Source organism: Rhizobium bangladeshense, assembly GCF_017357245.1.
Classification (GTDB): Bacteria; Pseudomonadota; Alphaproteobacteria; order Rhizobiales; family Rhizobiaceae; genus Rhizobium; species Rhizobium bangladeshense.
Map to the genome: position 1 here is coordinate 1 of NZ_CP071616.1, position 113,141 is coordinate 113,141.

108 protein-coding genes and 7 pseudogenes (1 of these 115 running past the window's edge) are annotated in these 113,141 nt (G+C 61.0%); 63 read left to right on the forward strand and 52 right to left on the reverse strand.

Annotation, left to right across the window (positions count from 1 at the left end):
• The 3 genes from repA (at position 1) to repC (ending at position 3,711) form a co-directional block, all read left to right on the forward strand.
• The gene (gene repA, locus J2J98_RS27715; protein WP_064709345.1) at positions 1-1,218 is read left to right on the forward strand and encodes a plasmid partitioning protein RepA; all 1,218 of its coding nucleotides are present in this window, start codon (positions 1-3) and stop codon (positions 1,216-1,218) included.
• On the forward strand, positions 1,215-2,204 hold the full coding sequence (repB, locus tag J2J98_RS27720) for a plasmid partitioning protein RepB (RefSeq protein WP_207604065.1): 990 nt from the start codon (positions 1,215-1,217) through the stop codon (positions 2,202-2,204). The genes repA and repB overlap by 4 nt, the downstream gene beginning before the upstream one ends.
• A gap of 199 nt (positions 2,205-2,403) precedes the next feature.
• Positions 2,404-3,711, forward strand: a complete 1,308-nt coding sequence (repC, locus tag J2J98_RS27725) for a plasmid replication protein RepC (RefSeq protein ID WP_207604066.1) — start codon at positions 2,404-2,406, stop codon at positions 3,709-3,711.
• 74 nt (positions 3,712-3,785) lie between these two features.
• Here repC and J2J98_RS27730 read toward each other — a convergent pair.
• A pseudogene (locus J2J98_RS27730) lies at positions 3,786-4,102 on the reverse strand (type II toxin-antitoxin system RelE/ParE family toxin); the annotation flags it as partial.
• Between the two features lie 4 nt (positions 4,103-4,106).
• Positions 4,107-4,389: pseudogene (locus J2J98_RS27735) on the reverse strand (type II toxin-antitoxin system Phd/YefM family antitoxin).
• 208 nt (positions 4,390-4,597) lie between these two features.
• On the opposite strand from J2J98_RS27735, the gene J2J98_RS27740 reads away from it, so the two are divergent.
• The 14 genes from J2J98_RS27740 (at position 4,598) to J2J98_RS27805 (ending at position 16,537) form a co-directional block, all read left to right on the forward strand.
• Complete coding sequence (locus tag J2J98_RS27740) at positions 4,598-5,590, forward strand: LLM class flavin-dependent oxidoreductase (protein ID WP_064709349.1); 993 nt, start codon at positions 4,598-4,600, stop codon at positions 5,588-5,590.
• A gap of 23 nt (positions 5,591-5,613) precedes the next feature.
• Entirely contained in the window at positions 5,614-6,963 is a 1,350-nt protein-coding gene (locus J2J98_RS27745) for an LLM class flavin-dependent oxidoreductase (protein WP_207604067.1), read from the forward strand.
• 15 nt (positions 6,964-6,978) lie between these two features.
• A complete protein-coding gene (locus J2J98_RS27750; protein ID WP_207604068.1) occupies positions 6,979-8,178 on the forward strand; it encodes a M20 aminoacylase family protein in 1,200 nt (399 codons plus the stop codon).
• On the forward strand, positions 8,175-8,729 hold the full coding sequence (locus J2J98_RS27755; protein ID WP_207604069.1) for a GNAT family N-acetyltransferase: 555 nt from the start codon (positions 8,175-8,177) through the stop codon (positions 8,727-8,729). The genes J2J98_RS27750 and J2J98_RS27755 overlap by 4 nt, the downstream gene beginning before the upstream one ends.
• 36 nt (positions 8,730-8,765) lie before the next feature.
• The gene (locus J2J98_RS30745; protein ID WP_207604070.1) at positions 8,766-10,541 is read left to right on the forward strand and encodes an amino acid ABC transporter permease/ATP-binding protein; all 1,776 of its coding nucleotides are present in this window, start codon (positions 8,766-8,768) and stop codon (positions 10,539-10,541) included.
• Positions 10,542-10,630: 89 nt separating this feature from the next.
• Positions 10,631-11,575 carry an ABC transporter substrate-binding protein gene (locus J2J98_RS27765; RefSeq protein ID WP_207604071.1) on the forward strand — a complete coding sequence of 315 codons (945 nt, stop codon included), beginning with the start codon at positions 10,631-10,633 and terminating at the stop codon, positions 11,573-11,575.
• A gap of 70 nt (positions 11,576-11,645) precedes the next feature.
• Positions 11,646-12,584, forward strand: a complete 939-nt coding sequence (locus J2J98_RS27770; RefSeq protein WP_207604072.1) for an ABC transporter substrate-binding protein — start codon at positions 11,646-11,648, stop codon at positions 12,582-12,584.
• A gap of 30 nt (positions 12,585-12,614) precedes the next feature.
• Positions 12,615-13,649 carry an LLM class flavin-dependent oxidoreductase gene (locus tag J2J98_RS27775; RefSeq protein ID WP_207604073.1) on the forward strand — a complete coding sequence of 345 codons (1,035 nt, stop codon included), beginning with the start codon at positions 12,615-12,617 and terminating at the stop codon, positions 13,647-13,649.
• 53 nt (positions 13,650-13,702) lie between these two features.
• Positions 13,703-14,299, forward strand: coding sequence for a 2-hydroxychromene-2-carboxylate isomerase (locus tag J2J98_RS27780; RefSeq protein WP_207604074.1), 597 nt, complete (start codon positions 13,703-13,705; stop codon positions 14,297-14,299).
• 121 nt (positions 14,300-14,420) lie between these two features.
• Entirely contained in the window at positions 14,421-14,981 is a 561-nt protein-coding gene (msuE, locus tag J2J98_RS27785; protein ID WP_207604075.1) for an FMN reductase, read from the forward strand.
• A 10-nt stretch (positions 14,982-14,991) separates the two neighbouring features.
• Complete coding sequence (locus tag J2J98_RS27790) at positions 14,992-15,189, forward strand: hypothetical protein (RefSeq protein WP_064709357.1); 198 nt, start codon at positions 14,992-14,994, stop codon at positions 15,187-15,189.
• A gap of 108 nt (positions 15,190-15,297) precedes the next feature.
• Positions 15,298-15,474 (forward strand): hypothetical protein, encoded by a 177-nt coding sequence (locus J2J98_RS27795; protein ID WP_207604076.1) that lies wholly within the window; start codon positions 15,298-15,300, stop codon positions 15,472-15,474.
• 161 nt (positions 15,475-15,635) lie between these two features.
• Positions 15,636-16,217 (forward strand): RBBP9/YdeN family alpha/beta hydrolase, encoded by a 582-nt coding sequence (locus J2J98_RS27800; RefSeq protein ID WP_207604077.1) that lies wholly within the window; start codon positions 15,636-15,638, stop codon positions 16,215-16,217.
• A gap of 11 nt (positions 16,218-16,228) precedes the next feature.
• Positions 16,229-16,537 (forward strand): hypothetical protein, encoded by a 309-nt coding sequence (locus tag J2J98_RS27805; RefSeq protein WP_207604078.1) that lies wholly within the window; start codon positions 16,229-16,231, stop codon positions 16,535-16,537.
• A 143-nt stretch (positions 16,538-16,680) separates the two neighbouring features.
• Here J2J98_RS27805 and J2J98_RS27810 read toward each other — a convergent pair whose 3' ends face one another.
• From J2J98_RS27810 to tauA, 3 genes are read right to left on the reverse strand one after another with little or no spacing between them, the layout of a single operon-like run.
• Positions 16,681-17,535 carry an ABC transporter permease subunit gene (locus tag J2J98_RS27810; protein WP_207604079.1) on the reverse strand — a complete coding sequence of 285 codons (855 nt, stop codon included), beginning with the start codon at positions 17,533-17,535 and terminating at the stop codon, positions 16,681-16,683.
• Positions 17,532-18,320, reverse strand: a complete 789-nt coding sequence (locus J2J98_RS27815; protein ID WP_207604080.1) for a taurine ABC transporter ATP-binding protein — start codon at positions 18,318-18,320, stop codon at positions 17,532-17,534. The genes J2J98_RS27810 and J2J98_RS27815 overlap by 4 nt, the downstream gene beginning before the upstream one ends.
• A gap of 56 nt (positions 18,321-18,376) precedes the next feature.
• On the reverse strand, positions 18,377-19,390 hold the full coding sequence (gene tauA / locus J2J98_RS27820) for a taurine ABC transporter substrate-binding protein (RefSeq protein WP_138396033.1): 1,014 nt from the start codon (positions 19,388-19,390) through the stop codon (positions 18,377-18,379).
• A gap of 202 nt (positions 19,391-19,592) precedes the next feature.
• Between tauA and J2J98_RS27825 the strand changes: the two genes are divergently transcribed.
• From J2J98_RS27825 to J2J98_RS27885, 13 genes and pseudogenes are all read left to right on the forward strand, one after another.
• A complete protein-coding gene (locus J2J98_RS27825) occupies positions 19,593-20,963 on the forward strand; it encodes an FAD/NAD(P)-binding protein (RefSeq protein ID WP_138396034.1) in 1,371 nt (456 codons plus the stop codon).
• A gap of 148 nt (positions 20,964-21,111) precedes the next feature.
• Positions 21,112-21,807 (forward strand): GntR family transcriptional regulator, encoded by a 696-nt coding sequence (locus J2J98_RS27830; protein WP_138396035.1) that lies wholly within the window; start codon positions 21,112-21,114, stop codon positions 21,805-21,807.
• Between the two features lie 449 nt (positions 21,808-22,256).
• Complete coding sequence (locus tag J2J98_RS27835; protein WP_138396036.1) at positions 22,257-22,859, forward strand: amino acid synthesis family protein; 603 nt, start codon at positions 22,257-22,259, stop codon at positions 22,857-22,859.
• A 15-nt stretch (positions 22,860-22,874) separates the two neighbouring features.
• Positions 22,875-23,720 (forward strand): alpha/beta fold hydrolase, encoded by an 846-nt coding sequence (locus J2J98_RS27840; protein WP_138396037.1) that lies wholly within the window; start codon positions 22,875-22,877, stop codon positions 23,718-23,720.
• On the forward strand, positions 23,717-24,652 hold the full coding sequence (locus J2J98_RS27845; RefSeq protein WP_138396038.1) for a flavin reductase family protein: 936 nt from the start codon (positions 23,717-23,719) through the stop codon (positions 24,650-24,652). The genes J2J98_RS27840 and J2J98_RS27845 overlap by 4 nt, the downstream gene beginning before the upstream one ends.
• Positions 24,649-25,683 (forward strand): LLM class flavin-dependent oxidoreductase, encoded by a 1,035-nt coding sequence (locus tag J2J98_RS27850; protein WP_138396039.1) that lies wholly within the window; start codon positions 24,649-24,651, stop codon positions 25,681-25,683. Before J2J98_RS27845 ends, J2J98_RS27850 begins: the two co-directional genes overlap by 4 nt.
• A 10-nt stretch (positions 25,684-25,693) precedes the next feature.
• Entirely contained in the window at positions 25,694-27,157 is a 1,464-nt protein-coding gene (locus J2J98_RS27855) for an aldehyde dehydrogenase (protein ID WP_207604081.1), read from the forward strand.
• 5 nt (positions 27,158-27,162) lie between these two features.
• A complete protein-coding gene (locus tag J2J98_RS27860) occupies positions 27,163-27,486 on the forward strand; it encodes an NIPSNAP family protein (protein WP_207604082.1) in 324 nt (107 codons plus the stop codon).
• A gap of 48 nt (positions 27,487-27,534) precedes the next feature.
• Positions 27,535-28,545 (forward strand): ABC transporter substrate-binding protein, encoded by a 1,011-nt coding sequence (locus J2J98_RS27865; RefSeq protein WP_207604083.1) that lies wholly within the window; start codon positions 27,535-27,537, stop codon positions 28,543-28,545.
• A 105-nt stretch (positions 28,546-28,650) separates the two neighbouring features.
• Complete coding sequence (locus tag J2J98_RS27870) at positions 28,651-29,523, forward strand: ABC transporter permease (RefSeq protein ID WP_207604084.1); 873 nt, start codon at positions 28,651-28,653, stop codon at positions 29,521-29,523.
• A 1-nt stretch (position 29,524) separates the two neighbouring features.
• On the forward strand, positions 29,525-30,325 hold the full coding sequence (locus tag J2J98_RS27875; protein WP_138396043.1) for an ABC transporter permease: 801 nt from the start codon (positions 29,525-29,527) through the stop codon (positions 30,323-30,325).
• Positions 30,322-31,401, forward strand: coding sequence for an ABC transporter ATP-binding protein (locus tag J2J98_RS27880; RefSeq protein WP_064712981.1), 1,080 nt, complete (start codon positions 30,322-30,324; stop codon positions 31,399-31,401). Before J2J98_RS27875 ends, J2J98_RS27880 begins: the two co-directional genes overlap by 4 nt.
• A gap of 10 nt (positions 31,402-31,411) precedes the next feature.
• Positions 31,412-32,865: pseudogene (locus tag J2J98_RS27885) on the forward strand (NAD-dependent succinate-semialdehyde dehydrogenase).
• 156 nt (positions 32,866-33,021) lie between these two features.
• On the opposite strand, the gene J2J98_RS27890 reads toward J2J98_RS27885, so the two are convergent.
• From J2J98_RS27890 to J2J98_RS27940, 11 genes and pseudogenes are all read right to left on the reverse strand, one after another.
• Complete coding sequence (locus J2J98_RS27890; protein ID WP_207604085.1) at positions 33,022-34,551, reverse strand: FAD-dependent oxidoreductase; 1,530 nt, start codon at positions 34,549-34,551, stop codon at positions 33,022-33,024.
• On the reverse strand, positions 34,548-35,765 hold the full coding sequence (locus tag J2J98_RS27895) for an NAD-dependent epimerase/dehydratase family protein (RefSeq protein WP_207604086.1): 1,218 nt from the start codon (positions 35,763-35,765) through the stop codon (positions 34,548-34,550). Before J2J98_RS27895 ends, J2J98_RS27890 begins: the two co-directional genes overlap by 4 nt.
• A gap of 9 nt (positions 35,766-35,774) precedes the next feature.
• Positions 35,775-36,755: a GHMP family kinase ATP-binding protein gene (locus tag J2J98_RS27900; protein WP_207604087.1), complete on the reverse strand. Its 981-nt coding sequence runs from the start codon at positions 36,753-36,755 to the stop codon at positions 35,775-35,777.
• Positions 36,752-38,701: an HAD-IIIA family hydrolase gene (locus tag J2J98_RS27905; protein ID WP_207604088.1), complete on the reverse strand. Its 1,950-nt coding sequence runs from the start codon at positions 38,699-38,701 to the stop codon at positions 36,752-36,754. Before J2J98_RS27905 ends, J2J98_RS27900 begins: the two co-directional genes overlap by 4 nt.
• Positions 38,691-39,632: an NAD-dependent epimerase/dehydratase family protein gene (locus J2J98_RS27910; protein WP_207604089.1), complete on the reverse strand. Its 942-nt coding sequence runs from the start codon at positions 39,630-39,632 to the stop codon at positions 38,691-38,693. The genes J2J98_RS27905 and J2J98_RS27910 overlap by 11 nt, the downstream gene beginning before the upstream one ends.
• 32 nt (positions 39,633-39,664) lie before the next feature.
• Positions 39,665-40,624: a lysylphosphatidylglycerol synthase transmembrane domain-containing protein gene (locus tag J2J98_RS27915; protein ID WP_207604090.1), complete on the reverse strand. Its 960-nt coding sequence runs from the start codon at positions 40,622-40,624 to the stop codon at positions 39,665-39,667.
• Positions 40,621-42,590: pseudogene (locus tag J2J98_RS27920) on the reverse strand (hypothetical protein). Before J2J98_RS27920 ends, J2J98_RS27915 begins: the two are co-directional and overlap by 4 nt.
• Positions 42,591-42,609: 19 nt before the next feature.
• On the reverse strand, positions 42,610-43,848 hold the full coding sequence (locus J2J98_RS27925; RefSeq protein WP_138396052.1) for a glycosyltransferase family 2 protein: 1,239 nt from the start codon (positions 43,846-43,848) through the stop codon (positions 42,610-42,612).
• A gap of 16 nt (positions 43,849-43,864) precedes the next feature.
• Positions 43,865-44,485 (reverse strand): SIS domain-containing protein, encoded by a 621-nt coding sequence (locus tag J2J98_RS27930; protein ID WP_207604091.1) that lies wholly within the window; start codon positions 44,483-44,485, stop codon positions 43,865-43,867.
• Positions 44,486-44,697: 212 nt separating this feature from the next.
• Positions 44,698-45,054 (reverse strand): RidA family protein, encoded by a 357-nt coding sequence (locus J2J98_RS27935; RefSeq protein WP_207604092.1) that lies wholly within the window; start codon positions 45,052-45,054, stop codon positions 44,698-44,700.
• Between the two features lie 66 nt (positions 45,055-45,120).
• Positions 45,121-45,508, reverse strand: a pseudogene (locus J2J98_RS27940) (ABC transporter permease); the annotation flags it as partial.
• A 95-nt stretch (positions 45,509-45,603) separates the two neighbouring features.
• Here J2J98_RS27940 and J2J98_RS27945 point away from each other — a divergent pair.
• The 3 genes and pseudogenes from J2J98_RS27945 to J2J98_RS27955 form a co-directional block, all read left to right on the forward strand.
• Positions 45,604-45,912, forward strand: a pseudogene (locus J2J98_RS27945) (NAD(P)/FAD-dependent oxidoreductase); the annotation flags it as partial.
• A 92-nt stretch (positions 45,913-46,004) separates the two neighbouring features.
• The gene (locus J2J98_RS27950; protein ID WP_064712985.1) at positions 46,005-46,256 is read left to right on the forward strand and encodes an AbrB/MazE/SpoVT family DNA-binding domain-containing protein; all 252 of its coding nucleotides are present in this window, start codon (positions 46,005-46,007) and stop codon (positions 46,254-46,256) included.
• Positions 46,253-46,651 (forward strand): type II toxin-antitoxin system VapC family toxin, encoded by a 399-nt coding sequence (locus J2J98_RS27955; RefSeq protein ID WP_064712986.1) that lies wholly within the window; start codon positions 46,253-46,255, stop codon positions 46,649-46,651. Before J2J98_RS27950 ends, J2J98_RS27955 begins: the two co-directional genes overlap by 4 nt.
• 82 nt (positions 46,652-46,733) lie before the next feature.
• Here the strand turns inward: J2J98_RS27955 and J2J98_RS27960 are convergent, their stop codons facing one another.
• From J2J98_RS27960 to J2J98_RS27980, 5 genes are all read right to left on the reverse strand, one after another.
• Positions 46,734-47,711 (reverse strand): ABC transporter ATP-binding protein, encoded by a 978-nt coding sequence (locus J2J98_RS27960; RefSeq protein ID WP_207604093.1) that lies wholly within the window; start codon positions 47,709-47,711, stop codon positions 46,734-46,736.
• A gap of 4 nt (positions 47,712-47,715) precedes the next feature.
• A complete protein-coding gene (locus J2J98_RS27965; protein ID WP_064709386.1) occupies positions 47,716-48,543 on the reverse strand; it encodes a carbohydrate ABC transporter permease in 828 nt (275 codons plus the stop codon).
• Entirely contained in the window at positions 48,540-49,418 is an 879-nt protein-coding gene (locus J2J98_RS27970; RefSeq protein WP_138396057.1) for a carbohydrate ABC transporter permease, read from the reverse strand. Before J2J98_RS27970 ends, J2J98_RS27965 begins: the two co-directional genes overlap by 4 nt.
• A gap of 66 nt (positions 49,419-49,484) precedes the next feature.
• On the reverse strand, positions 49,485-50,768 hold the full coding sequence (locus tag J2J98_RS27975) for an ABC transporter substrate-binding protein (RefSeq protein WP_207604094.1): 1,284 nt from the start codon (positions 50,766-50,768) through the stop codon (positions 49,485-49,487).
• A 37-nt stretch (positions 50,769-50,805) separates the two neighbouring features.
• On the reverse strand, positions 50,806-53,127 hold the full coding sequence (locus J2J98_RS27980) for an alpha-L-rhamnosidase (protein ID WP_207604095.1): 2,322 nt from the start codon (positions 53,125-53,127) through the stop codon (positions 50,806-50,808).
• A 142-nt stretch (positions 53,128-53,269) separates the two neighbouring features.
• Between J2J98_RS27980 and J2J98_RS27985 the strand changes: the two genes are divergently transcribed.
• Positions 53,270-54,328, forward strand: coding sequence for a LacI family DNA-binding transcriptional regulator (locus J2J98_RS27985; RefSeq protein WP_207604096.1), 1,059 nt, complete (start codon positions 53,270-53,272; stop codon positions 54,326-54,328).
• A gap of 51 nt (positions 54,329-54,379) precedes the next feature.
• On the opposite strand, the gene J2J98_RS27990 is transcribed toward J2J98_RS27985, so the two are convergent.
• Positions 54,380-55,291, reverse strand: coding sequence for a dihydrodipicolinate synthase family protein (locus J2J98_RS27990; protein ID WP_064709391.1), 912 nt, complete (start codon positions 55,289-55,291; stop codon positions 54,380-54,382).
• 137 nt (positions 55,292-55,428) lie between these two features.
• On the opposite strand from J2J98_RS27990, the gene J2J98_RS27995 reads away from it, so the two are divergent.
• A complete protein-coding gene (locus J2J98_RS27995; RefSeq protein WP_138396060.1) occupies positions 55,429-56,133 on the forward strand; it encodes a GntR family transcriptional regulator in 705 nt (234 codons plus the stop codon).
• A 45-nt stretch (positions 56,134-56,178) separates the two neighbouring features.
• Positions 56,179-57,321, forward strand: a complete 1,143-nt coding sequence (locus J2J98_RS28000) for a M24 family metallopeptidase (protein ID WP_207604097.1) — start codon at positions 56,179-56,181, stop codon at positions 57,319-57,321.
• 371 nt (positions 57,322-57,692) lie between these two features.
• On the opposite strand, the gene J2J98_RS28005 is transcribed toward J2J98_RS28000, so the two are convergent.
• The 3 genes from J2J98_RS28005 to J2J98_RS28015 form a co-directional block, all read right to left on the reverse strand.
• Positions 57,693-58,223 carry a c-type cytochrome gene (locus J2J98_RS28005; protein WP_207604098.1) on the reverse strand — a complete coding sequence of 177 codons (531 nt, stop codon included), beginning with the start codon at positions 58,221-58,223 and terminating at the stop codon, positions 57,693-57,695.
• A gap of 439 nt (positions 58,224-58,662) precedes the next feature.
• Positions 58,663-61,818: an efflux RND transporter permease subunit gene (locus tag J2J98_RS28010; RefSeq protein ID WP_207604099.1), complete on the reverse strand. Its 3,156-nt coding sequence runs from the start codon at positions 61,816-61,818 to the stop codon at positions 58,663-58,665.
• The gene (locus tag J2J98_RS28015) at positions 61,818-62,891 is read right to left on the reverse strand and encodes an efflux RND transporter periplasmic adaptor subunit (RefSeq protein ID WP_207604100.1); all 1,074 of its coding nucleotides are present in this window, start codon (positions 62,889-62,891) and stop codon (positions 61,818-61,820) included. The genes J2J98_RS28010 and J2J98_RS28015 overlap by 1 nt, the downstream gene beginning before the upstream one ends.
• Positions 62,892-63,122: 231 nt before the next feature.
• Between J2J98_RS28015 and J2J98_RS28020 the strand changes: the two genes are divergently transcribed.
• From J2J98_RS28020 to J2J98_RS28030, 3 genes are all read left to right on the forward strand, one after another.
• Positions 63,123-63,809: a response regulator gene (locus J2J98_RS28020; RefSeq protein WP_138396065.1), complete on the forward strand. Its 687-nt coding sequence runs from the start codon at positions 63,123-63,125 to the stop codon at positions 63,807-63,809.
• 2 nt (positions 63,810-63,811) lie between these two features.
• Positions 63,812-65,071: a HAMP domain-containing sensor histidine kinase gene (locus J2J98_RS28025; RefSeq protein ID WP_207604101.1), complete on the forward strand. Its 1,260-nt coding sequence runs from the start codon at positions 63,812-63,814 to the stop codon at positions 65,069-65,071.
• Between the two features lie 101 nt (positions 65,072-65,172).
• Positions 65,173-66,624 (forward strand): efflux transporter outer membrane subunit, encoded by a 1,452-nt coding sequence (locus tag J2J98_RS28030; protein ID WP_207604102.1) that lies wholly within the window; start codon positions 65,173-65,175, stop codon positions 66,622-66,624.
• 17 nt (positions 66,625-66,641) lie between these two features.
• Here the strand turns inward: J2J98_RS28030 and J2J98_RS28035 are convergent, their stop codons facing one another.
• From J2J98_RS28035 to J2J98_RS28055, 5 genes are read right to left on the reverse strand one after another with little or no spacing between them, the layout of a single operon-like run.
• On the reverse strand, positions 66,642-67,478 hold the full coding sequence (locus J2J98_RS28035; protein ID WP_207604103.1) for an HpcH/HpaI aldolase/citrate lyase family protein: 837 nt from the start codon (positions 67,476-67,478) through the stop codon (positions 66,642-66,644).
• Entirely contained in the window at positions 67,475-67,927 is a 453-nt protein-coding gene (locus J2J98_RS28040; RefSeq protein ID WP_207604104.1) for a MaoC family dehydratase, read from the reverse strand. Before J2J98_RS28040 ends, J2J98_RS28035 begins: the two co-directional genes overlap by 4 nt.
• Entirely contained in the window at positions 67,927-69,792 is a 1,866-nt protein-coding gene (locus tag J2J98_RS28045) for an acetyl/propionyl/methylcrotonyl-CoA carboxylase subunit alpha (RefSeq protein ID WP_207604105.1), read from the reverse strand. Before J2J98_RS28045 ends, J2J98_RS28040 begins: the two co-directional genes overlap by 1 nt.
• Positions 69,793-69,799: 7 nt before the next feature.
• Entirely contained in the window at positions 69,800-71,410 is a 1,611-nt protein-coding gene (locus tag J2J98_RS28050) for a carboxyl transferase domain-containing protein (RefSeq protein WP_138396071.1), read from the reverse strand.
• Positions 71,407-72,552 (reverse strand): isovaleryl-CoA dehydrogenase, encoded by a 1,146-nt coding sequence (locus J2J98_RS28055; RefSeq protein ID WP_207604106.1) that lies wholly within the window; start codon positions 72,550-72,552, stop codon positions 71,407-71,409. The genes J2J98_RS28050 and J2J98_RS28055 overlap by 4 nt, the downstream gene beginning before the upstream one ends.
• 134 nt (positions 72,553-72,686) lie before the next feature.
• On the opposite strand from J2J98_RS28055, the gene J2J98_RS28060 reads away from it, so the two are divergent.
• The gene (locus J2J98_RS28060; protein WP_207604107.1) at positions 72,687-72,947 is read left to right on the forward strand and encodes a type II toxin-antitoxin system Phd/YefM family antitoxin; all 261 of its coding nucleotides are present in this window, start codon (positions 72,687-72,689) and stop codon (positions 72,945-72,947) included.
• A complete protein-coding gene (locus tag J2J98_RS28065; RefSeq protein WP_207604108.1) occupies positions 72,937-73,356 on the forward strand; it encodes a hypothetical protein in 420 nt (139 codons plus the stop codon). The genes J2J98_RS28060 and J2J98_RS28065 overlap by 11 nt, the downstream gene beginning before the upstream one ends.
• Position 73,357: 1 nt before the next feature.
• Here J2J98_RS28065 and J2J98_RS28070 read toward each other — a convergent pair whose 3' ends face one another.
• Positions 73,358-74,365 carry an AraC family transcriptional regulator gene (locus J2J98_RS28070; protein ID WP_207604109.1) on the reverse strand — a complete coding sequence of 336 codons (1,008 nt, stop codon included), beginning with the start codon at positions 74,363-74,365 and terminating at the stop codon, positions 73,358-73,360.
• 131 nt (positions 74,366-74,496) lie between these two features.
• On the opposite strand from J2J98_RS28070, the gene J2J98_RS28075 reads away from it, so the two are divergent.
• The 7 genes from J2J98_RS28075 to lpdA all read left to right on the forward strand — a co-directional run bounded on the left by J2J98_RS28075 (position 74,497) and on the right by lpdA (position 82,578).
• Complete coding sequence (locus J2J98_RS28075) at positions 74,497-75,264, forward strand: SDR family NAD(P)-dependent oxidoreductase (RefSeq protein ID WP_207604110.1); 768 nt, start codon at positions 74,497-74,499, stop codon at positions 75,262-75,264.
• A 22-nt stretch (positions 75,265-75,286) separates the two neighbouring features.
• A complete protein-coding gene (locus tag J2J98_RS28080; RefSeq protein WP_207604111.1) occupies positions 75,287-76,474 on the forward strand; it encodes an acetyl-CoA C-acyltransferase in 1,188 nt (395 codons plus the stop codon).
• 18 nt (positions 76,475-76,492) lie between these two features.
• Positions 76,493-77,620 carry an acyl-CoA dehydrogenase family protein gene (locus J2J98_RS28085; protein WP_207604112.1) on the forward strand — a complete coding sequence of 376 codons (1,128 nt, stop codon included), beginning with the start codon at positions 76,493-76,495 and terminating at the stop codon, positions 77,618-77,620.
• A 62-nt stretch (positions 77,621-77,682) separates the two neighbouring features.
• Positions 77,683-78,915: a 3-methyl-2-oxobutanoate dehydrogenase (2-methylpropanoyl-transferring) subunit alpha gene (locus tag J2J98_RS28090; RefSeq protein WP_207604113.1), complete on the forward strand. Its 1,233-nt coding sequence runs from the start codon at positions 77,683-77,685 to the stop codon at positions 78,913-78,915.
• Between the two features lies 1 nt (position 78,916).
• Complete coding sequence (locus J2J98_RS28095) at positions 78,917-79,930, forward strand: alpha-ketoacid dehydrogenase subunit beta (protein WP_207604114.1); 1,014 nt, start codon at positions 78,917-78,919, stop codon at positions 79,928-79,930.
• Between the two features lie 3 nt (positions 79,931-79,933).
• Positions 79,934-81,178 carry a dihydrolipoamide acetyltransferase family protein gene (locus J2J98_RS28100; protein WP_207604115.1) on the forward strand — a complete coding sequence of 415 codons (1,245 nt, stop codon included), beginning with the start codon at positions 79,934-79,936 and terminating at the stop codon, positions 81,176-81,178.
• A gap of 2 nt (positions 81,179-81,180) precedes the next feature.
• On the forward strand, positions 81,181-82,578 hold the full coding sequence (gene lpdA / locus J2J98_RS28105; RefSeq protein ID WP_207604116.1) for a dihydrolipoyl dehydrogenase: 1,398 nt from the start codon (positions 81,181-81,183) through the stop codon (positions 82,576-82,578).
• A gap of 193 nt (positions 82,579-82,771) precedes the next feature.
• Here lpdA and J2J98_RS28110 read toward each other — a convergent pair whose 3' ends face one another.
• From J2J98_RS28110 to J2J98_RS30610, 3 genes are read right to left on the reverse strand one after another with little or no spacing between them, the layout of a single operon-like run.
• A complete protein-coding gene (locus J2J98_RS28110) occupies positions 82,772-83,533 on the reverse strand; it encodes a slipin family protein (RefSeq protein WP_064695215.1) in 762 nt (253 codons plus the stop codon).
• A gap of 28 nt (positions 83,534-83,561) precedes the next feature.
• The gene (locus tag J2J98_RS28115) at positions 83,562-84,890 is read right to left on the reverse strand and encodes an NfeD family protein (protein ID WP_246569491.1); all 1,329 of its coding nucleotides are present in this window, start codon (positions 84,888-84,890) and stop codon (positions 83,562-83,564) included.
• Positions 84,847-85,020 carry a hypothetical protein gene (locus tag J2J98_RS30610; RefSeq protein WP_246569497.1) on the reverse strand — a complete coding sequence of 58 codons (174 nt, stop codon included), beginning with the start codon at positions 85,018-85,020 and terminating at the stop codon, positions 84,847-84,849. The genes J2J98_RS28115 and J2J98_RS30610 overlap by 44 nt, the downstream gene beginning before the upstream one ends.
• Positions 85,021-85,524: 504 nt before the next feature.
• On the opposite strand from J2J98_RS30610, the gene ugpB reads away from it, so the two are divergent.
• From ugpB to J2J98_RS28155, 8 genes are all read left to right on the forward strand, one after another.
• Positions 85,525-86,847, forward strand: a complete 1,323-nt coding sequence (gene ugpB / locus J2J98_RS28120; RefSeq protein ID WP_207604118.1) for a sn-glycerol-3-phosphate ABC transporter substrate-binding protein UgpB — start codon at positions 85,525-85,527, stop codon at positions 86,845-86,847.
• Between the two features lie 62 nt (positions 86,848-86,909).
• Positions 86,910-87,794, forward strand: coding sequence for a sn-glycerol-3-phosphate ABC transporter permease UgpA (gene ugpA, locus J2J98_RS28125; RefSeq protein ID WP_207604119.1), 885 nt, complete (start codon positions 86,910-86,912; stop codon positions 87,792-87,794).
• 12 nt (positions 87,795-87,806) lie between these two features.
• Positions 87,807-88,655, forward strand: a complete 849-nt coding sequence (gene ugpE, locus J2J98_RS28130) for a sn-glycerol-3-phosphate ABC transporter permease UgpE (RefSeq protein WP_064709422.1) — start codon at positions 87,807-87,809, stop codon at positions 88,653-88,655.
• Position 88,656: 1 nt separating this feature from the next.
• Positions 88,657-89,703 (forward strand): sn-glycerol-3-phosphate ABC transporter ATP-binding protein UgpC, encoded by a 1,047-nt coding sequence (ugpC, locus tag J2J98_RS28135; RefSeq protein ID WP_207604120.1) that lies wholly within the window; start codon positions 88,657-88,659, stop codon positions 89,701-89,703.
• Between the two features lie 59 nt (positions 89,704-89,762).
• Positions 89,763-90,512 carry a glycerophosphoryl diester phosphodiesterase gene (locus J2J98_RS28140; RefSeq protein WP_207604121.1) on the forward strand — a complete coding sequence of 250 codons (750 nt, stop codon included), beginning with the start codon at positions 89,763-89,765 and terminating at the stop codon, positions 90,510-90,512.
• Between the two features lie 9 nt (positions 90,513-90,521).
• Complete coding sequence (locus J2J98_RS28145; RefSeq protein ID WP_207604122.1) at positions 90,522-91,307, forward strand: DeoR/GlpR family DNA-binding transcription regulator; 786 nt, start codon at positions 90,522-90,524, stop codon at positions 91,305-91,307.
• Positions 91,304-92,098, forward strand: a complete 795-nt coding sequence (locus J2J98_RS28150; RefSeq protein ID WP_207604123.1) for an HAD-IIB family hydrolase — start codon at positions 91,304-91,306, stop codon at positions 92,096-92,098. The genes J2J98_RS28145 and J2J98_RS28150 overlap by 4 nt, the downstream gene beginning before the upstream one ends.
• Positions 92,099-92,180: 82 nt before the next feature.
• Positions 92,181-92,714, forward strand: a complete 534-nt coding sequence (locus J2J98_RS28155; protein ID WP_207604124.1) for an NUDIX hydrolase — start codon at positions 92,181-92,183, stop codon at positions 92,712-92,714.
• A gap of 95 nt (positions 92,715-92,809) precedes the next feature.
• Here the strand turns inward: J2J98_RS28155 and J2J98_RS28160 are convergent, their stop codons facing one another.
• The 11 genes from J2J98_RS28160 to soxR form a co-directional block, all read right to left on the reverse strand.
• Positions 92,810-93,724 (reverse strand): ABC transporter permease, encoded by a 915-nt coding sequence (locus tag J2J98_RS28160; RefSeq protein ID WP_207604125.1) that lies wholly within the window; start codon positions 93,722-93,724, stop codon positions 92,810-92,812.
• Positions 93,721-94,821: an ABC transporter permease gene (locus tag J2J98_RS28165; RefSeq protein ID WP_207604126.1), complete on the reverse strand. Its 1,101-nt coding sequence runs from the start codon at positions 94,819-94,821 to the stop codon at positions 93,721-93,723. Before J2J98_RS28165 ends, J2J98_RS28160 begins: the two co-directional genes overlap by 4 nt.
• Entirely contained in the window at positions 94,818-96,338 is a 1,521-nt protein-coding gene (locus tag J2J98_RS28170) for an ABC transporter ATP-binding protein (RefSeq protein ID WP_207604127.1), read from the reverse strand. The genes J2J98_RS28165 and J2J98_RS28170 overlap by 4 nt, the downstream gene beginning before the upstream one ends.
• A 3-nt stretch (positions 96,339-96,341) precedes the next feature.
• Positions 96,342-97,442, reverse strand: a complete 1,101-nt coding sequence (locus J2J98_RS28175) for a BMP family ABC transporter substrate-binding protein (RefSeq protein WP_207604128.1) — start codon at positions 97,440-97,442, stop codon at positions 96,342-96,344.
• Positions 97,443-97,462: 20 nt separating this feature from the next.
• Positions 97,463-98,842 (reverse strand): amidohydrolase, encoded by a 1,380-nt coding sequence (locus tag J2J98_RS28180; RefSeq protein WP_207604129.1) that lies wholly within the window; start codon positions 98,840-98,842, stop codon positions 97,463-97,465.
• Position 98,843: 1 nt separating this feature from the next.
• A complete protein-coding gene (locus J2J98_RS28185) occupies positions 98,844-99,503 on the reverse strand; it encodes a glutathione S-transferase family protein (RefSeq protein WP_138396984.1) in 660 nt (219 codons plus the stop codon).
• Entirely contained in the window at positions 99,500-100,348 is an 849-nt protein-coding gene (locus tag J2J98_RS28190; protein WP_064709434.1) for an aromatic ring-hydroxylating oxygenase subunit alpha, read from the reverse strand. Before J2J98_RS28190 ends, J2J98_RS28185 begins: the two co-directional genes overlap by 4 nt.
• Positions 100,345-100,986 (reverse strand): Rieske 2Fe-2S domain-containing protein, encoded by a 642-nt coding sequence (locus J2J98_RS28195; protein ID WP_207604130.1) that lies wholly within the window; start codon positions 100,984-100,986, stop codon positions 100,345-100,347. The genes J2J98_RS28190 and J2J98_RS28195 overlap by 4 nt, the downstream gene beginning before the upstream one ends.
• A gap of 131 nt (positions 100,987-101,117) precedes the next feature.
• Entirely contained in the window at positions 101,118-101,411 is a 294-nt protein-coding gene (locus tag J2J98_RS28200; protein WP_207604131.1) for an acylphosphatase, read from the reverse strand.
• A 39-nt stretch (positions 101,412-101,450) separates the two neighbouring features.
• Entirely contained in the window at positions 101,451-101,621 is a 171-nt protein-coding gene (locus tag J2J98_RS30615; RefSeq protein ID WP_246569492.1) for a UbiA prenyltransferase family protein, read from the reverse strand.
• Positions 101,622-101,879: 258 nt separating this feature from the next.
• Positions 101,880-102,314 (reverse strand): redox-sensitive transcriptional activator SoxR, encoded by a 435-nt coding sequence (soxR, locus tag J2J98_RS28210; protein WP_207604132.1) that lies wholly within the window; start codon positions 102,312-102,314, stop codon positions 101,880-101,882.
• 85 nt (positions 102,315-102,399) lie between these two features.
• Here soxR and J2J98_RS28215 point away from each other — a divergent pair, with 85 nt between their 5' ends.
• Together J2J98_RS28215 and J2J98_RS28220 are read left to right on the forward strand one after the other, a co-directional pair.
• Positions 102,400-103,122 carry an SDR family NAD(P)-dependent oxidoreductase gene (locus J2J98_RS28215; RefSeq protein WP_207604133.1) on the forward strand — a complete coding sequence of 241 codons (723 nt, stop codon included), beginning with the start codon at positions 102,400-102,402 and terminating at the stop codon, positions 103,120-103,122.
• On the forward strand, positions 103,119-104,165 hold the full coding sequence (locus J2J98_RS28220; protein ID WP_207604134.1) for an S-adenosylmethionine:tRNA ribosyltransferase-isomerase: 1,047 nt from the start codon (positions 103,119-103,121) through the stop codon (positions 104,163-104,165). Before J2J98_RS28215 ends, J2J98_RS28220 begins: the two co-directional genes overlap by 4 nt.
• A gap of 526 nt (positions 104,166-104,691) precedes the next feature.
• Here the strand turns inward: J2J98_RS28220 and J2J98_RS28225 are convergent.
• From J2J98_RS28225 to J2J98_RS28235, 3 genes and pseudogenes are all read right to left on the reverse strand, one after another.
• On the reverse strand, positions 104,692-104,949 hold the full coding sequence (locus tag J2J98_RS28225) for a BON domain-containing protein (protein WP_138396991.1): 258 nt from the start codon (positions 104,947-104,949) through the stop codon (positions 104,692-104,694).
• A 329-nt stretch (positions 104,950-105,278) separates the two neighbouring features.
• Positions 105,279-105,589: pseudogene (locus tag J2J98_RS28230) on the reverse strand (DUF982 domain-containing protein).
• Positions 105,590-105,693: 104 nt separating this feature from the next.
• Entirely contained in the window at positions 105,694-106,629 is a 936-nt protein-coding gene (locus tag J2J98_RS28235; protein WP_207604135.1) for a DMT family transporter, read from the reverse strand.
• A gap of 86 nt (positions 106,630-106,715) precedes the next feature.
• Between J2J98_RS28235 and J2J98_RS28240 the strand changes: the two genes are divergently transcribed.
• The 3 genes from J2J98_RS28240 to J2J98_RS28250 all read left to right on the forward strand — a co-directional run bounded on the left by J2J98_RS28240 (position 106,716) and on the right by J2J98_RS28250 (position 108,129).
• Positions 106,716-107,195: an Lrp/AsnC family transcriptional regulator gene (locus J2J98_RS28240; RefSeq protein ID WP_064711989.1), complete on the forward strand. Its 480-nt coding sequence runs from the start codon at positions 106,716-106,718 to the stop codon at positions 107,193-107,195.
• 411 nt (positions 107,196-107,606) lie between these two features.
• A complete protein-coding gene (locus J2J98_RS30620) occupies positions 107,607-107,801 on the forward strand; it encodes a hypothetical protein (RefSeq protein ID WP_246569493.1) in 195 nt (64 codons plus the stop codon).
• A 103-nt stretch (positions 107,802-107,904) separates the two neighbouring features.
• Entirely contained in the window at positions 107,905-108,129 is a 225-nt protein-coding gene (locus tag J2J98_RS28250; RefSeq protein ID WP_064710027.1) for a hypothetical protein, read from the forward strand.
• A gap of 211 nt (positions 108,130-108,340) precedes the next feature.
• Here J2J98_RS28250 and J2J98_RS28255 read toward each other — a convergent pair whose 3' ends face one another.
• From J2J98_RS28255 to J2J98_RS28270, 4 genes are all read right to left on the reverse strand, one after another.
• Positions 108,341-108,823, reverse strand: coding sequence for a DUF302 domain-containing protein (locus J2J98_RS28255; protein ID WP_207604137.1), 483 nt, complete (start codon positions 108,821-108,823; stop codon positions 108,341-108,343).
• A gap of 97 nt (positions 108,824-108,920) precedes the next feature.
• Positions 108,921-110,123 (reverse strand): MFS transporter, encoded by a 1,203-nt coding sequence (locus tag J2J98_RS28260; RefSeq protein ID WP_207604138.1) that lies wholly within the window; start codon positions 110,121-110,123, stop codon positions 108,921-108,923.
• A 91-nt stretch (positions 110,124-110,214) separates the two neighbouring features.
• The gene (locus J2J98_RS28265; RefSeq protein WP_207604139.1) at positions 110,215-110,715 is read right to left on the reverse strand and encodes a cupin domain-containing protein; all 501 of its coding nucleotides are present in this window, start codon (positions 110,713-110,715) and stop codon (positions 110,215-110,217) included.
• A gap of 194 nt (positions 110,716-110,909) precedes the next feature.
• Positions 110,910-111,806 carry a LysR family transcriptional regulator gene (locus J2J98_RS28270; RefSeq protein WP_207604160.1) on the reverse strand — a complete coding sequence of 299 codons (897 nt, stop codon included), beginning with the start codon at positions 111,804-111,806 and terminating at the stop codon, positions 110,910-110,912.
• Between the two features lie 180 nt (positions 111,807-111,986).
• Here J2J98_RS28270 and J2J98_RS28275 point away from each other — a divergent pair, with 180 nt between their 5' ends.
• On the forward strand, positions 111,987-112,817 hold the full coding sequence (locus tag J2J98_RS28275; RefSeq protein ID WP_207604140.1) for a 3-hydroxybutyrate dehydrogenase: 831 nt from the start codon (positions 111,987-111,989) through the stop codon (positions 112,815-112,817).
• Positions 112,818-112,846: 29 nt separating this feature from the next.
• Positions 112,847-113,141: the beginning of a patatin-like phospholipase family protein gene (locus J2J98_RS28280; protein ID WP_207604141.1), read on the forward strand. The gene runs 779 nt beyond the window's last position; 295 of the gene's 1,074 nt are visible here — the first part of the coding sequence; its start codon is at positions 112,847-112,849; its stop codon lies off the right edge, out of view.

The window sequence follows — 113,141 nt, forward strand, 5'->3', positions numbered from 1 at the left end:
ATGCCGACCAAGGCCGCGATTGTTGAGAAAGCCAAAAGAGCGAGTCAAGTCTCGATCGACGAGACGATTGCGCAGGACTCGACGATGCTCAGCAGCCAGCTCCAGGTGCTGTTCGAGCGGTTGTTCTCGCCCAATGCCCGCAAATCGCTCAGGCGGTTCAGCAGCACCGAGGCCGCCAAACTGCTCGGCGTCACCGATAGCTATGTTCGCCACCTCGCCGCTCAGGTGGAAAGCATCAATCCCGAAAAGACGGCGGCCGGCCGGCGTGTCTTCTCGCTCGAAGAAATCCATGCGATGCGCCAGCATCTGGGGCGCACCAAACCCTCCTATCTGCCAACGCGCCGGCCGGGTGATCATCTCCAGGTCATCGCCGTCACCAATTTCAAGGGCGGCTCCGGCAAGACGACAACGTCAATCCATCTGGCGCAGTTCCTGGCGCTGCGCGGCTATCGCGTGCTCGCCGTAGACCTAGACCCGCAGGCGTCGATGTCAGCGATGCTCGGATATCAGCCGGAGTTCGACGTCGGCGAAAACGAGACGCTTTACGGCGCCATCAAATATGACGAGACGCGCCGCGACGTCGGCGACGTCGTCCGTCAGACCTATTTCCCCGGTCTCGATCTCATTCCGGGCAATCTCGAATTGCACGAGTTCGAGCATGATACCCCGAAGGCGCTGGCAGACACCAATCGCGATGACAAGGACATGTTCTTCATGCGGGTCGGCAATGCGCTGCATTCGCTGGAGCAGAGCTACGACGTCGTCATCATCGACTGCCCCCCTACCCTCGGCTTCCTGACGCTGTCTGCTCTATGCGCCGCGACTGCCGTGCTGATCACCGTTCATCCACAGATGCTCGACGTGGCGTCGATGAACCAATTCCTGACGATGACCTCCGACCTTCTGGCGGTGGTCAAGCAGGCAGGCGGCAATCTGGACTACGACTGGATGCGCTACCTGATCACCCGCTACGAGGCGAACGACGGTCCGCAGGCGCAGATCGTCGCCTTCCTGCGCAGCCTGTTCGGCGAGCGCGTGCTGACCTCGATGATGGTCAAGTCGACGGCGGTTTCCGATGCGGGCCTGTCCAAGCAGACGATCTACGAGGCGGGGCGCGAGACGATGCATCGCCAGACCTATGACCGCGGCGTCGAATCCGTCGACAACGTCAATGCCGAGGTCGAGCAACTCATTCGCAGTGCATGGAGCAGGACATGAGCCCAAAAGGTCGCGATATCCTGAAGAGCATGGTTGGTGCCGTGGAGCCGGCACGACCGGAGACGCCAAGTGCGCCGCCGCCGCATCGGCCATCGGGCGCTGTCAAGGCGATGAACCTGTCGCTGGGGCGGCTGGGAGAGGAAGCGGCTGCCGCCAAGGCCCTGCGAGAATCGCTCGCCTCCGGCGATAAGGTGCTGGAGATCGATCCGTCTGCCGTCGAAATGTCCTTCATCCGCGACCGTATCCCGGTCGACAAGGATCCCGAATTCGAGCGATTGAAGCAGTCGATTCAGGAAAGCGGACAGCAGGTCCCGATCCTTGTGCGTCCGGACCCGTTAAAAACCGGGCATTACCAGGCCGCCTACGGCCATCGGCGCTTGCGTGCGGCCGCGGAGATCGGTGTTCCCGTCAAAGCTGTGGTGCGCAAGCTCACGGACGAAGAGCTGATCCTGGCGCAGGGTCAGGAAAACGGCCCGCGTGTCGACTTGAGCTTCATCGAACGGGCACTCTTCGCACGACGCATGGACGAACATGGCTTCAGTCGCGAGATGATTGCTCAGGCCCTGGCGACGGATAAGCCGGAAACGTCACGGCTGCTGCAGGTAGCGCAGACGATCGATCCCGAGATCATTCTTGCCATCGGGCCGGCGCCGAAGGTCGGACGTCCCCGCTGGCTGGCCTTTGCCGAAAAATTCCGGGAGACAGGCGGGCGGAAGAAGGTGCAGGCGGCAATCGCTGGCGCTGCTTTCCAAACGCTGGAGAGCAATAGCCGCTTCGATGTCATCTGGAAGGCGCTGGAGGAAAAGGACGCGCCGCAGCGGGTCGAGCAGATGCTCCGGACCCAGGATGGCGGGACGCTTGCTTCGGTGAGCCGCTCGGGAAAAAACTTTCGCATCACCGTCAAATCGGCGGCGTTCTCTGAGTTCCTTGCTCGGAGGTTGGCAGGCCTCGCCGCCGAATTCGAAGAGGAAAATGAGGGAAAATGAGACAGTTAGACTGATTGTCAGCTGACAATTTGAACAGGAGATAACGCGCAAAAGAAAAAAGCCCCCGAACGTCACCGTCACGGAAGCTTTCCTCGTAGTCTTGAACACCTCCGAGAATCGCACTTCCGAGAATCGCTGTCAAGAGTCTTTGGCGCCGTTTTGGCGAGCGGATTTCTTTTGCCTCGTCGAGGTGGAAGATATGGAAACCGGAAGTATAACGACGCCTTTTGGGCGGCGGTCGATGACGCTTGGAATGCTCGCGAACCAGGTCATGGCGGCTGAGATCAAACCTGATCAGTCGGTCGACAAATGGAAACTGTTTCGTGCGCTGTGCGAAGCAAAGCCGCTGCTCGGCATCACCGACCGCGCGCTTGCGGTGCTCAATGCATTGTTGAGCTTCTATCCCAAGAACCAACTGAACCAGGAAAACGGCTTGATTGTCTTCCCGTCGAACATCCAGCTTTCGCTTCGAACGCATGGTATGGCCGAACAGACCGTGCGGCGTCACCTCGCCGCACTCGTCGAGGCGGGTCTTCTGCTGCGTAAGGACAGCCCCAACGGCAAACGGTATGTGCGCAGAGACAGGGCAGGGGAGGTCAACGAGGCCTTCGGCTTCTCGCTGGCGCCACTGCTTGCCCGCGCTGAGGAGATCGAGCAGCTGGCGGCCGAGGTGATGGCCGAACGGCTGCACGTCCAGAGGCTGCGGGAACGCATCACGCTTTGCCGCCGTGACGTCGCGAAGCTGATCGAAGCAGCCGTCGAAGAAGATGTTCCAGGGGATTGGCAGGGGTTGTATCTCGAGTTCCGTGCCCTGATCGAAGGCTTGCCGAGGTCTCCGACGACAGCACAGCTCGAAGGATTGCTGGATGAATTGAAGGTTCTGCGGGCGGACATCCTTAACCAGTTGGAAATTCGGCTTAAATCAACAAAACAGCGCGGCAATGCCCGTTATAACGAGCGTCACATACAGAATTCAAACCCCGACTCTACATCTGAACTTGAACCAAGCTTCGATACGAAGCAGGGAGCGATGCCGGAGCAAGACAACCAGCAAGAGGCCGTGACGCTGGAAGAGGGGAGGGGTGAAGCGGCGCATCCGAGCATGCAGAAGGGACAGAAGGGCCGACGGCGGGGCGACGGCGGTCATGGTGGCGGGCTGAAATCTTTCCCGCTCGGCTTGGTTCTGCAGGCCTGCCCTGAAATCCTTGCCTACGGCCCGAACGGTGTGATCCGCAATTGGCGCGACATGATGACCGCGGCCGTGACGGTTCGATCGATGCTCGGTGTCAGCCCGTCAGCCTATGAGGAGGCCGCAGCTGCGATGGGACCGGAAAATGCCGCAACGGTGATGGCATGTATCCTGGAGCGTGGCGGACATATCAATTCGGCCGGTGGTTATCTCCGCGACCTGACACGGCGAAGCGAAAAGGGAGAATTCGCGATCGGTCCGATGCTGATGGCGCTCTTGCGGGCCAATGCGCCGGCCGGCGCCCGAAAGGCTGGATAGATCTCCGGCGGCTGCTGCGGTCGGCTGGAGGCAGGCGAACCATGTCGAGACCGGAGAGGGGCGGTATGCCAATTTCAGCGGATAAGCCTTCGCTCCGGGGAGGCCTGCATGTCGCAGCGTCCGTCCGCCACGCAGTAGATGATGACGTCGTCGCCGTTGATGCGGTAGATCATACGCCAGGGCTATGGTGCAGTTCCCGACACTCGGAGATGCCGATGCCCGCCAGTTCCTTCGGGATATTTCCGCGGGTGGGGAATTCTTCGAGATCGGCACAGGCGGTCTCGATTTCCGTCAGGAGGGGTTCCGCCGTCTCAGTGCCGTCGCGACTAGCGACGAAGACATAGAGATCCTCGACGTCGCGTTCCGCGTCTTCGGCGAAAAGGACACCGTAGGCATCAGGACCGGTTGTCGGCCAAGCGTCGGCGAATGCGCCCGAAAGATTCCGCGGCCGGGCGCAGCTTGCCTTCCTCGACCTGCCAATTGGTGAGCGCCAGCACCTTCAGAAGAGCCAACCTCTCCTGCGTTTCTTCATATTGGCCGATATCCTGAACGATCGCCTTTGCCTCGCCGTGAAGGGTAATGACGACAGGTTGCGGGTTGTCCCTCAGGGGTCCGGACGATTTCAGGCGCGTGCGCCTTGAGATTGTTGATCGGCTTGACCTGTTCAGACAGCTTCATGCGGTGCTCCATTTCGACCAGAAGATAGATCATCAAATGGTCTGTTTGGAAGGGCGCGTCCGATCATCCCTGCATCCGGTGCCCGCGTTCAGCCACGGCTGCTTTTTTCCCCTCAGCCTCTTCGAAAGAGAATGTCATTTCTTATAAGGAACATTGTCTACTGATTTAATAGAGTACTCATTGCAACCAGCGAGCGGATCGTGGCGTCATGACCTACCTCCTCAGCCTTCTCGACAAAAGCCCGATCGAGCAGGGCCTTTCCGCCGCCGATGCGCTGAGGGCGACGGTCAGGTTTGCCGCGCGGGCCGAGGAACTCGGCTATCACCGTTTCTGGGTCGCCGAACATCACAATATGTCCAACCTCGCGAGCTCGGCACCGGAGGCGCTGATCGCCTACCTCCTCGCCAGGACCTCGAAGATCCGTATCGGCTCTGGCGGCGTGATGCTGCAGCACTACAGCGCCTACAAGGTCGCCGAGACGTTCAATCTGTTAGCGTCGCTGGCGCCGGGGCGTGTCGATCTCGGCGTCGGCAAAGCGCCGGGCGGCTTTCCGCTTGCAACGCGCGCCCTGCAGCTTGCCGTCGATCCGTCCAGGAAGCCGGATTTTGCCGGCCAGCTTACCGATCTCAACACCTATCTCGCCGCTGATCCGAACTATGACGGCGCACGGGCGACTCCATTTCCGCCGACCCCTCCCGATCGGTTTCTGCTCGGCGCCAGCGTGGAGAGCGCCGAGCTCGCCGCCGAGAAGGGCTGGCAGCTCGTCTTTGCCGGGCACCTGAACGGCGATGCTGACAACCTGCGTAGGACTTTCGACGCCTATGAACGGGTGTCCGGCGGTCAGCGGCCGATCCTGGCGCTCGCAGCCTTTGCTGCCGAAAGCGAGGACTACGCCCGCCAGCGCGTCGCCGACCTGCGCATCGTCAAGGTGTTCCTGCCGGATGGTCAGACCGTCAATGTCGGCAGCGAGGAGCAGGCGGCCGAATTCGCCCGGCAGGCGGGTGTCACCGAGTACCGCACCGAGGAAAAGGTGCCGAGTGTGCTGCATGGCACTGCGAAGCAAATCCGTAAGGAGTTGGACGAACTTCACCGCCGCTACGGCGTCAACGAATTCGTTCTCGACACACCGGCTCTTTCAGCCGCCGAGCGCCTCGCTTCCATCGAGCTGCTCGCCGCCGAGCGGCTTTCTCTCGTCGCCTGACCGTTTCAAGAAGGATCGATCCCATGGCTCAGAAACACATTACGTTCGGCATCATGCTGCAGGGTCCAGGCGGCCATATGAATGCCTGGAAGCATCCGAGTGGACCGGCCGATGCCAGCGTCAACTTCGATTTCTTCGTTGAGACGGCGCGCAGGGCGGAAGCAGCCGGCATCGCTTTCGCCTTCGTCGCAGACGGTCTTTACATCAACGAGCAGTCGATCCCGCATTTCCTCAACCGCTTCGAGCCAATCGCGATCCTTTCGGCCCTCGCCGCTTCGACGTCCAGGATCGGGCTCGTCGGTACGGTCTCGACCTCCTACAGCGATCCCTTCACCATCGCCCGCCAGTTCGCCTCGATCGATCTCATCAGCGGCGGCAGGGCAGGGTGGAACGCGGTGACGTCACCGCTTGAGGGCTCGGGGCGCAATTACAATCGCGAGCATCCCGAGCACGAACTGCGCTACGAGATCGCCGAGGATTATATCGATGCGATCAAAGGCCTCTGGGATTCCTGGGACGACGATGCTTTTGTGCGCAATCGCGAGACCGGCGTCTTTGTTGACAAGACGAAGATGCATCGCCTTAACCACAAGGGTCGCTTCTTCCGAATCGAGGGGCCGCTGAATATCGGCCGCTCGAAGCAGGGCCAGCCCGTCATCTTCCAGGCAGGTGCTTCGGATTCCGGCATCAGGCTTGCCGGCAAGCACGCCGACGCCGTCTTTACCAATGGCGGGCCGTTCGAGGAGGCGCAAGCCTTCTACCGGCAGCTGAAGGACAGCGTGATCGCCCATGGGCGCAGTCCTGCCGAAGTTGGCATCTATCCCGGCATCGGGCCGATCGTCGGCGCGACGTCCGTTGAGGCGGAAGCCAAGTACCAGGCGATCCGCAATCTCGTCACGATCGAGGAGGCGTTGCTTTATCTCGGCCGCTTCTTCGATCATCACGATTTCAGCGCCTATCCGCTCGACGAGCCGTTCCCCGAGCTTGGTGATATCGGCAGGAATAATTTCCGCGCCACAACCGATCGCATCAAAAGGACGGCGCGGGAGCGAGGGCTGACGCTCCGGCAGGTGGCGCTTGATTCGGCAACGCCGCTCACCGCCTTCATCGGCACCGCCGAGCATATCGCAGACGAGATCATCCGCTGGGTGGATCATGGCGCCGCCGACGGCTTCATCCTCGGCTTCCCAGTTATTGCCGAGGGCTTCGACGATTTCGCCCGATACGTCCTGCCGATCCTTACCGAGCGCGGTTATTTCGATCCCGTCCTGAGGGGCGCGACGCTACGCGACCATCTGGGCCTGCCCTTCCGCCAAAGCCGCTATGCAACCCCTGCGGATGAGGTCGAACGCGGAAAGGCTGTCGGCGCCTGAGCCGGCTAGATCGTCATGAACGTCATCGCTCCTAACCCGCGCAGCAACGATCCAGTCGAGAAGGGAATCGCCTGTTACCTCGACGAAATCATAGCGCTGCGCCACGATCTGCACCAATATCCCGAGCTGGCGTTCCAGGAGCTGAGGACCAGCAAGCTTGTGGCATCCAGGCTTTCCTCCTGGGGCTACGAGGTGGCGACGGGCATTGCCGGCACCGGCATCGTCGCCACCCTCAGGCGCGGGACAGGCAAGAAGCGGGTAGGTATCCGGGCGGATATGGACGCGCTGCCGATCGAGGAGGCCAGCGACCTTGCCTATGCCAGCAGCAATCCCGGCGTCATGCACGCCTGCGGCCATGACGGGCACACCTCGATCCTGCTTGCCGCCGCCCGTTATCTCGCGGAAAGCGGCAATTTCAGCGGCACGCTCAGGCTGATCTTCCAGCCGGCCGAAGAAATCGGTGCAGGCGCCCGCAGAATGATCTCGGAAGGGCTGTTCGAACGATTTCCCGTCGATTCGGTCTTCGGGTTGCACAACTGGCCGGGTGTATCGGCGGGTCAGTTCGGCTTCGTCACAGGTCCCGCCATGGCGTCGGTCGACCAGGCGGTGATCAGGATCCTTGGCAAGGGTGGCCACGGCGCCGAACCTCACCGGGCCGTCGATCCGGTCTTGGCGTCGGCCTCCTTCATCACCGCCCTGCAAAGCGTCGTCTCGCGCAATGTCGATCCGCAGGACATGGCGGTTGCGACCGTTGGGTCGATCCATGCGGGCTCTGCCTCGAACGTGATCCCAGAAAGCGTGGAGATGAAGCTCACAATGCGGGCCTTCAGCGAACCGGTTCGCCGGCTGTTGCAGGAGCGCATTCCAGCTCTTGCGCGCGCTCAGGCCGAAAGCTTCGGCGCCGAGGCTGATGTCAATTACCGGCTCGGCTTTCCGGCACTGGTCAACCACGCCAAAGAAACGGCGTTTGCCCGCGACGTGGCCTATGACGCGCTCGGTCTTGCCGCAATCGAGAAGGATTTTCGGCCGAGAACCGCAAGCGAGGATTTCGCGTTCATGCTGCAGGCCAATCCCGGCAGCTATCTTTTCGTGGGCAATGGCGACAGCGCTCCTCTCCACAGCGCCCACTACGATTTCAACGACGCGATCATCGCGCCGGCCGCCCGCTACTGGGTCCGGCTCGCAGAGACCTTCCTCACTGAAGACGATGGGTGATGAACGATATGAGCGATACGTTTCTCTATACGACCCCTCTCGATCCCCGCGCCCAGCCGTTGATCGATGAGCTGATCCACGAATATGACAGCCGCTACGGCACCTACTTCAATGCCGAAGGGGCGGCAGCCGAATTGAATCGCTATCCCCCGGAAGCCTTCGCTCCGCCTCACGGCAATTTCCTGCTGTTGATCCGAGACGGCGAAACCATCGGCGGCGGCGCCTTCAAGCACTACGACGATCGCACTGCCGAGTTCAAACGCATATGGACACGTTCTGATCTGCGCCGCCAGGGGCTTGCCCGCAAGGCTCTGGTGGAGCTGGAGGCTCAGGCCGCCCGCCAAGGTTATAGCAGGATCTATCTGACGACCGGTTTCCGCCAGCCTGAGGCCGTCGGCCTTTATCTGAATTACGGCTACACCGCACTCTTCGACACGGCTGCCGATCCCGAGATCTACAAGAGCCTGCCTTTCGAGAAGGACATCACTCATCTCACGGCGCCGGTTTTTGAAAGCGAGCCGCGCCTGAAGGTGGCCGCCGCAAATCTCTGAAACGGCAAGACCGACAGTCATAAAAGGGAAACAGAAATGGCACTGACTACGGATTTTGCGGGCCTTGAGCCCGGCAGCAGGACGGCGGAACCCAGACAGGACTACTCCCGCTACCGCATCGTTCCGGCGCGCCATCCCGAGCGGCTGGCGGGCACGATATTCGCCGTCGTCGTCATCGTTGCCGTGCTCTATTCCACCTTCACCAATCCACGCTGGGGTTGGAGCGTCTTTGCCGAATGGTTCTTCGCCGAACCGGTGCTCGTCGGCCTTGGCAGGACGCTGCTCCTGACCGCGCTCGCGGCCGTTTCGGGTTCCATCCTCGGAACGGCTCTGGCGCTTGCCCGCGTTTCCAAGTCACCGCTGCTGTCGGGCCTTTCCTGGGGCTATATCTGGCTGCTTCGTTCTATCCCTATGATCGTGCTGCTGTTGATATTGAACAATCTCGGCTATCTCTACGAAACGATCTGGATCGGCATTCCCTTCACCGACACGGTCTTGTTCGATTACCCCACGGTGCAACTGCTGACGCCCTTCGCCGCCGCCTATCTCGGCCTCACGCTCAACCAGTCGGCCTTCTTCGCCGAGATCGTCCGCGGCGGCATTCTGTCGGTGGATCATGGGCAGCTGGAGGCCGCAGCCGCGCTCGGTCTGCCACGCCGCCGCCAGGCCTTCCGCATCGTGCTGCCGCAGGCCATGCGCTCCATTTTGCCGACGGGTTTCAATGAGCTCATTGGATTGGCCAAGAGTACCTCCGTCGTCTATGTGCTGGCGTTGCCGGAGCTCTTTTACACGGTACAGGTGATCTACCGCCGCAATCTCGAAGTCATCCCGCTGCTGATGGTCGCAACGGTCTGGTATCTGATCATCATGACCGTGCTGTCGGTCGCCCAGCACTATATCGAGCGCTATTTCTCCAAGGGTGCCGTGCGCAATCCGACGCCGCTGCCCTTCCAGGTATTCCTGGAGCGCTTCCGCCGCCCGCTGCCGGCTCCCCGTAACCCGACCGATAAAGCGCGCAATCTCGGTTTCCACGATGCTACGGCCTTGCGGACAGGCGGTGCGATACGCATCCACGCCATCTCCAAAAGCTTTGGGTCGCTGAAGGTGCTTGATGATGTCGAGCTCAGCCTGCCGGCCGGCAGCGTGACTGCCATCCTCGGCCCCTCCGGTTCGGGAAAATCGACTCTGCTACGCTCGATCAACCACCTGGAACGTGTCGACGAGGGCTTCATCTCGGTCGACGGCGATTTCGTCGGCTACAGCAGGAAGGGCGATACGCTCTATGAACTCAAGGAGAAGGATATTCTCAAGCGTCGCGCCGATATTGGCATGGTCTTCCAGAGCTTCAATCTCTTCCCGCATCTGACCGTGCTCGAAAACCTCATCGAGGCGCCGATCCAGGTCCGCGGCGTCGGCCGCGAGGAAGCGGTGCAATTGGCGCAGGAACTTCTTGCCCGTATCGGCCTCAGCGACAAGATCAACGCCTATCCGCGCCAGCTCTCCGGCGGCCAGCAGCAGCGCGTCGCGATCGCTCGCGCACTGGCGCTCCGCCCCAAGGTGCTGCTCTTTGATGAGCCGACCTCCGCGCTCGATCCGGAACTCGTCGGCGAAGTGCTCGATGTCATCAAGGAGCTCGCGTGCACCGGCACGACGCTCGTCATCGTCACCCATGAAATCGGGTTTGCCCGCGAGGTCGCCGACACCGTCGTCTTCATGGAAAGCGGCCGCATTCTGGAAGCAGGCCCGCCGGCCCGGATTTTCACGCAGGCCGAGCATCCTCGCACACGCGAATTCCTCGCCAAGGTTCTCTAGCGCCGGCAGCGCTGGTGAATGCCGGGCCGCAACGTGCTGCTCCGGCCGAATGACAACAAGCACAATCTTAAGATGAAACGGAGAAGGGCATGACATTTACAGATAGAGCAAGGCTTCTGATAGCGGGAGCCGTGACCGTTGGCGCAATCGGTTTAGGTTCCGCTCAGGCGCAGCAGAAGTTCGATCTCAGCCCGGAACAGCCGAACCGGCTGCGGGTGGAAAAGAATGAGAAGCGTATTGCCGAAGTCAAGGACTTCAACTTCGTTGAAAACGGTGTTTTCGCCGTTGGTATCAGTTCGAGCGGCAATCTGCCTCTGCATGATTACGCTTCCGATTCCAAGACGGTGATCGGTTACGACGTCGATCTGGCACAGGCGATCGCGGATAGCCTGGATCTCAAGCTCAATCTGGTTTCCGTCGCATGGGCCGATTGGCCGCTTGGGCTGACGTCCGGCAAGTTCGATGCGGTTATTTCGAACGTGACCGTTACCGAAGAGCGCAAGGAAAAATTCGATTTCTCGACCTACCGCAAAGACGAGCTCGGCTTCTACGTCAGGGCTGACAACCCGATCACGGCGATCAAGGAGCCGAAGGATATTGCGGGCCTGAAGGTCATCACCGATGCCGGCACCAACCAGGAGAAGATCCTGCTCGAATGGGATCGGCGGAATGTCGCGGCTGGCCTGAAGCCGATCGAGATACAGTATTACGACGACGACGCGGTCAAGGATCTCGCCGTCCAGTCCGGCAGGGCCGACGCGGTCTTCAGTGTCAACGCCACCCAAGCCTATGCGGCGGGGATCAATGGCAAGACCAAGCTCGTCGGCACGGTCAGCGGCGGTTGGCCGATCACCGCCGAAATCGCGGTGACCACGCGAAAGGGAAGCGGGCTTGCCGCGCCGGTCACCAATGTCGTCAATGATCTGATCGCCAGCGGCGCCTACAGCAAGATCCTCGATAGCTGGAATCTCGGTCCCGAGGCAATTGAAAAGGCCCAGACAAACCCGCCCGGCTTGCCGAAGAGCGGTTCGTAAGCTCGCGGGACGGACTGGTGTTCAGGCCGGGCCGTCCCTGCTTTTCAACGCAAACGGAGACATACCGAACGTGACGGCCTTTTCCGATATTCGCACCTTCTTCTTCGCAGCGCTGACGGCAGCCTTGACCGGCGTCGGTGCAGCCCATGCGGCAGATGATTTCGACTTGAGCCCGCAACAGCCGGCCAGACTCCATGCGGCCAGGAACGATGCCGCCGTCGCCGCGATCCCGAAGGATTTCAAATTTGTCACGCCGGGCAAATTCACCATCGCCGTCAGCCCCGGCGGCCCTCCGCTTGCCACCTATGCCACCGACGCCAAAACCGTGGTCGGGGCGGACCCCGACTATGCCTATGCCATCGCCGACAGCCTCGGCCTGACGCTGGAGATCGTTCCCGTCGCCTGGATCGACTGGCCGCTCGGCCTCACTTCGGGCAAATACGACGCCGTCATCTCCAATGTCGGCGTTACCGAGCAGCGTAAGGAGAAGTTCGATTTCTCCACTTATCGCCAGGGCCTGCATGGTTTCTTCGTAAAGTCAGATAGTTCCATCACCTCGATCAAGGAGCCGAGGGACGCGGCAGGCCTCAGGGTCATCGTCGGTGCGGGCACTAACCAGGAGCGCATCCTGGTGAAGTGGAGCGAAGAGGATGTCGCCGCAGGCCTGAAGCCGATCGAGCTGCAATATTACGACGACGAGGCGGCAAGTCTTCTCGCGCTGCGTTCCGGCCGGGCCGATGTCATCGTCCAGCCGCACGCCCAGCTCGTTTTCATCGCCGCACGCGACAAGAACATCAAGCGCGTCGGGACGCTGAGCGCCGGCTGGCCTGATCGTTCAGACGTCGCCATCGCCACGCGCAAGGGAAGCGGGCTCGCCGATGCACTGACGATCGCCACCAACGGCCTGATCAAGGACGGCACCTACGCCAAGATCCTCCAGCATTGGCATCTCTCCGAAGAAGCCTTGCCGGCATCCGAGACCAACCCGCCCGGCTTGCCGAAATACTGATCATCGGATGGCACGAGTGCAAGGGATGACATGAGCGGGCGCAATATATCCATCAGCCATATCGGCTTTCTCACCCCCGGCAATTATCCCGACGACGATCCGCTGTCGGGATTGGAGCAGACGCTCCAGCAATTGCAATATGGCGAGAAATTGGGCTTCGAGAGCGCCTGGGTCCGCCAGCGGCACCTCGAGCCGGGAATTTCCTCGGCGAGCGCCTTCCTGGCGGCGGCAACGCAGCGTACCAGCCGGATCGAGCTCGGAACGGCGGTCATCCCGATCGGCTATGAAAGCCCTTATCGGCTGGCCGAAGACCTGGCCACGGTCGATGTTCTCTCGCGCGGACGGCTGAACATCGGCGTCAGCGCCGGCCGGCCGCTGCATGCTGAGCTGATTGGCCCGCTTGCCTTCGACGGGGACTGGACCAGCCATGACTTCTCGCATACGCGCGTGCTGCGCTTTGCCGACAACCTGCGCGGCAGCTATCTGGGCGACGAACAGACATTCATCGAGACGCCCTTCGGCCCGCAGCGGCCGCGTCTGCAGCCTTTTGCCAAAGGCCTGGTCGACCGGATCTGGTATGGCGGCGGCTCGCAGCGATCGGCAGAATGGGCTGGCAGCAACGGTCTCAATCTATTGACTGGGAACGTGATAACGGGGGAGGGAACCGACGATTTCTTCGTCGCCCAATCCAGACTGATCAATACCTACCGCGGCTCCGGAACTGAGCGCCGTATCGCACTCGGCCGAGTCATCGTGCCGTTCGACAGCGCCGATTCGGCAACGCGCCGCCGCTACCGTGATTACGCCGACGGCCGTCATGAGCGGACGCTCTCGCCGCAAGGCGAGCGGCGCACCCTGTTCGCTAGAGATATCGTCGGCACGTCGGACGAGATATTGGAACGGCTTTTTTCCGATCCGGTCCTGCCGGAGGTCAGCGAATTGAGGCTGGAACTCCCATACGAGTTCGAGCACGAGCAATATCGCCAGATTCTCCACGACTTCGTGACGTCAATCGCGCCCGAACTCGGATGGAAAGCGCAACCCGGAATTCGGGCCGATTCCTGATTTGATCGCCAACAATCGGCACAGAAAAATCGCTTTCTGAGGAACATTCATCAGTGACGAAAACGGTAGAATACTTCTTTTCGATCGGCTCGCCCTGGTCCTACATCGGCTTCGACGCCTTTACCGAACTGGCGGCGAAGAACGACGTGGTCATCACGCCATTTCTGACCACTGTGGTCGAAGAAAACGGCGGCATCTTCTCGCGCAACCGGCCGGAAATCCGCCGCGCCTACTGGACGCGGGACCTCAAACGCTGGGCGCGCGTGCGCGGCAAGCAGTTGCGGCTCGAAGACCGTCCCGAGCTCAGCGATCCCACGCCGGCGTCCCTCTTCGTGATCGCGGCCTATCTTGACGGACAGGATTGGATCGGCGTCACCCGTGCCCTGCAGCATGCTTTCTGGAGCGAGGCGAAGGATATCGGCAAGCTCGATGTGCGTGAGGCGATCGTTAACGCCGCCGGTCTAGATGGCGCCGTGCTGCGCAGACGGCAAGCCGATGACGATGTTCAGAACAAGTGGTCGGCCGATCGCGTTCGCGCGCGCGACAGCGGCGTCTTCGGCTTCCCCACCTACCACTATGACAGCGAACTCTACTGGGGACAGGACAATCTGCCCTTCCTCGAACGTCATCTCGGCGGCGACAAGCCTTAGGCGCAATCAACAGGGGCGAAGACGAATATTTTTTCACCCCGGCGAGCAAGGAAAGGCGCCTATACCTTTAATCTATTATTTTTGTAGACAATAGTTGAAGCAATCAAAGAGAGGAAAACTGATGTCAGGTTTCAAACTCGTCGGCATTGCTGGCAGCTTCAATCGTCCATCGAAGACACTGGCCCTCATCCGGCACGTCGCCGAACTTGCGAGCGATCGATACGGCTTTACGAGCAAGACTTATGATCTGCATGATGTCGGTCCGTCGCTGGGAAGCTCCTTATGGCGCAAGGACCTCGATGAGCAGGCGCGGCGCGTCATCGACGAGATCGTCCACGCCGATGCCCTGATCATCGGCTCGCCAACATACAAGGGCTCCTATCCAGGCCATTTCAAGCACCTCATCGATCTGATCGATCCTGGGGAATTGCGCGGCAAGCCGATCATCATCACGGCCACGGGTGGCGGTGACCGGCATGCGCTGATGGTCGAGCATCAGCTTCGGCCGCTATTCGGCTTCTTCATGGCCCATACGTTGCCGACTGCTGTTTACGCTTCCGATCGCGATTTTACCGACTACGCGATCTCTTCGGATGCGCTTTCGAACCGTATCGGCGAAGTGGTCGGGGAATTGGCGGCATTCTTCCCGGAGGTAAAGCCGGCACTGGCGGCGGCCGAATAGGATCGTCGTCATGGTCAGGTTTCAGAACGTATCGGCCGACGATGCGGAAAAGCCCGAAGCAGGCGAGCAGATGTGGAGCGTCTTTGAATTCGCACGGCGATATCGCCTTGCCAAGCGGGAAGAGAACCGACTGCTGATGCTCTACGGACCGACCGCATCGCTTCGCGATCTTCTTGCCAATGCGCGACGCCATTCGCTGATTTCCTGATGCAGGTTACCTGGGCGGGCGCGAACAAAAACCTGAGGCGCGCCACTCGAGTTAATTTGGTGCGACGCGCTTCAGCCGAAGAAAATCGGTTCCGGACAGGAGTTTCGCATGAAGCTTGATTTCCAATCCTGGCTGAAGCTCGCGATCGGCCGCTTTCTTGATCTAAAGCAGGCGGCTGCGCGCAAGCCCGCAAACAAGTTGCTCACTCGCGACGAAGAGCGGGACTGGTCTGCGCGCGAATACGAACTTCATTATTGGGGCGCGACGCCCGGCCTTTGGTATTAGGGAGATGGCGTGATGGCAATCGTCATTGAACCCGGAGTCGGTCGGCATCGTGGGAAAAGAGCAACGGACAGCGTAATGTCGCAATTGCGGCATGCAGCCGGAATTTGCACGATCACAAGCTCCTTCATATTCCTGTTCGCTCTGGTGATCGGGTTGATCCGATGAGCGAAGTACTTATCCTTCCTGGGCTTTTCGGCTCGGGAGAGGGACACTGGCAACGGCACTGGCTGCAAGATCAGCCGGACAGTCGTTGCGTCATCCAGGACGACTGGGATCATCCGCACGTCGACAAGTGGTTGTTTCGGCTGGAAAGCGCGCTCGAAGAGGCCGGTGAGGCCTATCTGGTCGCCCATAGTCTCGGGTGCCTGCTGGCTGCCAGGCTCGCCGGCCGGAGCGTTGCGCGCCGCGTAAAGGGAGCTTTGCTCGTCGCACCATGCGACCTGCCGATTACCGAAGCCCTGCATCCCGGACAAATCTCCTTCGGCGATATGCCGACGGCGCCTCTGCCTTTTCCGAGCATCGTCGTCGGCAGCATGGACGACGCCTATATGAGCGTCGACCGCCTGGCCCTGTTCGGCCGGCTGTGGAACGCCGAGACCCGGAATATCGGCCTTGCCGGCCACATCAACATCGCCAGCGGTTTCGGACGCTGGCGCAACGGCTACCGGCTGCTGGAGGCCTTGAAAACGCGATCGGGCGCTCGAAAGCGCTCCGTTTCCATGCCGCCGGCTTTTGCGATGTGAGTGGAAGCGCAATGTCCGACATCGTCGCCGATCTCCTGCGCCTGAGCGAAGACCCGAATGCCGACCCGAGAAGCAGGCGCCGCCAGACAATGGATCGCTTGGTGCAGGCGCTGCTTGCCATTGCCGATAGCCAATTTGGACCGGATGATGCGCAGAACCGCCATTCGATCAGCCATTTGACGGCGATCATCCGCGATATGGCCGGGCGGATCGTCGATGCCGACGATGCGACGTTTTCGGCAATCGTCAGGGAGGCCGCGATGCTGATCCGCAGCCTGGAACGGCGCAGGGCCGATGTGGCCAGGTTTACGGTGCATTGAAGGTGACTGTTATGCGGGAGCACCAGCGGGCGGCGATCCTATGGCGGCTTCAGAAGCTGGTTGCGGACGAACTTGTCGCCATACATGGGCTGACCGAGGCAGCAGGCAGTCATTGATATGGCTGCCTGCTGCCTGCCATTCGGTCAGAGCTTGCCTTTCCACGGAACGAGGAAGACCTCGAGGAAGCGGACAGCGGCCGAAAAGGTGAAGGCTGAGATCGCGATGATGGCGATCCCGACGAAGACGACGTCGGTCGCCAGAAACTGCGAGGCCGACATGATCATGAAGCCGATCCCGCGGGTGGAGGCGATCAGTTCGGCCGCAACCAGCGTGCTCCAGCCGACAGCGAGCGCGATGCGGATGCCGGTGAGGATCTCGGGCAGGGCCGAGGGCAGGACGATGTCCAGGAAGAGCTGCAGCCGGCTTGCCCCGAGCGAACGGGCGGCATTTACGCGCTCGATCGGCAACGAACGAACGCCAGCCTGAGCCGAGAGGCAGATCGGCGCGAACATCGCAAGCACGAGCAGCGTGATCTTCGACGTTTCTCCGATGCCGAGCCAGATGATCATCAGCGGCAGGTAGGAGAGGGGCGGAAGCGGCCAGTAGAATTCGATCGGCGCGTCGAGCACGCCTTTTGCCCAGCGGTTAAGTCCCATGAGCAAGCCGAGCGGAATGCCGGCGGAGATGGCGATGAGGGCGGCAACCACGATGCGGAACAGGCTCGCAGAGACATGCTCGGAAAGCGATGCCCCCGCATAACCATCGCGATAAATGACGCCGATCTGCGTCAGCACCTCGTCCGGGCGCGGCAGAAACAGATGCGGAACGAGGCCGAGCGCGGCGACGAACCACCACAGCAGCAATATGGCGAGTGCCGTGGCGACGCTGATGGCCGCCGTCGACTTCTCGCCGGCGCCGAAGCCGGCCATCTTCACCAGCTTGACTTGGCGCTCCTCGCTATGTGCGGAAATCGGCGAAGCCTGTGTTACATCGCTCATGCGACACTCCTCAAATCTTCGGTCCTGTGGAGAATGGCGCGGATGTCCTCGCGCAGCTCGGCAAATTGCGGCGAGCTCTTGATCGCCCGGGCATCACCTGTTTCGGCGAAGCGGCTGATGAAATCGAGATCGAAGCGCGCTATGACGCGCCCCGGCCGAGGTGACATGACGAGCACCTGTGTGCCCAGGAACAGGGCCTCTTCGATCGAATGCGTGATGAAGAAGACCTTCTTTGCCGTCTTGTTCCAGACGGAAACCAGCAGTTCCTGCATCTGCTCACGGGTCAGGCTGTCGAGCGCGCCGAACGGCTCGTCCATCAGCAGGATATCGGGATTGGTCGCCAGAGCCCGCGCGATGCCGACGCGCTGGCGCATGCCGCCCGACAGCTCGTAGGGACAGGCGCCGGCGAACTCGTCGAGACCGACGAGCCGGAGCAATTCCAGGGCCTGCGATTGCCGCTCTTTTCGGTTTATGCCGGCAAATTTCAGGCCGAGCGCGACATTGTCGATGACTGACTTCCAAGGTAGCAGCGAGTCCTTCTGGAAGACGACGCCGCGATCAGCACCCGGTCCTTCGACGCTGCGGCCATCGAGCGTTATCCGGCCGTCGGACAGCGGAAGAAAACCGGCAATCGCGTTGAGAAGGGTTGATTTGCCGCAGCCCGAGGCTCCGAGTGCGACGACGAAACCGCGTTCGGGAATATCGAAAGACACGCGATCGAGCGCATGAACGGCCCGCCCGTCGCGGGCGGCGAAGAAAACGCTGGCGTGGTCGACTTTCAGCATATGGGAACTCGCAAGTTAGACGCCGGCGCGGCAAGCCACGCCGGCGTCGGGGAGGATCAGTTGCTGACGCCGGCGAGTGCGTCGGCGGTGACGAAGCTTCCGTAATTGTCCAGCACGCCGGACACCTTGCCCTGTTCCTTCAGGAAGGATGCCGTGTCCTTGAGGATCTTGCCGGCGCCCGCCCTTTCTCCACCGCCGAGCCAGGCGTCCGATGCCTGGACTTCGGGAGTGAGCAGCGTCAGGTTCTTCAAGGCGGAGGCCTGCTGCTCGGGCGTTCCGCCGAGAAGTTTTGCGAGCGATTTGGCGTTGTCGCTGTCGGGACCCCAGGCGGACTTGTCCGCCGCGAAGGACGCGTAGAATTTGGTGACGACCGAGGCGAAGCCCTTGAGGAATTCCGGATTGTCGGCGGCGAATTTGGACGTTGCAACCCAGGCCGAGAAGGTCGGCGCACCCTTGTCTGCCACGTCCTTGGACGTCACGAGGACTTTGCCGTTCTTCTTGAGTTCGGTCAGCGCCGGATCCCAGACGAAGCCGCCGTCGATATCGCCGCGGTTAAAGCTTGCGACGATCTCCGGCTGGGGGATTGCAAAGACCTGGACGTCCTTTTCCGTCAGGCCCAGCGATTTGATCAGCGCCAGCAGCTGATAGTGGTCGGTCGACACGGGCGCGGCGGCAAGCTTTTTGCCCTTCAGATCATTCAGGCTTTCGATGCCGGTGCCGTTGCGGACGACGAGAGCTTCGTCGATGCCCGAGATGGAGGCGAGGTAGAAGGCCTTGACCTCCAGTCCGCGTGATACCGCAGCCGCAAACGGGCTGGAGCCGACATAGCCGACCTGGACATCGCCCGAGGCGATGGCCGCAAAAATCTCGGCTCCCGAATTGAACTTGCGGAAGTCGATCTCGTAACCGGTGGTCTTGGAAAATTCGCCATTGGCGATCGCGACCGAAGACGGCAGTGCATCGGTTTGATAGCCGACGACGACCTTTTTATCCGCCGCCTCGGCGACAACAGCCGCTGCAAGAGTTCCGACGCCGACGGCGATCGCGGCAATCAACTTTCTGAAATTCATCTCGAGCCCCTTTGTTCAGGGCCACATGCGGCCCTTGATCTCACCCTGAGAAGCGTAATGGTTGAGAATGGGCTAGCGGGAGAAATAACAAACTATATTTATAGACTATAGAGACATTTGTTTCCGCGATTCTGCCGCTTGCGCGGGTGGGGGAACGAGTGAGCGGCAAGAGCGAAGGTGACGGACCCTCAGGGAGAATGCATTGATATACGATGTTGTCGTGGTCGGTTCCGGTTTTTCGGCGATAGCCGTGACCTGCAATCTCATCGAGCAACTCCCAGCTTCGGCGACGGTTGCCGTCGTTGGCGACGACCCCGGCTTCGGCCGCGGGACGGCGTACCGGACAGAACTCTATCTCCACCGTCTCAACGTGCCTGCGGGCCGAATGAGCCTGATGCCGCATCGGCCCGACGACTTTGTCGACTGGCTGAAAAATCGCGGGCGGCGGCTGCAGTCCGGTGATTTCGCCTCGCGCAGCGATTACGGTCTTTATGTAAGGGATACGCTCGCGCAGCTGCTTCGAAGGCGCGACGGCCGCTGCCGGGTTGATTTCATCCGGGCCAAAGCTGCGGGATGCGTGGAACGTTACGCCAGCACTTTATCCTTCCATCTCGGCAATGGTGGCGAGATCGCCGGAAAGAACGTCGTGCTCTGCCTTGGCGTCGGCAACGCCAACCTGCCGGTCGAGCCAACAGGCGTGCCACTGCCGATGCGGTCGCGGATCATCGAGAACCCCTGGCGGCTCTCCTGGCTGAGACGCGTCGCATCGTCCGATACGGTTTGCATCCTTGGTTCCGGCCTGACGATGATCGATCAGGTTCTCGCGCTGCGTGCTCACGGCCATCGAGGCAGGATCGATGTGCTTTCGCGCCGCGGGCTCGCGCCGCTCGGGCACGCGAGGAGGCCGCCTTCGCCGCTGCCGATCGACGTTGCGTCACTCCCCGACACGGTCAGCGGCATATTGAAGAGCTTGCGGGAAAAGAGCGGGTTGGTCGACGACTGGCGAAGCGTGATGGATGGCCTGAGGCCTGTCACTCAGACTCTCTGGCAACGGCTTTCCGACATGGAGCGGGCTCGGTTCCTCAGGCATGCGCTTCCCTGGTGGAACATCCATCGTCACCGCGTCGCGCCTGACGTGTTCGACAGCTTCGACAAACTTGTCTCTGAAGGAACCGTGCGCTTCCATGCAGGCTTCCTGCAATCGCTCGGGGCCGAGGAGGGCAGGCTCGTTGCCGGATACAGGGTCAGGGCGACACCTGAGATCGCTGAGATCAGGCCGGATTGGCTGGTCAACTGTACGGGAATGGAGCGCGCAGGGATCAGCCATTCACCGCTTTTGAAGGAAATGCGCCGATTTCAGCTGATCGCCGCCGATCCTCTCGGTCTCGGAATCCAGGTGGATGCCGCTTCCGAGGTGATAGCCCCCTCCCGGATCTCGCCTGCCCGGCTGTTTGCCGTCGGCGCCTTGACGGCGGGGCAGTTCTGGGAAATTACCGCCGTCCCCGACATTCGGGTGCAGGCCAAGGCCGTAGTCGAAGCAATCGTTGCGCAGCGGCCGGCGCCCGAGGCATAGACTTGTCGATCCCCAGGGCCGGTTCGGTGCTTGTTGAATTGCCGGCCGCCGCCAGCTACAGTGTCTGGTACGCCATAATACGATTCTTGAATTCGACTGCCGCGGCGAGCCTTGAGCATGCGAAGTCGGTCCAACACTGAGGTGCAGAATGAGCGGTGCTTTGAAGGACGCAGCAATCAGGGTCGAGCGTCCCGCAAAGACATTGCGGGAACTGGCACTCGACAAAGTCCGCGAAGCCATCGTTAACGGGTATTTCCGTCCCGGAGATCGTCTCGTCGAGCGCGACCTCTGCGCTCAGCTCGGTGTCAGCCGGACCGTTGTGCGCGAGGTTCTGAGGCATCTAGAATCGGAAGGGCTGGTCGCCAATTTGCCGAACAAGGGGCCGATCGTTGCACAGCTCGACATCGAGGAAGCCAAGCAGATCTATGAGATCCGCGGTGCGCTCGAGGGCATGGCGGCGCGGCTATGCGCGGAACGCAGCAGCCCCGAAATCGTCGCCGCACTGGAAGAATCGCTGGCGGGCATCCGCAACAGCTACCGCGACAATGATATGGCGGCTGTGCTGGCGAACACGTCTTCCTTCTATCAGACGCTGTTCACAATGGTCGACAGGCACGTCGCCTGGGGTGTCGTCAACCTCCTAACCGTGCGCATAAACCACTTGCGGTCGATGACGATCAAGACGGAAGGGCGCGGCGTCGAGGGACCGGCGCAGATGTCGAAGATCGTCGACGCCATCCGCCGCGGCGACGGCGAGGGCGCCTATCGGGCGGCGATGGATCATGTCGCCGCCGCCAGTGCGATTGCTGAAGCAGTGTTGTCGGCGAAGAAGCCTGCCGAATAAGGCCAAGTAGTCGCCGCCGCTTCCATTGGTGCCATCAATCACCCATCATCATGCCAATCACGATTCCGGTAAGTCGGCACTGCCCCGGCTTGACATACGAGTTTGTGCGATGTGATGGTATGCCATAATAAATAATATCAAAGGGGACATTTGTCAGAGCCTGGATCGTCCTGCCTCGGGTTCGTTGCGCCCGCGGGCGGGGCATTTGCAGGCTTTGTCAGCTGACAACAGTTGACGGAAATGAAGAGACTATTCCGGCTGGCTGAAGGTGTTCCGTGGGCAGCTTGGAAATGGGGACGTGGGTTACTCGGCGATCAATGTGGTGCCGGCGGAATCAATAACGTGTTGTTTTATAATGGAATTTATAAGATCGCCCTCGATCGCGTGACGAACTTGACTCTGCGATAATATGGTATACCATAATACTAACAATCGATCGAGGTATTCAGATGGGCATTCAAATTCGCAAGACCGGACTGCAGATCGAAACGACATTGATCGAGGGCGGCAAGGCCGCGGCCGTACCGTTGAAGCTCTTTTCCGCCTATGCTGTCGTAAACAACCCCTGGGCAGGGCGCGGTTTCGTCGAAGACCTCAAGCCGGAAATCCATGCGGGCGCTCCCGTTCTCGGTGAGTTGCTCACCAAGATGATCATTGACGCCGTCGGATCCGGCGATGCCGTCGAAGCTTACGGAAAGTCCGCCGTCGTTGGTCTGGACGGCGAGATCGAGCACGCATCCGCGCTCATCCACACACTGCGCTTCGGCAACTTCTATCGCCAGGCCGTCGGCGCCAAGTCGTATCTCGCCTTCTGCAATACGCGCGGCCCTGCCAATGCGCCGATCATGATCCCTCTGATGGACAAGAACGATGAAGGCCGCCGCTCGCACTACCTGACCATTCAGACCTCGATCCCCGACGCGCCTGCTGCCGATGAGATCGTCGTGGCTCTTGGCGCTTCGGTCGGCGGGCGTCCTCATCATCGTATCGGCGATCGCTACCAGGATCTCAAGGACCTGGGGCAGGACGTTGCCAATCCTGCGGGCGTTTGAGGGAGCGGCGCTCAGATGCTGACAGCCGGATCGACCACACGCACCGCTGCAGCAACGAAGGCCGCCGGTGCCTTGTCGCGAAAGAAGACGGCAGGCGGAACGGCCTATCACGAGGCTGGTAGCGGTGAGCCGCTGGTTCTCATTCACGGTGTCGGCATGCGGCTCGAAGCCTGGACTCCGCAGATTGCATTTCTGTCGGCGGGTCACCGCGTCATCGCCGTCGACATGCCGGGACACGGCGAGAGCGCAAAGCTGCCGGCGGGCAGCCGGCTCGAGGAATTCGTCGCCTGGTTCGGCCGCTTTCTCGACGAGATGGAAATCGAAACCGCAAATGTCGCGGGGCACTCGATGGGCGCGTTGGTCTCGGGAGGGGCGGCGGCGACCTTTGGCAAGCGTATCAGCCGTGTCGCTTACCTGAACGGTGTCTATCGCCGTGACCCGGAAGCCAAGGCCGCCGTCCTCGCGCGGGCTGCGGCCATTCCGGTCACGGGTGTCGACAAGGAAGGTCCCTTGGCCCGCTGGTTCGGCGATGACGCGGACAGCACCGTTGCGCGTGAATTGACACGAGAATGGCTGAACCTCGTTGATCCCCAAGGCTATGCCGTCGCCTACGCCGCCTTTGCGGGAGGGGACGAGACCTATGCAGACGGCTGGAAGGACGTGGCTGGTCCGGCGCTGTTTCTGACGGGATCCGACGATCCGAACTCGACGCCCCTGATGGCAACGCAGATGGCGGCGCTTGCGGGCCGAGGCTACGCCCGTATCGTCGAAGGCCATCGTCACATGGTGAACCTGACCGCGCCTGAAATCGTCAATTCGCTGCTCGCCGAGTGGCTGTCGTTCGGGGAGGATGAACGATGACAATCCAGACTGTCGACCCAAGGGCCTTGCGTGATGCATTCGGCGCTTTTCCCACAGGCGTGACCGTCGTCACCGCCTGCGATGGCGACGGAAATCCGATCGGCTTCACGGCTAACTCCTTCACCTCGGTTTCCCTCAATCCGCCATTGCTGCTTGTCTGCCTCGCCAAGACGTCGCGCAATTTCGCCATCATGACCGGCGCGCAGCATTTTGCGATCAACGTGCTGTCGGAAACGCAGAAGGACGTCTCGAACACCTTCGCGCGGCCGGTCGAAGACAGGTTTGCGGCGGTCGAGTGGAGCAAGGGATCAGCTGGCTGCCCGATCTTTTCGGACGTGGCGGCCTGGTTCGAATGCGCGATGGAAGAGGTCATCGAGGCCGGCGACCACGTCATTCTGTTGGGACGCATCGAAGCTTTCGACAATAGCGGCCGCAATGGTCTCGGCTATGCTCGTGGCGGCTATTTCACGCCGACGCTCGCAAGCAAAGCGGTTTCCGCTGCAGCCGAAGGCAATATCGAACTTGCGGCCGTCGTCGAACGCCGCGGAGAGGTTCTGCTCCTCGGCGTGGACGTGCTCGCTCTGCCGAGCATTGACGCTCATGACGGCAACCCGACCGAGGCGCTGGGAAAATACCTGGAGTCGCTGACCGGGCTGAAGATCAGCATCGGCTTTCTCTACTCGGTTTACGAGGGCAAGAGCGACGGCAAGCAGCACATCGTCTACCTCGCTGTCGCAGGCGATGGGGAGCCCGCCAGCGGCCGGTTTGTGAAACCCGACGCTTTGTCGGGCGCTCAATTCAAGACCAGCTCGACCGCCGATATCGTCAACCGTTTCGCGATGGAAAGTTCTATCGGCAATTTCGGCGTCTATTTCGGTGACGAGACCGGCGGCACCGTCCACCCCATTCCGGCCAAGGGTGCAAAAGCATGAAGTTCTCCCTCTTCGTCCATATGGAACGGCTCGACGCCAGCCAGAGCCACAAGAGCCTCTACGAGGAGTTCGTCGCGCTCTGCGAGATCGCCGACAAGGGCGGCATGCATGCGATCTGGACAGGAGAACACCATGGTATGGATTTCACCATCGCCCCCAATCCGTTCGTTACCATCGCCGATCTCGCGCGCCGCACATCACGGGCGCGGCTTGGAACGGGGACGGTGATTGCTCCCTTCTGGCATCCGATCAAGCTTGCCGGCGAAGCTGCCATGACCGATATCATCTGCGACGGCAGGCTCGATATCGGCATCGCGCGCGGCGCCTATTCCTTCGAATATGAACGCCTGCTGCCGGGTCTCGATGCCTGGGGTGCCGGCCAGCGCATGCGTGAGCTCATCCCAGCGGTCAAGGGCATATGGAAGGGCGACTATGCCCATGACGGAGAGTTCTTCAAGTTCCCCGCGACTACCTCGGCGCCGAAGCCGCTGCAGCAGCCGAACCCGCCGATCTGGGTTGCGGCGCGCGATCCGAACTCGCACGAATTTGCCGTCGCAAACGGTTGCAACGTTCAGGTTACCCCGCTCTGGCAGGGCGACGACGAGGTCCAGTCATTGATGGACCGCTTCAACGATGCCTGCGCCAAGAATCCCGATGTCGAGCGGCCGAAGATCATGCTGCTGCGCCACACCTATGTCGGCTCATCGGAAGAAGACGTCGCCCAGGCCGCCCATGAACTCAGCGTATATTACAACTACTTCTTCGCCTGGTTCAAGAATGAGAAGCCGGTCACTCAAGGCCTGATCGAGCGAATTCCGGACGAGCAGATCCGAGCGAACGCGATGCTTTCGGATCAGGTCATGCGCACCAACAATGTCGTTGGTAACGCCGAGACCGTCATCGGCAGGCTGAAGGCCTATGAAGCGCTCGGCTATGACGAGTATTCTTTCTGGATCGACACCGGCATGAGTTTCGAGCGCAAGAAGGCGTCACTCGAGCGCTTCATCGCCGAGGTCATGCCGGCATTTTAGGAGTAGGACCATGCGGCGTTTCCAGCATTACATCGACGGCGAATTCTCTGATGGCGAAGCTTCCTATCCGAGCATCGATCCGGCCACCGGCGCAGCCTGGGCTAATATGCCCGAAGCGCGCGAGGGTGATGTCGACCGGGCTGTGAACGCTGCCGAGAGGGCGCTCTATGAAGGTCCCTGGGGGAAATTGACGGCAACGCAACGTGGCAAGCTGCTCTACAAGCTCGCTGACCTCGTTGCCGCCAACGCTAAGATACTCGCCGAGTTGGAGACGCGCGACACCGGCAAAATCATCCGCGAAACATCGGCGCAGATCGCCTATGTCGCCGAATACTACCGTTACTATGCCGGCATATCAGACAAGATCGAAGGCTCCTACCTGCCGATCGACAAGCCTGATATGGATGTCTGGATCCGCCGTGAGCCGATCGGCGTCGTCGCCATGGTCGTGCCGTGGAACAGTCAGCTCTTCCTGTCTGCAGTCAAGATCGGCCCGGCGCTCGCGGCCGGCTGCACCATGGTGGTCAAGGCGTCGGAAGACGGGCCGGCGCCGCTTCTCGAATTTGCGCGTCTCGTCCACGAGGCAGGCTTTCCCGCCGGCGTCGTTAACATCATCACCGGGTTCGGCGCCTCCTGCGGCGCAGCGCTCGGCCGTCACCCGAAGGTAGCGCATGTCGCTTTCACCGGCGGTCCAGAAACCGCCCGGCACGTCGTTCGCAACTCGGCCGAAAACCTCGCCTCGACCTCGCTCGAACTCGGCGGCAAGTCACCCTTCATCGTCTTTGCCGATGCCGACCTCGAAAGTGCGGCCAACGCTCAGGTCGCCGGCATCTTCGCGGCGACAGGCCAGAGCTGCGTTGCCGGATCGCGCCTCATCGTCGAACGCAGCGTGAAGGACAAATTTGTCGCCCTGCTGCGGGAGAAGGCCGAGGCGATCCGCATCGGCCCGCCGCTCGACATGGCGACCGAGGTCGGCCCGCTCGCCACCAAGCGTCAACAGGACAATATCGGCGCGCTCGTCGCAAAGTCGATCAAAAGCGGCGCCCGCCTCGTCACCGGCGGACGCAAGATCGATGGCGAAGGCTTTTACTTCGCGCCGACGATTCTGGATTGCGATCATGTCGCTTCCCCCTCGCTGGTCGAGGAATTTTTCGGGCCGGTCCTCTCCGTTGTCTCGTTTGAAACGGAAGCCGAGGCGCTGAAGCTTGCTAACGATACCCGCTATGGCCTGGCGTCGGGCGTCTTCACCCAGAACCTGACCCGGGCGCATCGGCTGATGAAGGGCATCCGCGCCGGCATCGTCTGGGTCAATACCTATCGCGCCGTATCGCCAATCGCGCCGTTCGGTGGTTTCGGCCTCTCCGGCCACGGCAGGGAAGGCGGCATGGCGGCGGCGCTCGACTATACCCGCACCAAGACGATCTGGCTCCGGACATCCGACGATCCGATCCCCGATCCCTTCGTGATGAGGTAGCGCCGATGTTCTACGAAATCCGCACCTATCGGCTGAAGAACGGCGCGGTCCCGCAATATCTCAAGGTCGTCGAGGAAGAGGGCATCGAGATCCAGAAGAGCCATCTTGGCACGCTCGTCGGCTACTTCTTTTCGGAAATCGGGACGATCAACGAGATCGTCCACATCTGGGCCTTTGCGAGCCTCGACGACCGGGAGGCGAGACGCCAGCGGCTGCTGGCCGATCCCCGATGGCAGGCCTTCCTGCCCAAGATCCGCGACCTGATCGAGGTCGCAGAAAACAAGATTATGAAGCCAGCAAGCTTTTCTCCCCGGAGCGAGGCGCACTGACGGCATAAGGCATACCCGCAGGACAAACCAGAACAAGGATAAGGGAACATGAAAACAACATTTGCTTTCGCGGCCGTCGCCGCCTTCGTGGCGGTGTCCGCACCGGTCAAGGCTGACAACCTCGTCTTCTCGAGCTGGGGAGGAACGACCCAGGACGCGCAGAAGGCTGCATGGGCGAGCCCCTTCACCGAGAAGACCGGCATCACCGTCGTGCAGGACGGGCCGACCGATTACGGCAAGCTCAAGGCCATGGTCGAGGCCGGCGAAGTCAACTGGGACGTCGTCGACGTCGAAGGCGATTATGCCGCCCAGGCCGGCAAGAACGGCCAGCTAGAGAAGCTCGATTTCTCCATCATCGACAAATCCAAGCTCGATCCGCGCTTCGTCACCGATTATTCGGTCGGCAGCTTCTATTATTCCTTCGTCATCGGCTGCAATGCCGATGCCGTCAGCGCCTGCCCGAAGACATGGGCCGACCTGTTCGACACGGCGAAGTTTCCGGGAAAACGCACCTTCTACAAGTGGTCGGCTCCCGGCGTGATCGAAGCGGCGCTGCTTGCCGACGGCGTTTCGGCCGACAAGCTCTATCCGCTCGATCTCGACCGCGCCTTCAAGAAGCTCGATACGATCAAGTCCGACATCATCTGGTGGTCGGGCGGCGCCCAGTCGCAGCAGCTCCTGGCCTCCGCCGAGGCGCCCTTCGGCAGTGTCTGGAACGGCCGTATGACGGCGCTTGCGGCGACCGGCATCAAGGTGGAGACGTCCTGGGAGCAGAACATCACCGCTGCGGATGCGCTCGTTGTGCCGAAGGGCGCGCCGAATGCCGAGGCTGCGATGAAGTTCATTGCGCTGGCAACCTCGGCCGAACCGCAGGCCGCTCTGGCAAAAGCCACCGGCTATGCGCCGATCAATATTGACTCGGCCAAGCTGATGGACCCTGAAACGGCCAAGACCCTGCCGGACCAGCAGACAGCAAGCCAGGTGAATGCCGATATGAACTATTGGGCCGACAACCGCGATGCCATCGGCGAGAAGTGGTACGCCTGGCAGGCAAAATAGGCTGAGACTCCATTGAACAGGTACGGCGAAATTTTCGCCGTACCTCACGCAGCGGTACTCCCTTTCGGACGACGTCTGTGGAACTGACGGGTGGGAAGGACTGTCATGTCGACATATAGCGATGCCTCTGGCGCAATCATGCCTCTGCAAAAGGCGCGCAGGGCAACAGGTTTTGGCGGGGTGGTTCCGGCTCTGGCCTTCGTGGCGATCTTTTTCGTCGTGCCGGTTGTGGTCTTGCTGCTGCGAAGCGTATTGGAACCTGTTCCCGGGCTTGGAAACTATGCGCAGCTGATCGGGTCGGCGACCTATTTCAAGATTTTCGTCAATACCTTCATCGTCTCGGGTTTCGTCACGGTCATATCGCTGCTGATCGGATTTCCCGTCGCCTGGGCGCTGGCGATCATGCCCGGTCGGGTGACCTCGGTGATCTTTGCGATCCTGCTCCTGTCGATGTGGACCAATCTGCTGGCCCGCACCTATGCCTGGATGGTCCTGCTGCAGCGGACCGGGCTGATCAACAAGATGCTGATGGCAATGGGCCTGATTGACCAGCCGCTCGCACTTGTCAACAATCTCACGGGCGTGACGATCGGCATGACCTATATCATGCTGCCCTTCATCATCCTGCCGCTCTGCGGCGTGATCAAGAAGATCGATCCGTCGATCCTGCAGGCGGCCGCCCTTTGCGGCGCCAATCGCTGGCAGTGCCTGACGCGTGTTCTCCTGCCCCTGGCAATGCCCGGCATGGCCGCCGGCGCCCTCATGGTCTTCGTCATGTCGCTCGGCTATTTCGTCACGCCGTCGCTTCTCGGCGGCACTGCCAATATGATGCTCGCGGAGCTGATCGCGCAGTTCGTACAGTCCCTGGTCAACTGGGGGATGGGCGGTGCCGCGGCCCTGGTTCTGCTGGTGGTGACCTTGTCGCTTTATGCTGTGCAGTTGCGCTTCTTCGGCAGCCAGAATCCGGGAGGACGTTGAGATGCTGCTCAATCTCGACCGTCTCGGTTGGTGGAAATACGTGCTCCTGGCGATCACGCTTCTGACCGCCGCCTTTCTGTTGCTGCCGATCGTGTTCATCGCAGCGCTCTCCTTCGGCTCCTCGCAGTGGCTGATCTTTCCGCCGCCCGGGTGGACGTTCCAATGGTACAGCGAACTCTTTGCCGATCCGCGCTGGTTGGGATCGGCCTGGACGAGCTTGAAGATTGCGGTCATCGTGACGATCCTGTCGGTGCTGCTTGGGCTCGTGACGTCCTTCGGGCTGGTGCGCGGTTCGTTCCTGTTCCGCGATGCGCTGAAGGCGTTGTTCCTCACACCGATGATCCTTCCGGTCGTCGTTCTCGCGGTCGCTCTTTACGCCTTTTTCTTGAAAATCGGCCTTGGCGGGACTTTGGCGGGTTTTGTCATTTCGCACCTCGTGCTGGCGCTGCCCTTCTCGATCCTGTCCATATCGAGTGCGCTTGAAGGTTTCGACAAATCCATCGAGGACGCGGCGGTGCTCTGCGGCGCTTCGCCCCTGGAAGCAAAAATCAGGGTTACGCTTCCCGCGATCAGCCATGGGCTCTTTTCGGCTGCCGTCTTCTCTTTTCTGACATCCTGGGACGAGGTCGTGGTGGCGATCTTCATGTCAAGTCCGACCCTGCAGACGCTGCCCGTGAAAGTATGGGCGACGCTGCGGCAGGATCTGACACCCGTCGTCGCAGCAGCCTCGACTCTTCTCATCCTCTTGACGATCATCCTGATGGCGCTGGTTGCCGTCGTGCGTAAGGTACTGAAACAATGAACCAACCATTCCTTCAGATCCGCGGTATACGCAAGGAATACGGCCCTGTCGTCGCCGTGCACGACGTCAATCTCGATGTCCGGCGTGGCGAGTTCCTGACCTTTCTCGGGCCGTCCGGCTCCGGCAAGAGCACGACGCTCTACATTCTCGCCGGCTTTGAGAACCCGACGAAAGGCGACATTACGCTGGAGGGCAGAACCCTGCTCGCCACCCCGTCGCACAAGCGCAATATCGGCATGGTGTTCCAGCGCTATACGCTGTTTCCGCATCTGACCGTGGGCGAAAACATCGCTTTTCCGCTGAAGGTCCGGCGCAAGTCCAGGGCCGAGATCGACTTGAAGGTGAAGGAGATGCTGCGCCTCGTGAGGCTCGAAGGTTTCGAGGATCGCAAGCCCGCGCAAATGTCCGGCGGCCAGCAGCAGCGTGTCGCCCTTGCTAGGGCGCTTGCTTATGATCCGCCGGTGCTGCTGATGGACGAGCCGCTCTCGGCGCTCGACAAGAAGCTGCGGGAGGAAATCCAGCATGAGATCCGCCGCATCCACCAGCAGACGGAAGTGACGATCCTTTATGTCACGCACGACCAGGAGGAGGCGCTGCGGCTGTCCGACCGCATTGCGGTCTTTTCGAAGGGCGTCATCGACCAGATCGGAACCGGACCCGAACTTTATGCCAATCCCAAGACCCGCTTCGTAGCCGAGTTCATCGGCGACAGCGACTTCATTTCATGCGACCTGGTGTCTTCCTGCGATGGACAAGCAACGATCGCGCTCGGAGGCGGAACCATCTTCAACCAAATTCCGGTGCATGGAAAAGGGATCTCCGGCGCAAGGGCGGCGCTGATGCTGCGGCCGGAGCGCATACGGTTGTCGCGGGCGAGAGCTGCCGGCGCGGGTCTTGCCGCGACGGTCAGCGATATTACCTTTCTCGGCAACAACATCCATGTCTCCACAGAGACGGCGACAGGCGAGGCGCTTTCGGTTCGCTTGCCTTTCGGTCATGAGGCTATTGCCGGGCTCAATCGCGGAGATATAGTCCATCTGGATTTTGATCCAGGTGCCGCTCACGTATTCTGCTGAAAGTTGTCCCATGAAGCTGAATGATCCCTCACTGTTCCGTCAAGCCTGCCCCATCGGCGATCGCTGGGTCGAAGCGGAAGGTCGACGGGCGGCCACGGTCCGCAATCCGGCGACAGGTGAGGTGCTGGGTGCGGTCCCTGACCTCGGTGCGGCGGAAACGGAAGACGCTATCCGGGCCGCCGTGGTCGCGCAGAAGCTTTGGGCGAAGAAGACCGCCGGCGAGCGCGCCGCCGTTCTCAAGACCTGGCATCGCCTGATGATCGAAAACCGCGACGATCTGGCGATGATCCTGACGCTGGAGCAGGGAAAGCCGCTCGCCGAAGCCAAAGGTGAAATCACCTATGGTGCGAGCTTCATCGAATGGTTTGCCGAAGAGGCAAGACGCATCAACGGTGAGACCATACCGGGTCATCAGCCGGACAAGCGCATCCTCGTCCTGCGCCAGCCGGCCGGCGTCGTCGCAGCGATCACGCCCTGGAACTTTCCGAACGCGATGATCACCCGCAAGATCGGCCCGGCGCTTGCCGCTGGCTGCGCCGTCGTTCTCAAACCGGCGCTGCAGACGCCATTCTCCGCGGTCGCCATCGCCGTTCTTGCAGAACGTGCCGGCCTGCCGGCGGGGCTTCTCAATATTATCACGGGTGACGCGGCCGCAATCGGCGGGGCGATGACCGCAAGCAGAGACGTCCGGGTTCTGACATTCACCGGCTCCACCCGGACGGGCGAGCTGCTTTACCGCCAATGCGCGCCGACGATCAAGAAACTCGGCCTCGAGCTCGGCGGCAACGCGCCGTTCATCGTGTTCGACGACGCCGATCTCGATGCGGCGGTCGAAGGCGCGATCATCGCCAAGTTCCGCAACAACGGCCAGACCTGCGTCTGCGCCAACCGGCTCTATGTCCAGGACGGCGTCTACGAGGCATTTGCCGACAAGCTCGCCGCGGCCGTTTCGGCATTGAAAGTCGGCAATGGCCTGGAGCGTGACGTCGTGCTTGGCCCCTCATCGACGACAACGCCGTCGCCAAGGTCGAGAGCCATATTCAGGACGCCGTTGCAAAGGGCGCGGGCGTCATTTCGGGCGGCAAGCGCCATGCGCTTGGCGGTCACTTCTTCGAACCGACGATCCTGCGCGATGTCGATGCCGGCATGCAGGTCGCGCGCGAGGAGACCTTCGGGCCGCTTGCCCCGCTTTTCCGTTTCCGCGACGAAGAGGACGTTATCGAACAGGCAAACGACACCGAGTTCGGCCTTGCCTCCTATTTTTACGCGCGCGACCTGTCGCGGGTCTTCCGCGTCGCCGAAGCGCTCGAATATGGGATGGTCGGCGTCAATACCGGCCTCGTCTCGACGGCGGAAGCGCCGTTCGGCGGCGTCAAGATGTCGGGCTTGGGCCGCGAAGGGTCGAGGCACGGGTTGGACGAATATACCGAACTTAAATATGTCTGCCTGGGCGGCATTGCCTGAGCTTGGTCGGCGCTTGCGCTTTGCCGCAAAAGAAGACCGGCAGGACCCTTGGGCCTCGTTGATACTTCGGCCGTTTCGGAAGTCGATCACGAACCGCTCCCTGTCATTGGCCGGAGATGCGTTGCCGCAGCTGAGAGCTTGAAGAGCCGAATGGATTCAGGATGCCGGCTTTGCTTCTGTTTCGGCAAGGCGATGGGCGATGCGATCGGCATTGGCCATGATCGTCATCGTGATATATTTCGATGACAGATCCGGGATAATCGAGCCGTCGACGATGTGGAGACCGCGATGGAAATTCAACTCGCCGTCCGCAGAGGTGCCGAACGGGCCGGAGGCGCCCATCGGTAAGGTGCCGGCGAAATGCGCGTCGACACCCGGCTCCGCCAGCGAAGAGCCCGGAAGCGGAATGAGTCCCAACCGTTTCCATTCACGCCGAAGCGCTCTTTTCAAAGCTTCGGCAAGAATATCAAAGCCTTCCGCGAAGCCGCCATGAATGGTCAAACTCTTTTCCGCCGCAGCATCTCGGTGGATGTAGCTGCGGCTTTGATCGCCAGGATAATAAATGGTGGCGACAAGGAGACTTCCGGCGATCCTCTCGAACGCGGCGCGCCCCGCATTACGGCCGAGCGGCATCCTGTTGATGAAGTTTTGTGCGGGCAAGGAGCCCACTTCATAAATCGCTCCCGTCACATAATCGGATATGCCGTCACCGTAGCGCAAGGATAATCCGAGCTGCGCCAGGCTGTGCGTCGGTGTTGACGAACGCAACAACCTTTGCGGGGAAAGCAGGGGAATGGCCAGCGTGGGACTATTCAAGAGACGGAGTCCCTGTTCCTCAATCGGCAGGTGGTCCGCCAGCAGGGCGGCCGTTCCGAGTACCCCTGCGGCAAGAATGATCCTTGGAGCGAAAAATGACGATCCATCTGCCGTTCTCACTGTCCAGCCCGGATTATGTGTCAGCGAAACGGCCCGCATGTTGTCGAGCAGACGAAAATGCGGGGATTTCCGCAACGAAAGCAGGTCCTGTCTGCTGTTATATATTGCCCCGTTCGGGCAACCATAGAGACAGTCACTGCCGAGGTCGCATGCCGCTCGTCCCGGCCTCGATTCCGAAAGTATGGCATTCACGGCGGGAAAAAGCCGAAACGATCCGTTTGCTGGCTTTGCGACCCTGTGCCTATGAAGAACATAGGCAGCCGTCGCCCCAAGCGGCAGGACGGACTCGCCCTCCGCACTCCTCTTAAAATCGGCATTCCTGCTGATCCCGATGCGTTCGGATATGCGCTCGTAGGATTTTTGAAGAGAAGCGATGTCTATGGGCCAATTCGCAATGTCGTCAGCGTCGAGGTAGCTAATCTGCGCACCCCAAATATTGGAGAGGCCGCCACGAGCGAGGCTGCCAATTGGCATGAATCCAACGCCACCTATGCCGGACTCGCCCTGGAACCGTTCGAGAATTCCACGCGACACCGGCGTCTGCAGTTTTGGCGAGCTGCCATCGTCTGCCCGCAGCGATTCTAGGTCGCCTCCCAGGACACGCACGCTGCGGCTTTCATCCCGCGACCCGACATCATTGCCTGCATCCAGCATCAGGACGCGGCGGCCGGCCGCTATGAGGGGGAACGCGGCGGAAACACCTGCAGGCCCGCTGCCGATGATGATGAAGTCGGCATCCGGCCCATTCATCGATATCTCCCGGCGAGGAGGGCGCGGAGAGGAAGGAGCAAGACGTCGCCTGATATCGTCAGGATTGCGTTGAAAAGCCCGGCCTTCTTGTCTCGCTGCCTTTCCGGTTCAATCGCGAGATCGGCGAGGTAGAGGGCTCTTGCGAGGCGATGCTGCGTTCGATTGGCCGGTGGTTCAAACAGCGCCAGCAGACGCGGATGCTTGATCAGCGCCGGTGAGAGACCGAGCGGCGCCAGTCCTTCACGGCGGAGCCCTTCGGAGAGGCGTTGCAATTGCATTTCGGTGGGCGCGGAGCCGAGATATTGCAGCAGAGCCTTGGCCTCACTTTGCGACGGCTCGCCACTTTTCTGGCCGAGCTCCGCCGATAGCATCACCAGTGGGTCAGCCAGGTGCAACTTCAGCAGCCTGAGGCTCTCACCACTTTCCATAGGGGTGGCTCCCGCGAGCCCCAGGACGCGCTCCGGATCGACCGTCGGGATCAGCGGCAGAAGCTTCGTCATCCGGCAGGCGAGCAAGGCGGCAGTGAGGGGGATCGGTATGAAATGCAGGTTCCCTTTGCCCTGGCTGCGGCGAAGAATGCGCAGCCAGGCGGCAAAGCTTATCGGTCTCTCCTGGGCGAGCACGAATGCCCGCGGCGGCTGGCTTTCGTCCGTCGCAAGCGTCAACAGGCCTGCGGCCACTTCGTCGAGATGAATGGGCTGAACCTTTCGGCTAAGCCCTATCATCGGCAGCAGCGGACTTAGGGCGGATAATTTCGCCATCAGACCGTACATTGCTGTGCGCGGCCCGCCGTACACAAGCCCTATTCGCGCGATCCGAACGATCGGTGCCGCGGCGCTGGCCGCCAGATGCTGTTCGATCCTGAATTTGGTGCGGCCGTAGACGTTCAGCGCTTCCGGTCTGGATGACGTGGAGGAGGCAAAGACGAAGCGTGATACTCCGGCTGCCTTTGCCGCTTCCGCCAATTTCACCGTGCCCGAGATATTGATATTGCTTTCCTCGGCCGCCTCCGGCTCGGTGGCCCAGGAATGCGCGAGATGAACGACTGCGGCAGCCCCTTCCAGATCGGAGGCGGCGGGCTCGTCGCCGATGCGCCACTTTGCTTCGGAGCGTCGGCCGAACTCAACCACGTCGAAGCCGCGCTCACGCGCTAACGCTGCAAGTCTTGCGCCGATATAGCCGGTCGATCCGGTGATGATGAGACGCGGTGCCATTCACGCCCCCTATTGTGCAAAAGCGATACGCGCGCCGCTCCAGTCAAAACGAAACTCGATTTCCTTGAGCTGCGACAGGGCCTGCCGGACTTTGGCGTGGCGGTCTTTTGGGCAATAGAGAACGAGGAAGCCGCCTCCGCCGGCACCCGCGAGCTTGCCGCCGATCGCGCCGGCAGCGCGTGCCGCCTCGTAAAACTCGTCGATCGCGCTGTTGGTGATTTTCGAGGTCAGCGATCTTTTCATCATCCATCCGCGATGCAGCGCTTCGCCGAAGGCGCTAAGGTCCCCGGCCATCAGGATGTCGCGCATCTCGTAGCTCAACTGCACCATGCGCTCGACGGTCCGGAACTTTTCCTCGTCCGTCTCCATCGCTTGCACCTGTGTCGACAGCACCGAACGCGTATCGCGCTGGTTGCCGGTGAAAAACAGAAGGATGTTGCTCTCGAGCTCAGCCATCTTTTCGGAGCTGAGGACGACGGGTTGTACGTTCACGCTGCCGTTGGAATTGAATTCGATGAAATTCAGGCCACCATGGGCGGCAGCGTACTGGTCCTGTTTGCCGATCGGCTCCTTCAGGATGTCAATCTCGAGTTTGCAGGCTTCTTCCGCCAACTGGTCCTTTGAGGCAAAGCGTGAGCTGTGGGCGTAGAGCGCGTTGATCAGCGCCACGGAAAAGGAGCTGGATGATCCAAGACCGGTCCCGGAGGGAATGTCAGCAACGGAGGCGACTTCGATGCCAGGCTCGACCCTGTGCATGCGCAAGGCCTCGCGCAGCAGCGGATGCGCGATTTCTTCAAGTGTGTCGGCAAGCTCGGTGCGTGTATATTTAAGATGGTATTTGTTTTCATTGAAGTAGTTGTGCACGATAACGAAGCTGTACTTGGCTATCGCGCAGGACAGTACCGCCCCAGCCTGACGACGGTAATAGGACGCTATATCAGAGCCGCCGCCGGCAAAACTGACCCGAAAAGGTGCGGATGAAACGATCAAAGGATTGCCCCCTCGAGATTGATGATAATATCGGCCGACCGGCGCTGCAGATCGATCCTCGGCCACTCATCCTGAATTCGTGACTGCCAGAGTCCTTCGGCGGCAACCGGCGTGAGGCCTTTCCAGGCGTAGAAGGTGTGAAAGCGGTTCAGCAGGGTCTGCTGTGACGCTTCGACGAAAACGGCCATATCGACCTCCTCGCGGATCGACGCGTGCCCGGCAAAGATGCCGTCCAGCAGGATGACCTCGGCATCTCGCGCGTCATAGGTGGTAGTAACCCTGAACTGGCCACGGCTTGCCGCGTTATAACCGGGCGCTTCGACCTGACCGGATCGGCGCAGCATGCTGACGATTTCGGGATAGAGCTCGACCCTGCTGCGCTCTTCCGCGCTCATATCCGGGCTGCGATGTTCGAGCGGCAGTATCCAGCGGTCGAGTTCCAGCCTCAGCACCCGGCGCCTTGTTTCCGAAAGTATGCGTTGGACGGCATGCGCAAACGTACTTTTCCCGGAGCGGGAACGGCCGCATATGCTTACGAGCAGCGGACCTGCTGTTTGTGAAAGCCGTTCCTCGATCACTCCTGATAGAGCTTTCCCGATGTCCTGATATTGGCATTGAAAGCGAACGGCGTCATAGACCGTGTCGAAGATGAGATCGGCGTGCGGAATAGCTGTTTCGGCAGCGGGATAGCTCTTTTCGTCCCGTAGGCCATAACCGGTCCGGACGCCATAGGCCCAGATGCCCGCCTTGCGGCCCGCGCCTATGTCGCGCAGGCTGTCGCCGATGATGACGGATTTCGCCCCTTCAATAGGCAGTTCCGCCATGGCTTGACGGATCATCAGATCTCCAGGTTTCCGGCAGGCGCAGTCGATCTTGAGCGCTGCGACTTCGTTCGGAAATCCCCTGTCGGGGTGGTGGGGACAAAAATAGATACGGTCCAGGACGCCGCCCTCTTCGGCGAGCTCGGCCTCCAGGCGGCCAAGCACATGATCCAGTCCTGTTTCATCCAGCATGCCTTTGGCGACTTGCGGTCTGTTTGTTACAGCCACCGTAAGGAAGCCGGCCTCGCGGGCGAGCCGCACCGCTTGGCCGGCTCGGCTCACCAGCTTCACTTGGTCGGGATGTGTGACCCCATGGCCGCCGACGTCTTCGTTGAGCACGCCGTCGCAATCGAAAAAAACAGCAGGTCTTCGAACCGACAGATGGACGGCATGAACCCGTTCATGCCGAATATCCTCGGCCGCGGCGGCATGTCGGCTCGGAGATCCGGTGTCCTTCATATATTCCGGTGTATCATAAATCGCGACCGGTATGGACCGCTCGAGGAGACCGGGGATCACATCATGAATCATGTCGGCCGGCTGCCCCGGCAGGAGAGTCTCGAAAAACTGGCCGCAAGCCACGTACAAACCGGCCGGCACGAGATTGCGCCAATCCGCCTCACGCGGCGCCTTGCGGGGCAACAGGCGCTGGAGATAGCCGTTCTTCTGAACAACGATGTCTGATGTGCGGGGATGATCGTTGGGATGAGCGATGATCGTAAGCGCAGCGGGAAATTGCCGACGATGGCTGGCAAGCGCCGACAGATCGATATCAAAAAGCATGTCGCCGTAGACGATAAGGACGTCATCGGCGATCGTCTCCAAAGTCGTCAAGCAACCGGCCGTACCGAGCGGAGACTTCTCAACGAACACTTCGATTGTAACGCCAAGTTTTTCAGCTTCCGGGCCGAGGGCAGGCTCGAGCTGGCTGCCCAGATGGCCGCCAAGCACACGCACATGCTGAATGCCTTCGCGGGCGAGTACACGAATCTGCCTGACGATGATTGGCACGCCCTCGAGCGGCAGAAGGGCCTTCGGAATGACATCGCCCGTCATGCTGTGCGCGCGTGTTCCGAGGCCGCCGGCAATGATGATTGCCTCGCGGATGGCGTTTTCAGAACCCATTCGCGAGGATCCGCTCGACGGCGAGTTCAACAGCCTCGGTCGACTTTCGCTTCGGCGTCCAGCCCAGAGCGACAAGTCGGCTTATGTCGTAGCTGAAGCGCGGCACATCGCCCAGCCAGCCGCGGTCTTCGCTTCCATATTCGATAGCGGCTCCGGATGCGACCTTGGAGACCACGATCTCGGCGATATCCCGGACAGATGTTTCGCCGATGCCGCTGGCATGAAAAACCTCATAGGCACCGGGCGCCTTGTCCCAGGCGAGAAGAATCGCGTCCACCAGATCGCCCACATAAAGATAGGGCTTTGTCTGCATGCCGTTGCCGAGCACCTGGAGCCGTGTCGGATCAGCCTTCAGCCTGTTGATGAAGTCATAGATGGCCCCGTGCGTGGAGCGTTCCCCGACGACATTGGGAAAGCGCAGCACGAGCGTCTTGATGCCAAATGACAGCGCATAGACGGACAAATAGGCTTCGGCGGCAAGCTTGCTGGCGCCATACAGCGAAATCGGCCGCATGGGGCCGTGACTTTCGTGAATGTTTCCTTCGGCTTCACCGAATACGGCGGAGGTGCTGGCGAAAAAAAGCTTGCCGATGTCATGCTTGCGCATGATGGCGAGCAGCGTCGTCGTCGTCAGCTGGTTCAGCTGCAGGTCAAGCTCCGCATTGGCATTGCCTGCGGCAATATCGGAATTGGCGGCCAGATGGAAAACGGCGTCGGGTCGGTCCGTCCCAATGAGTCGATCCATGCCTTCCCGATCGAGCATATCCAGCTGATGGAAGCGAAAATCCGGGCGAATCATCAGATGGTCGATGTTCCGCATCCGGCCAAGATGAAGATTGTCGATCGCGGTTACCCGATAGCCCAATTCCAAAAGGCGATCGCAGAGATGGCTGCCGATAAATCCGGCCCCTCCCGTTACCAAGGCATGCATGACGGCAGCTCCATATGATCTGTTAAGGCTCTTCAGAGCGCTTTGATCTTTCCCGAATGAGGACGCGATAGGACGAATACACCACCGGCCAAGCCGATCACAAGCTGCAACAGGCCGAAAACCACCGACAGCGTCGCAGCGTCCGTCGTGCCGATGCCGAACACAGCAAGTGAAAGGATCATGCCGCCTTCGCGCAGACCCCATCCTCCCACGGAAATCGGAAGCATGGCGATCAAAAGCACCGGCGGGAAAGCGGCTGCGGCCTGACCCCAATCGAGCGGGAGGCCAAGACCGAGAACGAGGATCTCAAGCGAGACGACACTTAACCCGTGAATGACGAGGGTCAACAGGAATACCCCGAGCATTCTTCGGTGGGTGAGAAAAGCTGCCAGCGCCTCGTTCAGCGCGTGCAGCTTTGCCGGCACAAACCGCACGAAAAATTGCCGGCGCCAGCTGAAGACCAGGGCCGATGCGATCGCTCCCGCGACGCCGAGAGCCGTGAGTTCGACGAGATAGGGGATCGGGAAGTCATGCCCGTAAAAGCCGCGCATGATGATTAGTCCGATCAGCGCAACCACCGCCAGTCCGAAAAGCGTGAGGATCCGGTCCAGAACGACGCCTAGCGTCGCTTCCGTTATCGTCAGGCCATATTTGATGGCGCCGAATATCCGGGCGGCATCGCCTGGAATGGGACTTGGAAGAGCTTGATTGTAAAAGAGGCTCTGCATGAAGAGTTTCATGGCGCCTCTCAGTTTCAGTCTTTGCCCTATCATTTCCGACAGAAGGCACCACCGCCACGCCGAAAGCAGGGCCTGCAACAGAAGCAGGAAGACGCTGAGCCAGATGGTCGTCGCCGACAGAGTCCGGACCGCAGCCCACCCTTCTGCGAAATCGACGCCAAGTGCGATCCAGATAACGAGGCCAAGCGCGACGGCCACTTTGAGGACCGGTATAGCGATTCGAAGCAAGGCGCGGAGGGACGGGGCAGTCACGATGCCCGATCCGCGTCAAAGCGGTAGAGCTTCCAGCCGAACCGATCCGTCAATATCAAAGAGGAGCGAGGCATCATGCGGGCTATGACGCTGTTGGCCATCACTATTTTGTCCTCTCCAATGCGTTCGGCGAGGAACGCGCTATCGGCATCGGGGGGAACGATGAAGTAGGCTATATGATTGTCCTTGATGAAAGCATCGATATCCGAACCCGGCGCAGGCAGCACGTAGCGCGGTAATTGCCAGCCGCCGTCGCGGCCGTCGTTATAAGCCGTGGACAATAATGTATTGGCCGTATCGAAAGGTTGAAAGACGGTTCGCAGGTCGTGATCTGCGATATAGCGGTACATCAAATATGCTTCGCGATGGCTCTCCATATATTTATCGACGCTGATCATCCCAAGCACGACGTGGAGGTCTTTCGTCCTGGCCGGGTCGATGTCGCTACCGCCCATTCGATGCCAGTGGAAAATCCAGAGCCCCCGGCCAGCAAGACTATTATCACCGGGCTGGCGACCCTGCATGCCGGCGAGGAAGCCATTTTCGCAAGTGGAGCCATCCGCGGCAGGACCTGTCGGTCAAGCCATTTATCCAGCCTTTCGCGAACCAGAGAGGCTCCGATAAAACCAGTCGAAAAGAAAAGCAAATAGGCTGGCGTTGCCCACCTGATGTGATTGAACATGACAGTGTACCATATCACGAACATCGCAAAGACGATGGCGGCGAGAAATGCGATGCGCCGGAAAGCCACCGTCAGACCGGCCAATATTAAAGCGAGAGCGGCGAAAGCATTCGGCTTGTTCTCGAGAAACCAGTCGTAAAGAATATAGAGAAAGTCCTGCCAACCCTGCAGAGTGGCAAGATTTGTCACAAAGTGTCGGTTGGCGGGATCGAAGGCCCTGCCCAGTTCGAGCATGTAATCGGCCATCCAAGCATCGCTGAGGCCTGGGTGACCGAACATGAAGGGATAGATCGGATTGCCGAGTACGACCAGGTTTTTCGCATACCAATAGCCGGCGATTACGAGAAATGCGCAAAGGCATGGCAGAAGGAGCGGCAGGGATAGCCTCCCCTTGAGAAGCATCGGTATCAATATCAGCCCTATGAGGACGACCATTTGCAGTTCGGTATATTTCCCTCCGACCGCTCCTCCTAACACGAGCGCGCAATGAAAGAGCTCCGCCGGCCGCCGAGTTTCGAAATAACGCCACAGGAAAAGCACGGCTGCGACGGAGAAACACGACCGGGCCAGATCCGTCATCGGTTCGCCGACACTGCCCCTGAAGAAGGGGATGCTGAGGATCAGAGCGGCCACCAGAAAAAAGCCGCATGCGCGCCAACGACTGGCGCAGCTTGAAAGCAGGAACAGAAATCCGAAGAAAATCGCAATATTCATGACCGCCGCGCCGGTCCAGTGACCGCTGACCATCATGACGAGAGCAAACAGCAGATTGAAGAAGAGCGGAATATTGCCGTAGAAGGGATGGTCGATCTGCGGTGACACAAAGCCGGCGTGATCGATGATGCTGTTCGCCAGAGGGATATGGAAAACCCACACGTCGGCAATAGCTGACGGGAATTGTGCCAGCACACTCCACACATAACCAAGTATGAGGCATGTGAGGGCTGCAAGCGCTGGAAGCGGATTTCCGTTTTTCACCTCTGCGGCGATTTTGCCAAGCAGCGAGGCCAGGTCGCGAAGAACGGCGACGAGATCGCGCCGCCGCCAGATCATCGAGACAGCCACTATGGGAAGAACGATTTCCCATCTCAATCCATGAAACGCGCCAAGAATAGTGGCCGCGCCGCCGGCGATCGCCAGGGCCGGCAAAATACCGCTGAACAGAAAATCGGTGCCGTCTCGGAAAGGCTGATCGCAACGTCGGTTGAGCCAGGCCACGATGCCTTTGTCGATCACGAGGCCCCATAATATTATGGAAACAACCGCGAACCAGCCTACGATCATGATAGCCCTTTCGTCGCTGTTATCCCGCGAGAGGCGGCGCAGGCTTTTTGACGGGCAGCATGACCCCGAGCGCACGTATCATGAGCCCGGATATAAATATCTGGAACGCCGTGATGATGAGCCACAACCCGAAGACGGCCCAGTTGGTCTCGATGCCGATCTCAGGCAGCACGTATCCGTTCCCGACATAGGAATCGAAGAGCGGAACCGCCAGCAAGACGCCTGCCAGAACGGCGACAACAGATCCCCATATTGTTGCATTGTAGGGAAGGAGCCCCTCGAGGCGAGGCTGTACATGTCCCGAATAGTCAAAAATGACGCGACCGATGGCTGCTGAAACTAGCATTGATTGACCCAGGACGGCCAGAGCCATCGCGAACAGCATGGCATTCGACGAGAATCGTACGCCTGCTACGGACATAGGTCCGGCGAGCAGCGGCAACATCATGATCAAGCCGAGGGTGAGAAGCAGAAGGCCCGGCCAAATCAAAAAGAAATCGAACCCGTAGACAAACATCGCCTGCAGATTGCGCCAGCCCGCGCGCCAGGGTTCCATCCAGCCTCGGCGCTTCATATGGCTGAGCCGGCCTTCCGGATCCTTCAGGAAATGAATCGGCACCTCGGTCGTCGCAAGCTCCATATGGACTGACTTCAGCACCATTTCAGACGCGTATTCCCAGCCTTGCGAGCGGAGATCCATGCGCAGCAGCGCATCGACGCTGATGCCGCGCATGCCACAATGGATATCGGAAAAGCGGCTGCCGAACATGCGATTGAGAATCCACGTCGTCAGCGGCGTGCCGAAATAGCGATGCAGCGGCGGCATCGCATTATCCTCGATCGAGCCCTTGAACCGCGAGCCCATGACGAATTCAGATCCCTTCCGGAAGGCCTCGATGAAGGGTGCTATCTGGCGAAAATCATAGGTGCAGTCCGCATCGCCCATGATGATGAATTTGCCCCGGACGAAGGGAATGGCGTCGATATAGGCTCTGCCCAAGCCGCGCTTCGGCGTCCGCAACACGCGCGCGCCCCTCTCACGCGCGATTTCGGGGGTGCGATCGGTCGAACTGTCGACAATAAGGATTTCGACCGCTGCACCACTTGCAGCGATGCCTTGACGGCACCAATCGACGAAAGTTCCAATGGTCAACTCCTCGTTGAGTGAAGGGACGAGGATGGTTACCTCTGGGTCGGCGACGTCGTCGTCGGGGGTAAGGAGCGACAGTTCCGGATCGTGGATGTGGGGGAAACTCATGCGCGTGATAAGGCTCTCAGGAAAGGCTGGGCGGGACGAGGCCGCAGGAAAAATCCAATATGGCGTGGCAAATCGCCAGATGGGCAATTTCCACATAGCCATATTGATCGGAAGCGACGTAGAAATTCAGATCGCCGAGCGAGCGCAACGGGTTGCCAGGAGCGAAGCCGCTCAAGGTGATAACGGCACCGCCTTTTTCGCGGGCGGTGCGGACGGCCTTGGTGATGCTTTCCGATTTGCCTGAACTGCTGATCGCAACCAGCAGATCGCCTTCATTCGCATGCATTTCGATCTGCTTTGCGAAGACGTTTTCATAACCGAGGTCATTAGAGAGGCAGGTCAGTGTCGCCCCGTCGTTCATCGCCATGGCGCGGAGTCCGCCATTCTTGGAGTAGTCCGTGGCCATATGGCTGGCAATGGCCGCGCTGCCGCCGTTACCGATGAAGATGATCTTCCGGCCGGCCTCATGGGTCGCACGGGCCAGTTGCATGGCCTCACTCATAGCAGTTGCATAATCCAGGTCTTTGCTACCCTGCCGCGACGCCGCTGCATTCACAAGAACATGGCGTAGAAATGTGAAATAGCGATCGAGATCGCTGGCCGTCACGCCAAGCTCCGAAGTAGTGGTCTGTGACATGCTGGTTCAGCCCCTGCGCCTTTGGAATTGGGGCGTCCTTAAAGGCTAAATTATACAAAGGCAAGTTGCCCGGCATCCCTTCGGACGGTTGTTGGCGGGTGTCACGGCTTTGCAACTGCCGGTCTTCGTCAACCAGGCGGGCGAAATTCTCGTGACGAGGTCGGAGGTTGCTCCTTGCCTCCCGCGCCCGTCGCTCCGGGAAGCTTCGCCGGTCAGTTGCCGGCCGCTGCGATAATGCCGATTTCCACCGCGAATTCCGGTGCCGCAAGTCTTGCTTCGACCGTGGCGCGAGCCGGCGCATGGCCCGATGGCACCCAGGCGTCCCAGACGGCGTTCATCTCTTCGAAGCCGGACATATGCGCAAGCCAGATGGTCGCGCTCAGGATTCGTGTCGGATCGCTGCCGGCGCTTTCCAGAAGCCGGGTGATCCGCGCCAGGATGTTAGTCGTCTGTTCGCGGACGGACGAACCCGGCGCGTCGATGGCGACCTGACCCGCGAGGAAGACAAAGCCGCCGTAGATCACGGTCTGGCTCATCCGCTTTCCGATTTCGTAGCGCTCGATCTGCATGCTCAAACTCCCCGACTAATCTCGATGGGCAATCTTCTGGCGTTCGGCGCGTCGCTGCAGCCATTCGGCGACGGCATAGTAGATGCCGACTGCCGAAACGATAACCGGCACGATCATCGGCAAAATCAGAATGGCGGTCAGCGTTGCGCGTGCCGGGCATGAGGGTCGGCTGAGGCCGATCGCGGCTTAGTGCGCCGAGGAGGGTCGACAGGAGAGTGGCAAAGACGGCGACGATGATGCTGTTCTTCAGCGCCAGCTGCCAGACATTGGAATCGAAGAATTCGCGGTACCATCTGAGCGACAGGCCGGGCATGGGGTAGGTGAAGAATGGCTCGGCGTTGAAGGAGAGCGGCACGATTGCGACGATCGGCGCGATCAGGAACAGGATCACCAGGCCGCCGGCCAGCCACAGGAGGATCGAAAATAGGCGCGGGAAAGAAAGGAAGTTGGTCATCAGCCGATCCTCAGCCTGTCGATGCCGATGATGCGATTATAGACGGCGTAGAGGATCAGCACCGCAACCAGCAGGATCGTGCTCAAAGCTGCCGCGGGGTCGAGCTTGGCGGCCTTGCCGCTCCGCTGAACACGAAGCGGACTGCAATGATACGCGAAGGCGTGAAAAAACTGCTGCCGAGGGCTGGAGACGGCGACGACGAATGGCTCGGTTTTCGTCCCTCCATGCCGGATTCGCTTCCCGTTATCGGCGCTTCCCGCCGCCTGCCCCGCATTACCTATGCCTTCGGCCACGGCCATCTCGGTCTGACGCTGTCTGCGTTGACAGGCTACCTCGTTTCGCAGCTTGTGGCGGGACAACGCCCCATCATCGACCTGACGCCGCTGCGTCCCGGCCGGTTCTGAGTGAGTCACGGGGCCAACAAGACAGTGCTCGAAACTTGATTGTAAGGAAAAAATCCATTACTTTTATCTTGATTTGAGATAGGAGATTTTCCATGCCTTCCCTTGCGGTGACAATGAAAGGGCAAATCACGCTGAGACGGGATTTACTGACGCATCTTGGTGTCAAGCCCGGGGATCGAATTGAATTCGACAAGCTTCCGGGCGGTGAGCTGAGGGTAAAGGCTGCTCGTCCGGCGGGGACGATCGATAATTTCATCGGCCGGCATGCCGGCAGGACGAAAAAGCCGTTGACGATTGAAGAGATGAACGAAATCGCCGCCTCAGGCTGGGCCGGCGAGGAATGAAGGTCTCGGTCGATACCAATATTCTTGCGCGGGCAGTCCTGCAGGATGATGCGGAGCAGGGGGAGGCTGCGGCAAAGCTTCTCAGACAGGCATCGCTGGTCGCGGTTTCTCTAACGAGCCTCTGCGAGCTAGTCTGGATACTGCGTCGAGGAGCCAAGCTATCGAAGGAAGATGTTGCACAGACAATTCAAGATCTGCTCAATGCCGGCAATGTGGCAATGAACCGCCCCGCGGTTGAAGCAGGACTGGCGGTGCTGGAAGCGGGCGGCGATTTCGCCGACGGCGTGATTGCCCATGAGGGAGCATGGCTTGGCGGCGAAAGTTTCGTGTCTTTCGACAAACAGGCGGTCGAACTGGTAATCCGCCAAGGCCAGCCCGCCCGTCTTCTCGCCTGACATCGGCTGGCACGAGCGGGCGGAAAGAAGCACAAGATTTTGGTCCCGCGCAATCGGTTCGATATCGCGGCATGCGCACTCCTCAAAACCGGTGCTCCGCTCCCTCGACCGGATTTGCCCAGACCGTCATGCCGGGCGCAAACGGCGTCTCGCCTTCGGCGCGCACGACCATCTCGCCGAGTTCGGTAACGTCGAGATAGAGGATCGCATCGGCGCCGAGCCGCTCCACATGCCGAATCCTGCCCTGCCACCGGCCGGTGCCTTGCGAAAGCCTGATATGTTCCGGCCGGATCCCGTAGGTCGTGCAGTTCATTCGCCGTGCCGTCTCGCCGCCATAGAGGTTCATCCTCGGGCTGCCGATGAAGCCGGCGACGAAGGGCGTGGCGGGATTGCGGTAGAGCTCCATCGGGCTGCCGACCTGCTCGACGGTGCCGCCGTTCAAAACGACGATCTTGTCGGCCATCGTCATGGCTTCGACCTGGTCGTGGGTGACATAGATCATCGTCGATTTCAGCCGGGCGTGGAGCTCCGAAATCTCAAGGCGCATCTGGGCTCTGAGCGAAGCGTCCAGGTTGGAGAGCGGCTCGTCGAACAGGAAGACCTTGGGATCGCGCACGATCGCCCGGCCGATGGCGACGCGCTGCCGCTGGCCGCCGGAGAGCGCTTTCGGCTTGCGCTGCAGGAGGTGGCTGAGCTGCAGCGTTTCGGCAGTCGCCGCCACTTTGGCGGCGATCTCGGCCTTCGGGCGGCCGGCGAGCGAAAGCCCGAAGCCGATATTCTCGGCAACCGTCATATGCGGGTAGAGCGCGTAGCTCTGGAACACCATGGCGATGCCCCGCTCGGAAGGTTCGGCATAGGTCACGTCCTTGCCGCTGATGGTCAGCCTACCCGAAGTCGTCTCTTCGAGGCCGGCGATGATGCGCAGCAGCGTCGACTTTCCGCATCCCGAAGGGCCGACGAATACGACGAATTCGCCGGAGGCAACTTCAAGATCGACCCCTCTGATGACCTCGAGCGCGCCGAAGCTCTTGCGAACCTGTTTGAGAGTGAGCTCAGCCATTCTGCTACCCTTTTACTCCGCCCGCCGTCATGCCCGCGACGATCTGGCGGTTGAAGAAAATGAAGACGATCAGCGGCGGGATCGTCACGAGGAGGATGTTCATGAAGAGCAGATTGTACTGGCTCGAATACATGCTCTGGAAATTATAGAGCGTCAGCTGCACCGTGACGTTCTCCTTGCCGGGAAGGTAGTAGAGCGGATTGGTGAAGTCGTTGAAGATCGCGATCGACTGGACGACGATATTGGTCACGGTCACCGGCTTCAGAAGCGGCAGCACCACCCGGAAGAAGATCTGACGCGGCTTGGCGCCGTCGATCAGCGCCGCCTCGTCGAGATCGCGCGGGATGGTCGAGATGAACGAGCGGTAGAGCAGGATCGAAAAGGAAAGATTATAGGCGACCTGGATCAGGATCATCCCGGTCATGGTCTTGAAGAGGCCGATGTCCTGCAGGAGGCCGATAGTGGGAACAACGGCCGGCGGCATCATCAGCCCCATGAACAGTGCAACGAAGGCCACACGGTTCCAGGCCGTATTGCGGCGCTGCATGACATATCCGACCATTGCCGACAGGAGGATCAGGATCGTGACGGAAACGACCGTGATCAGCGTCGAATTGAAATAGGCGAGCACGAGCTGATAGTCGCGCGCCTTGAAAACGGCGACGAGATTATCCCAGAACAGCCAGTGCTCCGGGAGTTCGAAGTCGAGGCGGGAGGCTTCCGATTTGGATTTGACCGCCTGGAGAGCGACGAAGACGAAAGGCATGACGAAGATGACTGCCGCGACGGCAAGGGCTATCGCGCCCGTTACATAGGGTCGGACGCTTCTCATTCCTCGACCTCGCGCCGGTTGAACCATAGGGTGAATGGCAGAATGATTACGGCAATCAGCCCGAACAGAATGACGTTTCCGGCCGTCGACAGGCCATAAAAACCAGCCTGGTACTGCTTATAGATGACCGAGGCGATCACATCGGAGGAGAAGCCAGGCCCACCGCGCGTCATAGCCCATATGAGATCGAAGGAACGCAGCCCGCCGATCAGCGACAATGTCACGACGATGACGGTGGCCGGGCGCACGAGCGGCAGGGTGATCCGGAAGAATTGCTGGAGCCGCGTGGCGCCATCGATCCTGGCGGCCTCGTAATAGTCGGGACTGATCGCAGCCAGACCGGCAATGAAGATCAGGGTGGCAAGGCCGACACCCTTCCAGACGTCGACCAAGGCGACGGAGAAAAGCGCGAGCGCCGGGTTGGTCAGCCATCCCGGCCCCGGGATGCCGAGCGTTTCGAGCGTGACATTGATGATGCCCTTCGTCGGATGCATCATCACCGCGAAGGTAATGCCGATGCCGATCGTCGAGACCAGGACCGGGAAGAAGACCAGCGTTCTTAAGAAGCCGCGGGCGAAGATATTCCCGGTCAGGAGCACGGCCAGCAGCAGCCCGCAGACCGTCTTGAGCCCGGACGTCGTCACGGCATAGATCAGAGTATTGATTAGTCCCTTTATCAGGAACGGCTCGGAGAAGAACTGCTGAAAGTTTTCGAGCCCAATGAATTGCGCCGTCGAAAGATCCCAGCGCGTCAGGCTGAACCAGAGAGAAGAGACCGTAGGAACCAGAAACAGCACGCCGTATACGATGGCAGCCGGAATGAAAAACCACAGCGGGTAGGGCGATTTGCGCGAGCGGGGGCGTGTCTCGATCATGACTACCTCTTCGAGCGGGAGGAACCTCGCTCCATCAGGAGCGAGGTCGGGTGGCCCGCAGGGCCGCTACCAATTGGGCAGGCCGAGCTGCTTGGCCTGTTTGCGCACATCGTCATCATAGAGTTTCGCCGCGTCGGCGGGCTGGCGGATGCCCGAGCCGACTTCGACGGTGATCTGTTCGAGTGACGGCCCCTTGACTGGCGATACGAATTCCAGCGCCGGCGTCGTCTTGCCCTCGGTCTCGAAGTAAGGGAGCATGTCCTTGACGACAGGAGGCACATCGGCGGGCAGATCGCAGCCATCGACAAGCGAAGGCCCCTGAACGGTGTTGGTGTCGACCATGATCTTGCAGCCCTCGACGCCTCCGGCGAAATCCACGAACTTCTTCGCTTCTTCGATATGCTGGCTGGCAGCGGGAATGTAGAGCGCGGGCGGCATCCACACCGTCAGGCCATTGACCGCGGCATCGTCGCTCGGCTGGGCAAAGAAACCGACATCGCCGAGGTTTTCGGGATAATTCTGTTTCAACACGCCGACTGCGAAGGTCAGCATCGGATAGTGCGCCGCCTCGCCGGTCGCGACCATTCTCAACCCGTCGTCATAACTTGCCGCGCCGAAGTCCTCGTTCATCAGGCCGGCATCGTGAACATCCTTCAACCGCTCGAAACCTTTCATGGCCGCCGGCGTCTCGGCATATTTCGCCTTGTTGGCGGTATAGTCGGAGGCGAAGTTCGGCACTGCGGCATGCAGATTATAATAGTCGGCCAGCACGAAGAGTTGCGAGGTCCAGGTGTCGCGATAGGTTTGTGCGACGGCGACTTTGCCCGCAGCCTTGACCTTTTCATTGTTCGCCATGAACTCCGCCCATGTTTTCGGGACGGAGAGGCCGAGGTCCTGGTAGATCTTTCTGTTATAGAGGATCCCGCCCGCCATCGCCGTGCCGAAGGGAACGCCGTAAAGCTTATCTTCGGCGCGGACGACGGATTTGAAACCTTCATTCACCTTTGCCTGAGACGAAAGGCTGCTGAGGTCCACGAGCGTCTGAGCAGGCTTCAGCGCCTGCAGCAGCGAGCCGGAATTATAGAGGAACACGTCTGGCATCTCACCCGTCGCCAGACGCGTCTTGACGATATTGTCGCCTTCGCCGCCGCCCGGCCGCTGTTCGATTTCGATGGTCACGTCGGGCGCCTTGGCCTGGTAAGCAGCAACCAGTGCCTCGGCGGCCGCGACAGTATCGGGACTGTTGTCGATCAGGAATGACAGCGTGGTTTCCGCATGCGACGGGTTAGCCGCTGCCAGCGCAACAAGCGTGGACGCGCCCGCGAGAATGAGCCTTATCCGATGTGTCATGACGTTCCTCCTCTGAACGGTGTGACCTATATGCTCCTCAGTAATCGGGTAGGGAAAAGACCAGCCGGTGCGTGCCCGGGGGAAGAATCGCCTCCTCGATGACGGGCTCCCCATTGAGCGACGGGTTCCGGTGCCGGCCGCCGGGCCGGAAGCGGCCGACGCAGCCCTCCGGAAGCGTCAGCACATAGGTGACCTCGCTGCCGGCGCAGGCCCAGCCGACGTCTATGCGCCCCTGGCTGATATCGTGATAGGCTGAAACCGGAGAAAGCGACGCGATCGGCGCGGGATCGACGATCACCTCGGCAAATCCGGGCGCCTCCGGGCTCGGCGAAATGCCGGCGACACATTCGAACAGCCATTGGCAGACGGCGCCATAGGCATAATGATTGTAGCTGTTCATATCGGGTTCGTAGATGGTGCCGTCGGGCGCCATGGAATCCCAGCGCTCCCAGATCGTCGTCGCCCCCTTGGACACCTGGTAGAGCCAGCCCGGCACGTCCTCCTGCAGGAAGACCTTTTCGGCGAGGTCGTCCATTCCGAGCTTCGTCAGGGCCGGCAAAAGGGCAGGCGTGCCGATGAAACCGGTGCCGATCTTGTAGTCGGCGTCAATGATCACCTTCCGGAAATGTAGCCGGGCAGCTTGCTGATGCTCCGCCGGTATCAGATCATAGAGGAAAGCCAGTGCATAGGATGTCTGGTCATTATGGGCGAGCCGCCCCGCCGGCGTGATGAACTCGTTGGCAAAGGCCAGCCGGATCTGATCGGCGCGGCTTTCCATCTGCTCTTCGAGCCCATGCTCGCCGAGAATGCCGGCGATCTTCGCCAGAAGATCCGTTGAGATGAAGTGGTAGAGGGTGGCCGCGCAGTCGTCGGCAATTGTCGGGCGCGGCTTTCTGTTGTCGCCGACCGGCTGCAGCCAGTCGCCGAAGGTAAAGCCGCGGGCGCCCCAGTGCGAGGGCGGACGGACGATCGGGCCGTTCGAGATGGACCAGACGAAATCGACCCAGCGCACCATCGAATCCAGGCACTCCGAAAGAACGGCCCGGTCACCGTAATGGGTGTAGAGCACCCACGGGATCACGACGATCGCGTCCCCCCAGCCGGTCGAGCCGGCATAGCCCGGGAAATTACCGGGGTGCAGACGCGTCGGGTCCGGCGAGAAATGCGAGACGGCGCCGTCCTCGCGCTGGTCGGCCATCACATCCCGCAGGTATTTCCTGAGGAAGGACCGGCTGTCGCTCAGCCAGCATGCGGTTGCGGCAAAGACCTGGGCGTCGCCCGTCCAGCCCAGGCGTTCGTCGCGCTGCGGGCAATCCGTGGGCACTTCGATGAAATTGGCGCGCTGCGACCAGATGGTGTTCTCGACGAGACGATTGACGAGCGCATTGCCCGAGGTGAAGCCGCCCGCGGGCTCAGGCACCGAGGAGATCGGGACGGATGCGATGGCGAGGATTTTCGCATCGCCCTTGACCGTCACTCGGGCATACCGGAAGCCGTGAAAGGTGAAATGCGGCGCATAGGTCTCGTCGCCGTCGCCGCGTAGCGTGTAGAGGGTGTGCGCCGCCGCCGTGCGATAATTGCGATTGTCGAAATGACGGTCGGGGCCGAGCACTTCCGAATGCTCCACCTGCACTTCGGCGCCGGCAACACCCCGGACCGTGTATCTGACATAGCCGCCAGCATTCTGGCCAAAATCATAGACGGACCTGCCGTCATCGTCGGTCCAGCTTTCGATCGGGGCAAGCGGCCGCAGCTCCTGCACCGCCGCGGTTTCATGCGCGACGAGCAGCGTTCTGTCGAACGGCAGACTTTCCGTGCCATGGGACTCGTTGAGATTTTCCTGGCGGGCATCATAGATCTCGCCGAAATAGATCCCCGATTTCCGGATCGGCAGGAGGCCGCTACGCCAGGTGGTGTCGGTGGAAAGAATGACGCCGCCAGGGCCGACCAGATCGGCGATGGCGCCGATCCTGTCGCCCCAGCAGTTCGGGATCGCCTTGGCGCCCCACATCAAAGGTGAGCGGTACCATCCGTCGGCAAGCCAGATTTCGATGCGGTTGAAGCCCGGCTTGAGCAGGTTCGAGACAGCATATCGCTGATAGGCGATGCGATCGTCGTAGTTCGTCCAGCCCGGCGTCAGCAGGTCGGCGCCGACGCGGGCGCCGTTGATGAAGCAGCGGTAGAGGCCAAGGGCGGAGATGAAGAGTTCGACCGGAAGCCCGGTGCCATCGTGATCGAAGGTCTTGGAGACGAAGCTCGCGGGCGTTCCCTGGCCGCCGTCCGACAGCGGCGCGATCATCTCTCCCGACCAGGCGCGCGAAACGAGATTGCCGTCGATGGCTGTCGGCTGAAAGTTCATCAAGTCCTCCCGGTCATTTGTAGAACGTTCTCCATATAACGTTCTACATTTTTTTCGGAAGCGCAATAGAAATTTCGTCGCCACTCTGCCATGGTGGTTACGGGCGATCGTTGACGGCCCGCAGAGTAAGCCCAGAGATTTCATGTCGATCGAAGACAAACAAAGACTGCAACGCAATGATCGCGTGACGATCCGGACAGTGGCAACGCATGCGGGCGTATCGGTGGCCGCCGTGTCCAAGGTGATGCGAAACGCCTATGGCGTCAGCGAAGCGCTGCGCGCAAAGGTGACGGAGGCCATCGAGGCGCTCGGATACCGGCCTTCACGGGCGGCGCGGGGGCTGCGGGGCCGCAGTTTCACCATCGGCGTGCTGCTGATCGATATCCGCAATCCCTTCCTTCCCGAGGTGATCGCCGGCGTCAACGGCGTGCTGGCCCCTTCGCACTATCAGGCGATGATCGGCGTCAGCGATGCGCGCGTGCAGCTCGAGACGTCCCTGATCGAGTCGATGATCGACTACAAGATGGACGGCCTGATTCTCGTTGCACCGCGCCTGCCCTCTGAGATCATCGCAAAATTCGCGGTGGAGATACCGATTGTCGCGGTTGGTTACCACGATGCCGGCGCCACGGCCTTCGACACCGTCAATGCCGACGACCAGCGCGGGGCGGAGATTGCGGTGGAAGCTCTGCTTGCCTGCGGCTATCGCGACATCGAAATGCTGAGCCTCGGCGAGCGCGAGGGGCATCAGGTTTCCGTCGTCCGCCAGCGTGAGATCGGCTTCCGCCGGGCAATGCAGCGCGGCGGGCTCGGCTCGTCTGCGACGATCACCAAGATCCCGATCGCTCCGCCAAAGCGGGAAGAAACGATGCGGAAATTCCTGTCACGGAAAAATAGGCCGCGCGCCGTCTTCTGTTGGAGCGATCTTGATGCCATCACGCTGCTCAGCCTGGCGATGGAGATGGGCGTGCGTGTGCCGGAAGATCTTGCTGTCGTCGGCTATGACAATTCTTCGACCGCTGCCCTCGGTCTCGTCAATCTCGCAAGCATCGATCAGTCGGGCAGGGAGCTCGGCCAGGTCGCCACCCGGACGCTGATTTCGAGGATAGAGGGCCGCACAGGCGCCGAGCATATTTTCCAGATACCGTCGCTGGTCAGCCGCAACAGCCTCACTCGCTCCGTCAACGCTCCAGGCACATAGCCCCAGAAATGGCGAGGCCGGCTGCCGTTGCGGGCTGCCGGCCTCGCAGTCTCAGGCGGCCTTGCCGAGTTTCGTGGGCCGCGTCGCGGCAGCCTTCTCGACCATGGCGGTGACTTCGGTGCGCCGTGCCCCCGAAAGCGGCAGGCGCGGCATGCGGACCCGTTCGGAGCCGCGGCCCATGATCTGCTCGGCGAGCTTGATCGACTGCACGAGGTCATGCTCGGCGTCGAGATGCAGAAGCGGCATGAACCAGCGGTAGATCCTGCGGGCCTCTTCCCAGTCGCCGCGTTCGGCCGCAGCAACGAGCTGCACGGATTCCTCCGGGAAGGCGCTGGTCAGGCCGGAGACCCAGCCCTTGGCGCCGAGCATCAGGCCTTCTAGCGCAACGTCATCGAGGCCGGCGAAGATATCGAAGCGGTCGCCGAAGGCGTTGATGAGATCGGTGAAGCGGCGCGGATCAGGCGCGCTTTCCTTGACCGCCTTGATGTTTGGAACGTCGGCAAGCACCTTCAGCACGTCGACGCCGATGTTGACGCGGTAGGCGGGCGGATTGTTGTAGAGCATGATCGGCAGCGACGTCGCCTCGGCGACGGTCCGGAAATGCGCGATCAGCTCTTCCGGCTTCGGCACGTAGACCATGGCCGGCAGCAGCATCAGGCCGTCGGCGCCGAGCTTTTCGGCATCGCGGGCATAGGCGACGGCGCGGCGAGTATCGAATTCGGAGACGCCGGTGACGACGGGAACGCGGCCATTGACGACCTCGACGGCGGCTTTCAGGATGGTGCGCTTCTCATCGGGATCGAGCGAGTTGTTTTCACCGCATGTGCCCATGACGATCAGCCCGTTGACGCCGTCGTTGACGAGCGCGTCCTGAACGCGCTGGGTTGCGGAAAGGTCCACGGAAAGGTCTTCGTTGAACTGCGTCGTTACGGCGGGAAATACGCCCTTCCATCCTGTTGTCATCGATCGAAACTCCGTTAAGGTGTGTTCCTTATATACAAACTGTCGACAGTACTCAATCGTCCTGATTTTAAAAATTTGTCGCCGTTGCGGAAATCGGCCAAAACGCAATACAAGGCTCTCATGAACGGGAGGGACGGATGCAAAACGAGGCGGAAAATGTGCGGGTGCGAGGTTCCGGCACGCAGAGCGTCTATGTCACGCTGCGCCGGCAAATCCTGTCGATGGGGCTTGAGCCAGGCAGCCCCCTCGATGAGGTGCGGCTGTCGGAGCGGTTCGGCATGTCGAGAACACCCATACGCGAGGCGCTGTTGCGGCTTGCCGCCGATGGGCTGGTCACGACCCTGCCGAACCGGAACACGATCGTCGCACCGATCGATTTTGCCAACCTGCCCACCTATTTCGAAGCGCTGACGCTGATGTACCGGGTGACGACTCGCGGAGCGGCGGGGCGGCGGAACGACGCGATCATGGAGACCATCCGCCGCCACCAGAAGGACTTCGCCGGCGCCGTTGCCGCGCGCGACGCCTATGCGATGATCGAGGCGAACCGCGAATTCCACGTGGCGATCGCCGAGCTTGCCGGCAACTCCTATTACACGGCCTTCTTTGCCAGGCTGCTCGACGAAGGCCGGCGGATCCTTCGCCTTTATTATTCGACGTTCGAAGACCGGCTGCCGCGCCAATATGTCGATGAACACGAGGAAATCATCGCCGCGATCGAGGCCGGTGACGCCGAACGCGCCGATCGGCTGGCGATTGCCCACGCCGGCCAGATCGTCCGCCAGATCCAGGACTATCTCGCCCGCAACCTCGATCGGCCGGTGGCGATCGGTCTGTCCTGAAGCGCTGCGCGGGACTAGGCATAACGGTAAGAACAGGAAAACGACATGTCGTGGCAGCATCCCATACCCCGCATCACCGAGGATGAGCGGCAGAACCGCCTCACCAGGCTGCGAGAAGCGATTGACGCCGAAGGACTGGCAGGCATGCTTCTCGGCCCGACCGAAAGCCTGCGTTATTTCACCGGCCTCGTCTGGCACCCGAGCGAAAGGTTCCTCGGCGCGCTCATCACCCCCACGGCCCTTTCCTATATCGTTCCCGGTTTCGAGCGCAGCCGCGTCGAAACCCTGCCGCATCTGCCGGGGGAAATTCTGGTCTGGGAAGAGGAGGAAAGCAGTGCTGCACTCATTTCCCGCCTTGCCAGCCGAGGCGGCAGGCTTGCACTCGACGATGGTCTGCCGCTGTTTTTCTATCACGCCTTGGCCGCGGCGATGGGCGCCGAAAGGCTCGCCGATGGCGGACGACTGATCCGCGGCCTGCGCCGCATCAAATCCGTCGCGGAGATTTCGCTGATCCAATATGCGATGAACCTGACGCTCGACGTGCACAGGCAGGTGCATGGGCTGTTGAAGCCGGGCATCACCTCATCCGAAGTGGTCGATTTCATCGACCGGCAGCATCGCCAGGCGGGCGCCGATGACGGCTCGACATTCGCAATCGTCTCCTTCGGCGCGGCGACCTCGCTTCCGCATGGCGCCGACGGCGAGCAGATCCTTGGCGATGACGACGTCATTCTTGTCGATACCGGCTGCCGGGTCGACGGCTACCATTCCGATATCACCAGGACCTATATGCTCGGCGGCGGCGACGGCGACTTTGAGCGTGCCTGGTGGATCGAACGGGAGGCGCAGCAGGCCGTCTTCGATGCCGCCCGGATCGGCGCCGCCTGCTCGAGCCTCGACGATGCGGCCCGCAAGGTGCTCGCCAAACATTCTCTCGGCCCCGACTATAGTCTGCCAGGATTGCCGCATCGCGCCGGTCATGGCCTGGGACTCGCGATCCATGAAGAGCCTTACATCGTTCGCGGCAACGACACGTCCCTTGCCGCCGGCATGTGTTTTTCCAACGAACCGATGATCGTCTTCCCCGATAAATTCGGAATCCGGCTGGAGGACCATATCTATATGACCGCAGACGGACCTCGCTGGTTCACCGATCCGGCGGCCGCACCCATCGAGCCGTTCTCCTGAGCGGGCGAATGCCATCAGTCCGTGCGCCAGTTCGCGCGGTGCCAGGTCTCCTGGAAAACATGAGCGACGGACGCCGCTTCACTTCTCAGAGCGGAGACCCTGTTGATCCGCAGCGGCCGGATCGCCACCGCTTCGATCGGCTACGCCAGCGGCGCCTTGCCTGATTTCAAAGCGACGGAGCGGCTCTCTTGACTTCCATGGACGTTCAGACGGGAGCCCGTATCTTGCTGGCCTCCGGACACTTCAAGCTATGTCAATATTGGAGGCAGGTCGGCATGTCGTTGAAAACCGTCAAGACACCGGCGTATCTGCGACGGGCAGTCTCGGCAGGTTACCTGCTTCCATCACCTCATCGCAGCATTCGTCACTTTCTAGTTTGGCGCGCTGGCTGCGGTTTCACCCGGCGGCATGATCCGGAACAAAAAGGTTGAAACCTTCTCCCCCGGCTTGAAAGGTCCTGGGACCTGATTAGTTACCGGTTTCAAGCTTTGAAGGAACGCTGCAATTGATGTCACGTCTTCGTCAGTGAGCTGCGCGAATGCATGCCATGGCATAATTGGCGCCAGGACGCGACCGTCCGGCCTCTGCCCGGTCTGAAGGGCAGTCACAATCTGTTCCCTGGTCCAGCTGCCGATGCCGGTCTCCTTGTCAGGCGTAATGTTGCGGCCGACAAAAACCCCCTGGCCCGGGATCTCAAAACCAACATCCGATCCACCGAGAAATCGCTCGGTGTCCGGCTTTCCGAAGAAATATCCCGGTGTGTGGCAGTCGTTGCACCCGCCGACCGTGACGAGATATTCGCCGCGCGCAATCTGCGGATCATCGGCCGCTGCTGCCATGCTCAACGGTAGCTCCAACGCACAAGCGGCTAAAAATGCGAACCGAACGCTAAATCGAAACATTTTACCCTCCGTGTTACGGCCGCCCGCAGCCGAAAAGGACTGAATATCACGATGAAGTTGTTCTATATATTAGCCACTTCGAATTATCGAATTGTACGGGGACGCAGGCCGCCAGGCAGGCAGTGAAAAAGCGCCACCACGCGAGCAGGCCTGCATGTATTTTCGCGAGCACGGGGCGCGGCCGCTACTATTCGATCGACGACGGCCGGATTGTTATCACTTCGCTCGGGGGCGTCGGCCACCAGCGGCACCTTGCCCGATTTCGAAGCGATGGAGCAGTTGTCTAACGCATAGCAGGACGCGCAGGCGGCTTGTGGCCGCCTGCGGGGGAACACGTCCCGCGGCTTTGTTCCTGGGGAGGAACTACACCGAAGAGGCTGCCGTCACCGACCGTTGTCTGGAGCGGGACCCTCTGCCCAAGCGATTGGGGGAGCGGAGATCATCTCTGAGCGTGCCCCCGCCTTGATTGCTCGGGCTGGAAGGCGATGGCCGCGTGATCGTTGGAGGCCTGCGGTTTATCATCGGCGATCTCCTGGGCCAGGCCGATCCGGCGCAGCAACCGTCTGAGCGCCTCGTCCAGGTCATCGACGAAGGTGAAGATGACAGGGATGACGACGAGGCTGAGCAGCGTCGACATCATTACGCCGCCGATTACCACGATCGCCATCGGCTGCCGGAAGCTCGAATCGCCGCCGGTCAGGCTGAGAGCGACCGGAAGCATGCCGCAAGCCATGGCGATGGTGGTCATGACGATCGGCCGGGCGCGCTTATGGCAGGCATCCACGAGGGCATCGAACCTGGACATGCCCTGGCGGCGTGACATGATCGCGTATTCGATCAGCAGGATCGAGTTCTTCGTCACCACGCCCATCAGCATGAGAAGCCCGATGACGGCGGCCAGCGAGAAGCTGGTCCCGGTCACCACCAGCGGCACGAGCGCGCCACCGAGCGAGAGTGGCAGAGCCATCAGCAGGGTGAGCGGCTGCAGGAAGTCGTGGAAGAGCAGGACGAGGACCGCGTAGATGCAGAACACGCCGATCGCCATTGCCAGCCCGAAGCTCTGGAACAGTTCCGAGCTGCGCTGAAGTTCGCCCTGCTCGACAAGTGTAACGCCCGAGGGCAGATGCTGTAGCGCCGGCAGCGCCTGTGCCTCGCGGTTGACGTCGCCGAGGATGCGGCCGTTGAGTTCAACCGATAGGGTGACGTTGCGCATCCGGTCGATGCGGTCGATTTCGGAGGGACTGCCGCCGATCCGGATATCGGCGATCGATCCGAGATCGACACTGCCGTTCGTGCCCGCCACCCGCATGTTCTTGATATCGTCAAGGCTGGTGCGCGACTCCGTGCTGAAGCGGACAACGATAGGAACCTGGCGCTGCGGCAGATTGAGCTTTGGCAGACTGGCGGAATATTCGCCGTTCGTCGCCACGCGCGCGGCCTCGGCGATGGCGCTCGACGTTACTCCGAGCGAAGCGGCGCGCGCGAAGTCCGGGGTGATCTGGATCTCCGGCGCCTGCCTTGCCGCGGTCGATGTCACAGCTCCGATGCCTTTGAGCGTACGGAGCTGCTCCTCGAGCGCCGTGCTGGCGCTGTCGAGGGCGTTAGCGTCGTCGCTGGCAAGGGTGATCTCCAGCTTGGTGCCGTTGGCGCCATTGCCGACTGCGACCCGCACGCCTGATAGAACCGAAAGAGCCTGCCGGATGTCGTTTTCGATTTCCGACTGCTTGCGGTCACGCTCGCCGATCGGCGTCAGCACAGCGACGATCGTGGCGGAATTGACGCTGCTCGTGGTGCTGACCTCGGCGCCGCCACCCGAAGATGCGGAGCCGACCGAGGAAAAGACATGCGTGACATCCGCGAGCTTGCGGACGAGATCGGCGGCTTTCCTCGTCATGGCATCCGTTTGCTCGATCGTGGCGCCCGGCTGCATGGTCAGCGTGATCTGGGTGCGCGCGTCGTCCGAAGCCGGCAGGAACCCGGATTTCAGCAGCGGAATAGTGGAGAGAGATAGCGCGACGACAATGGCGGTTACGGCCACGGTGGTCTTTCGCCGGTTCATGGCAGCTTTCACGATTGCCAGATAAGCGCGCATGATGCGGCCATCCGTTTCCTCCGTCGGAGGGGCGGCCTTCATGAAATAGGCGGCCATCATCGGCGTCAGCAGGCGGGCGACGACCAGCGAGGCGAGAACGGCGACAGCGGCCGTGACCCCGAACTGGCGGAACAGAAGTCCCGGAATACCGCTCATGAAGGCCGTCGGCAGAAAGACGGCGACCAGTGTGAAGGTAGTTGCGATGACGGCAAGCCCGATCTCGTTGGCGGCTTCGAGGGCGGCATCGATCGGCCGCTTGCCCATCTGCAGGTGGCGGGCGATATTTTCGATCTCGACGATGGCGTCGTCGACGAGGATGCCGACCACCAGCGACAGCGCCAGCAGCGTGATGACATTCAGGCTGAAGTCGGCAAAGTACATGATGAGGAAGGTGGGGATGACAGACAAGGGCAGCGCCACGGCCGACAGGATCGTCGCGCGCCAGTCGCGAAGGAAGAGCCAGACGACGATGATCGCCAGGATCGCCCCCTCGTACAGCATGTGCATCGAACCATCGTAGTTGTCGATGATCGGCCCGATCGTGCTGTAGGCTTCGTCGATCTGGACATTGGAATGTTTTGCGGCAAACTGTTTCATCGCCGTGTCGACATCGCCGGCGACACCGCTGTCGGAAAAACCGTTCGAGCGCTTGATCTCGACGGCGATCACCGGTTTTCCGTCGAGATAGGCCATCGAAGACCGCTCCGCGAAGCTGTCCGTGACGGATGCGACGTCGTCGAGACGAACCTGCTGGCCGTTGGTCAAGGGAATTCTGAGCCCCTTCAGCTCATCGACCGAAGCTACGGCGCCGAGCGTACGCAAGGTTTGCCGAGTGCCACCGATTTCGCCGAGACCGCCTGACGTGTCCGCCTGCACGGCCTTCAGCTGCGACGACACGGTCGCTGCCGTGACCCCGAGCGACGCCATCGTCGCGGGATCGAGATCGACGTGAACCTCGCGGTCGATACCGCCGATGCGGTTGACTTCTCCGACGCCGGACACCGAGAGCAGCGCCTTGGTCAGATCATTGTCGACAAACCAGGAAAGCTCGGTTTCGTTGAGAGCAGTCGAGCGGACGGCATAGGTGACCAGCGCGGAGCTTTGAACCGTGACCTTGGTGACGCTTGGTGTCTCCATCTGCGCCGGAAGATCGCCCTTGACGCTGTCGACGGCGTTGCGGACTTCGTTGAGCGCCGCTTCGCTGTCTTTATCCAGCTTGAAGGAAACCTTGATAGAGACGGTGCCGTCGGTGATGGTCGTGGTGATGTGGTCGAGATAGCTGAGCGAAGCCAAACTGTCTTCGATAGTGCGGGCGACCTCGGTTTCGAGCTGTGCCGGCGCCGCTCCGTCGAGCGTCGCCGTGACGCTGATCGTCGGAAGGTCCATATCGGGGAAGTTCTGGACCGCCAGGGTCTTGAAGGCCAAGAGTCCCCCAACCGTCAGCATCACGAACAGCAATATTGCCGGGACGGGGTTGTGGATCGACCATGCCGAGAAGTTCATCAGCTTTTCTCCGCGATCTTCACGAGGTCATTGTCCGAGAGGAATGCGCCGCCCGAGGTCACCACCTTCGACGTCCGGTCCATGCCGGAGACGATTTCCACCTCGCCATTGTTGCGACGGCCGGTTTCCACCCGGACCCTTTGCACCCGGTGATCATCGCCTGCGGTGAATACGTAACTGATCCCGTCCCGGAACACGATTGCGGTCTCGGGCACGGTCAGCGCCGGCGAAGTCTCGAGCTCGATGTCGCCCGTGATATAAAGGCCCGTGCGCGGACGGGCGTCGACCGGCAGCGTGACATAGACGATTGCCCGGCTGGTATCGGTGCTGACCGATGGCCCGACAAGTCTCACCTTGCCTTCGATGGCGTGGCCTTCAGGCCCGTTGACCTTGACGCTCAGGCCTTGCGAAATGCGCGGGAGGTAACGCGAGGAAACCTCGGCCTGCCATTCGACCCGCTGCTGGCGAACCATGCGAAACAATTCGGTGCCGGCGGAGACGACAGCACCGAGATCGGCGGAACGCGAGGTGATGAGGCCGTCGTCGATGGCCGTAATGGTCGTCTGCGCAAGCTTGATCTTTTCGCTGTCGAGCGCGGCCTCTTCTGACGCAAGACTTGCCGTTGCCGTCTGTTCGTCGGCGAGATAATCGACGATCTTCTCATCGGAGAGCGCCCCTGAAGGCTGGAGCTGCCGCGCCCGGTCGGCATTGGCTTTGGCCTTCGAAAGGCTTGCCTTGGCGGTCGCGACGGCGGCCTCCTGCTTGCGAAGATCGGCGAGCACGCTTTCCTGGGAAAGCCGGACAAGCGTCTGGCCTTTCGTGACCACGGAACCGACATCGACCAGAACATCGGTTATGCGCAACCCGCTCGTCTCGGAGGCGATGACGGCTTCCTGCCATGGTTTCAGCCATCCGCTCGCCGGAACGGTCTCAGGCCAGTCTCGCTGGGCCGGCGCCGTCAGAGAGACGGTGAGAGCGGTTGCGGCAGCCTTGTCCGCCATGGCATTGCGAAGGGGGGAGACGAGTGCGGCCGCAACGACGGCGGCCGCGAATAGTCTGGACGGTTTTCTCAACGATGCACTCCTTATGGTCAAGGCATCGTGCCTTTCCCGATCGGCGCAATCGACCGAAGGATTGCCGCTCATGCACGGCAACCGGGCTCTCAGCGCGCGACGATGTCATGGCAGGATAAGTAACGGGGCGAACGTTAAGTGCGGTCAAGCTAGTGTTAAGTTGAGTAAAACTTACCCGCATGAGTGCGATTGTGCTGTATGGCTTGCCCGGATTGATAACGGATAACGCGAATGAACAAGGTTCTCCTGATCGACGACGATGCGGAGCTGACGACACTTCTGCAGGAATATCTGGTCGAAGAAGGATATGATGTCGTAACGGACACGGATGGTCGCGCCGCCATTGCTGCGGCGGCCGGCAATACGGTCGACATCATTGTGCTCGACATCATGATGCCCCGCATGAATGGGATCGAAGTTCTCCAAAGGATCCGGAAGCTCAGCCAGGTCCCCGTTCTGATGCTGACGGCCAGAGGCGACGACGTGGACAGGATATCCGGTCTCAATCTCGGCGCCGACGACTATGTGCCGAAGCCGTGCTCTCCGGGCGAACTTGCGGCGAGGCTGCGGGCCATCCTGCGCCGGGCGGGTCAGCCGGCGGCCGGCGTATCGACCGACACGGTGAGAGCGGGGCGGCTGGTGATCCATCCGGGCAGTAGGCTTGCCGAGTGGCGCGGAGAAACCCTTGACCTGACCGGCACGGAGTTCAGCCTGCTCGAGGTCCTCGCCCGCAGCGCCGGCCAGCTGGTGTCGAAGCAGGAAATTTCGAAACGCGCCTTCGGCAAGCCGCTGACGCCGTTCGATCGCCGTATCGACGTCCACATCAGCAGCGTTCGCCAGAAGCTCGGGCTGCGGGAGGACGGACAATCATGGATTCAGTCCGTCCGCGGCCAGGGTTACCAACTTCTCGTGGACTGACCATGCCCCGGCTTTTCTGGAAGTTCTTCGCGATCATCTGGCTGACGCTGACCACGACCGTCGGCGTCATCATCCTGCTCGTCAACCTTCTCCAAGGCGTGCCTTTTGCGCGGGAACTGGAACAGGAGCGACGGTCGATCGCGTTGGACCTAACTGCAAATGTGCTTGCGAGGAACGGCGAGGAAGCGGCAGCATATTTCGTGCGTTCAAGTGAAGAGACGCTGCCGCACGGTCTGACCATCTCCAGAGCCGCGAAACCCGATGCCTGTTCGGATCCGAAGGCGGCTGATACGCGATCCGTTCTGAAGGAGGGGATCTGCTATCGGATATTCCTGCCAGCCCCTCCCACTTTCACCTTCGAGAATTTTGGCCCGTTTCTGCCGTGGCTCACGATCCTGATCTCCAGCACGATATCCGCCTGGGCACTGGCACGATACCTCATCCGCCCCGTGGTGCACTTGCGCGATGGCCTGAGCGCGCTTGCGCATGGCCGCTTCGACTTCCGCATCGGCGACAAGATGGCCGGCCGGAAGGACGAGGTGACGGCGCTTGCCCATGACTTCGATTCGAGCGCCGCACGGCTTCAGGAACTTCAGGACGCGCAGCAGAGATTGTTTCACGACGTTTCTCATGAACTGCGTTCGCCTTTGTCCCGGCTGCAGGCCGCCGTCGGGGTGCTCCGGCAGAGTCCGGCCAAACTTGGCGCCATGCTGGATCGCATGGACCGGGAGGTCGAACGGCTCGACGTGCTGGTGGGAGAGGTTCTGACGCTTGCCAGGCTGACGGCGGGATCCGGCCTGCCGCTGAAGACGCAGACCGTCGATGTCATCGAGTTGTTGAACGAAATCCTCGGCGATGCGGCCTTCGAAGCCCAGGCAAGGGAGGTCTCGATTACGACGAGCGTCGAGGGTATCTTCCGAGCCGAGGTCGAAGGCGAGCTGATCTACCGGGCGCTGGAAAACGTCGTCCGCAACGCGGTCAAATACACGGCCGAGCATTCGTTCATATCCGTGTCTTGCGAGACGGCAGCCGACCGCATCAAGATCTGCGTCACGGATCAGGGGCCAGGCGTCAAACGGGACGAACTCGAACGAATCTTCCAGCCATTCTCACGCGGGAAAGAGGCGGTGCCGAGAGGCGGATACGGCCTCGGACTCGCCATCACCAGGCAGGCTATCGAACGCCATGGCGGACGTGTGCATGCGTCGTTGCCGGAGGCGGGGGGGCTGGCGATCACACTGGAGCTCCCCAGAAAGCGTTGATCCTTTCTGCCGGGTTTTACCTAACTTTACAGTTTCTTAACCGTCATTAACGCTGGCGTCGCTAAGCCTGAACCCACCATCCCGGTTCAGAAGGCTCGCCAGTGAGTAAGTCGCTTCACACAAGATTAACGTCCCTCCGCTACGCCGCATCCGCGTTCACACTGCTGCTCGCAGGTTGCGTCAGCGGCCCGGATCACGTTCTCCCTGAGATGCCGCTTCCCGCGAAATTCGAGCGGGGAGGTAGCAAGAGCAACGGCGATGTCGTGACGGCAGAGTGGTGGACGGGCTATCGCGACAAGAAGCTCGATGGGCTGGTCGCCCACGGAGTGAGCGAGAATCTTGATGTGCTGCAGGCGCTGGAGAGTATCAATTCGGCTTTCGCCAACGTCACTGTCGCCGGTGCAGGCGGTCTGCCGAGCCTGAGCGTGGACGCATCGCACACCGTGTCCGGCGAAAAGGGGCGGCTGCGCACGACGGTCGGCACCACGAACACCACGGGAGGCGATGTCAGCCTGTCCTGGCTGCTGGACTTGTTCGGCCAGTATCGTCGCTCGAAGGAGAGTGCCATCGCCTCTCTTGGGGCCGCCTATGCCACGGCCGACAATGCAAAGCTCACCTTCCTAAAAGACCTGATCGAGAGTTATATCGACGCTCGCTACTATCAGGAGCGGATTGCGCTTTCACAGGCGAATTTGAAATCCCGCCAGCAGACTTACGAACTCACGCAGCTGCAGCTGAAAGCTGGTGCGGCCTCCCGCCTCGACGCGGTTCAGGCCGAGGGCCTGGTACAGTCGACAAAGTCGGAAATTCCCCGCCTCGAACAGAGTTTCACCGAGTCGGTCCATCACATTGCCACTCTGCTCGGAATGCCGGCGGCTTCGCTGACGGACGAGCTGCGCAAGAATACAGGCCAGCCGGTGTTCCGCGGCGACATTCGCGCCGGTATCCCGGCAGATCTCATCCGCAACCGTCCCGATATAAGGAAGGCCGAACGCGAGCTAGCGGCGGCCGTGGCCGATATCGGTGCAGCCGAAGCCCAGCTCTACCCGTCGATCTCGCTCTCCGGGTCGATTTCGCCGAGCTGGATCAAATCATCGGGCACCAGCGGCGCAAGCCTGACCAGCTGGTCGTTCGGACCGACTCTCAACCTGCCGATTTTCGATGGCGGCAAGTTGCGGGCCAATGTCGATATCGAGAAATCCGACGCCAGAACCCAATATCTGGCGTGGAAAGCGGCGGTGCTGAACGGGGTCGAGGAGGTCGAGAATGCGCTTGCGGCCGTCCGCCACGACACGCAGACGCTGGGACCGTTGCGCAGGCAGGTGCAGACGGCGCAGGAATCGCTGGCGCTTTCGACCACGAGCTACAAGGATGGCGCCTCTTCACTGCTCGACGTTCTGGACGCGCAGCGGTCGGTCTCAGATGCCCAGGAAAGCCTCGCTGCCACCGTGCAGCAGGTCGCGAAGGATTATGTGGATCTCTATGTCGCCATCGGCGCCGGTTACCTCGAGCCGGAGCAGGCCGCCTCCAGGCAAACGGCAAAGTCGGGCTAATTCGCCGTAGATTCGGCCTATCGTCGGGCGCTTTCCAGAATGCGCAGCGCAAGCTTGAGGTGCGGCAAGTCAAGCATACGCCCGTCAAGCTGGATGACGCCGGCGTCGGGCTTGTCAGCAAAGGCGGCGGCGACTTTCTCGGCCCAGGCGACCTCGGAGACGTCAGGTGTGAAGGCGTGATTGATCCCTTCCACCTGGCTCGGATGAATGGCCATCATACCGGAGAAGCCGTCGCGCCGGGCGCGGCCGAGATAGGCTCTGAGACCGTTGAGATCGCGGAAATCGGGATAGATGGTTTCGATTGCGGGAACGGCAGCTGCATGGGCTGCAAATAACGTGAGCGAGCGGGCAAGCTCGTAAGGTGGCGTATAACGGCCGTCTGTCCGTCGCGCGGTCGAAGCTCCGATCGCGGCCGGCAGATCCTCGGCGCCCCAGGTCAGGCCGCAAAGGCGCGCCGAGACCTCCCGGTAGCTGCCGATCTCGAAGATTGCCGACGGCGTTTCCGTCGCGATCGGCAAAATGGGAAGAGCCGGTGTCAGCAAGGCTGCGAGTTTGCGCACGGACCCGGCCCCCTCGGCCTTCGGCAACATGATCGCGAAAGGATCAAGGCCGCTAAGCGCGACAAGATCGCCTTCGAATTCGGGCGAAGTCAGGGGATTGATGCGGATCAGCAGATGTGTTTCGCCGGCATGGCGCAGGACGAATTCGTGCACGGCCTCGCGGGCTCGCGGCTTGTTTGCCGGCGTGACCGAATCTTCCCAGTCGAGGATGACGGCATCGGCGCCCGAGGTGAGCGCTTTTTCGAAACGCTCCGGCCGGTCGCCGGGCACGAAGAGCAGCGAGCGCAGCCTCATGACGGTTTACCCTTCAGCATCGCCGTGCGCAGGCACTGGCAAACGATCTCGTCACGCTGGTTCAACGTGACATGCCGGAAAGTGACGATGCCGGCATCGGGGCGGGAGTTCGAGCGCCGCAGCTCCGTCACCTCGGTTTCCACCCGCAGCGTATCGCCGATGAAGACCGGCTTCGGCATCGTCACCTTGTCATAGCCGAGATTGGCGACGAGCGTGCCGAGCGTAGTGTCGCCGACCGAAAGGCCGATGGTGAGCGCAAAGGTGAAAGTGCCGTTGACGACGATCCGGCCGAACTCGGTGCCGGCGGCATAATCGGCATCGAGATGCAGCGGCTGCGGATTGTGGGAAAGCGTGGTGAACAGCAGGTTGTCGGTCTCGGTGACCGTGCGACGGATCGCGTGGGCGATGCGATCGCCGACCGCCCATTCGTCGAAATAGCGGCCGGCCATCACGCCTGCTCCTTCATCACAGTGACAACAAGCTGGTTTTCCGAAACCCGGACGCCCGTGGAAACCTGCAATTTCCCAACGATGCCATCGAAGGGCGCGCGTAGCGTATGTTCCATCTTCATCGCTTCGACCGTCAGCAGACGATCCCCCTTGGCGACACGACCGCCTTCGGCGACGTCGACCGATATGACAAGGCCGGGCATGGGCGAAAGGATCGCGCCGTCGACCGCACCCTGGCTTGCCTCGACCTCGCCCGCATGGGGCAGGCCGATCGGCCAGGCATTGCCGGCGTCGAAAAGCACCGTTTTTTGGTCGACCTCGACGGCATTCGCCTCAAGGTCGGGGCGCACACGCCCCCAGTAGAGGTGACCGTCAATGCGCACTCGAACGCGGCCGTCGCCTGGCCCGGCGATGCGAAAACCGGTGAGGGCTGACCAAGGATCGTCGGTCGTGCGCTTTGAAAGCACCGTGGCGGCGCTGTCGATCGCCGTTTCATCCGGCTGCTTCGCGGCAAGGCTTTCGCCGTGGCGGTCGAGAAAGCCGGTGTCGATCCGTGCGGCGCGAAAATCCGGGTCGATGGCAATGCGGGCGAGAAGACCGGCATTGGATCTGACCGGCCAGACCTCGATCTCGGCGCAGGCAGCGGCGAGCTTCGACAGTGCGGCCTCGCGGTTCGGCCCATGCGCGATGATCTTGGCGATCATCGGATCGTAGAAGGCGGTGATCTCATCGCCCTGTTCGACGCCGCTATCGACGCGGACCGCCTCCGGAAGTTTCAGATGTTCGAGCCTTCCGGTCGAGGGCAGGTAGCCGGCGGCGGGATTTTCGGCATAGAGCCGGGCTTCGAAGGCCCAGCCTTTCATGGCGATCTCGTCCTGGCTTTTCGGCAGCGGCTCGCCGCTCGCGACCTTCAGCTGCCAGAGCACCAGATCCTCGCCAGATATCGCTTCGGTCACCGGATGTTCCACCTGCAGGCGCGTATTCATCTCCATGAACCAGATGCGATCCGGTCGCAGGCCTTGCGAGGCATCGGCGATGAATTCGACAGTGCCGGCGCCGACATAGCTCACTGCTCTTGCGGCCTTCACCGCCGCATCGCAGATCGCCGCGCGCGTGGCGGCATCAAGCCCTGGGGCTGGGGCTTCCTCGATGACTTTCTGGTGCCGGCGCTGCAGCGAACAGTCGCGTTCGAAAAGATGGACGCAGTTGCCGTGCTGGTCGCCGAAGATTTGCACCTCGATATGACGCGGGTTGACGATATAGCGTTCGATGAGAACCCGATCGTCGCCAAACGAGGCGGCGGCTTCGCGGCGGCAGGAGGCGAGGAGCTCGCTGAAATCCTCACGCCGGTCGACGCGGCGCATGCCCTTGCCGCCGCCGCCGGCGACAGCCTTGATGAGGACGGGGTAGCCGATGGCATTGGCCTCGGCCGCAAGCCTTGCTTCGCTCTGGTCCGGCCCCAGATAACCGGGCGTGACCGGCACGCCGGCTGCCTGCAACAGTGCCTTGGCCGCGTCCTTCAGGCCCATCGCCCGGATTGCGGCCGGCGGCGCGCCGACCCAGACGATGCCTGCCTTCTCGACCGCTTCGGCAAATTCGGCATTTTCCGACAGGAAACCGTAGCCCGGATGGATCGCGGCCGCGCCGGTTTTGCGGGCTGCTTCGAGGATGCGTGCCTCAGACAGATAGCTTTCGCGGGCCGGCGGCGGCCCGATGGCGATCGCCTCGTCGGCTTCTCTGACGAAGGGCAGGCCGGCATCGGCCTCGGAATAGACGGCGATGGTGCGGATGCCGGCAGTCTTTGCCGTGCGGATGATGCGGCGGGCGATTTCGCCTCTGTTGGCTATGAGAAGGCTTTCCATCATAGCCGCCTCACATCCGAAACAGCCCAAAGCGCGGCCCTTTTGGGATCGGCGCATTCAGGCAGGCGGAAAATGCAAGGCCGAGTACTTCGCGCGTCTGTTTGGGATCGATGATGCCGTCGTCCCAGAGGCGGGCCGTGGCATAATAGGGATTGCCCTCGGCCTCGTAGCCGGCGCGGATCGGCGCCTTGAAAGCCTCCTCTTCTTCGACAGACCAATTCTCTCCGCGCGCCTCCAGCGCGTCGCGGCGGATGGTGGCGAGCACGGAGGCGGCCTGTTCACCGCCCATGACGCTGATGCGGCTGTTCGGCCAGGTGAAGAGGAAACGCGGGCGATAGGCGCGGCCGCACATGCCGTAATTGCCCGCGCCGAAACTGCCGCCGATGATGACGGTGACCTTCGGCACGGTCGCTGTCGCAACCGCCGTCACCAGCTTTGCCCCGTCCTTGGCGATGCCGCCGGCCTCATAGCGGCCGCCGACCATGAAACCGGAAATATTCTGCAGGAACAGCAGCGGCACCCGGCGCTGGCAGGCGAGCTCGATGAAATGCGCGCCCTTCAGCGCGCTTTCGGAAAAGAGCACGCCGTTATTGGCGATGACGGCGACCGGCATGCCCCAGATGCGGGCGAAGCCGCAGATGAGCGTCGTGCCGTAGAGTGGTTTGAACTCGTGCAGTTCCGAGCCGTCGATGATCCGGCCGATCACCTCGCGCACGTCATAGGGCGAACGCACGTCATCGGGAATGAGGCCGAGGAGATCGTCGGCATCGAGCTTCGGCGGCCGCGGAGGCTGGATGTCGATATCGACCGATTTGACGCTGTTGAGGCTGGCGACGATATCGCGCACGAGAAGCAGCGCGTGCTCATCATTTTCGGCGACATGATCGACAACGCCGGAGCGGCGGCCATGGGTCTCGGCGCCGCCGAGCTCTTCGGCCGAGATGATCTCGCCGGTTGCGGCTTTGACCAGAGGGGGCCCTGCGAGGAAGATCGTGCCCTGATTGCGCACGATGACGGTTTCATCAGACATGGCCGGCACATAGGCGCCGCCGGCCGTGCAGCTTCCCATCACGCAGGCGATCTGCGGAATGCCTTCGGCCGACATCTGCGCCTGATTGTAGAAGATCGCGCCGAAATGGTCGCGGTCGGGGAAGACCTCGGCCTGATGCGGAAGATTGGCGCCGCCGCTATCGACCAGATAGAGGCAGGGCAGCCGGTTCTGCAGGGCGATCTCCTGCGCCCTGAGATGTTTCTTCACCGTCATCGGGAAATAGGCCCCGCCCTTCACCGTCGCGTCATTGGCGACGATCATCACCTCACGGCCGGAAACGCGGCCGACGCCTGATATGATGCCGGCGCCAGGCGCCTCGTCGCCATACATGCCGTTGGCCGCCAGCGTGCCGATCTCCAGGAAAGGGCTGCCGACATCGAGCAGGAGCTGAATGCGGTCGCGCGGCAGGAGCTTGCCCTTGCCGGTATGGCGCTCGCGCGCCGTCTGCGATCCGCCCTCGCGCGCTTTCGCCGAACGCGCGTAGAGTTCGTCGATGAGGGCTTTGTTCTTGGCGGTATTGGCTTTGAAGCTTTCGCTGTCGCGATCGATCGCAGTCGAAATCACCGTCATGATGCGATGAGCTCCCGCCCGATCAGATAGCGGCGAATCTCGTTGGTGCCTGCGCCGATATCGTAGAGCTTGGCGTCGCGCAGGAAGCGCTCGACCGGCCATTCCTTGGTATAGCCGGCGCCGCCAAGCGCCTGGATCGCCTCCAGCGACACCTTCACCGCGTTCTCGCTTGCAAAGAGGATCGCGGCGGCCGCATCGGTGCGCGTCGCGCGGCCGGCATCGCAGGCGCGGGCGACGGAATAGACATAGGCGCGCGCCGAATTCAGCGCGACATACATGTCGGCGATCTTGCCCTGCATCAGCTGGAAATCGCCGATTGCCTTGCCGAACTGCTTGCGCTCCCGCACATAGGGCAGCACGACATCGAGGCAGGCCTGCATGATGCCGAGCGGGCCGCCGGCAAGCACGGCGCGTTCGTAATCGAGGCCGGACATCAGGATTTTCACGCCTTCTCCCTCCCGGCCCATCAGCGCCTCGGCCGGCACCTCGCAATCCTGAAAGACCAGTTCGGCCGTATCGCTGCCGCGCATGCCGAGCTTGGAAAGCTTCTTGGAAACGCTGAAGCCGGTCAGGCCCTTTTCGATGACGAAGGCGGAAATGCCTTTCGGGCCGGCCGCCGGATCGGTTTTGGCATAGACGACGAGCACGTCGGCATGCGGAGCATTGGTAATCCAGAACTTCGTGCCGTTCAGAATATAGCGGTCGCCCTTTTTCTCGGCACGCAGCCGCATCGAGACGACATCGGAACCGGAGCCCACTTCCGACATGGCGAGCGAGCCGACATGTTCACCGGAGATCAGCTTCGGCAGATGACGGCGTTTCTGCTCAGATGAGGCCCAGCGGCGGATCTGGTTGACGCAGAGATTGGAGTGGGCGCCGTAGCTCAAGCCGACGGAAGCCGAGGCGCGCGAGACCTCCTCCATCGCGACGACATGGTCGAGATAGCCGAGACCGGCGCCGCCGAACTCTTCCTCGACGGTGATGCCGTGCAGGCCGAGTGCGCCCATCTGCGGCCAGAGTTGACGCGGAAACGTATTGCTTTCGTCGATCTCCGCAGCCAGCGGAGCAATATGATCGGCGGCAAATCGCGCCGTCGTTTCGCGGATCGCGTCCGCGGTTTCGCCGAGCGAAAAATCAAACATAGCACTCCTCCCGCTGAAATATGTAGCGCGGGTTGCGACAGGTTCAAAGTGCCTGCGAATGAAGCGTATGAGAACTTTTCTGGAAAAGATGGAAAACATGGAATATATGGATATCAAGTAGGAGATACTATTCGATGCGACAGTTCACGACGGGTGATCTCAACAAACAGGTCGGTGACGTCACCGATGCAGCGAGCCGCGAACCGGTCGTTCTTACCCGCCACAATAAGCCACGTTTTGTGCTGATGAGTTATGAGCATTATGAGCGCCTGCGCAGTGGCACAGATCCGCGCCGCGCCCATGCCGCCTCGGAGATGCCGGGCGCGCATGCCGAGTTGTTTGGTGATGCGATTGAGCGGCTGGCAAAGGGCGAAGGCTACGACGATGAGCCATGAGTTTCGTCCTGGCGAGCTGATAATCTATCCCTATCTCTGGGTATGGCAGCAGCAACGTGGCGAGACTGAGGGACGAAAACAGCGGCCGGTCTGTGTCGTGATTGCAATCAGCAGTGCCAGTGATGGAAATACGCACCTCGTCCTGCTGGCAATTACCACACAGCCACCGCAGCCGGGGAGGGTTGCCCTGGAAATTCCCGATATCGAGCGCCGACGGGGCGGTCTTGGAGATCTCAAGCAGAGCTGGATCGTCGTTGACGAATACAATTACGACATCGTCGAGCACTCCTGGTACATCGAGCCTCATCAACAGGTCCTCGGTCGCTTCAGCAAATCCTTTATGATGAAGATTGCCGCCATGTTCTCGAAGGCGCGAAGTCAGTCGGGTGGGGTTAAGCGTTTCGACTGATCTAGGTTGAATTCTCCGCTTCCTCTCGTCGGAAAGCCTCGGGGCTTTTGCCCATCCATTTCCGGAAGGCCCGAAAGAAGGCGCTGGGTTCGGAATAGCCGAGCTGCACGGCGATCTCGCCGATCGTTTTCGAGGTATTCAGCAGTAGCTCGACAGCGAGGTCCCGGCGGATGTCGTCCTTGATCGCGGCATAGCTTTGTCCCTCGTCGTGCAGGCGGTGGCGCAACGTCGAAGGCCGCGTGCGCATATCGGCGGCGAGTTCGGCGAAGCTGCGCCACATGACTGGCGTCGCCTGGCCTAAGCGCCGGCGGACGGCGGCGGCGACGCCGGCATCGTAGCGGTATCGAACCAGAATATTCGCGGGCGCGCCACGCAGGAACTGCTTTAGCGCCTGTTCGCTGCGTGAGATCGGCAGGTCAAGCATGGCGCTGTCGAAACCGAGCCGGCTGATCGGTTGCGAGAAGCGCACCGGTGCGCCGAAGAAAAGCCGGTAGTCAGCGCCTTGCTTCGGCTCGGCGCAGCGGAAATCGACGAGCCGGATCGGGATACGGCGGCCGACCAGCCAGCAGGTGATGCCGTGGAGGATGATCCAGTAGGTGCGGTAAGCGAAGGCCGAGCGCGGGCTGCCGGTGTCCCTGAGCTCGACCTCCGCCAGGCCCTCGCGGATGACGAGCCTCCCTCTGGGATCGTCGAGCACGACATCGAGAAAGCGCAGCGCCCGGCGTAGTGCATGGCCCAGCGTCGGCGCGTGCAGCACGCAGTGGCAGAGCAGCGTGAAGCTACCGCTGCGCATCGGTCGGCCGCCCATGCCGAAGAATTCGTCGTCGAGCTCGGCGGCGATCGTCAGCCAGAGCCCGCCATAGGTCTCGGCAGACACCGGCTGATCGACGACCGCCGGCAGGCCGACCCGCGCAAGGATTGGCGCCGTCGGCTTGCCGAGCCTCCGCAGGCTGTCGAGCGCCTCCTCGACGAAGCCCGGTGCGATCATGCGTCGCTCGATCTCGGCCATCCTAACTCCGCTATGGCAAAACTGGCCGAAATAATGGAGCAGTTCTGTCATCGCTTGCAATAGGTAGAGCGAATAGAATCCTGCCTGCCGGCAATTTCTGGAGGATGGCCGGCGGCGAGGAGAAGAGATCCATGCTGATCCGCGGCGCAAGTTTCATCGTGACGGGAGGCGGCTCCGGCTTGGGTGCGGCGACGGCACGCATGCTCGTCGAGGCCGGCGGGCGCGTGACGATCGCCGATCTCAATATTGAGGCGGGCGAGGGTATCGCTCGGCAGTTCGGCAGCGATGCCCGCTTCGTCAAGGCCGATGTGAGCGATGGCGAGGCGGGAGCAGCCGTGGTCGCGGGGGCTGTCGAAGCTTTCGGCAGCCTGCGCGGTCTGATCAATTGCGCCGGGGTGGCGCCGGCCGAAAAGGTGATCGGCCGTGATGGGCCACACCGCGTGGAGAGTTTCGCGCGCACCGTCGGCATCAATCTTATCGGCACCTTCAACATGATCCGGCTTGCCGCCGCCGCGATCCAAACTGCGGAGCCGGATGGCGAAGGCGAACGCGGCGTGATCGTCAATACGGCCTCGGTTGCCGCCTTCGACGGCCAGATCGGCCAGGCGGCCTATGCCGCCTCCAAGGGTGGGGTGGCGGCGATGACCTTGCCGATTGCCCGCGAGCTCGCCCGTCACGGCATCCGCGTCGTGTCGATTGCGCCCGGCATCTTCGAGACGCCGATGATGGCGGGCATGCCGGCGGAGGTTCAGGCAGCACTCAGCCAGAGCGTGCCCTTTCCGCCGCGGCTCGGCCGGCCGGCGGAATTTGCTGCGCTGGTGCGCCATATCTTTGAAAACAACATGCTGAACGGCGAGGTCATCCGCCTCGACGGCGCATTGCGGATGGGCGCGCGTTGAGCGTCTGGCCCAAGGAGGAAAGATGGCATTGCAGGACCCTATCGTCATCGTCGGTGCGGCGCGCACGCCGATCGGCAGCTTCCAGGGAGAGCTGAAGGAGGCGACAGCGCCGGAGCTTGGAGCAACGGCGATCCGCGCCGCACTTGAGCGCAGCCGCGTTGCGGCCGAGGCGATCGAGGAGGTCGTCTTCGGCTGCGTCCTGCCGGCAGGCCTTGGCCAGGCGCCGGCGCGCCAGGCGGCGATCGGCGCCGGCCTGCCCTTCGCGACAGGGGCGAGCACCGTCAACAAGATGTGCGGTTCGGGCATGAAGGCGGTCATGATTGCACACGACCTGATCGCCGCCGGCAGCGCTTCGATCGCGGTCGCAGGCGGCATGGAAAGCATGACAAACGCGCCCTATCTCCTTGACAAGGCCCGTGGTGGCTACAGGCTCGGCCATGGGCGTGTCGTGGATCACATGTTCCTCGACGGGCTGGAGGATGCTTATGACAAGGGGCGCTTGATGGGCAGCTTCGCGGAGGATTGCGCCGAGGCCTATCAGTTCACGCGCGAGGCGCAGGATAGTTACGCTATCGCTTCTTTGACGCGGGCGCAGAAGGCGATCGCGCAGGGCAGTTTTGAAAGCGAGATCGTGCCGGTCACGGTCAGGTCGGGGAAAGCCGTGCAGGTGGCGAGCCGCGACGAACAGCCGGGCAGGGCGAAGCTCGACAAGATCCCGACCCTGAAGCCCGCCTTCCGAGACGACGGCACGGTGACCGCGGCAAATTCCAGCTCGATCTCCGACGGCGCGGCAGCGCTCGTGCTGATGCGCCGCTCCGAGGCGGAGCATCGCGGACTCGAACCCGTTGCTACGATCCTCGGCCATGCCACACATTCACAGGCGCCTAATCTTTTCGCTACCGCGCCGATCGGCGCGTTGCAGAAGCTCTCGGATCGGACCGGCCTGGCGCTTCCGGACGTCGACCTCTTCGAAATCAACGAGGCTTTCGCCGTCGTCGCCATGGCGGCGATGCGCGACCTCGACCTGCCGCATGAAAAGGTCAATGTGCATGGCGGCGCCTGCGCGCTCGGCCATCCGATCGGCGCATCGGGAGCCCGGATTCTGGTGACGCTGCTTGCAGCAATGGAGCGCTACGACCTGAAGCGTGGCATGGCGGCACTTTGCATCGGCGGCGGCGAGGCGACGGCCGTCGCCATCGAACGGCATTAGCGGGAAGGGAGAAGCCATATGATCCTTTCCGAACTCCAGCAGCAGATTTCGGATCTCGCCCGCGATTTCGCCCGCGACCGGCTGGCGCCGGGGGCGGCCAAACGCGACCGGGAGCACCTCTTTCCGCGAGAGGAACTGAGGGAGATGGGCGAACTCGGGCTGCTCGGCATGCTGGTACCGGAAGCCTATGGCGGCTCGGATACGGGTGTCCTCGCCTATGCCGCGGCACTTGAGGAGATTGCCGCGGGCGACGGACCCTGTTCGACGATCATGAGCGTGCACAGTTCCGTCGGTTGCGTGCCGATCCTGAAATTCGGCACCGAGGAGCAGCGGCAGCGCTTCCTGCCGAAGCTTGCGACCGGCGAATGGATCGGCGGCTTTGCGCTCACCGAGCCACAGGCCGGTTCCGATGCCTCGAACCTGAAGACCCGGGCGCGGCGTGACGGCAACGACTACGTGCTCGACGGCGCCAAGCAGTTCATCACTTCGGGCAAGAACGGCGATGTCATCATCGTCTTTGCCGTCACCGATCCCGACGCCGGCAAGAAAGGCATCACCGCCTTCATCGTACCGACGGAGACGCCGGGTTACGAGGTAATCCGCGTCGAGGAAAAACTCGGCCTGCATTCCACCGATACCTGCCAGATCGCGTTCAACGCAATGCGCATTTCTGAGGATTTGAGGCTGGGCGCGGAGGGTGAAGGCTATCGCATCGCGCTCGCCAATCTCGAGGGCGGGCGGATCGGCATCGCGGCGCAGGCGGTCGGCATGGCGCGGGCGGCCTTCGAGGCGGCGCGTGATTACGCCAAGGAGCGCACGACTTTCGGCCGACCGATTTTTGAGCATCAGGCTGTGGCCTTCCGCCTCGCGGACATGGCGGTTCAGATCGAGGCGGCGCGACAGCTTGTCTTTCACGCCGCGTCTCTTCGGGAAACGGGACTGCCCTGCCTGTCGGAAGCGTCGATGGCGAAGCTCTTTGCCTCGGAGATGGCCGAACGGGTCTGCTCCCATGCGATCCAGATCCACGGCGGCTACGGCTACATGGCCGATTACCCGGTCGAACGCATCTATCGCGATGTGCGCATCTGCCAGATCTATGAGGGAACGAGCGATGTGCAGCGCATGGTGATTGCCCGCAATCTGTAGGAATGACATCCGGCCGCTTCCGGGGAGGGAGGCAGGGCCGGCTAAGGGAGGAAAGCAAAAACATGGTGGATTCCGCTCATCTGAGCCTGCACGTCCCCGAACCCGCCGTCCGCCCCGGCGGCCAGCCCGATTTTTCCAATGTCAAGATCGCCAAGGCCGGATCCGTTCCGCGGCCGGAGGTCGATGTCGCATCCGAGGATATCCGCGATCTCGCCTATTCGATCATTCGCGTCTTGAACCGTGACGGCGAGGCCGTCGGCCCCTGGGCGGGATCGCTCTCCGATGAGGAGCTGCTGACCGGGCTTCGCAACATGATGAAGCTGCGCGCCTTCGATGCCCGTATGCTGATGGCGCAGCGCCAAGGCAAGACGTCCTTCTACATGCAGCATCTCGGCGAGGAAGCCGTCAGCTGCGCCTTTCGCAAGGCGCTCAACAAGGGCGATATGAATTTCCCGACCTATCGCCAGGCGGGTCTCTTGATCGCCGACGACTATCCGATGGTCGAGATGATGAACCAGATCTACTCGAACGAGAGCGATCCGCTGCACGGCCGGCAGCTGCCGATCATGTATTCTTCCAAGGAGCATGGCTTCTTCACCATTTCGGGCAATCTCGCCACCCAATATGTGCAGGCCGTCGGCTGGGCGATGGCCTCGGCCATCAAGAACGACAGCCGCATTGCCGCGGCCTGGATCGGCGACGGCTCGACGGCGGAATCGGACTTCCATTCGGCGCTCGTCTTCGCCTCGACCTACAAGGCGCCGGTGATCCTCAACATCGTCAACAATCAGTGGGCGATCTCCACCTTCCAGGGAATTGCCCGCGGCGGCTCCGGCACCTTTGCCGCCCGCGGCCTCGGCTTCGGCATTCCGGCGCTCAGGGTCGACGGCAACGATTATCTCGCCGTCCATGCCGTCGCCCGCTGGGCGGCCGAACGCGCCCGGCGCAATCTCGGGCCGACGCTGATCGAACATGTCACCTACCGCGTCGGCGCACATTCGACCTCCGACGATCCGAGCGCCTATCGGCCGAAGACTGAATCGGAAGCTTGGCCGCTCGGCGATCCCGTGCTGCGGCTGAAGAAACATCTGATCGTCAAGGGCGTATGGTCGGAGGAGCGGCATGTGCAGGCCGAAGCCGAAATCATGGACGAGGTGATCGAGGCGCAGCGCCAGGCCGAGGCGCATGGCACGCTGCATGCCGGCGGCAGGCCTTCGGTGCGCGACATTTTTGAGGGCGTTTATGCCGAGATGCCGGCGCATATTCGCCGCCAGCGACAGAAGGCGGGGTACTGACATGGCCAGGATGACGATGATCGAGGCCGTGCGCAGCGCTATGGACGTCTCGATGGCGAAGGACGACAATGTCGTGGTCTTCGGCGAGGACGTCGGCTATTTCGGCGGGGTCTTCCGCTGCACCCAGGGACTGCAGGCAAAATATGGCAGGACGCGTTGCTTCGATACGCCGATCAGCGAATCCGGCATCGTCGGCACGGCAATCGGCATGGCCGCCTACGGACTGAAGCCCTGTGTCGAGATCCAGTTCGCCGATTACATGTATCCCGCCTATGACCAGTTGACGCAGGAAGCGGCCCGCATCCGCTACCGTTCCAACGGCGATTTCACCTGCCCGATCGTCGTGCGTATGCCAACGGGCGGCGGCATCTTCGGCGGCCAGACCCACAGCCAGAGCCCGGAAGCGCTCTTCACCCATGTCTGCGGATTGAAGGTGATCGTGCCTTCCAATCCCTATGACGCCAAAGGCCTGTTGATCGCGGCGATCGAAGACCCCGATCCTGTCATGTACCTGGAGCCGAAGCGGCTCTATAACGGCCCCTTCGACGGCCACCACGAGCGGCCGGTGACGCCTTGGTCGAAACACGATCTCGGCGAGGTGCCCGACGGCCATTACACGATCCCGATCGGCAAGGCCGAGGTGCGGCGGGAGGGATCGGCAGTGACTGTCATTGCCTATGGCACGATGGTGCATGTGGCGCTGGCGGCGGCCGAGGATGCCGGCATCGATGCCGAGGTGATCGATTTGAGAAGCCTGCTGCCGCTCGATCTCGATACGATCGTCAAATCGGTCACCAAAACCGGGCGCTGCGTCGTCGTCCATGAGGCGACCTTGACGTCGGGCTTCGGCGCCGAAGTCGTATCCCTGGTGCAGGAACATTGCTTCTACCATCTCGAAGCGCCGGTCGTGCGCGTCGCAGGCTGGGACACGCCTTATCCGCATGCGCAGGAATGGGACTATTTCCCTGGTCCAGGCCGGGTCGGGCGGGCGCTTGCCGAAGTCATGGAGGCCTGAGCCATGGGCGAATTCATTATCAAGATGCCCGATGTCGGGGAAGGGGTCGCCGAGGCCGAACTGGTGGAATTGCATGTGAGGCCGGGAGATCCCGTCCGCGAGGACATGGTGATCGCCGCGGTCATGACCGACAAAGCCACAGTCGAAATTCCCTCTCCCGTCGATGGCACTGTCATCTGGCTCGCGGGCAGTATCGGAGACCGCATCGCGGTCAAGGCGCCGCTGGTGCGGATCGAAACGGCGGAAGGTGCCGGCGAAGCCCAACCGGTGCGGATATCGCAGGCGCCGACCGCCGAAGTGGTCAAACCGGAAATCGCGAGGCCCGTCCCGGCAGCGCCGGTCTCCGCTGCCCCGGCTGCCGCCGCCCCGCCCGTCGAAAAACCGCTTGCTGCCCCTTCCGTTCGGCTCTTTGCCAGAGAAAGCGGCGTCGATCTCAGGCAGGTGCAGGGGAGCGGGCCGGCCGGACGCATCCTGCGCGAAGATGTCGAGCAATTCCTGGTGCAAGGGGCCGCTCCTGCACTCGTCAAGGGCGGATCCGTCAAGAAGACAGCGACCGAGGAGATCAAGCTCACCGGACTGCGGCGGCGCATCGCGGAAAAGATGGTGCTTTCCACCTCGCGCATTCCCCACATCACCTATGTGGAGGAGATTGATATGAGCGCGCTGGAGGAGCTGCGCGCCACCATGAACGGCGACCGCCGGGAAGGCCATCCGAAGCTGACGGTACTGCCCTTCCTGATGCGGGCGCTGGTGAAAGCCATTGCCGAGCAGCCTGAGGTCAACGCCACTTTCGACGACGATGCCGGCATCATCACGCGCTATAGCGCCGTGCATATCGGCATCGCCACGCAGACGCAGGCCGGTCTGACCGTGCCTGTCGTGCGGCATGCGGAAGCGCGCGGCATCTGGGATTGCGCCGCCGAGATGGCCCGGCTGGCGGATGCGGCGCGTTCGGGCACCGCGACGCGCGACGAGCTTTCCGGCTCCACCATCACCATCAGCTCGCTCGGCGCGCTCGGCGGCATCGTTTCGACGCCCGTCATCAATCATCCCGAGGTGGCGATCATCGGCGTCAACAAGATCGCCACACGGCCGGTCTGGGACGGCACGCAGTTCGTGCCGCGCAAGATGATGAACCTCTCCTCCAGCTTCGACCACCGCATCATTGATGGCTGGGACGCGGCGACCTTCGTCCAGCGCATCCGCACGCTCATCGAAACGCCGGCGCTCATTTTCATCGAAGGCTGACCATGAAAGAGATTGTCTGCAAGCTCCTCGTCATCGGCGCCGGTCCGGGCGGCTACGTCTGTGCCATCCGCGCCGGACAGCTCGGCATCGATACCGTCATCGTCGAAGCGGGCAAGCCGGGCGGCACCTGCCTGACGGTCGGCTGCATTCCCTCCAAGGCGCTGATCCATGCGGCCGAAGAATTCGACGCCACGCGGAAAATGCTGGCTGGCAAGAACCCGATGGGCATCCGCGTCGAAGGCGCCTCGATCGATCTCGCAAGGACGATCGCCTGGAAGGACGGCATTGTCGGCCGGCTCACAGGCGGCGTTTCGGGTTTGTTACAGAAGGCGCGGGTGAAGATCGTCCATGGCCGCGCCCACTTCCGTGACGGCAAGACGGTGGAGGTGGAGACCGAAACCGGCCAGCAGGTCATCCGCGCCGAGACCGTGGTGATCGCCACCGGTTCCGATCCGGTGGAGTTGACAAATCTGCCTTTCGGCGGCCGCGTCATTTCCTCGACCGAGGCGCTGTCGCTGATTGAACTGCCGAAAAGGCTCGTCGTGGTCGGCGGCGGTTATATCGGGCTCGAACTCGGGATGGCCTTTTCGAAAATGGGCTCGGAGGTAACCGTCGTCGAGGCGACGCCGCAGGTGCTGCCGCTCTATGATGCAGAGTTGGTGCGTCCCGTCATGCGCAAGCTGACCGAGAGCGGCATCCGAGTGCTGACGGGTGCAAAGGCGATAGGTCTTGCCTATGATGGCGAGGCATTGATCGTTGAAACCTCAGACGGCCGGCGTGAGACACTGCCGGCGGATCGCATCCTTGTCACTGTCGGCCGCCGCCCCCGAACGGCAGGTTCCGGTCTTGAGGAGCTCGAGCTCGACCGCGCCGGTCCGTATCTGAGGATCGACGATCGTTGCCGCACCTCGATGCGCGGCATCTATGCGATCGGCGATGTCACCGGCGAGCCGATGTTGGCGCATCGGGCGATGGCGCAAGGGGAGATGGTGGCGGAGATCATTGCGGGGAAGAAGCGGGCCTGGGATAAAAGATGCATTCCCGCCATCTGCTTTACCGATCCTGAGATCGTCAGCGTCGGCCTGTCGCCGGCGGAGGCGCGCGCGCAAGGATATGAGATCCGCACCGCCCAATTTCCGTTCAGCGCCAACGGGCGGGCGATGACGATGGTCTCTGAGGAGGGCTTCGTGCGCGTCGTCGCCCGCGCCGACACCAATCTTGTTCTCGGCCTACAGGCGGTGGGAGCCGGCGTCTCCGAGCTCTCGGCGGCTTTTGCCCTGGCGATCGAGATGGGTGCGCGCCTGGAGGACATCGCCGGCACCATCCACGCTCATCCTACCCGCAGCGAAGCGCTCATGGAAGCGGCGCTGAAAGCTTTGGGAAGCGCTTTGCACATCTGAGTCGAGCTGCCAAGACCACGAGTGGCTGCGTTCAGCCAGACCTGCCAGCTTCTTATCATCGATGGCTGTGCCGCTCTCCCCCGAATTGTTCTTCGAGCTGATCCTGCAACCGTGGCCGACTGTTTTTCTCGTGGCCTCATTTGCTCCGAGGTTGAAATCCATGCCTGGATCAATCAACGCAAGTGCCGTTCGATCACTTTGGCTTAATGGCCATCAGATTGCCCAACTCCATCGGGAAGGGAAATAAAATCGTCGAAGCCTTCTCGCTGGCGATGACGTTCAAAGTGCTCAGGTAACGAAGTTGCATCGCCTCGGGCTGTTTGGCCAGAATTTCCGCCGCTTCCAGTAGCTTCGCTGCAGCTTGCTGTTCGCCCTCGGCATTGATGACCTTTGCGCGGCGTTCGCGTTCGGCTTCCGCTTGGCGGGCGATCGCACGTATCATCGACTCGTTGATATCCACATGTTTGATCTCGACGGTGGCCACTTTAATTCCCCAAGCGTCGGTCTGAGTATCAAGGATTTCCTGAATATCCGAGTTGAGCCTGTCACGTTCTGCCAGCATTTCATCGAGATCGTGCTTGCCGAGCACCGAGCGCAACGTTGTCTGGGCAAGCTGGCTTGTTGCCATCATGAAATCCTCGACCTGTATCGTCGACTTCTCTGGGTCGATAACCCTGAAATAGATTACCGCGCTGACACGCACCGAGACATTGTCATGTGAGATGACGTCCTGGCTAGGCACATCGAGTACGCGCGTGCGCAAGTCGACCCGGATCATTTGCTGGACATAAGGCACGAGCAGAATCAAGCCGGGTCCCTTGACGCCGGTAAAGCGGCCGAGAGTGAACACGACGCCGCGTTCATATTCCCTCAGGATCTTAACCGCGGATGCGAGGACGGCGACCAAAATGAAAATGGCCACCAAATAGAAGGCAAGATCTGTAAACATATCCATGACTTCTCCTCCTGCTTCCTGAGTGTCGTCAAGTGTCCTTAGGACGGCTGGCGACCTCGAGCGCCAGCCCGTTGCGGCCGGTCACTCTGACAGGGTCACCAGCAACAAGGGGTTCGGCGGAAATCGCCTTCCAGCGTTCGCCATGCGCAATGACGTACCCGCTGAGCCCCGTCCAACTCTCAACTTTACCGGAAATGCCAATCATCTCCTCTGCGCCAGTGGCAACCTGGCGCAAGCGCGAGGTGAATGCCAGGCGAGCAACGACAAGGCTGAAGGCAAGAGTCGCAACTGCAATTGCGGCTAGTAGGGGGCGCGACACCTCCAGGCCGGGTATATCGGTATCAAACAATATGGTTGCTCCCAGGATCACGGCTACCCCGCCGCCAATGCCAAAAGCCCCGAGGCTTGGCGAATGGGCCTCAGCCACAGTCAATCCTACGCCGAGCAAAATAAGCCCAAGGCCGGCAAAACTCACCGGCAGCAATGCCAGGGCATAAAGACCGAGGAGGAGGCAGATGCCGCCGATCGTGCCAGGAAGCATTGTCCCGGGTGCGAGAAATTCGAAGATCAGGCCATAGATGCCGACCATCATCAGGATGATTGCGATGTTCGGATCGGTAATGACGGACAGCAGCCGCGTGCGCCAGTCAGGCTCGAATTCCTGCACGGCCAATCCGACGGTATCGAGCCGCACGTCCGTTTGACCGACCCGCACCACGTGCCCCTGTGCCTTTGCAAGGAGATCGGTGACATCGACTGCCATGAAATCGATCGCATGTTCGCGCACTGCCGCGGTGGATGAAAGGCTCGCAGCTTCGCGGACAGCACGCTCTGCCCAGTCGGCGTTGCGATTGCGCAATTCCGCAAGCCCGCGAATGTAAGCGACGGCATCGTTGACGGCTTTTGCTTCGAGGGCATTTCCTGGAGCTGCCGGCTGCTTGCCGCTAGGTTCGTTCGGCTTCTTTTCGGGTTCCTCATCACCGCCCAAAGGCTTGACGCCGAGCGCGATTGGTGTCGCCGCGCCGAGATTGGTGCCAGGCGCCATTACCGCTATGTGGCTTGCGTAGAGAATATAGGTGCCGGCGCTGGCAGCCCGTGCCCCGCTTGGCGCGACGAAGCTCGCGACAGGCACCGGCGAGGCAAGGATCGCGCGAATGATTTCCCGCATGGAGGTGTCAAGGCCACCTGGTGTATCCATCTGCAGGACGATCAAGACCGCTTCACGTTCGCCAGCACGCTGAATGCCTCGTACCACGTAGTCAGCTATAGCAGGCCCAATGGCGCCGTTCACCTTGAGGACGACAGACGTGCGGTCAGACGCCGACGGTGCGCCGAAGCTCCAAGCTGAAAGCAGCAAAAACAATAAAGTGAAGATTGGCGGTTGCCATCGCCAACACCTCAATCCCCGCGTGCCAATCGGCGGAACGTACATAGCATTTAATGTATGTCGGAAACTGCAAAGAAAAAGGCAGCGGGTTAAAGCTCATGTTCAAGCCGTCTGAGGCAGTCGTAAAGGGGAAGCTGGCTAAGCGCGTTTGCACGGATGCGGAGCCGCTTGGCCCATGTTTTTTGAAGGTCTCTGGCTGTCAGCGACGCGCATTCCAATGCAGCGAAGCGGTTATGGAGGCGGCGCTGAACGCTTGGCAGGCTCGTTGCATATTTCTACTCGTGTATTTCGCCACAGCGGCCATTTTGCCTTGACGTGGGCGGCACCTGGCGCGGCGGCAGATTTCTGCGGCCTCGACAGAACGATAATTCTGCTCCAACTGACATAAGACGTTCATTTGAACATTGTATTTGGACATCCGAGCGGCTGACGGCGAAATCCGTGCTGCCAATCACGCTTTGAGCCCGGAGGGGCTGTTCGCCTCCGGCCTTAGAGCGCTCAATATGTTCATTTGAACATTCGGTTGTTGTAAAGTGAAACTCGGCTGCTACCATCCCCGCGTCTGGAGCGGGAGGCTGCGGACCGAGAGAAAATGGGAGAGACCATGAACAAGATCGCTTTTTTCCTGTCCGCAGGATTGACCTGCCTGTCCTTGTCCGTTCCGGCGATGGCTGCCACGAAGATCCAGTGGTGGCATGCGATGGGCGGTGAGAACGGCGCGAAGCTGGAGCAAATTGCCAAGGGCTTCAACGCATCGCAGTCCGATTATGAAATCGTTCCGGTTTTCAAGGGCAATTACGACGAAACCCTGACGGGCGCCATTGCTGCGTTCCGCGCCAACCAACAGCCCGCCATCGTCCAGGTCTACGAAGTCGGCACCGGCACCATGATGGCGGCACAGGGCGCCATTTATCCCGTTTATGAACTGATGAAGGACGAAGGCGAGCCCTGGGACCAGAACAAGTTCATTGCGCCCGTCGTCGGCTACTACTCCGACACCAGCGGCAACGTCCTGTCTCTGCCCTTCAATTCGTCCACGCCGATCCTGTATTACAATAAGGATGTCTTCAAGAAGGCCGGGCTCGATCCCGAGACGCCGCCAAAGACCTGGGCTGAGGTGGAAGCCTTCTCGCGCACGATCATCAAGTCAGGCGCTGCCAAGTGCGGCTTCACCAGCGGCTGGATCTCCTGGATCCAGACCGAAAATCTCAATGCCCTGCACGATAAGCCTTACTCCACCAAGGCCAACGGTTTCGGCGGTCTGGATGCGGAATTCACCTTCAACAATGACCTGACGATCCGCCATTGGGGGAATCTTAAGAAATGGCAGGACGAGGGGCTCTTCAAATTCGGCGGACCGGTCGGCGGCGATAACGCGCCTCCGATGTTCTACTCTCAGGAATGCGCGATGTACATGAACTCGTCCGCCGGCCGGGCCGGCGTCATCAACAACGCCAAAGCTTTCAAAGTCGGTTTTGCGCCGCTTCCCTATTATGACGACGTCATCAAGCAGCCGCTCAACTCGATCATCGGCGGCGCCACACTCTGGACGCTGAAGGGGCGCCCGGAGGAAGAATATAAGGGTGTGGCAAAATTCTACACCTATCTGCAGAAGCCGGAAGTTCAGGCCGACTGGCATCAGTTCTCAGGGTATCTTCCGATCACCGAGGCTGCCTATAAGCTGAGCCAGGAGCAGGGATATTACGAAAAGAATCCCGGCGCAGATGTCGGTATCAAGCAGTTGACACGCGTGACGCCGACCGAAAATTCCAAGGGCATCCGGTTCGGCAACTACGTGCAGGTCCGCGGCATCATCGATGACGAATTCGCGGCATTGCTGGGCGGAAAGAAGACCGCGAAGGAAGCGGTTGATTCCGTCGTCGCACGCGGCAATCAGCAGCTTCGCGATTTCGAAGCTGCCAATTAAGGGCTCAAGGCAGGGGCGGCAAAACCGGCGCCCCTGCCTTCTCCGTCATTCTGTGAGGGCCCATGCAAACGAAACGGACCGTCTTTCCCAATAAGGTTTTGCCTTATCTGCTTATCGCTCCCCAGCTTCTGATCACCGTCGTCTTCTTCCTCTGGCCGGCCGCAACCGCCTTTTGGCAATCATTCCTTCGCCAGGACGCGTTCGGTTTCAAAACGAACTTCGTCTGGTTCCAGAATTATCGCCGGCTCTTCGCCGACCCGCTCTATATGGATGCCTTCGGCCACACGCTGGTCTTCGCCGTCTCGGTGACGGTCCTGTCGACGATGATTGCGCTCACTCTGGCCGCCGCCGCCATGCGTGTGCTGCGGACGTCGCGCATCTATTCGACCTTGCTGATCTGGCCTTACGCGGTGGCGCCTGCGATTGCCGGCATACTCTGGTGGTTCATGTTCAACCCGTCGATCGGCATCGTCGCTTATACGCTTCGCAGCATGGGGATCAGTTGGAACCATCTGATCAACCCGGATAATGCGATGGTCCTGATCGTGATCGCCGCCACCTGGAAGCAAATTTCCTATAATTTTCTGTTTTTCCTGGCCGCGCTGCAATCCGTGCCGCGCTCGCTCCAGGAGGCCGGCGCCATCGACGGAGCCGGGCCGGTGAAGCGCTTCTGGACGATCGTATTCCCGTTGATCTCGCCGACAACTTTCTATCTGGTCGTCATCAACATCGTTTACGCAATGTTCGATACCTTCGGCATCGTTCATGCGACGACGCAAGGCGGACCGGCGCGCGCTACCGAAATTCTCGTCTACAAGGTTTACTTCGACGGTTTCATCGGCCTCAACCTGGGCTCCTCTGCAGCGCAGTCGGTCATACTCATGGTCATCGTTGTTGCTCTTACCGCGGTCCAGTTCCGCTTCGTCGAACGCCGCGTGCAATATTGAGGAGCGTCAAAGGTGGTTGAAAATCGTCCGTTCCTGAATTTCCTGGCTCACCTCGTCCTCATCCTCGGCGTCACGATCGTGATCTTCCCGGTCTACATCGCCTTCATAGCTTCGAGCCACGGCCCCAATGACTTTCTGTCCGGCGTGGTGCCGCTGATGCCGGGACCACACATCATCGAGAACTATTCGACCATGCTGTCATCGGGGATGACGAGTTCCGGCGCCCCGCCTATCGGGCCGATGCTGCTCAATTCGTTGATCATGGCCGTCGGTGTGGCCGTTGGAAAGATTGCCATTTCCATCCTTTCCGCCTTCGCCATCGTCTATTTTCGATTTCCTTTTCGCACGCTCGCCTTCTGGATGATCTTCATCACCCTGATGTTACCGGTCGAGGTGCGCATCGTGCCGACCTACAAGGTGGTCGCCGATCTCGGAATGCTGAACAATTATGGCGGGCTCATCATTCCGCTGATCGCATCCGCAACCGCGACCTTCCTGTTTCGTCAGTTCTTCCTCACCGTGCCCGATGAGTTGATGGAGGCTGCGCGCGTCGATGGCGCAGGGCCGCTGAAATTCTTCCGCGATATCCTGTTGCCGCTGTCGGTGACCAACATCGCAGCCTTGTTCATCATCCTGTTCGTGCTCGGCTGGAACCAGTATCTGTGGCCGCTCATCGTTACGACCGACCAGAGTCTCTACACCGTCGTCATGGGCATTCAGCGCATGGCCGCGGTCGCCGATGCCGAGCCGCGCTGGAATCTCGTCATGGCAGCGGTCATCCTGGCCGCGTTGCCGCCCGTCCTCGTCATCGTCGCCATGCAACGCCTTTTCGTCAAAGGCCTGGTCGAAACGGAGAAATGAAATGGCCCCGATCAATATCGTCGACGTCAAGAAAAACTATGGTTCGGTTCCTGTCGTCAAAGGCATCAGCCTGGCTGTCGAAGACGGCGAATTCATCGTGCTCGTCGGCCCTTCCGGCTGCGGCAAGTCAACCTTGCTTCGCATGATCGCGGGATTGGAGTCGATCACCGGCGGCCAGGTCGAAATCGACGGCCGCAACGTCAACAAGGCGGAACCGGCCGAGCGCGATATCGCCATGGTGTTCCAGAATTATGCGCTTTATCCGCATATGACCGTGCGCGGAAACCTTGAATATGGCTTGAAGAACCGCGGCACGCCGCGCGCGGAAATCGATCGCCGCGTCAAAGAGGCTGCCGACATCCTCGAAATCGGTCCGATGCTGGATCGCAAGCCGCGCGAATTGTCGGGCGGACAGCGCCAGCGCGTCGCGATGGGACGGGCCATCGTGCGTGAACCGGCGGCCTTTCTTTTCGACGAGCCTCTGTCCAATCTCGATGCCAAGCTGCGCGTCCAGATGCGGGTCGAAATACGCCGGCTGCAGCGCCGGCTGAGGACCACCAGCATCTACGTTACCCATGACCAGCTCGAGGCGATGACGCTTGCCGACAGGCTCGTCGTCATGAATGGCGGACTGGTCGAACAAGTGGGAACGCCGGTCGAAGTATACGACCGTCCGGCAAGTTTGTTCGTTGCCGGTTTCATCGGCTCGCCGCCGATGAACCTCGTGCCGATCGAGGTGCTGGGTGTAGCCGATGCCGGGGATGCCCTGGCATTGCCAGACGAGACTGACATCGTCGGTCTCAGGCCAGATGCTCTTCTCATATCAAAGCCCGCCGAGCCTTCCGTTCGTCTGAACGCCATTGTCGAGTTGCTCGAGCCGATCGGCGGCGAAAGCCACCTGCATGTCAGACTGGGGGAGGGCCAGCAGACGGTCGTCCTGACGGTTCAGGGTCGGCCGGACTTCGCCGAGACTGCCGGGATCGAGATCTTCGCGCGGATCGATCAGATACATCCCTTCAACAGCAAGACTGGACGACGAACGGACTGAAACGGCCGGATTGCCCGATCCGACATCTGCAGCGTCGAAAAGTGAGGAAAGAGAAAGACATGCTAAAGTCAGAACCGCGATCCGGCCCCGGCCGCAGTGAGGTTCAAGCACATCGAGGCGCATCCGCTGTCGCGCCCGAAAACACGATCGCCGCTTTTCGGGCGGCTGCCGACCAGGGTGCCGAATGGGTCGAACTCGACGTCGCGCTCCTTGGCGATGGAACCGCGGTCGTCATCCACGACGGCTCGGTCGACCGTTGTTCGTCATCGACCGGCAAGCTCAGCGATCTCACCGCATCCGACCTGCAGAAGATCGACGCCGGCGCGTGGTTCGATCCGCGCTTCAAGGGCGAACCCCTGCCGACCCTGGCCCAGGTCCTGACCGCATTGGGTGAGCTGGGGCTGAACGCCAATGTCGAGATCAAGCAGCACGCGCATCACAATTCTCTCGACCAGCTGGTGAAAACCGTTGACGAACATCTGAAGGCGCGCGCGCCGCAGACCAGGATCATGATATCGAGCTTCGACGCGGCGGCGCTCAGGCGCATGCACGAAATCGATCCGAGTTACGAGCTTGCGATGCTGTGGAGCAAACTGCCGGATGACTGGAGTGACGTTCTCCAATCCATTCCCGCGGGAACGGTCCACCTTGGATACAAGTCTCTCAGCGTCGGATTCCTCGAGGAGGCGGCGCAGCGGGGGATCAAGGTCCGGGCGTGGACCTGCAATGACCCAAACCTCCTCGCATCTTTTTGGCCTGTCGGCTTGACCGGTGTGATAACAGACGACCCAAGTGTCTATCTCTCGTAAGGAATAGCGATGGGCCAGCGGGTCATATCGAGCCGACAACGCGAAATACTTGCGCTGATCGAAACCGAAGGTGTCCAGTATATCGATGATCTGGCGCGCCGGTACGATCTGACGACCCAGACAATCCGCCGTGATATCAACGCCCTGTGTGATCTCGGGCACGCCCGCCGCTTTCACGGCGGTGTGGGTGTGCCGGTCGAAGGCAGCAATATCTCCCTCAACGCTCGCGCCCAACTGAACCGGCGCGCCAAGCGGCTGATCGCCAAGCGGGTCGCCGCCGATATCGGCGCGGATGCGACGGTATTCCTGGGGATCGGCAGCACGGTTCAATTCGTGGCAGAGGCGTTGCGCGATCACCAGGGGCTGACCGTTATCACCAATAACATCCATGTCGCTCTGACCCTTTGCGAATCACCGAGTGTCGAGGTCCATCTCACCGGCGGCCTGCTGCGCCATGACGATCGCGATGTCGTGGGCAGCGATGTGATCAAATTCGTGGAAAAATTCTATGCGACCTATGCAGTCGTCGGTGCCGGTGCGCTGAGCCCGGTGAACGGCCTGATGGACTTCAGCTATAGCGAGGCGCAGATCACCAACGCGCTTCTGGAGAATTCGCAAACGCGGCTCCTGGCTGCAGACGTCAGCAAGTGGACCCGCCATGCGGCGGTGCGCGTGGCACCTTTCAATAAAATAACCCGCTTTTACACGGATCGGCTGCCGGCCGATCCGTCCGTCGCCAGTGTGCTCGCCGATAGCAGCATGGAGGTGGTAACCTGCGGCGAGGACTTGACATGACCTTCGTTAATCTGGCGCCCTCTGCACATGAATTGCAGCATGTGCGTTATCTCCTCACCGATATCGACGACACGCTGACGACAGAGGGTAAACTTCTGCCGCGCACCTATGACGCCCTTTGGGAACTCAGCCGGGCCGGCATCGCCGTCGTGCCGGTCACGGGTGGTTCAGCCGGCTGGTGCGAACACATCATCCGTGCCTGGCCCGTTGCCGCGGTCATCGGCGAAAGTGGTGCTTATGCCGTTACGCGCCGCGGCGGCCAGGTTGTTTTCGATTTCTGGGAGAGCCGCGCAACGCAGGGCGAGCGTCAACGTCAGCATCTGGAGGCAATCGAAAGACTGATCTCGGAAAGGGGGGACACATTCAAGATCGCTCACGACCAGGTGTTCCGCCTGGCTGACGTGGCAATCGACATTCAAGGTCATGAAGCGCAGGCTGTCGAAGATCTGGCATCCGATATCAGGGCAATCGGCGGGACCGTCGCCATCAGTTCCATCCACATCAACACCTGGATTGGCGATTATGACAAACGCGCCATGAGCGAGCGCGTCCTGACAAGCTTATTCGGGGTCGACCCCGTAGAATTGCCATCCGTCACGGCGTTCGTCGGCGATTCTCGAAACGATGCGCCGATGTTCGGCTTCATCCGAAACTCTTTCGGCGTCGGCAATATCCTTCCTGTTCTTCCGCATCTGCAGCATGTGCCGAGATGGATCTCCTCCCAGCCCGCGGGACTTGGTTTTGCCGATATTGCCGGGACAATCCTGAATGCCAGGACCACAGGCCAATGAAGCGCCGGCGGGCTGAGAGCGAAAGAAGTAAGTGCCACAAGAAACCAGGCCCGGCCACGGGATGAATTGAAACCGGACCGCCATGAAACCTATAAAGCGACGCAGCAAGACTCGGCCAGACAAGTCTCAGCCATTGCTGCGTCAGCTCGCGGCGGTTCCTGCGAAGTTATTTGCCGGCGCGTTCCGCCAACAGTATGGCGCCCTCTGTTTTCGCTATTGCAATGGCGGACCGAAGATCGAAATCCTGGTCATCACGTCGCGCGAGCGCGCGCGCTGGGTTATACCGAAGGGGTGGCCGATGAAAGGGAAGAAGCCATTCGAAGCGGCGGCGGTAGAAGCCTGGGAGGAGGCAGGCGTGCGCGGAGCTGTGAGGAAGAAACCTGTTGGCCGCTATACTTATCTGAAAGAACTTGACGACGGCGATGTGGCGCCATGCATTGTCGACGTGTTTCAGATTGAAGTGACCGAACTCAGCAATGACTTTAAGGAGCACGGTCAGCGTATTCTCGAATGGGTCAGCCCGGATGAAGCGGCGCGACGCGTCCGGGAGGTCGAACTCAAGTCGCTGCTCGTCGAATTTGAAGCGCGGGGTCGCAAGAAATCCGACCTCGAGTGACGTGGGATCCCTTGCCCTGCTTCGGCAGTTCGTGATCGCCTTCCCGAAAGCAAGTTGACGCTGCTCTCAGCTGTCATCGGCTCCGACGGGCGTCATCATGATCGCTCGAACGGCTCGCCGAGCGAGGCGACGCCGTTGAGTTTGAGCAGGCGGCGATCCGCCGAAATGATGCCGAGCACGATGATCGTCACCAGATAGGGCAGGCATGCGAGCAGCTGCGACGAGACGTCGAGGCCGGTTGCCTGGGCGGCAAGCCCCATCAGCGATACTGCGCCGAACAGGCATGCGCCCACAAAGATGCGGCCGGTCAGCCAGGTTCCGAAGACCACCAGAGCAATCGCAATCCAGCCGCGGCCGGCGATCATCCCATCGGCCCAGAGCGGCGTGTAGATCGTCGCTGCATAGGCGCCCGCAAAGCCCGCCATCATGCCACCGACCGCGACCGCGGCGAAGCGGATGGCGATGACCGGATAGCCGATAGCATGCGCCGCTTTCGGGTTTTCGCCGACGGCGCGGATGACCAGGCCAACCTTGCCGTAGGCAAACATCGCCCAGATGGCGACCGTCACGAGCAGAGAAAGCCAGACGACGATATCCTGGCTAAACAGGCCGCCGAGGACGGGAATATCGGAGAGACCGGGAATGGAAATTTTCGGCAGGGCTTTGACCGTCAGGCTCTCATAGGTCTTGCCGAACAGCGCCGACAGGCCCTGTCCGAGAATGCCGATCGCGAGCCCGGTTGCGACCTGGTTTGCGTTGAAGCCGAGGACGACCGCCGCAAAGACCAGGGACAACAGAGCGCCGCCGAGACCGGCGGCGAGAAAGGCCAGAAAATGGCCGCCGCCATGAAAGACGATGATGAAGGCGATGACGGCGCCAAATGCCATCAGCCCCTCGACGCCGAGGTTGAGAACGCCGGCACGCTCGGCGACAAGTTCTCCGAGGGCGGCCAGCAGAAAGGGCGTCGCAGCCGCCAGCATGCCGGCCAGAACGAACTCGACGGCATTCATGTCGGGCTCCTCATCGCTGCAGGCCGCCAGGCAAGTCGATAGCGCGCGAAGGCGATGGCCACCAGATAGGCAAGGAGCAGGCTGCCCTGGAAAACCCGGACCGCCGCAACCGGCAAATTGGCGGAGACCATGGCGTTGTCGCCGCCGATGTAGAGCGCGGACATGACGACCGCTGAGATTACGATGCCGATCGGGTGCAGACCGCCGAGATAGGCGACGATAATCGCCGCATAGCCGTATCCGGTTGAGATCGAGCGTTGCAGCTGGCCGAGAGGGCCGGCGACTTCGGCTGCACCGGCAAGACCGGCTGCAGCTCCACCGATCAGCAGCGAAAGCCAGATTGCCCAGCTTTCCCGGAAGCCGGCATAGCTTGCCGCGCGCGGCGCCAGTCCGCCAACCTGCAATTTGTAGCCGATGAAGCTCTTCTGCATGAAGACCCAAGCGGCGATCGAGAGGAGAACGGCGAGGATGAGCGCGACATTGACGCGCGTTCCCTCGATCAGGATTGGCACCATCGCGTCATATTGGAACATGACGGACTGTGGGAAGTTGAAGCCGTTCGGATCCTTCCAGGGGCCGAGCAGCAGATAATTGAGGAGCTGCACGGCGACAAAACTCAGCATCAGCGAAACGAGAATTTCGTTGGCATTGAGCCTGACGCGCCAAAAGGCGGTGAGTGACGCCCAGAATGCGCCGCCCATCGCACCGAACAGCAGCATTGCCGGCCAGATCCATTGGCCGGTTGCGTCGGGCCACCAGATCGGAATGGCGGAGGCGAAGATCGCACCAAGGACGAATTGTCCTTCGGCACCGATATTGAAGACCTTGGCACGGAAGCCGATCGCCAGCCCCTGCGCTATGAGGAGCAGCGGACCGGTCTTCAGCAGCACTTCCGAAAACGACGCCCACGAGAAGAAGGGCTCGATCAGCATCGCATAGACGACCGCAGTCGGATCGCGCCCCATGACGACGTAAAGTCCGAGGTTGAGAATGACGGTGACGATGAGGGCTATGGGCGGAGCCAGGAGGGTGGCGGCAAGCGATGCCCGCTCCCGGCGGACCAGAATGGGCAGCGCGGCGAGGAAGGGTCTGCTCATGCGGTGGCTTTCTGGCGCTGCGGCTGGGCTCCAATCATGTATCGGCCGATCTCTTCCGGGTTGGTGTCACGCGTGACCAGCGGCGGGCTCAGCGTGCCATGGTGCAGGACCTGTATAAAGTCGCTCAGTTCGAACAGTTCTTCGAGCTCCTCGGAAATGACGAGGATCGCCATGCCTTCATTGCGAAGGCTCATGAGCCGCTTGCGGATTGCGGCGGCCGCGCCGATATCGACGCCCCAGGTCGGCTGGGCGAGGAAAAGAAGCTTCGGCGCCAGCATGATTTCGCGTCCGACGATGAATTTCTGTAGATTGCCGCCGGAAAGCGACCCGGCCTCTGCCCCTGGACCGCGCGTGCGCACGTCAAAGTCTCGGATGCAGTTATCGGTGAAGGCTCTCGCCCTTGCGGTATCGAGCAGGCCATGCCTGACGAGTTTCAGTGGATGGGCGGTCAGCAGGCCATTGAGGGTAAGCGACATTTCGGGAACCGCGCCGCGGCCGAGCCGATCCTCCGGGGCGAAGGCGAAACCGAGCCGCCGGCGGGCGGCAGAGTCGAGTGTGCCGACATCCTGGCCCATCATGAAAATCTGGTCGCGCTGATCTCGCGGCAACAGGGTTTCACCAGAAATCAGCGCTGCGAGTTCGCTTTGACCATTTCCCGAAATCCCGGCAATGCCGAGGATTTCGCCGGCGCGCACGGTGAGGCTGACATTGGAAAGCGGCACGGCGAAAGGATCCGCCCGGTAATCGAGCCCGACCAGTTCCAGGCGCTTTTCACCTTCGACCAGAGGCAGCGCCGGCATCGGTTCCGGCATGTCGCGGCCGATCATCATGCGAGCAAGCTCGTGGGCATCATGCTCACGGGGATCGACGTGACCGGTCACGCGTCCGCCGCGCAGGATCGTCGCGCGATCGCAGAGCGACTGGATCTCTTCCAGCTTGTGAGAGATGAACAGGATGGACACGCCACCGTCCCGCAGCCGGCGCAATGTTTCGAACAGCTTTTCCACCGCCTGCGGCGGTAGCACCGAGGTGGGCTCGTCAAGGATGAGCAGTCTCGGATCGGTCATCAGGCATCGAATGATCTCCACCCGCTGCCTTTCGCCGACGGAAAGCGAATGGACGTAGGCGCGCGGATCGACCTCAAGGCTGAACTCATGCCCGAGCTTGCGAATGCGCTCCGAAAGCTCGCTCTTTTTGCCGGACACGATCAGGCGGATGTTCTCGACGACCGTCAGGCTCTCGAACAGCGAGAAATGCTGGAAAACCATGCCGATACCGGCGCGCCTTGCCTCTGCGGGAGAGGCAAGGCTGATGGGTTGTCCATTCCAGGCGACGGTGCCGCTGTCTGGCTGCTCGACGCCGTAAATCAGCTTCATCAGGGTCGACTTGCCAGCCCCGTTTTCTCCGAGGATGGCATGGATGGATCGTGGAGCGACGTCGAGATCGATCTGCTGATTGGCATCGACCGGGCCATAGCTCTTGGTAATGCCGCGCAGCGACAGGAGCGGGCTCGGCATGGCTTACTTCGGCAATGGCGTCGTAACACCCTTGACGTGCCAATCCATCGCGACGATCTGGGCGTCCGTCAGCGTGGTCCCCGAAGCGACACCTTCGCTGCCATCAGCCTTGGTAATCGGACCGGTGAACGGCGAGAAGCTGCCATCGGCAATCTTTGTCTCGATTTCCTTGATCTTGGTCATCGTATCGGCTGGGATTGCCGGGTTCCAGTCGACGACTTCGACCACCTTGTCGGCAACGCCGAGGAAGGTGTTGGCGCCCTTGAAGGTGCCGGCAAGATGGGCGTCGACCGAGGCCTTGAAGAAAGGTGACCAGTCGGTTGCGACGCAGCCCAGATAGGTCTTCTCGGCATATTTCTTCATCGACGAGTTGAGGTTGAAGGAATAGACGCCGGCTTCCTCGCAGGCCGAGATCACCGAAGGCGTGTCCTGCGCATTGGAAAAGATGACGTCGCAACCCTGCGACATCAGCGCCTTGGTGGCTTCCTGCTCCTTGGCCGGATCGAACCAGGAATTGACCCAGACGACGGACACCTCGATATCAGGCTTGACGGCCTGCGCGCCGAGCGTGAAGGCGTTGATGGAAGTGATCAGCTCGGGAATGGCAAAGGCCGACACCGAGCCGAGTTTGCCGGTCTTGGAAACGGCCGCCGCCGCCATCCCGAGCAGGTAGGTTCCTTGAAAATATTTGGCTGCGAAGGGGGAGAAGTTTGGAGCGACCTGGAACCCTGAGGCATGCAGGACGGTCACCTTGGGATTGCGACGGGCAATCTGCAGCGCACCATTCTGGTAGCCGAAGGAGCCGGCGATCAGGAAATGGTTTCCGTCGGCGACGGTCTTGTTCATGATGCGGTCGGCGTCCGGGCCTTCGGCGATGTTCTCGATAACCGTGACCTTCACCTTGTCGCCATAGGCGGCCTTGATCGGGTCGATCCCGGCGGCAAGCGCATGGCCCCAGCCGACGTCGCCGATAGGCGAGGGAATGACGAGCGCGATGCCGAGCGGTTCGTCGGCGGCAAGCGCCGGGCGGCCGGCAAAGGCCATCGCGAGACCGGCTGCCGCCGCGCTCTTCATCAGTGTTCTGCGGGTGAGATTGTTGGACATGTCAGTTCCCTCTTTTGGTTCTAAAATCTTAAGGTTGAAAGCGCCGCTTCCGCAGCGGCGAAAAGCTGTGCCTCATCGAGCCCGACAAACTCACCGGCCTGCCAGACGATGCGCCCGTTGATCATGGTCAGATCGGTCGGCATGCCGATCCCGACCTTGGCAATCAGGCTCAACGGGTCATGGCGGGTTCCGACATAATCCATCCGCCTCGTATCGATCACGAAGAGGTCGGCGGCCATGCCGGGAGCGAGCCGGCCGATATCGCTGCGGCCAAGCAGGCTTGCGCCGCCCGTGGTCGCATAGTTCAGGAAATCGACCGGCGCTGGAACCGGATGGGCGCGTGTCGAGGCTGCCAGGCACTGCAGCATATAGGCAGAGTGGATGCAGTGCATGAGGTTGGAATTGTCGTTTGAAGCAGCGCCATCGCAGCCGAGCCCGATCCGCAGCCCGAAAGCCGACATTGCAGGAATATCCGTGACTTCGGCGCCGACCAGATAGACCGGTTCGGGGCAATGGGAGACACCCGTGCCGGTTGCCGCCATCTTGCGCAGTTCATCGTGTGTCAGCTCCCAGCAGTGAGCATAAAAACTGTCGGGCCCGGCAAAGCCGAGTTCGGTGCAGTAGTCGACCGTACGCATTCCATGCCGTGCTTGGATGACGGGACTTTCGCCTTCACCGACATGCGTGTGCAGCCGGACGCCGCGATCACGGGCGAGGGCGACCGACTCGACGAAGGTTTCGCGGTAGCAATTGACCGGCTGACAGGGGGCAACGACCACCTGCCGCATGCTGAAGGCGCCGGCATCGTGGTAGCTGTCGATCAGCCGGGCGCAATCGGCGATGAACTCGTCCGTGGTTTCCAGCATGGCGTCCGGGATCGTCGAGCCCTCGGATTTCGGCAGGGTATTGCCGCCGCGTCCGGCGTGGAAGCGCATGCCGAGAAGTTCGGCTGCCTCGAACTGGCGATCGATCAGACGCTTCCCGGCGTGCCGGGGAAAGCAATATTGATGGTCGAAAGCCGTGGTGCAGCCGTGCTTGATCATCTCGGCCATGGCCGTGACCGACGAATGATAGAAGCAATCCTCGTTCAGCCGTGAGAAGATCGGGTAGATCCGATCGAGCCATTCGATGACCGAGAGTTTCGTCCAATCGAGATCGGCCCGATTGCGCACGAAGCATTGGAAGAAGTGGTGATGGGTGTTGACGAGGCCCGGATAGACAAACCAGCCGGATGCATCCTGAATGATCGTGTCGGCAGGCAGGGCCTCCTGCGCCAGGTCCACGCCGATCGCCTGGACTGCCGGACCATTGGTCAGCAGATCGGCGTTCCGGCGCACGGCCGGTCCGCTGCCTTCGTCGACGATAATGGCCGCGCAATTCTTCAGGAGATAGCCCGCCATCTCACTTCCCCCCGTTGACGGGATGAGGGTCGGGCTTCAATTCGTGCAGCCGGTGGATGCCGGGCATTTCGATAAAACCTTCAAGGCTGCGGATGGCGCGCAGCCAAAGCCGGATGTTCGGATAGGGATCGAGCGAAATTCCGCCATCCGGCGCGAGCGCCACATAGGGAAAGCAGGCGATGTCGGCGATCGTTGCGCGGTCGGATGCCAGGAACCGCATGTCGCGGAGCCGCTGCTCAAAAAGCCCGGCTTCGAGTTCGCGCAGCGCCGCGACCCCCTGTGCCTGCAGGGACTCGATATTGCCCGGGCGCAGAAGCATCTGGTGCAGCCGTGCGCCGCCGAGATTTGTCGTCAGCCGATGCGAAAAAGAGAGCCATTGTTGCACGCGCGCCGTCTCCTGCGGCGCGTCTCTACCCAGCCAGTCGGGCCCGCTTTGGGCGGCGAGAAAGGCGAGCATGGCCGAGGATTCGGTCAGGACGAGTTCGCCATCCACCAGGATCGGGATGGAGCCTGCCGGATTTAAGGCCAGAAGCTCAGGACCGCGGTGTTCGAAGCCGGGATGGAAATCGACCGGCCGGATGTCCAGCTTGACACCGAGGATCGCAGCCATCAGGCGGATCTTGTAACAGCTCGGCGATAGAATGTAGTCGTAAAGCTTCATTGTGCGACCAGCTGCGCGCCATAGAGGTAGTTGTGGCGCTTCAGCCAGCGCCGGTAAGCGATCGATGTCATGTCGGCCCTGGTCGGGATTTCCATGCCGGGATCGAGCGGCAGAAGTGCCGGGATCTGGTTTTCGAGGATCGACCGATCCTGCAGGAAAATCATCTGCTGAAAATGGATGAGGTCTGTCATTGGCGTCACGTCGTCGAAGAGGGCCATCCACGGCCATACGTCACAAAGATCCTCCGCAAGCGGCTGGACGAACAGGGTAATGACATCCCATTCTCCCGGGCGGGGAGGGCAGGTCTTGTAAAGCACCGAGCAGGTCGGAGCCGGCACGCGGTACATATATTCAGTGGTAATTCCGCCCGTTGCCGACTTTGCAGCCTGCGGCTGGTAGAACTTCACCTGCGTCGCCCAGACTTCATCCTCCTTCTCGCGGATCTCCACCTTATAATTTTGAACTTCCGTATGGGGCTCGGCTCCGAGAATATCGGTATGGACGAAGGGAAAATGCGCGATGTCGAGGAAGTTCTCGACTGCTCTTAAGGGGGAGCAGCGCACCCGCACGACCCCGACGTCGACGAAGCGGCGGCCGGGCTGATCCGCTTCGGGAATGGCAAAAAGCTCCTTGGCGGGGGTCCCGAGAGAAGACCATACATGACCATAGCGGACGCGGACGGGCAGGGCACGTCCATCGCCCGATGTGACCCGCGCCGCGCCGTCAGACGTGCGTATCACCTCTATGGGCTCACCCATCAAAGCGGTCCTGCTTCCTGCCTCGGTGAGCCCGCTGAAGAGGCCGACCGGGTACCATTCGTCGATCATCGCGCCAGCCCCTTTCATGCGACATCCTTCTGGCCTGTTTCAGCCCGGCGTCGGACGGCTTCGGCAATGCGGGACGCCGTAACCCGATCTGCGACGCTGCGCTCCCGTTCGACCAGGACATGAATCAGAGTGCACCCGATCTGCGCCGCCGGCAGCAGACGGACCCAGGGACAGTCGGCGACTTGAATCAGCCCGTCCGCATCGGCTTTCCCTCCGGCTGCCGCTTCGATTGCCGCGATATCGGCGTTGAGCGTCAGCGAGCGTATTGGCACGAGATGATCTAGGCGTGGCGGCGACATTGCCGGTTCGTCGACCGCCACCCAGACAATGCCGTCAGATTCCTCGACCCGCTGAACAGCCACCCGAATCGTGTCCGGCGGCACGAGATCGGGATGGGCCGGGATACGAACGCATCCTCCCGCCGAAGAGTAGCTCCAGCCGTGATAGATACAGGAGAGCACTTCGCCTCGCACGAAGCCGTGCGACAACCGCATCCCGCGATGCGGACAACGGTCCGACGAGGCCGATGCGCGTCCGGATTGGCTACGCCAGAGAGCAATCGCTCCTAACGGGGTCCAGGCCGGGATGACGGTTGCCGGCGGCAGATCGGCAGAAAGCGCGACAGGCGTCCAGGAGCCGGCCGTATCGGAAGGCATGACGGTTATTTCCTCAATCTTGCCAGTGGCTTGACACTGCTGATGTAGCGCGGGTTCCCAACCTTTGCAATCTCAGTCTCTGAGGCTTGCATAAAAAATTCGCATTGGCAACAATGATTAAATAAAGGGCATCAGCTTAGGTGCTGCGCCGGCGGCGGTGTGTCTGTGGCATTTACAATCCTGCGCTGAATCTCGTCGACCCAGACGTCGATCGGCCCAAGTGAACATCCCACTTCCAACATGTCGATCAGCTCGACAGGTCCTGCGACCTCGAGTTCGATCCGTTCGGCGTCGGCATGCAGAAAACTCTGGGAGAGGCCGAGCTTATCGGCATGACGGCGAATCCACGGGACGAATGAGGCGGATCTTACGTCGCCAATGATCGTGATCCGTTCGCGTAGCTCGCTCTGCCGTGACCGTGTCATGTTATTCTCTTGCTCGTTCTGTGCTGACAGCATAGCGCTTCAATGCCGTTGCGAAAGGGCATGGGCAATCGAATACAGTGAATAGGCAATGCAGGACGCGGTCAGCGAGACATGTCCATAGCGCGCGAAACTCGTCCGGTAGCGCGTAAGCAGCCCCTTGCCATGTGACGCGACGATCTCGTCATATTCCGACAAGCGCTTGGCCGCCATAAGGAACAGCGCTTCCGAACCAATAGGCCAGGATGATCGATCCTGGCGGCAAGCTCGTTGGATCGATCATCGACCCAGCCGATCACCAGGCGGCTCGATTGTTGATCGATTCCGAGATGACGTCGACATGCAAATCTGGCTCACCCATCGCCGTGCCGCGTCGCTGGTAAATCGCCGTTGGGCGAGGCTCCGGCCTACATCGCCAACACAGGGGATGGCCTCTGTGTCGTCCAAATCAACGGTCGCGTCGAGGCTCATTCACCCCAGCCAATACCTCGCCCCCGGTCCCTTGCGCCCTGCCACATCGGCAGGGTTCGCCAAGCTGCATCGGTCGATCGACAGGCAGCCGCAACCGATGCATTCGCCAAGCCCGGACCGCAGGCGCTGTAACTCGGCTATGCGCTGGTCGATACGTCTTGCCCACGCGCTCGACAGCCGCGACCAATCCCGACGTGACGGTACGCGATCGACCGGCATCTTAGCGAGTTCGGCGCCGATCTCCTCAAGCGTCAGCCCGATACTCTGTGCAAATACGATGAAAGCGATCCGCCGCAATGCAGACCGGTGGTAGCGTCGATGTCCCGAGCCGGCGCGCTCGGATGCGATCAACCCACGCTCCTCATAGAAGCGAAGAGCTGATGAGGCAACGCCGCTGCGTCGTGACACGTCGGTGATGGTAAGCATCGAATCCATGCATAAATAAAACCACGAAGCTCTCTTGACTTCAAGTTCACTTGAACTTGTAGCAGTTACGCGTACCCATTGAAGGAGCACCGCAATGCTGGCGAATATCGATCTTCAAGGACTTCGTGTAGGGATCACTGGCGGCACTTCCGGCCTCGGACTGGCGCTTGTGCGGCAGCTTGCCGGGAAGGGTGCGAGCGTTGCCTTCGTCGCCCGCACCGCCGCGAATGTTGAACGCGTCGCAGCCGAGACGGGCGCGCATGGCATTGTCGCCGACATCGGCAAGAAGGAAGACATCTATCCGATCGCGATGCAGATCACTGCCAATCTTGGCGGGGTCGACGTCCTGATCAACAATGCATCGAGCCTCGGTCCCATGCCTCTGGCGCTTCTTGCCGATACGGAATGCGAGGAGCTGGAAGCGGCGGTCGTAGTCAACCTTCTCGGCATTTTCCGGCTGACGAAAGCTCTGTTCGGTGCGCTTGCCGCTTCCGCGCGCGAGGGCCGCGGCGCGCTGGTGATCAACATCTCCAGCGACGCGGCTGTCAACGCCTATCCCGGCTGGGGCGCATACGGCGCGAGCAAGGCAGCGCTTGCCCATCTGACGGCGATTTGGGACGAGGAGTCGAAATCAGATGGAATACGGTTTCTCGCGCCCGACCCTGGCGATATGGACACCCCGCTGCACGCGCTGGCGCTACCGGACGCCGATCCGTCGACCTTGAAAGACCCTGAGCTGGCCGCTGCCGAGATCATCGAAAAGATGCTCGACGCGTTGCCGGGTCACGATGTGCTTACCGCAGGAGCCCATGCGTGACCGCCGCTGAACGCCTCGATCCGCAACCGGCCAGGCTGCTCGTCGTTGAGGCGGATGGCACCATGAGTGACCTGCCGCGGGCTCACCTCGGGGCGTTATTCGAGCCTGGCGATCTGGTTGTCGCCAACGATGCCGCAACCTTGCCTGCCAGCCTGCACGGCACGCATCTCCGATGCGGAAAGGCGATCGAGATCCGCTTAGCCGGCTGGCTGTCACCTTCCGCTCCAGTCCGCTTCCTTGCGATCGCCTTCGGCTCGGGCGATCACCGCACCCGCACGGAAGATCGGCTGCCGCCCCCTGCGCTGTCATCAGGCGATCGCCTCCAGCTCGGCCCACTTGAAGCCGTCGTCGAGCGCGTTCTCGACCATCCTCGCTTTTTCGAGCTTAGCTTCCAAGGCACCCGAGCAGCCATGTTTGCAGGACTGGCGCAGCACGGCAGGCCGATCCAATATGCGCATGTTCCCGAGCCGTTGGCACTATGGAATGTTTGGACGAGAATCGCCTCGCAGCCGGTCGCGTTCGAGGCGCCATCGGCTTCCTTCGCGCTCGACTGGCGCACACTGCAAGTTTGGCGTCGGCGCGAGATCGGTTTTGCAACACTCACGCATGCCGCGGGCATTTCTTCCACCGGCGATCCCGCACTCGACTCGCGTCTTCCCTTCGATGAGCCGTACCACATTTCTGAAAGTACCGTCGCGCAGGTAGCGCGGGCGCAGCTCAGCGGCAGCCGCATCATCGCGATCGGCACCAGCGTCGTGCGCGCACTTGAAGCTGCCGCCAATCCCGATGGCAGCGTGCGTGCTGGCGATGGTATTGCAACAGGGCGCATCGCACGGGGCATTCCGCTCCGCGTCGTCGATGCGGTTCTCACTGGTGTCCACCAGCCCGGCGAAAGCCATTTCGAGCTGTTGCGCGCCTTTGCCGACGATGCCCTGCTCGCCGGCGCCTCCGCAGCTCTCACTGCATGCCGCTACCGTGCGCATGAATTCGGCGATTCCATGCTGCTCAATCGGCAACCACTGCTTTATCGGCGCGGACCTTAGATGGATAGAGCAGTTTGCATTGCCGTGCCTTGGCTGGCCCGCCGGCACTGAAGCGTCGCATAAGGCCGGTTGGAACATCGGCTCGCTCGCGCAAGGTGGTGCTCGGCGCCTCATGATCAATGGCAGGATCCAGCAGGAAGCCGACATGGAACACCTCGTCGCTGAGTAGATCTTCGATCTCTCGGCCGATCTGTCGTGCCTGCTGGGCGCAACAGTGAATTCTGGCCGCCGACCGGCCGCGGCGGCGACGAGTTCGCGCCGGCTCTCGGGGCAGCCCGGATTCTCGCGAATGGCCGGCGCCGGCGCTTCGGCTGAGAGATATGTTTGTGCCGGACCTTTGATATCGATACCCTGAAGATCAAGCGCAGGAATTGTCAGTAGATTTGCTGCCGACTAATGCTAGTCACGGCGGAGTTCGGGAGTCTCTCTGACCATGGGCAGAAACAAACTGCCATTGATCCATGAGGATCGTGAGTGGCCGCAGCATCTTCGGCTGGCGAAATCACGACACGGATAAGAAGGATTCTTACTGGGCTGACATGGTATCTGCCATTTCATCGGCGTCTCGCATCCGGTCATGCACGTTTTCGGGGCCGGCTATTGACGCGGCGATAGCCATCGCTTTCTGCCGATCCCCATAGTCGGCCACGTAACCCTCCAGCAGAACGCTTCTGCCGACCATGCTCACAGAGATCGATGAGCTTTCCAGTTCCGGTTCCGCTGACATGGCCGCCTGCACGCTCGCAAGCTGATCGTGGGCGAGGTTTTCCGGCTCGAATGTCATGACAGTCCTCCTTCTCAATGCGAAGGAAACAGCAGGGAAGACGATTTAGTTCGGTGCCGGGACTTAGGTCCTACGACCGTTCCAATGCAACTTCTGCGATGCTGACCATCAGGGCTTAGTAGCGCGGGTCGTGGACCAGCATCTCCAAGATCGCTCCCGTGAGGAAATCCATCCAAGCCTTAGGGTGGAGTTTGCGAGCCTCCCTGACCGCGGGCAGAAACATGCCGCCACTCATTCATGAGGACTTGACGGTGACGGACCAAGACGCTCGCCTAGCTGATCCCAGAGTGCGAGTGGCCGGAGCCGATCAAGGAGGTTGCGCTCGTGACTTATCTGCGAACTGGCGAGGGTAGGTGCAGTCGTCGCGCCCGTCCACCCTTCTGGACGACGTTCATCGTGACTATGCCTGCCTCATCGGCCGCACGCAAAAACACTTCCCGGAATTGTTCTGGCGCAAGTTTCCCGCCGAGTGCGTCGACGCAGGCTTTCACGGCCGCGATATATTCGTCCCCGTCATTCCGAGGCCAGTCCCTCATCAGGACGCGCGCTGCATCTCCCAGAGTCCGTACGATCCTGCGTGTCGCTGGATCACGCAGAGCAAGTCCGACCGGCGGGAATGCCGACGATGTATCCAGCACATATTCCCGCTCCAACGCACCGTGCACTGCGTTTCCTGCCTGTAGTATAACCGCCCGCACGTTTTATACCTTGGAATTTGAAAAACTGCGAGGGGAACTGCTTGGATCACGGAGAGGCTAGCCTTTGAGTGGAGCCTCGCGGCGTGTTGAACGCCGCCATGGCCGCACAGACACCGGCAAGCTGCAGCGCCGCGCCGATCGTCTCGGCAGGAGATGGCAACCGCCCCTCGAACATGAAGCCATAGGCAAGGCCGAAGACGGTTTCGGCAACAATAAGCTGGGCAGCGAGAGCTAGCGGCAGATGGCGGGAGGCAACCACCCAGAACAAGGTTGCGAGCCAAGAGCCGGCCAGCCCCATCACCAACGCCCAGCCGACGAAGCGCAAGACGTCGGAACCAGAGACCGTATCGGCCAGATCGAATGAAGCCAGCGGCAACAGCAGAGAGCTGCCGATCGCCGCACCGATGCCCTGCAATCCGGTCCATTGCAGTCCGCTCGGCGCTTTGGGCGACCGCATGACGGCCGCGTTGAGCAGCGCGTAGACGATCCAGATCACCAGCGCCACGGAGCTAGCGAGGATGCCGAGTATGATCGAAGTCGTAGCGGCAAGGTTGACCGCGTTGATCGTTGCGACGTTGACGACCGCCACCCCGATCATGATCATTGCCAATGGTAGGGCAAGAGCTTGCCACGGTGCGGATCGGTCCCGAAGGTTGGCAATGATCGCCAGGAACACCGGCATTGTGCCGATGATGACCGGCGGGATGGCGGCGCCGGCAAGTTCCACGGCGAAAGCGGTACTGACAAAATACCCCACATAGCCGCCTCCACCGAGAAGCAAGCCGGCCAGGAGCTGGGGCGGTGCCAATCCAACGGGCCGAAACCGCCGATCAATCATCAAGAGCAGGCAGGCGAAACCGAAGATGCCATAACGGGCGATGGTCAAATCCCATGCCGTGAAAGGCGCAATGGTGCGCGGAGCGACAAAGGTCAGTCCCCATAAGGCGCAGGTGGTGAGGCCAGCGATAATCCCCAGCAGCATGATCATCTCCTTTCTGGAGCGATCATGCGATGTGACCTGCCGATTTTATATAGCAATACAGAGGATCGGCGGCTATTCTGCCCGCTATGTCCAAGGCCAAAGCACCTCAAAACCTTCAATCTGAAAATTCAACGCTGGACGGCACCGATGCCCGCATCCTCGCTGCGCTCGATTGCGATGCCCGATTGTCGATGAGCGAGCTTGCCCGCCTTGTCGGCATGTCCGCGCCGAGCGTATCGGAGAGGGTTCGTCGGCTGGAAGCCGCCGGCGTCATACGAGGGTTCACCGTTGACGTCGACACCCGTGCGATCGGCTATCAGATACGGGCCATGGTGAGGATCAGGCCGCTACCCGGCAAGCTGCACCTGGTCGAACGGCTGATTCAGGAGCGCCCGGAGTTTGTCGAGTGCGACAAGATTACGGGCGACGATCCATTTCTGGCGCGCCTGGTCGTGCATTCCATCGAGCAGATGGACGATGTTCTTGAAGCCCTCTCGGAACACGCGGTCACCAGCACGGCCGTCATCAAGGGCACATCCGTCAAACGGCGGTTGCCGCCCCTCTAAGCGCCCCGGCCGTCTGGTCTGCAATATCGCCAGGTAAAGCCGTAGACGGCTTTCGACTATGCGTCGACGAACGTACGTCATTTGCTACTTCGCACCTGCGGTAATTGTCATACGATTTAAAACGCTAAATTATAACAAAAATCAGTTGCTTACTCGGAGTTTCTCGACTACGTTTTTTACAGAGGAGTTCCGAAACACACCGCCCTTGCCGACGATACTCAGCGGTCGTTTGATCGCGCTTGAGGAGGATGATGACGTTGTTTGTCCGACTTCGTTTCTTCGCAATGGCGCAGCGAGTGCGTGATCTCGTCTCGATCCGATACGGACCTGCGACGGCAAGCTGAGGCGTCGTAAACCCTTTGTTCCACTATTCTAAGATGGTGCTCCCATGTGGCGCGCCAGAGGTTTGTTATGCAAAAGCAAGCTGTCGTATTCAATGGTCAGGAAGTCGGGATCGCGGTCCCTGTCGAAAACCGCCTCAAATTCATCGCTGTCCGCTTCAATGTCATCGACCTGGACAACAGGCTCTTCAACACGGTTATCGAAATCCGGCGCGCCATCACAGAGCATCTGGCCTCCAGCGGTCGTGCGATCATCTCGCACTGAATGGCAGGAGATATTCTTCAACGTCACGGCAAAAACTGGGATTGCAGGCTCACTTATGAAACCCTGCAAAGCTGCCGCGTTCCAACTTGTGGGGAGATGAGGAATGTTGATCACGAGCGTCCAAGAAACAGAATGGGCGGTGCTCTCGCTGTCCGTTCAATCTTGGTTTAGGCACTACAAGGCCAAACCGGACGACAAGACATCGGAAATAATCTGCAGCGCGGCAATCGACCTTTTCAATCGCGGCCATCGCACCCAGGAGGAACTCACCAGTATATTAATCGCGCAGTTCCCCCTGATCGCGCCTGCGCCCGCAGCCCTCCAGTAATCGATCCGCGGCACTGGGCACATCTCGAATCCCAGGGCACTCGAAACCGATACGAGACCAGGAAATCTAGAAGGCACTGGATGACGCTTCTCTATTTGCGGGGTTGGGTCACGCCTTTTTCGTATTTCGGCGGTGGCCTCAGTTCTTGACCGAGGCGACCTGGGCATAGTCGCGCTATGCCCGATCCCATTGCTTCTTCATTGCTGCAAGCTCATTGACGGACCGGCTCTGTCACCGCTTTGATGACCTCGGATGCCATCTTGAACTCCTTGCCGCGGCTGGTGATGCCATGGCGCCGCGCGATCCAGTCGAAATCCGTATAGGCGACACGGACGGTTCCATCCTTCGTTTCGTAGACGAGAACTCGGACGGGCCAATCGAGCCCGGCCACTGGATTGGCGGTGATGAACGTCGTTCCGAGCGCCGGATTGCCGAACAGGATCAGCCGCGACGGGCGGACCTTGTTGCCGGCGGCAGCACCGAGTGCTGCTTGATCGATGTCGTCGAACAGCGTGATGCCCTTCTCTGCGACGTTGCCCTTGATCTTTGAGACCGTCTCGTCGACCGAGTAGCGACTCTTTAGAACAACGACACCGTCCCGGGCACCTGCCTGGACGATAGTGGCCGGTGCCGACAGAATTATTCCTGCCACTGAAAGCGCGGCCACGAAAAATAGTCTGATCGTTTTTTGCATGTCATTTCCTCCTTTGGGTTGTGTCTGCATTCAAAGTCGTCGCCGGCTTCCGCATGGAAGGGGCGACCCCTATTCCGGCTACCACGGAAGTTGGGATCTATCGGTGCGGGGCGCTTAGCGAACCCGCGAGCAGCATTGCTGCCCCGAGAGCTGCGATAAGCACGTAGACGGATGCGTTCCAGCCGACGTGATCGTAGACCTGACCAAGAACAACACTGCCGGCCATGCCTCCGGTATAGTAGGATGCGAGGTAGATGCCGCTCGCGCCAGCCTTGTCGCTCCTGGCACGTTGACCGACGACGCCGGTTGCCATTGCCTGCGCGAGGAAGGTGCCGACCGCCACCAGTGTCAAACCGATCAGGATGACCGGTAAATACGCACTGAGAAGCGCCACGAGTCCGACGATGGCGATCGTAAGCGTCAGCACGATTCCGGTTGCCGGCCCCAGAGCGCTTGCGAGCCTGCCGGCGAAGGGCGTGGTGAAGATCGACGGGAGGAAGACGAGATAGACAAGGCCGAGCGCCATCGGTCTTACCCCGAGCGCGACAATCCGAAAGTTGACATAGGTGTAGGTGCCGATGAACACGAGGAGGATGAGGAAGCCGATACCAAAGACGCGGCGGAGTTCCGGATCGGCAAGATGTCCGCCCCAGATGCGCATGGTGAGGTTCCCGCGATCACCGCTCCGTATCATGCTGGCCGTTCTTTTGAGCGTGAACCAAACAAGGGCGGCGCCGAGGAGGTTGAGGGCGGCAAACACCAGAAAATTTAACGAGAGGCCGCCAATCCCTGCGACGGCAGCGGAAAGCATGCGGCCGAAGAGGTTGCTGGCAACATTGCCGGTGACATAGGCGGCCAGGGCCGCGGAGGCCTTCCCCGCGGAGAAATGCTCCGACAGATAAGCGGCCGTCAGCGTGAACGCCGTCGACATGCAAAGCCCCTGAAGCACTCGCAGCGCGGCAAAGATGATGATGTTGTCGGTAAATGCCAGAAGCGTCGTTGGCACGGACAGGATCGCGAGGCTCACCCAGATGCCGTTGCGCCGGTCCAGGCCACTGCCGAAGAAGGCGACGAGCAGGCCGGCGAGTGCCATACCGAAAGTGCTGGCGTTGACGGCAAAACCCATCGCCGCGCGGCTGACCTGAAACCTCTCGACAAGGGAAGGCAATACGGCTTGCGCCGCAAAGAGATCGACCAAGGTCAAAAAGGCGATGAGCGCGATCAGCCCAAAGCGCCAACTGTCGGCGTGAATGGTCCGCTCTTGAACGGATGCCGTGATTGGTTGTTCGAAATCGGTCATGCTTGTTCCTCCAGGGATGCACGGCGTTTCCCTGCCGGTGCGAGGGAAACGCCGGCGAGCGATAGGGCTGCCTCAGATGAAAGGGCAACGGTTACATCGCCGCGTCGTCGTTGTGCATTTCCGGGCTCAATATGTCGGAGGAATAAAGCACGGCTGGAGCCTTGCCATTGTTCTTCCACCAATGGGAAAGATGCCCAAACTCGGCGGTCACCTCGCCCTTCTTGTGCAGGATCGGCACCTTGCAGGTGCTGCTGTATTCCGTGATCGAGCCGGAGATGATCAGGATATTGGCCGGGCGCATCTCGTGCGAATGCCAGGGAACGATGCCGCCTGGCTGCACGACGAGCTTGCGCATGCGCAGCATGCTTCCCTTCCATGCCTCGCCCTTGGACGAGAGATCGATTGTCTTGACGACGCTGTCGGTGACGCCCTTCGGCATCATCGGGCCAGGCTTCATGCCATCTTCAGTAACCTGATCAGCCGGGCATTCGCCCGCGAGGGCGGACGTGGCCGGCAGGCCGGCGCCGAGGGCCACTGCAGCCAACGCGAGAGCGGCGAGGGAAATGCGGTCGGTTTTCAATACGGGCTTCATCAGCGGTTTCTCCTTGTTGGAGCCCGGCGAGGACGGTGCCGAGCATGTGAGAAGACTGGCGGAGCGCCGATCGAAAGAGAAATGCCAGATGATTTTGATTTCGATAGCCGCAAGCTATTGTCAGCTGCGGCGAAAACACCGAATGCCCGGCGGCGTGCCAGGCTGTGCTCCCAAGGGTCGTGACGACACGGCCGTCAGTGCGAACGGCTCGACGCTTTCGCCCAGCCGTAGGATTTCACGGCGCCGACAAAGACTGACACCGCCGGGGAGAAGCGTCGGCCCGCCACCGTCACGAGACAGACCTCGCGCGAGACTTCCGGCTCAGCGACAGGTCGCACCTGCAAGCCGGGGATGACGGCGCTGTATTCGGGGATGAAACAGATACCAAGGCCACCGGCGACCAGGTTCTGGATCCAGTCCTCGCGCTCGCTGGAGTAGGAGACGAGGGTCTTTACGCCTTGTGCGTCGCAGAGATCCGTGAGGTAATCCCAGTATTCGCAGTTCACACGACGCAGATAGATCTCACCGTCGATGGCCGCGATGGGAATGGCGTCATATTGGCCGAGGCGGTGGCCGGCGGGGAAAGCGAGCATGAACCTCTCGCGAAAGAGCGAGGTCACGTCGAAGCGTTCCGGAAAGCTCGTTGCCGTCGACATCAGCGCCACATCAATTTCGCCAGTCTCGAGCAGATCGGACAATCGGGCGGGCACGCCCTCGATCAGTTGCAGCTGAATTCCCTTGTGGCGCATGTTGAAGTCGGTGAGGAGGCCGGTGAACCGGCGCGGTCCGATCGTGCACATAATGCCCACCTTGAGCGGTGCTTCACTAAGACAGAGAAATCGCGAAGCCTCCGTACGCACACCCGTCAACTCGTCCTGGATCTGCTGGAATCGTGGGCGAAGAAGGTTGCCGAGATCCGTTATGTGAGTGAGATTGCGCTCCCGGCGGAACAGCAGTCCGCCCACCTCATCCTCCAACTGCTGGATGGCGCGACTGAGAGCTGGCTGAGTAACATTGCACTTTTCGGCCGCACGCGTGAAGTTCCGCGTTTCACACACCGCCAGGAAATACCTTATATGGTGAATATCCATCGCCGCCCCCGGCATGAATTCTATTTGCAATGCCCTCAATATTCTCCGCGGGCGGCATTCTCCTCCAATGCAATGGATTTATCAATTCCATACCAGACTGGCATTTCTAAAGCGAAGCTCCGTGGACCATTCTGATTGCAAGACGCCAGACGGCGTAGTCGATCGTAGTGGAGAGCGGATATGCTGAACGCCTTTGATCCCATAACTGATACTCTCGTCGGCCGCAGGCCCTTGGAAGGGCGTAGCGCCATAGTCACTGGCTCGACCAGCGGGATCGGCCTTGGCATTGCACATGCGCTTGCAAGGGCGGGGGCCGCCGTGATGTTGAACGGCTTCGGCGACCCTGCCGAGATCGAGATGCTGCGCGAGGGCATTGCCACCGATAACGATGTCGACGTTGCCTACGACGCCGCCGACATGTCGAAGCCGGAAGCGATCCGCATGATGGTCGAGAGGGCGGTCGCCCGTTTCGGGCAGGTGGACATCGTCGTCAACAATGCCGGAATCCAGCATGTTTCGCCGCTCGGAAAGTTTCCGCCTGAAAAGTGGGATGCCATACTTGCTATCAATCTTTCCTCAGCCTTCCATCTCGTCCAAGCGACGTTCGACAGCATGTGCGCAAACCGCTATGGCCGGATCGTGAACGTCGCCTCCGCCCATGGATTGGTCGCGTCCCCCTTCAAATCCGCCTATGTGGCGGCCAAACACGGCATTGTCGGCTTCAGCAAGACGATCGCGCTCGAAGGCGCGGAATACGGGGTGACATCCAATGCGATCTGCCCCGGCTACGTCTGGACGCCGCTTGTCGAACACCAGATCGAAGATCAGGCGAAGTCGCATAAAATTCCCAGGGACGCGGTGATCCGCGACGTCTTCCTGAAGGACCAGCCGACGAGGCGCTTCGCCACTGTCGAGGAAATGGGCGCGCTTGCGGTCTTTCTCTGCAGCGACCTAGCCGGATCGATCACCGGGACGGCGATCCCGGTCGATGGCGGCTGGACCGCGCATTAATCCATCATTCGACAAAAGGGGTGGAGATCATGAATAAGCATGTGGCAACAGAACCCGGGATGCAGTCGGATTCTTCGGTTACCAAGCGCGAGCCGCGAACGATCAATCTCGCGCTGCAGGGCGGCGGCGCCCACGGCGCCTTTACGTGGGGAGTGCTCGACCGGCTGCTGGACGAGCCGAGCCTTTCATTTGAAGGCATTGTGGCGACCAGCGCAGGCGCTATGAATGCTGCGGTCGCAGCCTATGGCCTCGCCGAGGGCGGGCGCAGCGGAGCACAGACCGCGCTGGCAAATTTCTGGCGCCGCGTCAGCCATGCAGCCGCAT

Excerpts from the sequence above, each read along its gene's own strand:
- J2J98_RS27955 (WP_064712986.1), top strand. The coding sequence starts at position 46,253 with ATGAAGGTCTCGGTCGATACCAATATTCTTGCGCGGGCAGTCCTGCAG.
- msuE (WP_207604075.1), top strand. The coding sequence starts at position 14,421 with ATGTCAGGTTTCAAACTCGTCGGCATTGCTGGCAGCTTCAATCGTCCA.
- J2J98_RS27925 (WP_138396052.1), bottom strand. The coding sequence starts at position 43,848 with ATGAGTTTCCCCCACATCCACGATCCGGAACTGTCGCTCCTTACCCCC.
- ugpB (WP_207604118.1), top strand. The coding sequence starts at position 85,525 with ATGAACAAGATCGCTTTTTTCCTGTCCGCAGGATTGACCTGCCTGTCC.
- J2J98_RS27880 (WP_064712981.1), top strand. The coding sequence starts at position 30,322 with ATGAACCAACCATTCCTTCAGATCCGCGGTATACGCAAGGAATACGGC.
- J2J98_RS28225 (WP_138396991.1), bottom strand. The coding sequence starts at position 104,949 with ATGACATTCGAGCCGGAAAACCTCGCCCACGATCAGCTTGCGAGCGTG.
- J2J98_RS27745 (WP_207604067.1), top strand. The coding sequence starts at position 5,614 with ATGGCTCAGAAACACATTACGTTCGGCATCATGCTGCAGGGTCCAGGC.
- soxR (WP_207604132.1), bottom strand. The coding sequence starts at position 102,314 with ATGGATTCGATGCTTACCATCACCGACGTGTCACGACGCAGCGGCGTT.
- J2J98_RS28180 (WP_207604129.1), bottom strand. The coding sequence starts at position 98,842 with ATGGCGGGCTATCTCCTGAAGAATTGCGCGGCCATTATCGTCGACGAA.
- J2J98_RS28145 (WP_207604122.1), top strand. The coding sequence starts at position 90,522 with ATGGGCCAGCGGGTCATATCGAGCCGACAACGCGAAATACTTGCGCTG.
- J2J98_RS28240 (WP_064711989.1), top strand. The coding sequence starts at position 106,716 with ATGTCCAAGGCCAAAGCACCTCAAAACCTTCAATCTGAAAATTCAACG.
- J2J98_RS28040 (WP_207604104.1), bottom strand. The coding sequence starts at position 67,927 with ATGGCCGGCCGCTATTTCGACGAATGGGCGGTCGGCGATCGCATCGCC.
- J2J98_RS27980 (WP_207604095.1), bottom strand. The coding sequence starts at position 53,127 with ATGAACTTTCAGCCGACAGCCATCGACGGCAATCTCGTTTCGCGCGCC.
- J2J98_RS27950 (WP_064712985.1), top strand. The coding sequence starts at position 46,005 with ATGCCTTCCCTTGCGGTGACAATGAAAGGGCAAATCACGCTGAGACGG.
- J2J98_RS28170 (WP_207604127.1), bottom strand. The coding sequence starts at position 96,338 with ATGCCGAGCCCGCTCCTGTCGCTGCGCGGCATTACCAAGAGCTATGGC.
- J2J98_RS27850 (WP_138396039.1), top strand. The coding sequence starts at position 24,649 with ATGAAGTTCTCCCTCTTCGTCCATATGGAACGGCTCGACGCCAGCCAG.
- J2J98_RS27875 (WP_138396043.1), top strand. The coding sequence starts at position 29,525 with ATGCTGCTCAATCTCGACCGTCTCGGTTGGTGGAAATACGTGCTCCTG.
- J2J98_RS30620 (WP_246569493.1), top strand. The coding sequence starts at position 107,607 with ATGCAAAAGCAAGCTGTCGTATTCAATGGTCAGGAAGTCGGGATCGCG.
- J2J98_RS27930 (WP_207604091.1), bottom strand. The coding sequence starts at position 44,485 with ATGTCACAGACCACTACTTCGGAGCTTGGCGTGACGGCCAGCGATCTC.
- J2J98_RS28055 (WP_207604106.1), bottom strand. The coding sequence starts at position 72,552 with ATGTTTGATTTTTCGCTCGGCGAAACCGCGGACGCGATCCGCGAAACG.
- J2J98_RS28060 (WP_207604107.1), top strand. The coding sequence starts at position 72,687 with ATGCGACAGTTCACGACGGGTGATCTCAACAAACAGGTCGGTGACGTC.
- J2J98_RS28150 (WP_207604123.1), top strand. The coding sequence starts at position 91,304 with ATGACCTTCGTTAATCTGGCGCCCTCTGCACATGAATTGCAGCATGTG.
- J2J98_RS28235 (WP_207604135.1), bottom strand. The coding sequence starts at position 106,629 with ATGCTGCTGGGGATTATCGCTGGCCTCACCACCTGCGCCTTATGGGGA.
- J2J98_RS27765 (WP_207604071.1), top strand. The coding sequence starts at position 10,631 with ATGACATTTACAGATAGAGCAAGGCTTCTGATAGCGGGAGCCGTGACC.
- J2J98_RS28070 (WP_207604109.1), bottom strand. The coding sequence starts at position 74,365 with ATGGCCGAGATCGAGCGACGCATGATCGCACCGGGCTTCGTCGAGGAG.
- J2J98_RS28075 (WP_207604110.1), top strand. The coding sequence starts at position 74,497 with ATGCTGATCCGCGGCGCAAGTTTCATCGTGACGGGAGGCGGCTCCGGC.
- J2J98_RS27870 (WP_207604084.1), top strand. The coding sequence starts at position 28,651 with ATGTCGACATATAGCGATGCCTCTGGCGCAATCATGCCTCTGCAAAAG.
- J2J98_RS28000 (WP_207604097.1), top strand. The coding sequence starts at position 56,179 with ATGTCGTGGCAGCATCCCATACCCCGCATCACCGAGGATGAGCGGCAG.
- J2J98_RS27790 (WP_064709357.1), top strand. The coding sequence starts at position 14,992 with ATGGTCAGGTTTCAGAACGTATCGGCCGACGATGCGGAAAAGCCCGAA.
- J2J98_RS27840 (WP_138396037.1), top strand. The coding sequence starts at position 22,875 with ATGCTGACAGCCGGATCGACCACACGCACCGCTGCAGCAACGAAGGCC.
- J2J98_RS28195 (WP_207604130.1), bottom strand. The coding sequence starts at position 100,986 with ATGCCTTCCGATACGGCCGGCTCCTGGACGCCTGTCGCGCTTTCTGCC.
- J2J98_RS30615 (WP_246569492.1), bottom strand. The coding sequence starts at position 101,621 with ATGGCGGCCAAGCGCTTGTCGGAATATGACGAGATCGTCGCGTCACAT.
- J2J98_RS28045 (WP_207604105.1), bottom strand. The coding sequence starts at position 69,792 with ATGATGGAAAGCCTTCTCATAGCCAACAGAGGCGAAATCGCCCGCCGC.
- J2J98_RS28260 (WP_207604138.1), bottom strand. The coding sequence starts at position 110,123 with ATGACCGATTTCGAACAACCAATCACGGCATCCGTTCAAGAGCGGACC.
- J2J98_RS27895 (WP_207604086.1), bottom strand. The coding sequence starts at position 35,765 with ATGGCACCGCGTCTCATCATCACCGGATCGACCGGCTATATCGGCGCA.
- J2J98_RS28080 (WP_207604111.1), top strand. The coding sequence starts at position 75,287 with ATGGCATTGCAGGACCCTATCGTCATCGTCGGTGCGGCGCGCACGCCG.
- J2J98_RS28255 (WP_207604137.1), bottom strand. The coding sequence starts at position 108,823 with ATGCAAAAAACGATCAGACTATTTTTCGTGGCCGCGCTTTCAGTGGCA.
- J2J98_RS28010 (WP_207604099.1), bottom strand. The coding sequence starts at position 61,818 with ATGAACTTCTCGGCATGGTCGATCCACAACCCCGTCCCGGCAATATTG.
- J2J98_RS28090 (WP_207604113.1), top strand. The coding sequence starts at position 77,683 with ATGGTGGATTCCGCTCATCTGAGCCTGCACGTCCCCGAACCCGCCGTC.
- J2J98_RS27855 (WP_207604081.1), top strand. The coding sequence starts at position 25,694 with ATGCGGCGTTTCCAGCATTACATCGACGGCGAATTCTCTGATGGCGAA.
- J2J98_RS28200 (WP_207604131.1), bottom strand. The coding sequence starts at position 101,411 with ATGACACGGTCACGGCAGAGCGAGCTACGCGAACGGATCACGATCATT.
- J2J98_RS27935 (WP_207604092.1), bottom strand. The coding sequence starts at position 45,054 with ATGCAGATCGAGCGCTACGAAATCGGAAAGCGGATGAGCCAGACCGTG.
- J2J98_RS27990 (WP_064709391.1), bottom strand. The coding sequence starts at position 55,291 with ATGACAACAGGATGGAAGGGCGTATTTCCCGCCGTAACGACGCAGTTC.
- tauA (WP_138396033.1), bottom strand. The coding sequence starts at position 19,390 with ATGAATTTCAGAAAGTTGATTGCCGCGATCGCCGTCGGCGTCGGAACT.
- repC (WP_207604066.1), top strand. The coding sequence starts at position 2,404 with ATGGAAACCGGAAGTATAACGACGCCTTTTGGGCGGCGGTCGATGACG.
- J2J98_RS28155 (WP_207604124.1), top strand. The coding sequence starts at position 92,181 with ATGAAACCTATAAAGCGACGCAGCAAGACTCGGCCAGACAAGTCTCAG.
- J2J98_RS27740 (WP_064709349.1), top strand. The coding sequence starts at position 4,598 with ATGACCTACCTCCTCAGCCTTCTCGACAAAAGCCCGATCGAGCAGGGC.
- J2J98_RS28095 (WP_207604114.1), top strand. The coding sequence starts at position 78,917 with ATGGCCAGGATGACGATGATCGAGGCCGTGCGCAGCGCTATGGACGTC.
- J2J98_RS28165 (WP_207604126.1), bottom strand. The coding sequence starts at position 94,821 with ATGAGCAGACCCTTCCTCGCCGCGCTGCCCATTCTGGTCCGCCGGGAG.
- J2J98_RS28110 (WP_064695215.1), bottom strand. The coding sequence starts at position 83,533 with ATGGATATGTTTACAGATCTTGCCTTCTATTTGGTGGCCATTTTCATT.
- J2J98_RS27835 (WP_138396036.1), top strand. The coding sequence starts at position 22,257 with ATGGGCATTCAAATTCGCAAGACCGGACTGCAGATCGAAACGACATTG.
- lpdA (WP_207604116.1), top strand. The coding sequence starts at position 81,181 with ATGAAAGAGATTGTCTGCAAGCTCCTCGTCATCGGCGCCGGTCCGGGC.
- ugpA (WP_207604119.1), top strand. The coding sequence starts at position 86,910 with ATGCAAACGAAACGGACCGTCTTTCCCAATAAGGTTTTGCCTTATCTG.
- J2J98_RS28140 (WP_207604121.1), top strand. The coding sequence starts at position 89,763 with ATGCTAAAGTCAGAACCGCGATCCGGCCCCGGCCGCAGTGAGGTTCAA.
- J2J98_RS28275 (WP_207604140.1), top strand. The coding sequence starts at position 111,987 with ATGCTGAACGCCTTTGATCCCATAACTGATACTCTCGTCGGCCGCAGG.
- J2J98_RS28185 (WP_138396984.1), bottom strand. The coding sequence starts at position 99,503 with ATGAAGCTTTACGACTACATTCTATCGCCGAGCTGTTACAAGATCCGC.
- J2J98_RS27965 (WP_064709386.1), bottom strand. The coding sequence starts at position 48,543 with ATGAGAAGCGTCCGACCCTATGTAACGGGCGCGATAGCCCTTGCCGTC.
- J2J98_RS27750 (WP_207604068.1), top strand. The coding sequence starts at position 6,979 with ATGAACGTCATCGCTCCTAACCCGCGCAGCAACGATCCAGTCGAGAAG.
- J2J98_RS27905 (WP_207604088.1), bottom strand. The coding sequence starts at position 38,701 with ATGGGTTCTGAAAACGCCATCCGCGAGGCAATCATCATTGCCGGCGGC.
- J2J98_RS27910 (WP_207604089.1), bottom strand. The coding sequence starts at position 39,632 with ATGCATGCCTTGGTAACGGGAGGGGCCGGATTTATCGGCAGCCATCTC.
- J2J98_RS28035 (WP_207604103.1), bottom strand. The coding sequence starts at position 67,478 with ATGAGGCTGCGCTCGCTGCTCTTCGTGCCCGGCGACCGGCCGGAGCGT.
- J2J98_RS28050 (WP_138396071.1), bottom strand. The coding sequence starts at position 71,410 with ATGACGGTGATTTCGACTGCGATCGATCGCGACAGCGAAAGCTTCAAA.
- J2J98_RS30610 (WP_246569497.1), bottom strand. The coding sequence starts at position 85,020 with ATGAGCTTTAACCCGCTGCCTTTTTCTTTGCAGTTTCCGACATACATT.
- J2J98_RS27810 (WP_207604079.1), bottom strand. The coding sequence starts at position 17,535 with ATGAGCGATGTAACACAGGCTTCGCCGATTTCCGCACATAGCGAGGAG.
- J2J98_RS27985 (WP_207604096.1), top strand. The coding sequence starts at position 53,270 with ATGTCGATCGAAGACAAACAAAGACTGCAACGCAATGATCGCGTGACG.
- J2J98_RS28215 (WP_207604133.1), top strand. The coding sequence starts at position 102,400 with ATGCTGGCGAATATCGATCTTCAAGGACTTCGTGTAGGGATCACTGGC.
- J2J98_RS28270 (WP_207604160.1), bottom strand. The coding sequence starts at position 111,806 with ATGGATATTCACCATATAAGGTATTTCCTGGCGGTGTGTGAAACGCGG.
- J2J98_RS28005 (WP_207604098.1), bottom strand. The coding sequence starts at position 58,223 with ATGTTTCGATTTAGCGTTCGGTTCGCATTTTTAGCCGCTTGTGCGTTG.
- J2J98_RS27805 (WP_207604078.1), top strand. The coding sequence starts at position 16,229 with ATGTCCGACATCGTCGCCGATCTCCTGCGCCTGAGCGAAGACCCGAAT.
- J2J98_RS27800 (WP_207604077.1), top strand. The coding sequence starts at position 15,636 with ATGAGCGAAGTACTTATCCTTCCTGGGCTTTTCGGCTCGGGAGAGGGA.
- repA (WP_064709345.1), top strand. The coding sequence starts at position 1 with ATGCCGACCAAGGCCGCGATTGTTGAGAAAGCCAAAAGAGCGAGTCAA.
- J2J98_RS27890 (WP_207604085.1), bottom strand. The coding sequence starts at position 34,551 with ATGAATGGGCCGGATGCCGACTTCATCATCATCGGCAGCGGGCCTGCA.
- J2J98_RS28100 (WP_207604115.1), top strand. The coding sequence starts at position 79,934 with ATGGGCGAATTCATTATCAAGATGCCCGATGTCGGGGAAGGGGTCGCC.
- J2J98_RS28265 (WP_207604139.1), bottom strand. The coding sequence starts at position 110,715 with ATGAAGCCCGTATTGAAAACCGACCGCATTTCCCTCGCCGCTCTCGCG.
- J2J98_RS27775 (WP_207604073.1), top strand. The coding sequence starts at position 12,615 with ATGAGCGGGCGCAATATATCCATCAGCCATATCGGCTTTCTCACCCCC.
- J2J98_RS28160 (WP_207604125.1), bottom strand. The coding sequence starts at position 93,724 with ATGAATGCCGTCGAGTTCGTTCTGGCCGGCATGCTGGCGGCTGCGACG.
- J2J98_RS27830 (WP_138396035.1), top strand. The coding sequence starts at position 21,112 with ATGAGCGGTGCTTTGAAGGACGCAGCAATCAGGGTCGAGCGTCCCGCA.
- J2J98_RS27860 (WP_207604082.1), top strand. The coding sequence starts at position 27,163 with ATGTTCTACGAAATCCGCACCTATCGGCTGAAGAACGGCGCGGTCCCG.
- J2J98_RS28175 (WP_207604128.1), bottom strand. The coding sequence starts at position 97,442 with ATGTCCAACAATCTCACCCGCAGAACACTGATGAAGAGCGCGGCGGCA.
- J2J98_RS27995 (WP_138396060.1), top strand. The coding sequence starts at position 55,429 with ATGCAAAACGAGGCGGAAAATGTGCGGGTGCGAGGTTCCGGCACGCAG.
- J2J98_RS30745 (WP_207604070.1), top strand. The coding sequence starts at position 8,766 with ATGGCACTGACTACGGATTTTGCGGGCCTTGAGCCCGGCAGCAGGACG.
- J2J98_RS27795 (WP_207604076.1), top strand. The coding sequence starts at position 15,298 with ATGAAGCTTGATTTCCAATCCTGGCTGAAGCTCGCGATCGGCCGCTTT.
- J2J98_RS28020 (WP_138396065.1), top strand. The coding sequence starts at position 63,123 with ATGAACAAGGTTCTCCTGATCGACGACGATGCGGAGCTGACGACACTT.
- J2J98_RS28085 (WP_207604112.1), top strand. The coding sequence starts at position 76,493 with ATGATCCTTTCCGAACTCCAGCAGCAGATTTCGGATCTCGCCCGCGAT.
- J2J98_RS27865 (WP_207604083.1), top strand. The coding sequence starts at position 27,535 with ATGAAAACAACATTTGCTTTCGCGGCCGTCGCCGCCTTCGTGGCGGTG.
- J2J98_RS27845 (WP_138396038.1), top strand. The coding sequence starts at position 23,717 with ATGACAATCCAGACTGTCGACCCAAGGGCCTTGCGTGATGCATTCGGC.
- ugpC (WP_207604120.1), top strand. The coding sequence starts at position 88,657 with ATGGCCCCGATCAATATCGTCGACGTCAAGAAAAACTATGGTTCGGTT.
- J2J98_RS28190 (WP_064709434.1), bottom strand. The coding sequence starts at position 100,348 with ATGAAAGGGGCTGGCGCGATGATCGACGAATGGTACCCGGTCGGCCTC.
- J2J98_RS28065 (WP_207604108.1), top strand. The coding sequence starts at position 72,937 with ATGAGCCATGAGTTTCGTCCTGGCGAGCTGATAATCTATCCCTATCTC.
- J2J98_RS28025 (WP_207604101.1), top strand. The coding sequence starts at position 63,812 with ATGCCCCGGCTTTTCTGGAAGTTCTTCGCGATCATCTGGCTGACGCTG.
- J2J98_RS28250 (WP_064710027.1), top strand. The coding sequence starts at position 107,905 with ATGTTGATCACGAGCGTCCAAGAAACAGAATGGGCGGTGCTCTCGCTG.
- J2J98_RS27960 (WP_207604093.1), bottom strand. The coding sequence starts at position 47,711 with ATGGCTGAGCTCACTCTCAAACAGGTTCGCAAGAGCTTCGGCGCGCTC.
- repB (WP_207604065.1), top strand. The coding sequence starts at position 1,215 with ATGAGCCCAAAAGGTCGCGATATCCTGAAGAGCATGGTTGGTGCCGTG.
- J2J98_RS27975 (WP_207604094.1), bottom strand. The coding sequence starts at position 50,768 with ATGACACATCGGATAAGGCTCATTCTCGCGGGCGCGTCCACGCTTGTT.
- J2J98_RS27970 (WP_138396057.1), bottom strand. The coding sequence starts at position 49,418 with ATGATCGAGACACGCCCCCGCTCGCGCAAATCGCCCTACCCGCTGTGG.
- J2J98_RS27815 (WP_207604080.1), bottom strand. The coding sequence starts at position 18,320 with ATGCTGAAAGTCGACCACGCCAGCGTTTTCTTCGCCGCCCGCGACGGG.